This is a genomic window from Vibrio sp. Vb339 (assembly GCF_902751245.1).
GTDB lineage: Bacteria > Pseudomonadota > Gammaproteobacteria > Enterobacterales > Vibrionaceae > Vibrio > Vibrio coralliirubri.
In genome coordinates this window covers 1-115,343 of the sequence record NZ_CADDIS010000009.1, presented here as the reverse complement: position 1 = coordinate 115,343, position 115,343 = coordinate 1, and the positions used below count along the sequence as shown (strand labels likewise).

The 115,343-nt window shown below is 42.1% G+C and carries 75 protein-coding genes and 9 pseudogenes (1 of these 84 running past the window's edge); 48 read left to right on the top strand and 36 right to left on the bottom strand.

Annotated elements, in window-relative coordinates; translation table 11 throughout:
- Positions 1–535 (bottom strand): annotated as a pseudogene (locus HRQ85_RS23905) (IS6 family transposase); it reaches 200 nt to the left of the window's first position.
- Positions 536–605: 70 nt separating this feature from the next.
- Between HRQ85_RS23905 and HRQ85_RS23900 the strand changes: the two are divergent.
- Positions 606–1,361: pseudogene (locus HRQ85_RS23900) on the top strand (IS91 family transposase); the annotation flags it as partial.
- A gap of 294 nt (positions 1,362–1,655) precedes the next feature.
- Here HRQ85_RS23900 and HRQ85_RS23895 read toward each other — a convergent pair.
- From HRQ85_RS23895 to HRQ85_RS23885, 3 genes are all read right to left on the bottom strand, one after another.
- Positions 1,656–3,266, bottom strand: coding sequence for a peptide ABC transporter substrate-binding protein (locus tag HRQ85_RS23895; protein WP_172380778.1), 1,611 nt, complete (start codon positions 3,264–3,266; stop codon positions 1,656–1,658).
- Positions 3,267–3,846: 580 nt separating this feature from the next.
- On the bottom strand, positions 3,847–4,380 hold the full coding sequence (locus HRQ85_RS23890; RefSeq protein WP_172380777.1) for a helix-turn-helix transcriptional regulator: 534 nt from the start codon (positions 4,378–4,380) through the stop codon (positions 3,847–3,849).
- 110 nt (positions 4,381–4,490) lie between these two features.
- Positions 4,491–4,733 carry a hypothetical protein gene (locus HRQ85_RS23885; protein WP_172380776.1) on the bottom strand — a complete coding sequence of 81 codons (243 nt, stop codon included), beginning with the start codon at positions 4,731–4,733 and terminating at the stop codon, positions 4,491–4,493.
- Between the two features lie 692 nt (positions 4,734–5,425).
- Between HRQ85_RS23885 and HRQ85_RS23880 the strand changes: the two are divergent.
- Positions 5,426–5,770: pseudogene (locus HRQ85_RS23880) on the top strand (DDE-type integrase/transposase/recombinase); the annotation flags it as partial.
- 292 nt (positions 5,771–6,062) lie between these two features.
- Here the strand turns inward: HRQ85_RS23880 and HRQ85_RS23875 are convergent.
- Both HRQ85_RS23875 and HRQ85_RS26295 read right to left on the bottom strand, forming a co-directional pair.
- Complete coding sequence (locus HRQ85_RS23875) at positions 6,063–6,206, bottom strand: Hok/Gef family protein (RefSeq protein ID WP_444823276.1); 144 nt, start codon at positions 6,204–6,206, stop codon at positions 6,063–6,065.
- A gap of 443 nt (positions 6,207–6,649) precedes the next feature.
- Positions 6,650–6,943, bottom strand: coding sequence for a topoisomerase DNA-binding C4 zinc finger domain-containing protein (locus HRQ85_RS26295; RefSeq protein ID WP_253918877.1), 294 nt, complete (start codon positions 6,941–6,943; stop codon positions 6,650–6,652).
- A 151-nt stretch (positions 6,944–7,094) separates the two neighbouring features.
- Here HRQ85_RS26295 and HRQ85_RS23865 point away from each other — a divergent pair.
- From HRQ85_RS23865 to HRQ85_RS23855, 3 genes and pseudogenes are all read left to right on the top strand, one after another.
- Positions 7,095–8,023 (top strand): annotated as a pseudogene (locus HRQ85_RS23865) (IS5 family transposase).
- 481 nt (positions 8,024–8,504) lie between these two features.
- Positions 8,505–9,977 carry an Ig-like domain-containing protein gene (locus HRQ85_RS23860; RefSeq protein WP_172380774.1) on the top strand — a complete coding sequence of 491 codons (1,473 nt, stop codon included), beginning with the start codon at positions 8,505–8,507 and terminating at the stop codon, positions 9,975–9,977.
- A 1,147-nt stretch (positions 9,978–11,124) separates the two neighbouring features.
- A protein-coding gene (locus HRQ85_RS23855; protein WP_172380773.1) for an IS3 family transposase occupies positions 11,125–12,286 on the top strand; the annotation gives its coding sequence in 2 pieces (ribosomal slippage) (positions 11,125–12,051 and positions 12,053–12,286; 1,161 coding nt in all).
- On the opposite strand, the gene HRQ85_RS23850 is transcribed toward HRQ85_RS23855, so the two are convergent.
- The 4 genes from HRQ85_RS23850 to HRQ85_RS23835 all read right to left on the bottom strand — a co-directional run bounded on the left by HRQ85_RS23850 (position 12,261) and on the right by HRQ85_RS23835 (position 14,531).
- On the bottom strand, positions 12,261–12,491 hold the full coding sequence (locus HRQ85_RS23850) for a hypothetical protein (RefSeq protein ID WP_216655522.1): 231 nt from the start codon (positions 12,489–12,491) through the stop codon (positions 12,261–12,263). The two genes, HRQ85_RS23855 and HRQ85_RS23850, sit on opposite strands and share 26 nt — an antisense overlap.
- Positions 12,492–13,062: 571 nt before the next feature.
- Positions 13,063–13,296, bottom strand: a complete 234-nt coding sequence (locus HRQ85_RS23845; RefSeq protein ID WP_172380772.1) for a DUF7683 domain-containing protein — start codon at positions 13,294–13,296, stop codon at positions 13,063–13,065.
- Positions 13,297–13,301: 5 nt separating this feature from the next.
- The gene (locus HRQ85_RS23840) at positions 13,302–13,565 is read right to left on the bottom strand and encodes a colicin E3/pyocin S6 family cytotoxin (protein ID WP_253918879.1); all 264 of its coding nucleotides are present in this window, start codon (positions 13,563–13,565) and stop codon (positions 13,302–13,304) included.
- A 141-nt stretch (positions 13,566–13,706) separates the two neighbouring features.
- Positions 13,707–14,531 (bottom strand): hypothetical protein, encoded by an 825-nt coding sequence (locus HRQ85_RS23835; RefSeq protein ID WP_172380771.1) that lies wholly within the window; start codon positions 14,529–14,531, stop codon positions 13,707–13,709.
- Positions 14,532–15,302: 771 nt separating this feature from the next.
- Between HRQ85_RS23835 and HRQ85_RS23830 the strand changes: the two genes are divergently transcribed.
- On the top strand, positions 15,303–15,947 hold the full coding sequence (locus tag HRQ85_RS23830; RefSeq protein ID WP_172380770.1) for a RipA family octameric membrane protein: 645 nt from the start codon (positions 15,303–15,305) through the stop codon (positions 15,945–15,947).
- A 455-nt stretch (positions 15,948–16,402) separates the two neighbouring features.
- Here HRQ85_RS23830 and HRQ85_RS23825 read toward each other — a convergent pair whose 3' ends face one another.
- Entirely contained in the window at positions 16,403–16,975 is a 573-nt protein-coding gene (locus tag HRQ85_RS23825; protein ID WP_172380769.1) for a hypothetical protein, read from the bottom strand.
- Positions 16,976–17,184: 209 nt separating this feature from the next.
- On the opposite strand from HRQ85_RS23825, the gene HRQ85_RS26435 reads away from it, so the two are divergent.
- The 6 genes from HRQ85_RS26435 to HRQ85_RS23795 all read left to right on the top strand — a co-directional run bounded on the left by HRQ85_RS26435 (position 17,185) and on the right by HRQ85_RS23795 (position 20,301).
- Positions 17,185–17,961 (top strand): Arm DNA-binding domain-containing protein, encoded by a 777-nt coding sequence (locus HRQ85_RS26435; RefSeq protein WP_172380768.1) that lies wholly within the window; start codon positions 17,185–17,187, stop codon positions 17,959–17,961.
- A 41-nt stretch (positions 17,962–18,002) separates the two neighbouring features.
- On the top strand, positions 18,003–18,422 hold the full coding sequence (locus HRQ85_RS26430) for a tyrosine-type recombinase/integrase (RefSeq protein WP_301540148.1): 420 nt from the start codon (positions 18,003–18,005) through the stop codon (positions 18,420–18,422).
- 14 nt (positions 18,423–18,436) lie between these two features.
- The gene (locus HRQ85_RS23810; RefSeq protein ID WP_172380766.1) at positions 18,437–18,811 is read left to right on the top strand and encodes a hypothetical protein; all 375 of its coding nucleotides are present in this window, start codon (positions 18,437–18,439) and stop codon (positions 18,809–18,811) included.
- 100 nt (positions 18,812–18,911) lie between these two features.
- Positions 18,912–19,289: a hypothetical protein gene (locus HRQ85_RS23805; protein WP_172380765.1), complete on the top strand. Its 378-nt coding sequence runs from the start codon at positions 18,912–18,914 to the stop codon at positions 19,287–19,289.
- 377 nt (positions 19,290–19,666) lie between these two features.
- Positions 19,667–19,948, top strand: coding sequence for a hypothetical protein (locus HRQ85_RS23800; RefSeq protein ID WP_172380764.1), 282 nt, complete (start codon positions 19,667–19,669; stop codon positions 19,946–19,948).
- Between the two features lie 158 nt (positions 19,949–20,106).
- Positions 20,107–20,301, top strand: a complete 195-nt coding sequence (locus tag HRQ85_RS23795; RefSeq protein ID WP_172380763.1) for a hypothetical protein — start codon at positions 20,107–20,109, stop codon at positions 20,299–20,301.
- 214 nt (positions 20,302–20,515) lie between these two features.
- On the opposite strand, the gene HRQ85_RS23790 is transcribed toward HRQ85_RS23795, so the two are convergent.
- Entirely contained in the window at positions 20,516–20,989 is a 474-nt protein-coding gene (locus HRQ85_RS23790; protein ID WP_172380762.1) for a hypothetical protein, read from the bottom strand.
- A gap of 116 nt (positions 20,990–21,105) precedes the next feature.
- Positions 21,106–21,708: a hypothetical protein gene (locus tag HRQ85_RS23785; protein ID WP_172380761.1), complete on the bottom strand. Its 603-nt coding sequence runs from the start codon at positions 21,706–21,708 to the stop codon at positions 21,106–21,108.
- Positions 21,709–22,590: 882 nt separating this feature from the next.
- On the opposite strand from HRQ85_RS23785, the gene HRQ85_RS23780 reads away from it, so the two are divergent.
- The 4 genes from HRQ85_RS23780 (at position 22,591) to HRQ85_RS23765 (ending at position 26,430) form a co-directional block, all read left to right on the top strand.
- Positions 22,591–23,070, top strand: a complete 480-nt coding sequence (locus HRQ85_RS23780) for a hypothetical protein (RefSeq protein WP_172380760.1) — start codon at positions 22,591–22,593, stop codon at positions 23,068–23,070.
- Between the two features lie 4 nt (positions 23,071–23,074).
- The gene (locus HRQ85_RS23775; RefSeq protein ID WP_172380759.1) at positions 23,075–23,377 is read left to right on the top strand and encodes a hypothetical protein; all 303 of its coding nucleotides are present in this window, start codon (positions 23,075–23,077) and stop codon (positions 23,375–23,377) included.
- Between the two features lie 171 nt (positions 23,378–23,548).
- Positions 23,549–26,074, top strand: coding sequence for a DNA polymerase (locus HRQ85_RS23770; RefSeq protein WP_172380758.1), 2,526 nt, complete (start codon positions 23,549–23,551; stop codon positions 26,072–26,074).
- Between the two features lie 35 nt (positions 26,075–26,109).
- On the top strand, positions 26,110–26,430 hold the full coding sequence (locus HRQ85_RS23765) for a hypothetical protein (RefSeq protein ID WP_172380757.1): 321 nt from the start codon (positions 26,110–26,112) through the stop codon (positions 26,428–26,430).
- Positions 26,431–26,661: 231 nt separating this feature from the next.
- Here the strand turns inward: HRQ85_RS23765 and HRQ85_RS23760 are convergent, their stop codons facing one another.
- From HRQ85_RS23760 to HRQ85_RS23745, 4 genes are all read right to left on the bottom strand, one after another.
- Entirely contained in the window at positions 26,662–29,049 is a 2,388-nt protein-coding gene (locus tag HRQ85_RS23760) for a DUF4238 domain-containing protein (protein ID WP_216655521.1), read from the bottom strand.
- A 430-nt stretch (positions 29,050–29,479) separates the two neighbouring features.
- Positions 29,480–29,974: a hypothetical protein gene (locus tag HRQ85_RS23755; RefSeq protein WP_172380756.1), complete on the bottom strand. Its 495-nt coding sequence runs from the start codon at positions 29,972–29,974 to the stop codon at positions 29,480–29,482.
- Positions 29,959–38,868, bottom strand: a complete 8,910-nt coding sequence (locus tag HRQ85_RS23750; RefSeq protein WP_172380755.1) for a two-partner secretion domain-containing protein — start codon at positions 38,866–38,868, stop codon at positions 29,959–29,961. The genes HRQ85_RS23755 and HRQ85_RS23750 overlap by 16 nt, the downstream gene beginning before the upstream one ends.
- Before the next feature lie 13 nt (positions 38,869–38,881).
- Positions 38,882–40,585 (bottom strand): ShlB/FhaC/HecB family hemolysin secretion/activation protein, encoded by a 1,704-nt coding sequence (locus HRQ85_RS23745; RefSeq protein WP_172380754.1) that lies wholly within the window; start codon positions 40,583–40,585, stop codon positions 38,882–38,884.
- 883 nt (positions 40,586–41,468) lie between these two features.
- On the opposite strand from HRQ85_RS23745, the gene HRQ85_RS23740 reads away from it, so the two are divergent.
- The 10 genes and pseudogenes from HRQ85_RS23740 (at position 41,469) to HRQ85_RS23700 (ending at position 50,858) form a co-directional block, all read left to right on the top strand.
- Positions 41,469–41,759, top strand: coding sequence for a hypothetical protein (locus HRQ85_RS23740; RefSeq protein ID WP_172380753.1), 291 nt, complete (start codon positions 41,469–41,471; stop codon positions 41,757–41,759).
- Positions 41,760–43,042: 1,283 nt separating this feature from the next.
- Positions 43,043–44,008 carry a Bug family tripartite tricarboxylate transporter substrate binding protein gene (locus tag HRQ85_RS23735; protein WP_172380752.1) on the top strand — a complete coding sequence of 322 codons (966 nt, stop codon included), beginning with the start codon at positions 43,043–43,045 and terminating at the stop codon, positions 44,006–44,008.
- Positions 44,005–44,436: a tripartite tricarboxylate transporter TctB family protein gene (locus HRQ85_RS23730; protein ID WP_172380751.1), complete on the top strand. Its 432-nt coding sequence runs from the start codon at positions 44,005–44,007 to the stop codon at positions 44,434–44,436. Before HRQ85_RS23735 ends, HRQ85_RS23730 begins: the two co-directional genes overlap by 4 nt.
- Before the next feature lie 3 nt (positions 44,437–44,439).
- Positions 44,440–45,698, top strand: a pseudogene (locus HRQ85_RS23725) (tripartite tricarboxylate transporter permease); the annotation flags it as partial.
- An 81-nt stretch (positions 45,699–45,779) separates the two neighbouring features.
- Positions 45,780–45,962, top strand: coding sequence for a hypothetical protein (locus HRQ85_RS26285; RefSeq protein ID WP_253918876.1), 183 nt, complete (start codon positions 45,780–45,782; stop codon positions 45,960–45,962).
- Positions 45,963–45,965: 3 nt separating this feature from the next.
- A complete protein-coding gene (locus tag HRQ85_RS23720; RefSeq protein ID WP_172380750.1) occupies positions 45,966–46,862 on the top strand; it encodes an NAD(P)-dependent oxidoreductase in 897 nt (298 codons plus the stop codon).
- A complete protein-coding gene (locus tag HRQ85_RS23715) occupies positions 46,862–48,574 on the top strand; it encodes a dihydroxy-acid dehydratase (protein ID WP_172380749.1) in 1,713 nt (570 codons plus the stop codon). The genes HRQ85_RS23720 and HRQ85_RS23715 overlap by 1 nt, the downstream gene beginning before the upstream one ends.
- A complete protein-coding gene (locus tag HRQ85_RS23710; RefSeq protein ID WP_172380748.1) occupies positions 48,571–49,911 on the top strand; it encodes an NAD(P)H-dependent oxidoreductase in 1,341 nt (446 codons plus the stop codon). The genes HRQ85_RS23715 and HRQ85_RS23710 overlap by 4 nt, the downstream gene beginning before the upstream one ends.
- Positions 49,912–49,943: 32 nt before the next feature.
- Entirely contained in the window at positions 49,944–50,342 is a 399-nt protein-coding gene (locus tag HRQ85_RS23705; RefSeq protein ID WP_172380747.1) for a LysR family transcriptional regulator, read from the top strand.
- 12 nt (positions 50,343–50,354) lie between these two features.
- A complete protein-coding gene (locus HRQ85_RS23700; protein WP_301540147.1) occupies positions 50,355–50,858 on the top strand; it encodes a LysR substrate-binding domain-containing protein in 504 nt (167 codons plus the stop codon).
- Positions 50,859–51,310: 452 nt separating this feature from the next.
- Here the strand turns inward: HRQ85_RS23700 and HRQ85_RS23695 are convergent, their stop codons facing one another.
- From HRQ85_RS23695 to HRQ85_RS23680, 4 genes are all read right to left on the bottom strand, one after another.
- The gene (locus HRQ85_RS23695) at positions 51,311–53,164 is read right to left on the bottom strand and encodes a hypothetical protein (RefSeq protein ID WP_172380745.1); all 1,854 of its coding nucleotides are present in this window, start codon (positions 53,162–53,164) and stop codon (positions 51,311–51,313) included.
- Positions 53,165–54,492: 1,328 nt separating this feature from the next.
- Positions 54,493–55,407 (bottom strand): AAA family ATPase, encoded by a 915-nt coding sequence (locus HRQ85_RS23690; protein WP_172380744.1) that lies wholly within the window; start codon positions 55,405–55,407, stop codon positions 54,493–54,495.
- Positions 55,407–56,429 carry a DNA mismatch repair protein gene (locus HRQ85_RS23685; RefSeq protein WP_172380743.1) on the bottom strand — a complete coding sequence of 341 codons (1,023 nt, stop codon included), beginning with the start codon at positions 56,427–56,429 and terminating at the stop codon, positions 55,407–55,409. Before HRQ85_RS23685 ends, HRQ85_RS23690 begins: the two co-directional genes overlap by 1 nt.
- A gap of 1,089 nt (positions 56,430–57,518) precedes the next feature.
- Positions 57,519–58,439 (bottom strand): IS5 family transposase, encoded by a 921-nt coding sequence (locus HRQ85_RS23680; RefSeq protein WP_172380742.1) that lies wholly within the window; start codon positions 58,437–58,439, stop codon positions 57,519–57,521.
- A gap of 3,007 nt (positions 58,440–61,446) precedes the next feature.
- Here HRQ85_RS23680 and HRQ85_RS26425 point away from each other — a divergent pair.
- Complete coding sequence (locus HRQ85_RS26425) at positions 61,447–61,581, top strand: hypothetical protein (protein ID WP_301540146.1); 135 nt, start codon at positions 61,447–61,449, stop codon at positions 61,579–61,581.
- A 538-nt stretch (positions 61,582–62,119) separates the two neighbouring features.
- Here HRQ85_RS26425 and HRQ85_RS23670 read toward each other — a convergent pair.
- Positions 62,120–63,160, bottom strand: a complete 1,041-nt coding sequence (locus HRQ85_RS23670) for an IS481 family transposase (protein WP_172380740.1) — start codon at positions 63,158–63,160, stop codon at positions 62,120–62,122.
- Positions 63,161–63,718: 558 nt separating this feature from the next.
- On the opposite strand from HRQ85_RS23670, the gene HRQ85_RS23665 reads away from it, so the two are divergent.
- Complete coding sequence (locus HRQ85_RS23665; protein ID WP_172380739.1) at positions 63,719–64,966, top strand: ParA family protein; 1,248 nt, start codon at positions 63,719–63,721, stop codon at positions 64,964–64,966.
- Position 64,967: 1 nt separating this feature from the next.
- The gene (locus tag HRQ85_RS23660; protein ID WP_172380738.1) at positions 64,968–65,921 is read left to right on the top strand and encodes a ParB family protein; all 954 of its coding nucleotides are present in this window, start codon (positions 64,968–64,970) and stop codon (positions 65,919–65,921) included.
- Between the two features lie 279 nt (positions 65,922–66,200).
- Here HRQ85_RS23660 and HRQ85_RS23655 read toward each other — a convergent pair whose 3' ends face one another.
- The 4 genes from HRQ85_RS23655 to HRQ85_RS23640 form a co-directional block, all read right to left on the bottom strand.
- On the bottom strand, positions 66,201–67,880 hold the full coding sequence (locus HRQ85_RS23655) for an ABC transporter substrate-binding protein (RefSeq protein WP_172380737.1): 1,680 nt from the start codon (positions 67,878–67,880) through the stop codon (positions 66,201–66,203).
- Between the two features lie 73 nt (positions 67,881–67,953).
- Positions 67,954–69,195: a peptide antibiotic transporter SbmA gene (sbmA, locus tag HRQ85_RS23650; RefSeq protein WP_172380736.1), complete on the bottom strand. Its 1,242-nt coding sequence runs from the start codon at positions 69,193–69,195 to the stop codon at positions 67,954–67,956.
- A gap of 654 nt (positions 69,196–69,849) precedes the next feature.
- Positions 69,850–70,884 (bottom strand): porin, encoded by a 1,035-nt coding sequence (locus HRQ85_RS23645; RefSeq protein ID WP_172380735.1) that lies wholly within the window; start codon positions 70,882–70,884, stop codon positions 69,850–69,852.
- Between the two features lie 801 nt (positions 70,885–71,685).
- Entirely contained in the window at positions 71,686–72,690 is a 1,005-nt protein-coding gene (locus HRQ85_RS23640; protein ID WP_172380734.1) for a methyltransferase, read from the bottom strand.
- 407 nt (positions 72,691–73,097) lie between these two features.
- On the opposite strand from HRQ85_RS23640, the gene HRQ85_RS23635 reads away from it, so the two are divergent.
- The 12 genes from HRQ85_RS23635 to HRQ85_RS23580 all read left to right on the top strand — a co-directional run bounded on the left by HRQ85_RS23635 (position 73,098) and on the right by HRQ85_RS23580 (position 94,714).
- Positions 73,098–76,148, top strand: a complete 3,051-nt coding sequence (locus HRQ85_RS23635; RefSeq protein ID WP_172380733.1) for a non-ribosomal peptide synthetase — start codon at positions 73,098–73,100, stop codon at positions 76,146–76,148.
- A 77-nt stretch (positions 76,149–76,225) separates the two neighbouring features.
- The gene (locus HRQ85_RS23630) at positions 76,226–77,722 is read left to right on the top strand and encodes a non-ribosomal peptide synthetase (RefSeq protein WP_172380732.1); all 1,497 of its coding nucleotides are present in this window, start codon (positions 76,226–76,228) and stop codon (positions 77,720–77,722) included.
- Between the two features lie 18 nt (positions 77,723–77,740).
- Positions 77,741–78,016 carry a phosphopantetheine-binding protein gene (locus tag HRQ85_RS23625; RefSeq protein WP_172380731.1) on the top strand — a complete coding sequence of 92 codons (276 nt, stop codon included), beginning with the start codon at positions 77,741–77,743 and terminating at the stop codon, positions 78,014–78,016.
- A gap of 127 nt (positions 78,017–78,143) precedes the next feature.
- The gene (locus tag HRQ85_RS23620; RefSeq protein WP_172380730.1) at positions 78,144–83,672 is read left to right on the top strand and encodes a type I polyketide synthase; all 5,529 of its coding nucleotides are present in this window, start codon (positions 78,144–78,146) and stop codon (positions 83,670–83,672) included.
- Between the two features lie 91 nt (positions 83,673–83,763).
- Complete coding sequence (locus HRQ85_RS23615) at positions 83,764–87,849, top strand: non-ribosomal peptide synthetase (RefSeq protein ID WP_172380729.1); 4,086 nt, start codon at positions 83,764–83,766, stop codon at positions 87,847–87,849.
- The gene (locus tag HRQ85_RS23610) at positions 87,846–89,435 is read left to right on the top strand and encodes an MDR family MFS transporter (RefSeq protein ID WP_172380728.1); all 1,590 of its coding nucleotides are present in this window, start codon (positions 87,846–87,848) and stop codon (positions 89,433–89,435) included. Before HRQ85_RS23615 ends, HRQ85_RS23610 begins: the two co-directional genes overlap by 4 nt.
- Entirely contained in the window at positions 89,432–90,049 is a 618-nt protein-coding gene (locus HRQ85_RS23605; protein ID WP_172380727.1) for a hypothetical protein, read from the top strand. The genes HRQ85_RS23610 and HRQ85_RS23605 overlap by 4 nt, the downstream gene beginning before the upstream one ends.
- Before the next feature lie 122 nt (positions 90,050–90,171).
- The gene (locus HRQ85_RS23600) at positions 90,172–90,450 is read left to right on the top strand and encodes a hypothetical protein (protein ID WP_253918875.1); all 279 of its coding nucleotides are present in this window, start codon (positions 90,172–90,174) and stop codon (positions 90,448–90,450) included.
- 86 nt (positions 90,451–90,536) lie between these two features.
- Positions 90,537–91,541, top strand: coding sequence for an HlyD family secretion protein (locus tag HRQ85_RS23595; protein WP_172380726.1), 1,005 nt, complete (start codon positions 90,537–90,539; stop codon positions 91,539–91,541).
- Positions 91,542–91,543: 2 nt separating this feature from the next.
- Entirely contained in the window at positions 91,544–92,305 is a 762-nt protein-coding gene (locus tag HRQ85_RS23590) for a 4'-phosphopantetheinyl transferase family protein (RefSeq protein WP_172380725.1), read from the top strand.
- Between the two features lie 317 nt (positions 92,306–92,622).
- Complete coding sequence (locus HRQ85_RS23585; RefSeq protein WP_172380724.1) at positions 92,623–93,279, top strand: response regulator transcription factor; 657 nt, start codon at positions 92,623–92,625, stop codon at positions 93,277–93,279.
- Between the two features lies 1 nt (position 93,280).
- Complete coding sequence (locus HRQ85_RS23580) at positions 93,281–94,714, top strand: sensor histidine kinase (protein WP_172380723.1); 1,434 nt, start codon at positions 93,281–93,283, stop codon at positions 94,712–94,714.
- Positions 94,715–94,827: 113 nt separating this feature from the next.
- Here HRQ85_RS23580 and HRQ85_RS26505 read toward each other — a convergent pair.
- Positions 94,828–95,118 (bottom strand): annotated as a pseudogene (locus tag HRQ85_RS26505) (DUF2913 family protein); the annotation flags it as partial.
- Positions 95,119–95,868: 750 nt separating this feature from the next.
- On the opposite strand from HRQ85_RS26505, the gene HRQ85_RS23575 reads away from it, so the two are divergent.
- The 3 genes and pseudogenes from HRQ85_RS23575 (at position 95,869) to HRQ85_RS23570 (ending at position 99,347) form a co-directional block, all read left to right on the top strand.
- A complete protein-coding gene (locus tag HRQ85_RS23575; protein ID WP_172380722.1) occupies positions 95,869–97,023 on the top strand; it encodes a hypothetical protein in 1,155 nt (384 codons plus the stop codon).
- A 222-nt stretch (positions 97,024–97,245) separates the two neighbouring features.
- Positions 97,246–97,592, top strand: a pseudogene (locus HRQ85_RS26280) (IS6 family transposase); the annotation flags it as partial.
- Between the two features lie 159 nt (positions 97,593–97,751).
- The gene (locus HRQ85_RS23570) at positions 97,752–99,347 is read left to right on the top strand and encodes a peptide ABC transporter substrate-binding protein (RefSeq protein WP_253918874.1); all 1,596 of its coding nucleotides are present in this window, start codon (positions 97,752–97,754) and stop codon (positions 99,345–99,347) included.
- Between the two features lie 477 nt (positions 99,348–99,824).
- Here HRQ85_RS23570 and HRQ85_RS23565 read toward each other — a convergent pair.
- Positions 99,825–100,323 (bottom strand): annotated as a pseudogene (locus tag HRQ85_RS23565) (DDE-type integrase/transposase/recombinase); the annotation flags it as partial.
- A 1,155-nt stretch (positions 100,324–101,478) separates the two neighbouring features.
- Positions 101,479–102,399, bottom strand: coding sequence for an IS5 family transposase (locus HRQ85_RS23560; protein ID WP_172380721.1), 921 nt, complete (start codon positions 102,397–102,399; stop codon positions 101,479–101,481).
- A 95-nt stretch (positions 102,400–102,494) separates the two neighbouring features.
- Between HRQ85_RS23560 and HRQ85_RS23555 the strand changes: the two genes are divergently transcribed.
- From HRQ85_RS23555 to HRQ85_RS23545, 3 genes are all read left to right on the top strand, one after another.
- A protein-coding gene (locus HRQ85_RS23555; RefSeq protein WP_172380720.1) for an IS3 family transposase occupies positions 102,495–103,597 on the top strand; the annotation gives its coding sequence in 2 pieces (ribosomal slippage) (positions 102,495–102,696 and positions 102,696–103,597; 1,104 coding nt in all).
- 1,180 nt (positions 103,598–104,777) lie between these two features.
- Positions 104,778–104,960, top strand: coding sequence for a hypothetical protein (locus HRQ85_RS23550; protein ID WP_172380719.1), 183 nt, complete (start codon positions 104,778–104,780; stop codon positions 104,958–104,960).
- A gap of 204 nt (positions 104,961–105,164) precedes the next feature.
- Entirely contained in the window at positions 105,165–105,554 is a 390-nt protein-coding gene (locus tag HRQ85_RS23545; RefSeq protein WP_172380718.1) for a hypothetical protein, read from the top strand.
- Positions 105,555–106,549: 995 nt separating this feature from the next.
- Here the strand turns inward: HRQ85_RS23545 and HRQ85_RS23540 are convergent.
- The 6 genes and pseudogenes from HRQ85_RS23540 to HRQ85_RS23515 all read right to left on the bottom strand — a co-directional run bounded on the left by HRQ85_RS23540 (position 106,550) and on the right by HRQ85_RS23515 (position 113,853).
- Positions 106,550–108,457 (bottom strand): methyl-accepting chemotaxis protein, encoded by a 1,908-nt coding sequence (locus HRQ85_RS23540; protein WP_172380717.1) that lies wholly within the window; start codon positions 108,455–108,457, stop codon positions 106,550–106,552.
- A 449-nt stretch (positions 108,458–108,906) separates the two neighbouring features.
- Complete coding sequence (locus HRQ85_RS23535) at positions 108,907–109,767, bottom strand: Ig-like domain-containing protein (RefSeq protein WP_172380716.1); 861 nt, start codon at positions 109,765–109,767, stop codon at positions 108,907–108,909.
- 11 nt (positions 109,768–109,778) lie between these two features.
- A complete protein-coding gene (locus HRQ85_RS23530) occupies positions 109,779–110,774 on the bottom strand; it encodes an OmpA family protein (RefSeq protein WP_172380715.1) in 996 nt (331 codons plus the stop codon).
- Positions 110,775–110,948: 174 nt separating this feature from the next.
- Positions 110,949–111,458, bottom strand: a complete 510-nt coding sequence (locus HRQ85_RS23525) for a hypothetical protein (RefSeq protein WP_172380714.1) — start codon at positions 111,456–111,458, stop codon at positions 110,949–110,951.
- A 550-nt stretch (positions 111,459–112,008) separates the two neighbouring features.
- Positions 112,009–113,175, bottom strand: a pseudogene (locus tag HRQ85_RS23520) (IS3 family transposase).
- 72 nt (positions 113,176–113,247) lie between these two features.
- Positions 113,248–113,853, bottom strand: a complete 606-nt coding sequence (locus HRQ85_RS23515; RefSeq protein WP_172380713.1) for a TetR/AcrR family transcriptional regulator — start codon at positions 113,851–113,853, stop codon at positions 113,248–113,250.
- A 578-nt stretch (positions 113,854–114,431) separates the two neighbouring features.
- Between HRQ85_RS23515 and HRQ85_RS23510 the strand changes: the two genes are divergently transcribed.
- On the top strand, positions 114,432–114,653 hold the full coding sequence (locus HRQ85_RS23510; RefSeq protein WP_172380712.1) for a hypothetical protein: 222 nt from the start codon (positions 114,432–114,434) through the stop codon (positions 114,651–114,653).
- Between the two features lie 135 nt (positions 114,654–114,788).
- Here the strand turns inward: HRQ85_RS23510 and HRQ85_RS23505 are convergent.
- On the bottom strand, positions 114,789–115,343 hold a 555-nt coding region (locus tag HRQ85_RS23505), incomplete at its 5' end, for an IS3 family transposase (protein WP_172380711.1).

Below are 115,343 nucleotides of genomic sequence, written 5' to 3'. Positions count from 1 at the left end.
TGGGGGCGTGGTCAGATTCAACGCCATTATTGAGATACTTTACTTACCGTTGCTCGACGTCCACTCGAAGTCGCCCCTCCTTCTTCAAGCGGGTAATCGCATTGGCATAGGAGGAATGTTTGTCGGTGTTTAATGTTTGAGGCTGTAACTCTTTTGGATAGTGGCGTAGGCACCGCTTCAGGAACTGATAAGCCGCCTCTTTATTGCGTTTATGGGAGAAATGGAAGTCCAGTGTCTCGCCTTGCTTGTTGATAGCTCGGTACAAATAATGCCATTTTTTCACCTTTACATAATTTTCATCAAGCTACCACGAAGAGTCGGCTCGAATGAATTGATGATGGCGTAGTTTTTTCCGTAATGCAGGGGCATACTCAATAAACCACCGATAAATAGTTGAACGGTTAACCGAAATTCCTCGTTCCTGCAGCATGTCGCTGAGATTAGCGTAGCTCATAGGAGTTGAACCATACCAACGTAGACACCATAAGATGATTTCAGGAGCAAAGTGTTTCCATTTGAATTCAGGATTCGTCATTGATCTTACCAATCATTACAGCAGACGATGACAGTTTCAATCTTGAGGTGATTTTTTGCAACACCCCCGTGCACTTCACACCTACGGCAGGAAGCTGAATTGGAATGTGCACATCCATTTGTCTGTCACGCGTGGAGGCTTATGCAAGAAGACTGGCCTGTGGAAGCCCATTTTCTTTAAAGTTAAGACCACTGAGAAGTGTTGGCGCGCTGCCATCACTCAACTTCTTGATTCCAACTATTCAGAGTTAGATTTGAGTGGAGAGAGCTGCCCTTTTGTTCGTCATGAGCAAGATTGGTCTCGATTTTTAATCAGTCAATATTGCCGCCGATGGAAGCTGCACTTTGCAAAGAAAACGGCCAATGTGACTCCTACCATGACTTACCTAGGTCGATACCTAAAACGCCCACCGATATCAGCCTCGCGTTTACGACATAACTTCCAGGGAGGCTTGGTGACATTTGATTACCTTAACCATAGGAATGGTCGGACTGAATCTCTCATTTTGAGTCCTGAAGCCCTGATAGAGCGCATGATTGAGCATATCCCAGATAAGCACTTCAAAATGATTCGATACTTTGGTTTTCTATCAAACCGACGTTGCAGTGAGGTGATGCCTAAGGTCTACGATGCCTTAGGCATCGCCCCTGATGACTCCCCAGAAATGCCCGGTTACGCAGCCATGCTGAAAGGGTATGTGAAGGTTGACCCATTTAAGTGCACTCTTTGTGGGCACCGTATAACGTTTCTTTGTTTTAGAGCAGGAGAGGCGCTGTCAGAGCTGGTTCATCATGCTCTGGTTCAATCCCAAATCAGGTCAATTTAGTTTTTTCGTAGGATGAGTGCGTCTGAAATGGCGAAAACAGCGAGAAAGTGGTCATTAAACACCCGTGTTTAGATTGTAGAGCAGGAGTTAGGTCAGTCAGGCACTCATTCTGACGTGAATTAAGCCGCTACTGTTCAGGTAAGGAAACATTGAGATCCCTTACCTTCGAGAATAACTTCAGAGGGAAAGTGGCAGCCTTTAAACATTAAGAATCAGTATCATGAATAGAAATTAAGCAAATCTTAACTTAAAGGCTCAAAGTTTGCGACAGAACCCTTTATTCAAATCAAACAACTACTTGATGATATACATATCCTTTGTCATACGTACATCACTCGCGTTGTCCGTTGAGTAACCACCAACGTTTTTCTGTTTTAACACTGATGCGGTGTAGTAATACAAAGGAATGGCCGGCATGTCCTGTATAAACGTTTGTTCCGCTTTTTGATAATAGTCATTACGCACATCATCTGAACTTGATGAGATGGCATTAGCCAATAATCCATCAAACTTTTCGCTACTCCACCCCCCATAATTCATGCCATCACTTTGAAAATAAGAAAGGAACGTTGACGGTTCGTTATAGTCCCCAATCCACGCATAACGGGCCACCCCAAAATCCTTTTCTTCAATCCTTTTAAGAAAGGATTTCCATTCTTGGTTTTCTAGCGTGACGCTAACACCAAGATTCTTTTTCCACATCGATGACACAACCAATGCAAGTTTTTTATGGGACTCACTGGTGTTGTAATCCAATTCAATGTTCAAAGGATTTTCTGGACCAAATCCGGCCTCTTTCAATAGCTCTTTTGCTTTTTGGTTACGCGCATCCTGGGTCATCTGCCCCCATGCGATTTGAGGAATTTGATAACCGGCCACTGATGGCGGGACAATTCCGTAGGCCGGAATTTGACCCTGCCCTAAAATCCTATCGGTCACAATATTACGATCAATAGCGTAGGCCAAAGCTTTACGCACCCGCACATCATTAAACGGTGCCTTTTCTAGATTGAAAAGATAATAGTAAACGCCCAATGATGGCATAGTCAGTAATTCGTCGGGACGTTCTTGTTTGATGTTTCGGTACTGTTCAAGCGGAAAATCGGCTGTGATATCGATCTCACCAGTTCGATATCGGTTGTACTCCGCCATCGCATCTTCAATTGGGAGATACGTCACTTTGTTAATGACTGTTTTATCGTTGTTCCAATACTTAGCATTCCTTTCCAGGTCTAACCGCTCATTCAATATCCATTGAGCCGGCTTGTATGCCCCACTAACAACGATATTTTCCGGCTTTGTCCATTTGTCGCCATATTTTTCAATCGCGCCCCTGTAGACCGGAAACGTCGCGGTGTTTCCTAACATTTTAACAAAGTACGCGACCGGTTGATCTAACGTGATTTGCAATGTTTTATCATCAATGGCTTTTACGCCCAATTCATCAACGCTTTTGCTCCCGTCGCTAACCGCCGCGGCATTTTTAATATGACCTAAAGCCATATACCATGCATAAGGAGCCGCCGACTTTGGATCTACCTCACGCTTAAAACTGTATTCAAAATCACTGGCTAAAATTGGCGCGTCGTTCGACCAAAACGCATCCTTTCTGATATAAAAAGTATAAACGGTTCCCGTTTTATCAACTTCCCATCGTGTCGCCAAAGCCGGTATAACGTTGCCGTGTTGGTCCTCAGAAACCAACCCATCAAACATATCTCGAATCACGCGTGAACTTGATGTGTCACTCGATAACGTTGGATCAAGTGTTGGCACCTCAGTACCATTACCTCTGACCAATTCTTGCGTTTCTGCCAGTTTGACATTTGCCGGCACATCCGCGGCACTGGCAACGAAAGAAACTGTCATCGCTAATGCAATCATATTGATTTTAAATTTTAACATGTGGTATGACCTCTATTTTATCAGGGGTAGATATTGGTTGAAACTTTAGGTTAATTTGCATATATCACTGATTAATAACTTCTTTCGGCGTAGAACCCCTACTTTACTAAAACAATTTAAAACACCTAAAATTGGCCGCTAAAATGTTATACATTTAACATCGTCGCCACACTATAAGGTAAATATTCACTTTTTTAACATTTATAAAATTGAAATTTAAGGTTTCAATTATAACGCCCAGTACGGGCTTGTGGAGTGGAATACTTGTCTGTTTTGTGGTTCATGCCGCGAAACGAAATAGTTATGATCATTGCTATTGTGCTCTGCTGCTTTTACTTACCTTTTGTCGATAACTAGTAACACTTATTTCTATCGAAATAAATGTAGTTGATGTTTGTATGAACGACTCCCAATCGTAGAAGCAGAAGAAACCGATTTGTGGACATTCTAAGTACAAGATAAAACCAACTTATTTTCTAGCTCTTGTTGTTCTCGCTTAGTGAACCTCATACTGTTGCTAACACAAAAAAAGCCCGCTATCGAAGCGGGCAAGTGAGATCTTTTTACGTTGAGTTTATTATTAGATTAAGCTGACCAGTTGAGTAACTTCGCCTAGTGAGCCATGTTTGAGCTTTAATGCCATATTGATTTGGGAGGTAAATCGGGCGTTATCTGCGATACCATGTTCGACATAACCTCTCGCTTCTAACCAGTCTGCAATTTCAGCCCAATCATACAAAGGTGATTTACTGGATACACGTAAGTATGGGGTTGGGAACGTACCATCGCCGCGGGTTCCCTTGCTGAAACTAGATAATGCAGCCCTTGTTAGATTAGACATTTCGGCAGCGTCAGATAAACCAACAAATTGCCCAGCGTCTAGGCTCTTAATTTCAATATCATTAATGGTTTTTACTTCTTGGATAGCGCTTAATACTGCATCTTGATACGAGTCAGCTTCTCTATCGAACTCTAAGATGATGTTTTTACCACTCGAACCGACTGTGCAATCTTCTGCGCCCGCTTCAAAGAGTTGGCTTGCCAAGTCGCATACGCTGTCAGCATCCAATTCCTTTGAGCTGATAACAACTAAAGCAAAGTCATGAGTTTTCATTTTGTGTTTCCTTAATATCTTGGTGAAGATAGTGAACTTTAATTATTTGAGTCTAGTCGGTGTGAGAAATAAGCAACCAAGGTTATTAAGCTTGATTGCTTAGAGTTTGTTTAGCAGGTCAGATTACGTGCTTGTTGCAGAATCTTGTTTGCATGGTTGGTCGGGTTCTTTGGTGAACCAAATACGGCAATAAAACATTTGTTGTTCGCATGTTGCCCTGTCGTGCCTGTGTCGCACTTAAGGCAAGCAACGGCGTGGCCGTTACCCATCTTTTCGTATTTCCAACCTTGTGCTACTAACTGCTTAATCGCAGCGTTCACGGCTTTATCTTTATGGTAATTAGCTATAGGCATTTCCCTCAACGTTATTAGATCTCAAATTTTTAAAGAACAGTTGCTAATGCAACGAGCAGCCAAATTGGCCACCTGTTTACAAGTGTAAACAATCTTGTTAGTTACGTCAATGTTTACAAGTGTAAACATTGATGTCGACCTATTCTACCAAACTGGATAGACCCAACCATCCAAACGCAAAGCGTAGTTACTTTGGTTGCTCTTTTTTCTTGATAATATACATGCAAGCTAAATTACTGTTTCCTCAAACTGTAACTTAGCTTGCTCACCCTAGCAAAAAGCCCCTGTTGTAGGGGCTTTTTGCTAGGGTGTGGCTATCATTTTCTTTAATCCAAGAGTCATTTCGCGCTCTCCAGATTGATGTTCTTTTTTGGGCTCGAGATAAACACCGTTTGATATAGGCTTCTACATCACACATATCTGCAAAATGTTCACCCATAAAATCCACAAGAAATTGATTATCAATCTCCCCCCAAAATGTTGATGATTACTCTCTTAACATTTGGGCTGGTATCGTCGTATACCCTTGATTTGATGCTTCAATAGAAATATTTTCAAACGACATTGGATTCATCATTTGGCAGAACTTAAACAAAGCTGCGCGCATAGCTTGCTCCGTTTTATCAGGGCCTGTTGCAAAGAATCGGAGTCTTCGCCAAACTGCAGATTGAAGTCATTTAATCGAGCTTGTTATGAAGAACCCCGAGTTTAAATGGAAACACTTTGCCCCTGAAATCATTCTGTGGTGCCTTCGCTGGTATGGTTCAACTCCAATGAGCTAGGCCAATCTTAGCGATATGCTGCAGGAGCAAGGGATTTCGGTTAATCGTTCGACCATTTATCGCTGGTTCGTTGAGTATGCCCCTGCATTACGTAAGAAACTACGCCATCATCAATTCATTCGAGCCGACTCTTCGTGGCAGCTTGATGAAAATTATGTAAAGGTGAAAAAATGGCATTATTTGTACCGAGCTATCAACAAGCAAGGCGAGACGCTGGCCTTCTACTTCTCCCATAAATGCAATAAAGAGTCGTCATCTCTCTTAGTAAAGACAACGCCCATTTAACATCTGACAACATAGAAAAAGAAATAAACAAAGACCATCCTGAGCAAGAAATAAAAATCGATAGCACTTATGACTTAAAAGATGAGGTAAGTGACATTAAAAAAGAATTACAACAAGAAAAAGACTGTCGGGATTTGGATGTAATTGATGCAAAGCAGGTTGAGTTATCCTCTGAGCGTTCTATCGAAGATAAAGAATTGGAAAGCAAAGTAGTAGATAGAGAAATGGATAGAGCGAGAAAGATGCCTCTCCGCCTATTCAGCTACCTTACCGTTTCGTAGACAACAAAGCGTGCCGATAAGTCTGTACGTCCATCCTTATAGCGAACTTCGCAAAGCGAATCCCGAACTATCAAGAGTCCACACAAAATAGTGAAACAAATCACCATCAAGCCCAAAAGAGCCATTTTACTTCTTGGCATCTTCTATTGCCTCCTAATGATAAAGAGGCTAGTATTTGTATTGCTTAGGTACATATACGTGGCCTCGTTTGAATTTATAGTTCATTCGGGGCTTTGTACTATCTGCGACTTACAAAATCAAAACAGAGATTGCTCATGGCCGATAGCCAAGAGCACCCAGCCGAATTGTAAAGCTTTATCTTGATTTAAGCACGAAAAAAACCACCTACTGAACTGGATCTATCAATAGGTGGCAAAGAGTAGCTTAAATATGTATGTGACCATCACAGTACACAACGTGCATGGTATGGGTTTTGATTCATAATGTAAAATTAATATCTATAAATCCAATCACCTTGCCTTTAATTAACTTACTTCGCTTTCTTCGAATTAAGCCTTTTTCACATTTAGGGCATTTGTGGTTCGACACCTTTAATGGACGCTTAGGCTTAACCGTTCTTATCAGGGTAAGCTGTCTTGCAATCAGGATGGTTATTACACCCCCAGAAAATCCCGTTCTTCCCGTTTCTTTTCCCTAAATAACCTGTTTTGCATTGAGGGCAAGATTGCATATTGGGCGTGATGCTTATGCCGTTTTCTTTGATGTCGTTAATACGCTCCGCTAAGTACGCATCGAGTGAGGACACAAACGCTTCTACAGTCAGTTTTGATTCTCGAATTAAAACTTGCTGTTGAGACCAAATCGCAGACGTATCAGGGGCGATGATTTCTTTCGGTAGCACCTTACAAAAATCTTGGCCTTGCGTGGTGGTTTTCCAAACTTTCTCCTTGTAGCCTTTTTCACTCTCTACGGGGCTTTGTTGCCGAAATCGAATGAACTAAATCAAAATTTTACGATCAGATCAGGGACATTCATTCACTGACTCTGATTTCATGCCGAAGCCTCGCTATAAAACCACCAACTGGCGTAAGTACAACAACTCCCTAGTCAATCGAGGCTCACTTACGTTTTGGATTGACGAAGAAGCAATAACCGAGTGGAAACAATCTAAACAGCACAAGCGTGGTAGACCGCGATTGTTTAGTGACTTAGCTATCACCACCGCCCTCATGGTGAAGCGTATCTTTTCCTTGCCCTTAAGGGCGCTACAAGGCTTCATTGACTCAGTATTTAAATTGGCGAATGTCCCATTGGTTTGTCCTCACTATACTTGTATAAGTCGCCGAGCCAAGGATGTAGAAGTTAATTTCAAAGCCTCAACACGAGGCACCATCCAACATCTAGCCATTGATGCAAMAGGACTCAAGGTATACGGTGAGGGAGAATGGAAAGTGAAAAAGCATGGAACTGATGGCAAGCGTCGAGTCTGGCGTAAACTCCATCTTGCGGTTGATACAAATACACATGAACTTATCGCTGCAGAGCTAACTCTATCAGGTGTGACCGATGCGGAAGAGCTCCCCAACCTACTCAAGCAAAACACGCCGCACCATCTATGAAATCTCAGGAGATGGTGCATACGATACCAGAGAGTGTCACAGAGCGATTAGGGTTAAGAAAGCGACACCTTTGATCCCTCCGCGTGAGGGGGCAGCTTTCTGGGAAAAAGGTCATCCACGTAATTTGACAGTTGGCTGCCAAAAGCTCTATGGCTCGAACAAAAAGTGGAAACAGAAGTATGGTTACCATAAGCGGTCATTGTCGGAGGCCGCTATGTACTGCGTACTGCGTAAAACAACTCCTAGGTGCTTCACTCACGCTTCGAAATTACAACGCACAAGTGGGTGAGACCTACACCATGATCAAAGCACTCAACAAGCTAACTGGGGTAGGTATGCCCGAAACGCAGTATGTTGTTTAAAATGCGAACGATTTAGCAAGTGTTCGCTCTTTCGCTGAATTCGGCAACAAAGCCACTCTTTGTTGTTGATATAAAAAGCGCCTTTTCTTGAGGCACTAAATAATTCTCAGATGTACAAAATTGGTCGCTTCTATTCTTATTTACAAAAATGACTAACTGCAATATCAATACGTCTATATTATTCATTTAACTAATATTTTATTGGCGCATTAATTTGCTATGGCTATATTTTAAGGTAATCAATAACAACGACGTTTCCTTTCGTTTAAAAAACATGCAACTAATCACAATATTTTCCTGTTAGCTAATAAATTTGCTCTGTATGCATTATATTTCACATCGCTTATTTCTAATGTTAGCGGTTTTGATATAGAAGGCAGAGTTTTCCTTTATTTCCGAAAAAATGTCACAAAATAGCGAGCTAGAAACTGCAAAGTTGAAATTGCCACTACGGATTTAAATATCAAAACAGGTTGTTTTTATGATGAGTAAATTTTTTAAAGGCTTATTAATATTGGTCATTTTGCCATTGCTAATGCTAGTAACTGGTTGTAATTCAGAAAAAAGCGCCTTTTCTGCTTCATCAGCAAAGTTGGAAAGTATACAGATCGCTGCTGTTGACTTAATGGCAAAAAATAGTGGAACCGGCAATCTGGTTGTTGCAGTTGGCGGCAAGCAGCATTTTGAGGCTAAGGGTCATTACTCGGACGGATCAGTTCGTATAATTAATGATTTAAAAATAAGCGACTGGCACACAGACAACCAAGATTATGGTTTTTTTAGGGGATATGAAAAAGACGCAGGATGGTTGGTTGGTAAGCAACCGGGTCTGATAACTGTGACCGCGACAAAGAATGGCATTATTAGCAATACTTTGCATGTTGATGTTACTTCGGCAGTAATCACTAAGATTCAAGTGACACCAGCAACAGTTAACTTAGCCAAGGGACAGACGCAACAATTAATAGCAATGGCAACATACAGTGACAGCACATCTGTTGATATTACAAAATCGGTAACATGGGATTTGGAGGACACAACAATTGCAACTGTGACATTGAGTGGTTTGTTATCTGGGATTGAAGAGGGAGTTGTTGCTTTAACCGTTACAAAAGATGGCGTTGTTAGTAATACTGCAAATGTTAATGTCACTGCGGCAGTGATTACTGGGATTCACGTGATGCCAGTAACAGTTAATTTGGCTAAAGAACAGGAAGAGCAGTTAATAGTAACGGCAATGTACAGTGATGGCTCATCCTCTAATATTACAAAATCGACAACGTGGGTATCTGATAATCCATCAATCGTAACTGTAACACATGATGGTTTATTGACTGGTGTTAAGCAAGGAGTTGCTACTTTAACAGTTACAATGGACGGTTTTACTAGTAACACTGTAAATATTAATGTTAGTTCAGCGGTGCTTGCCTCGATTGATATTGCACCTTCAACATTTAACATGGCCAAAGGTCAGACACAATCGATAACAGCAAATGGAATATACAGTGATGGCTCGTCCTCTGATATTACAAAGTCTGTGTTCTGGAGTGTAGAATATAATCGTCAACTTGGGCCGATGAAGGTGGGGGAAAATTCACTAACCGCAACTGAAGTAGGCACAGCGGAGGTTTATGCTACAAAAAACAACATTATTAGCAACGCAATAATTATTAATATAACTTCAGCAGTGATCACAGATATTCAAGTTACACATGCAGCAGTTAATGTGCCCGAAGGTCAGACACAACAACTAACAGCAATTGCAACGTACAGTGATGGAACTTCTTCTGATGTTACGAAAACAGTAACATGGGGCTCTGATGACCCAGTAACTGCAACTGTAACTTCGACAGGGTTATTAGCTGGTGTTGATGCAGGCAGCACTGTTTTGACAGCAATTAAAGACAGCATTGCTAGCAATGAGGTTAATGTGAATGTTGCATTGACACCTTAGAGGCAGGCAACGGTAACTTGCATTTGCATCAATTACATGTACAGATAATAAAAAACGCCTCAATATGAGGCGTTTGATCATACTTCATCGTGACCGGGCACATCCGATTCGTTTACGTTAAAATACCTTGAACAAAAACAAAGCGAAGACAGAAAGTGAAAATTTCTGAATCGCATTCCAGTATTAACTTCAATTGTTCTCGCGTCTTCTCTGCTTAAGCCTATGTCTCTATAGTTTAGGTCTCTTTCATTAAATCTTCGTAACAACCTAAGATACAAAAAGGGATCTGTAACCATTATTGTTGCGTGACCCGGAATTAACATAGGTCGTATAAGCATTGTGAAGTTAATCGGAGTCTTTAAGTTTGGAACTGGAGTGTGTGTTAGTCTAAATGCATGCAATATTGTATAAGTGTAAACCGTTCTCGCAACTTTTACATTACGAGCAGTTCGATTGAGCGCAGTATCGTTTTCACCAAAATTAAAAATCTCCTCGAAGATAAATCTGTTACGATTTCTAGCAATGAATGAGCCTATTCCATTCATGTATATTCTGATTTTTGTTACGTCTTGAGTTAACTTATCAGTAAAGTGTTTCCTAAGCGCCTTTCTTGCAGAGCCACTCCTTCTGCTGTTGTGAACATAAGGTTAATCATCATGTTCTGGAATTACCCCGTTTGTATCAAAACCCAACGTATTCTCAATCCTGATTTTGCTAATTGTCTTTTAATGCGTTGAAGTATAAGCCTGCATCTAACACTGGGCTTGTTGCAGGGTTCACTATATTTGCAACATTGACAAAGCCAGATATGATGTTAGCGATGATGGATCACTCCAAAAGGGAATATAACCTTCCGACTTTGAAGTACAATTTTTTTTCATCAAAGTATTCATTTCATATATTTTCTTTGCTGTTGTGTATGTTTTAGCAATGCTGCTCGGTCAGAAAGGGGGACTCTTAAATAATGTAATTGAACTCCTCCCTAACTCATTATGTGTGAAGCTCGTCCTAATCAAGGTATGTTATGTGGTGATAGGTAGCAGTTTTGTTCACCTATTGCTTCAGCTCAAGTCCTTCATATGTAGTGGTCTAATGATCCCGGACACCAAATTAGGTGGTAAAGTCTCCACCATAAATGAGGTGTTCAATGACAAAACGACAACGACGTACATTTTCTGCTGAGTTCAAACTAGATGCTGCAAGTTTGGTTCTTGACCAAGGGTATTCCATACCTGAAGCAGCTAACTCTATGGGCGTAGGTGAAACAGCTTTACGGCGATGGGTCGACCAGCTCAAAGTTGAGAGAGATGGAGTGACTCCAGTAACTAAAGCCCTCACGCCTGAGCAAAAGAAAATCCAAGAGTTAGAAGCCCGGATTAACCGGTCAGAACGAGAGAAGTCCATATTAAAAAAAGGCCACCGCTCTCTTAATGTCRGACGAACTCGAACGTTCTCGTTAATAGACAAGTTGAGGGAGCATGAATCGGTCAAAATGCTTTGCGAGCTGTTCAACGTAGCTTCGTCTTGTTATTACAAGTTTAAGCAACGCAAGCCGGATGCCAATCGTATTCGTCTAGCTAGCCAAATTAAAGAACTCTTCAACATGAGTCGAGGCTCTGCTGGCAGTCGTACTCTTGTCTCAATGCTGAGCGCAGAAGGCATAAAAGCCGGGCGATTTAAGGTTCGCCAGATAATGCGTGAAGCTGATTTAATGAGTAAACAGCCAGGTTCRCATCGATATAGACATGCAAAAGTAGAGAGGTTAGRCATTCCAAATCTACTGAAGCGTGAGTTTTCTGTGAGTACTCCKAATCGTGTTTGGTGTGGCGATATTACTTATATTTGGTCAGGTTCGAAGTGGACCTATTTAGCGGTAGTGCTTGACCTATTTAGCCGACGCGTTGTGGGGTGGTCTTTATCCGATAAGCCCGATACCGAATTAGTCTCTAAAGCTTTGGACATGGCCTGGGAGCAACGAGGATGTCCGAAGAACGTAATGTTCCATTCAGATCAAGGTTGCCAATATAGCAGCCGCAAMTATCGCCAAAGACTTTGGCGATATCGTATAACTCAAAAGCATGAGCCGTCGTGGTAATTGTTGGGACAACGCTCCCATGGAGCGGCTATTTAGAAGCTTGAAAACCGAGTGGATACCAGCAACAGGTTACCTGACACAAGCTCAAGCTAAGAAAGACATCAACCATTACCTGATGAGTTACTACAATCGGCAACGGCCTCATCAAACAAATGATGGGCTGTCGCCAGTGAATGCCGAAAATCGGCTTAAGTCAATGTCCGGAATTTGTTGACCACTACACCTTTGTCATAAACGCTAGATTCTAAATGATTTAGTGTTTCACCAATATCAGCATAGATTTTGTCCACTAGTCCCTTGAAACCGGGAAGGCCTGCTGGATATGAAATGCCTGCACCACAAAAGAAAACAACGTTCCCTTCTTCATGAGCTTGCAGAAGTGCATCTGGAATGTCTGGACCATCTTTAATAAACTGCATAAATCACTGCCAATTGTTTGTAGTCGTATATTTCAATAGCTTGAGTTATTACAGAGACTTATGTACCAAATTCGTTAACAATTTTGGTGTCAGCATTCTCTTTTGGCCTTTGATCTTTGGTCAAAAGTTTTACTAACTCTTAATTGGACTAGTTGGCAACTTTTAAGATCTATTATTGTAGCCCTCCGTGCTTTAGCTGCCCCTAGAACTGAGCTGCTAATTCATTTTCCGGTGAAAAAGAGCTGGAGAAACACCCCGGAACCCACCCAGCTTATACCCACTAGAAGCAGGTTTCCTTCGTACCAAACTGCTCTCATATCTATCCTGTACGATTCATACCTTAACCGTTAAACCAATTCCTACCCAGAACCAGAGCAACCCAAATTACAGCCCTAATACCACAGGGTTTAACAATATATTCCCGTGGCTGATACCCGTTGGAATTTGCCGTTTCTGGTGGCGAGAGAGAGATCTGTGGGTGGATTGGGTGGTTCTGGGATTGGGACGCCACTCGGGTGAGCGGCGCTTAATATCCTACGCATTAAGTTCTGAGATTTCTAATAAACACCTCTTAACCTGCATCGTAGTCTAAAAAATAGTCAAACTTAACAAAGTCAAAGTTTACGTCTACATATCTCTTTAGAAAAACAGAGTTTTGTTCACCTATTGGAAAAACTTCATACATTGGGTCATCTGATGAAGTCCCAAAAGATACTTGTAACTCTTTTAACGCTATATCTGGTAACGTTATCTCATCAACGAAATCTTCTGTCACTTTATCGAAATATCTTATTACTCTGGACATATTTTTTAAGGCTCCACTTTTCTAGTTTTATCAGCTGGTTTGGTTTGCTCTCCCGTTTCCGGATTGAACTGCCCCAAGTGCTTACCGCGTTTATTGGATTTCTCTACCTCTCCATGCTGGTAGTCCCACTCATAGATATTTCCTTTGCTATCTTTCCATCGTCTTCTTAGCTTACCTCCACCTTGAACGGAAGTTTTAGATTTTGCGATAGTTAAGCCTGATATACCGTTTATATTTTTTGGTGCGGGGATATAACTTTCAGAAGTCACAACCAACAAAGGATCCACACCAGTATCAGCAGGCGTTCCTAAGATAGTAGGCTCCCGCTCCTCAGGTACAGGTGTCGTGGTAATCGAGTCTTATTCTCTGACTGTGGGTTAGGGAGCGCAACAACTTCTTTCTCTTTAGCATCACTGCCAACTGCCAACTGGCATTGGCATTGGTTCTGGTATCTGTTGACCACCAGTATTCGGTGAAATAGCCTTCGCACGCTCTTTAGCCAACTCAACAGCTTTAGGGTCATACTCATCAATTAAGCGGTAGATCTCTAGCTTGTCCTCAGTGCTTCGACTCTGGTCTTCAAGATCTTTTAATAGACTTGAAACCACTACAGCCTGCACATCCAGCTCTTTATCCGTTAACTTTGGATCGACCGTTAGCATTTCATTTAGAGTGCGACCAGCATTTTCAGCCGACTCCGAGAGCGTATCGTATATTGATGCGGCTACATCAGGGTTAGCTTGTAGATACGCTGCTGTTGCTGCTGTAACTGCCATCCCGACTTCATATACAACAGGTACAGCGAAGATAAGATTATCGCCCTTACTCTTATCTAATCCATTATATTCATGAGTATTATTAACAACGGTACTGCTGGTATTACCCACATGGTTATTCGTGTTCGCCATGCTTCCATGACCATTAACACCTAATGCTGTATCCGTGTAATCCACGAAGTCTTCACCGATGTTCTCAGCATAAGTTTCTTGATCTTGTTTAGAGTACTTCTCGTTATCTCCTGTCTGGCCATCAATGAAATGAATCATCTCATGTCCAGCAGTCAGCACTAGACCTTCGGTATCATCTATTTTCGCATCATTGATGTACGAATCACCTGTCTCTTCAGAATGGAAGCCCTGACGAACATCTTCCTCCTTCGCTATGATCTTGTTCCCATAACCTTCTGCGTCATAGCCCAGTGACTTAATCGCTGCATGAGTGAGTTGATCCAACATCTGTTCTTTAGTTTCTGCTGGAAGGTCAGGGTCTTGCAGTTTTGCCGCTAAGCTTGGATCATCTGCAATGCTCTGTTTAACAGCGTTGTATACGTTAAGCTGTTTACCTGTTTCATCGAAGAAGTCGGTAATCCCAACTCGTTCAGTGGTAATAGCTCTCTCTAAGCTTTAACGGAACATATCGGTGCTCAGAATATCTTCAGCTATCTGATTTCTGCCTTTCTCGGTCAGCAGACGGTGATCCACAGTAACATCTATATCCCCCTGCTTACGGTCAACAGTGAACAAGTCCTTTTCTGTATGTTCGGTGTCGCGATTTAGGGAGGTGGTGTCGTCGGAGTTTTCTGAGTCCAATGCCATTCGGCACGATGGTGAGGGATTGCATAGGAGAATATTGCCAGTAGGGTTAATTGATTAGATATTGAAAGTGCTGGCGTGGTGAGAACTAAGCGCTATTGTCCTCAGTTGGTTATTGAGTCTGATGAAGCTGCTTTATCGAGGCTAGGACTGGCTCTACGGTCTATAGACGGCCTTTCTGGGATAGTTCATCGTTAGGCATTACAAAAAGTTGCAGGAGAGCATTGAGCCGTGATTGTTGATACCTGAACATAGGCAAGGACTGCCGTTTTTGCTCTGGATTAATAAAGTGAAATACCGCTACGGTCTCGCTACGGTCTCGCTGCGGTACATTCAGCAACCAAATTAACAAACTATGTGCTTGTTTTTACATAAGGTATTATTAATCTATTCTGTAAAACTTGGAGATTTATCGTGAGCTGGTTTATTAAAAAATGCGAGTACAAGAAAGAGGAAAGTAAAGATACGCTAGACAACGTAGAAGCATATAAAATAGCTCTAGAGACTAGGAATTTTGAAATAGGCTTGTTCTGGCAACGTTCAAATTACTTTTTACTTCTAAATTCTGCCTTAATAATTGGATATTTTAGATTTTTAAATGACAGTGATATTAGCGACTACTCAGTGATAATTGCCTTATTTGGGCTCTTTGTTTCCTTTTTATGGTTCCAAGTAAATTTAGGTAGTAAGTACTGGCAAGCAAGATGGGAAGAGCGCCTGAAATTAACTGAGCAAAAGTTAGACAATGAACTGAGATTTTTTAACACTACGAGAGCGATAACTGATCAAGACGTAAAAAACAGCATCGGAGAAAGCTCTCACAAAAAATCACTATTACATAAACACACCGAAAAATTAGCTTTAAATTCAAAACCATCTGTCAGCTATAACATGACGCTGTTATCAATAGGCTTCATGCTCATTTGGGCTATTCTAATTTTTACGTCCTTTTCTCTTCTAAAAGACCATGCTTGGAGCACTTTCAATGACCTAATTTTATTCGGTAAAGAGCTATCAACCGAAATAGCAAGCTTCATCAAGGACTTTATATACAGGTAAACCGATCACCATGACAAAGTACAGAGAGATATAGGTTAAACGTTTGTCACCGAATTCAGTCAAAAGGGAAATACATAAGATAGTAGAGACCAACAATGTGAATAACGAGTGTCACAAACCGCCAAAACTGCTTACCTTGAGACTGTTCGCAGTACTCAACTATAATCGCTCCAATTGGAATCGATTTGTTAAAAAGAAAGCACCATATTACCGCTAGCGGGTATATGCTCACCACAGCTAGCCCTGCGACTTCATTTAGCATCAACATTCTGTATAAAAAAATGCTAGGTACACATGAGGTAATGAATAAAAAGACCATTATTCGCTGGCTAAAACTCAGCCACCTATCTGGCCAAATAAGATCATAAACTCTCACCGATGTCCTCATTGTTATGTTCGTTCACGCAGTAATATGCACAATTAAGCTTAAAGCCTAATACTTCCAGCTGGGATGATTATCGACCTCCTGCTATAAAGTATCGTCTAACTTGATCAATATCTGCTCTAAAATTAGCAATTTCCATTTTTGAATCTTCCAGTATATGAGCGTAATCATCACCATTACCTGACGATTGAAGGCTAAGTTTTTGAAGAATATCTAAGCTTACTAATGCACGATAATACTCATGAGTATGAGCTTCTAGGGATCTCCCTAAATAAAAACGATTTAACCGAACTTTCGCTAAGAACTTCTGACGAGCTTCTTCAACACTTTTGGCTGCAAGTGCAACTTCTTTCCTCTCATATACAATCTTTTCGGAAACTTCGGTAGATTCAAACATACTAATTTCAAAATGGGCTTTTGCTACGGCATAGTATAAATCGTCAAACTTTTCCTCAAACAGAGCAGCTTCCTCCCAAACTTCCGCTATTTTTTGCACTCTAATTTGATTGACTGCAATGTTAAATGCTTCATCTGCCTTATTCTTTTCAAGCTGAACAGTGGAAAAATACACAACAACTCCTACAAGTAACCCGACAACTAAACGATCTAATAGTAACTTTTTAACTTCTTCACTGAAGGTCATTTTTTCCTCAACTGCCTAATGTTCGCTTTAAGGCTAAACCAACTCTAACTTCCAATTTTTTAACGTACAAAACTGAAATCATAGGATAAACAGTATAACTCGTATTTCTCTCTAAGGTTTATTTCGAAGCAAAACCTACCTCTCCCGAAACAACCCTCCTCTGAAAACAGATATTAGAACCTTGGTTAATCACGACTTAAGGAGTTCTAATGACAACACCTAAAACCCGTAAATTCCGATTCACCAACAGCATCATTAAGACCCTGCCACCCCAAGATTCTCATGCTAAATCGGCCTCCTGCGAGTACTCAGATACCGAGGTCACAGGGCTGCGGTTGATGGTATCCAAATCCCATCGAAAATCGTTCCTGCTGCGTTATGTTTCTCCCATCACCAAGAAAAAATCCAGTATCGGTCTGGGGAGTTGGCCTGAACTTGAGCTATCCGATGTCAGGCAAAAAGCCCGTAAATATAAGGTACAAATTGCCGAAGGTATCGACCCCAAACTGGAAAGGGATAAAGAGCATCAGAAGCAGATACCAACTCTAAAGACGTTCTTCACTGAGACCTTTCTGGAGATGAAGAAAAACGGCGGTAAGAAAACATGGCACGATGATGAGGTCAGGTTTCAGCTCTGTAGTGAACTGCACGATAAACCGCTCGATACCATCACAGGCTTAGACTTACAGCAGTTGCAAACAAGGCTACTCAATACCAAGCATCATCAAGGGGAATACTATGCGCCAGCGACCGTGGACAGGGGTTTGGCCTTGGTCAAATCCATCCTAAAGCAAGCGTATGTGCTTCTCGATATCCGCTACATTGGCGATAAAGTCACCATGCTCAATCCCGATAACCGTCGCATGGGGTATCTCAATGTCGAACAGACAGCAGCACTGATTAAAGCCAGTCGGGAGTATTACTGTCGAATTAAGGGAAACTTCATTGCGCTGCTGTTCTTAATCGGTTGTCGGGAAAAGAGCTGAGAGCAAGGCGTTGGTCTGAGATTTCATTAGATGAAAGAACCATGACGGTACCAGACACCAAGAACGGGACGGAGTTAACCGTGTATTTAACACCACTAATGATAACCCTGTTTAAAGAGCTGAAGATGTTAAGACAACCGGGCAATCCGTATGTCTTCCCTAGCCGTAAACCGAGTATCCATATCTCCCCCCCTCGCAATGCTTTCGCCTTAATTAAGAAACGGGCTGGCATTGAAAACCCGGAGCAATATTGCTTCCACCATGCCAGACACAGTGTGGCGACTAATCTGCTCGATAGCGGTGTGGATTTACTTACGGTGCAACGTCTGCTCAACCATAAAGACATCAAAAGCACCCAAATCTACGTGAAACACTCCGAGCAAAAGCTAAGAGGCGGCGCAGCCGTACTCTCTAATCTCATTGAATCCCAGTCTCCTGTACTGGAACACCATCAACAATAATCTGGAAACACACCATGAAAATAGTTAAAAGCCATACCGAGCTTGTAGAGCTTGGTTTGCCCATAGCGCATAAAGACAACCTCATCACCCATTTGGCTGAAAGCTTTCAAGGCAAAACCGATGAGCTTAAGAAAAACTGGGAGAAAGTAGGCATTACTCTGATTCTTATCGATGAAGATGATACCGACCATAAACTCTCTCTTATAGATGGAGAGTCGCTTTCCCTGATTGAGTATGTCATTAGCTACCCTGAATATGTCCTTATTTTAGAGCCGTTCGTTATAGGGTTGGCGATTCTCAATGACCATGGTTCAGGTTGCTATCTGGTCGGACATACCAATAGCGAGACAAGTGCAGTTAAGACACTGCTCTCACAGGTCACCACCTAGCTCGTCCTCACTTAGCTTCAATCCACTTCACTGACCAGAATCACCCAAGACACTCACCCTACCTCCATATTTTCATCACTATCACCACAGGAGTATTATCATGAACGCTAAAACCAATGCGAAAAAGGACACCGATACCAAAGAGCTGAACCCATTCCAGCAGATTGTCCATAGAGCAGAAGCTGACAAACTCAGCCCCAAGGCCACAGGGAAAATCCAGTATGAAGTGGCTCTCCACCAACAAGAGAAGCAGCTTTATATTCATCTCGCAGGGCAAACCGATTCAGGGCTGTTCTCTAAAGAGTGGATACCGATTGATTCGGTTCTTACTTTAATCGAAGCGCAGGAAGTAAGGACGTTAAACCGATGTCGTTCAGCACCTTGTTTACGTTCCCATTTCCATTGGTTCGAAGTGCGGGATCTAACTTGTAACCTTCATCACTGCGGACAATCGGTGCATTTATCAGCCTTTCATTAAAATCTCTACGCAGCGTCTTTTCACTTACCAGGTATTCATCAATCAAAGACTCAGGATGAAGCACTTCACCCATAAACAAACGGGTCAGGATATCTCCAAGTCTTAAAGCTAACTTTGCACTCTACTCTTATCACTCATGGCAATAGCGTAACGGCCTTGATGGACAGGTTAAGGGAGAACCATTTTTAAATGCCTTAATCCGTCACGCACTCAGATTTGCCATAGGTTTCATAGAGTAAGGCCAACAAGGGCTTTCACCATTTATTCAACTTTTTCACTATCACGGACAGCACCTGTCCACTCCATCTTCAATACTATTCAACCTAGTAAGTCATACCCACAGCAGGTGTGCTACTTCAATCAATAAGGTAATAACAATGAGAAAAACAGCAGTAAAACTATTCATCGCAGTAGCAGTATCAACAACGTCACTTCAGGCTATCGCACATGGCAGTGGGGGCACTTTCGGAGGTAATCCGGGAGACATATCTAAAATGAAAGAGCTATTAGAACCGCACTGGAACGGCAAGCCTGGAATTCAGAACACATCGTCCAATGGGGTGATTGTTCAGTGGAAAGCTGACGTATGCGGAACCTTTAACGGCAAAGTCAGTGATGAAACAAAGTGTCCAGCAGACTCACCAAAGATGTCTCGATAAATCATAAAGCTTGTTGCATGTACTGATAGGGCTGAACTGGGTTATTTTAGTGGGGACTCTTCTAACCAAGTAAAACCTATGGTTCATGCAACACCTATTCAGGGCGGTATCAGCAATGGTACTGCCCTTTTTCATATCTGGAAAACAAGGAAATAAGCATGGGACAGAATAAGCAAAATCACTTTTACACTGAATCTCCCTCACTACCCAAGGACAGAAAAGAGACTGGTTTTAAAGCGGCTCAACTGGGCGGGGCTATAGGATTACGCTTTGGAGGGCCTTACGGGTTACTTGCTGGCACAATCGTGGGTTTTGCCGCTGGTATATTGATTGATGAGGTGTCGGACGACTAGGAATGACTGAGTTAAGCAGAGGAAGAACCTCCTCTGTTTTTTCTTTTATATGGTTGTCATACCCGCTCGGGAATACTCAGTTTCGTCCATTTAGCACTCTTTAACCCAGCGATTCTTATCTGCGTTTCTTGTGCAAGTTTTAGGGAGGGCATATCTCGGATACCGGGCACAACAGTATTAGATTAGAAAAGTATCTTGAAACCTTACATGCTTGTTATATTTTGTTTTCTACATAGCTTGGAACATCAACTTTTTGCCCACCTTGTGAAAAGTGATGATCAAATGCATAAGCTAGTTTCTCTAGCGGTGCCTCATTGTAACCAACACTTTGCACTTCAGATATGTAACGTTGCAAAAAGCCAATAGCGCCAAGAGTCTTCCATTGGGCTACGTGTACCAGCTCATGGAAATGTAACCGTAGATTTTGAGCGACGCTCGGCACTATGTAATAAGTGTTTTTATATGTAATACCTTGAACATCCATATCAAGAAAGTCACCTAAACCAGCATGACGCAATTCTGGGAAATCCGGCTTTGGAATGCTATCAACGATTACAAAATATGAATTAGATAGAAACTCTTCAGAGTAGAAGCCAGCGAAATCACGCGCAAATAACACACAAGTTTGTCGCTGATTAGAAAACCTTTCATTTGTTAAATCAATCCATTCTTCGATTCTATTTAGCATGATGAACTCCAATAAAAAATCAACGCCGCAATAAGCGGTGACATACGCGTGCTATGTTTGAGCGTAAGCGAGTCGGCACACGTATGGAATTCGACTTGATCGCTTTGTTATAAGCACTATTTAAGCTGAACCAAATCTTCGAAAAACCTAGATTGCAACTTACTTAGAAACTCGTCCTGACAAATTAACGCAGGTATAGTCCTCTGCTTATACTCATCCCAATAGATTTCACCCTTTTCCAGCTTTGCTGTGTCGCTATTTCGTGCAACTCTTAAGGATAAAGCTACTGGTTTACCGTTATCTTGCAGTTTCAAAATTGAATTGTATAAGCGCTCAGTATTTCTCCATCCTCCGCCGCTTCCCTGAAGAGCAACTGACTTATAAAATGGATACCAATCACCTGTTCTATTATCTTCCAAAATTACCGCGCCAAGATTGTAGTGTGTAGACGCTTCTGCTTCTAAGAAGATAAAAACGTTTGGCTCCTGTACTAAATTGGCAAGAGGCAAGAACCAGTCATTCGAGTGCTCACCGTAATATGCGTAAAGAGACCGAATAGGAAAGCTTTTAGTTGCTTCAATATCCGCCCTTTCGTGTTCGCTATCGACCTTTTCAACGGACTCAACACCATCAATCGGAGAGCTGACTTTCATTTTGTCATAAGTCGCATTGGATAATATTCCAACTAAAAAACTACGAACTATCTCTAAGTATTCCACATAACCTCCTTGCACTTATAACGCTTTCTATACGATTTTATTTCGTCTACCACTGAAAACGATAATGATAAAAAAACACGATAAGCATTTGAATATTATAAATATTACGTAATTTAAGTTAACTTAGCAACTATAGAAAGACAGAAAAGGAAATCACATCTGCGTTCCAACAGACATATGATACAAGGACTCGTTTCTTCAACTAGCTCTCACCCCTTACCTACTCTACCTTCCAGCAACAAACTCAAACCTTGATTATGGCAATACAGTAGTGTTGCTGAGTTTCAATCTATGATGATGTGTTGATGATTAAGTATCGAATTATGACCGCGATCGAAAAGCTAATCAGTGGCAATGATATTGCCATAGACTGAGTTTGAGTTTTCTCTGAACACTAGTGTTATAAAGGGTTCCAGAGTCATCAAGCATACGAAGAAGATGATCTGCATCGTTTCTTTTTGGACTACGAGTGAGTTCTATCGACATTATTACAGCTGATATCTGCCACTTTCTACAGTTGCAAACCTGAGTAAAAATCAAGCAAGCCTTCCTCACTGACACAGAGCTGAGTAATTTTTTATAGAAAATTTCAATTATTTTTTGAGATTTTCATTGTGCATAATTCCACCATTTGATGGATATTTAGACGCATATTCCACGCCTTATTTAAGGGAGAAAATACCCTGCATTTTTTTACGCCTTGAGGAAGGTAGTTCCCCATTTTAGTTTGTGGCTCAGAGTGTTTATAAAACCACCTTACTTACACTTTTGTTATTATTAATTCATTGTATTGATTAGTATTTTTATAGATTCAGGCGATTGTAACTCCTTGGATGTTGATATATGTTTTAGGTAGACATTCATGAAAATGGAGCGAATAAAATGTCCAACAAAGGTTTATTAAAGTCCTGTTCGGGAGACTACCGAAGCCCGGAAAATATCTCTTCAGCGCATCAGGCTGGAGGCAAATATGTGTTTAAAGACAAACATAATCGCGTCACTGATTATTTCACCTTAGGAGGTAAGAAAGAGATCACCGAGGAGCAGGCTCAGGAGTATATCGAATCTATCGTGGCTCATGCTGAAAGCAGTAAGAACCCGATGATACGGCTACCGAACAATAAGTATGTAAGGCGTGAATCGGTTGTGGCTATTGAGCAACATACCGGAGAGCAGTTCTGTGGCCTGATTATCCGGGGACTGGATAACCATATCATCGACTTTCTGAAAGTAGAGGATGTCGCTCTGCATCAGTTGATAGCCGATGAACTAGCGCAGGCGCTGGAGCCTTTACCCAAAACCAAAAGACACCGCCCTGATTGGGGCTCACTACTCACCAACCAAAACGCTATGGAGGCGTAATTCTATGAACACCAATGAAATTAACACCCTGACTGGCAATATTGAGAAGGACTTTAGCCTGCTAAGAACCAAGGGCGCGAACGCCTTTATGCTGGCTCTGGAGCAGAATATTGAAAAACACGTCGAGGAGTTTGGCCCACTGGATAACGCGGCTTATCTTCAAAATTACTTCGCTAAAGCCATGCGCAGCGCTAAGAAACCGGATGGCAGCAAGAAAACCAACTTTGGCTGGACCGAAGCCTTTAAGAAAGTGATTCTGGCTTTTCGTAAGGTTTACCATATCGAGGTGGTATTCACTTTAAAATAACTCCCTTTGCCTGCGTGCGCTCTATTATTGCCTGTCTTTGTTAGCTCTCATCTTTACCCATATATTGCCCTTCATTATTAACCGTCATTCGTAGCCTGTATTCCCGAGACAATGCACGTCTGAAATTGGCGTGCATTGTCATGTTTACTCCTAACCGTAAAGGTAAATACGATGCAACGTAGTGATATAACCACCCAATTCCAGCTCAACAAATACAGCGATAATGAAATCAGAGAAGCGCTTGTTGAGACGTACTGCCCTGACTCTGTCCATTGCAGAGATAAAGCCATTGCCGATTTTCGGGCGATAATACATAACCCGGTTAAAGACGTTCAGTTAGTGGATAACGAGCTGGCCGAGTTTATGGACACCCGCGCCTTAGCCCCCTGGCTGGCCCGAAGAGGCAAAGGCCAGCATTGCAGCATTGCCATGGACTCGGAATGGGAATATAACCCCGAGCAAAATGGTAATGACATTCTTTGCTACTCCTACAGTGTCGATGTGGATGGCAAGCGATTTAATGGCGTTATCCATACCGACATGGCGAAGTTAATCAAACACTGCCGGGATAATGGCCTATCCAAAGAAGTGGAGATGCGCCAGAGAAAAGAGCTCAGTAACAAGGGCTATAAGCTCTCTTTTGAGGACTTTATCCGTGACATACTGATTGAAGCCAAAAGCCGGGGACTGTTTGATAACTGGCCGGAATACACCACCGTATTCGCCCACTTTATGAGGGCCGACATCGCCTCTTTTAATGAGTTCTGGAACATAGGCAAGAGCAATAAGAACCACAAAAATTCTCTGGAGGTGGTTCAGAACACTGTCTGCTCTGTTGGTGCCGACTATGGCCTGAAGATTGATACTACCGGACAGGGCCGATATAAGCTGGAAAACACCCGCTTCTTCGATAAGTCCAATAACGCATTTGAAACTAAACTGGCCTTCAGAGACACCTGCCTGTTAGCCCCGAATAAAGCCAGCCTGGATGCCTTGGGTGCCATATTGGGCTATGAAAAAGAGACTCTGCCGCCGGGTATGATTGAGCGAATGAGCGACCTTTATTGTGAAAATATTGCCACCTTCAACCGCTATGCGCTGAGAGATTCGGATATAGCCTTGTCGTACGGATTACAACTTGAATCCTTCGCCTTAAAAGAGATGAATCAGGACTTACCTGATGGCATTGAACTGGGTGTAAAACGTCTGCCTGCTACACTTGGCAATATGGCGGTATCTCTGCTTAAGGCCACCTGTGGCAGTACCCAACGAATGAACGCCTTTCTGGGATTGGAGACGCGTAAAACCCAGTACTTTAATCCTAAGACAGGCACTATCAATACCCGCACTGATACCTGTCTTACTCCCGCTCGCGAATTTACCAATCAACTGGCAATTTCAAGCTTTATGGGCGGTGCCAACTTCGGCAGTCATTACGGCCCGACTGAGATAGGCGACTACTACGATTATGACCTTAGTGGCGCGTACACCAGTGCGCTGGTTGACGTACTTTTTCCAGATTATCAGAACGCATTCAGCTCTACCCGTGTTGAAGATTATCTGGGCCATACCATGGGTTTTGCCTATGTCCGGTTCTGCTTTGATAAAGACGAGCCTTATCCTTGCATTCCCTGTAGAACAGATATGAGGGGTATCTATTATCCCCGCTCAGGACAGGCGTATCTGACCGCACCTGAAATTGCCGTGGCGCATAATATGGGATGCAAAATAGATATCCAGTTCGGAACGGTTATTCCATGGGTGAAAGGCTCTGAGCCTCTGTTTAAGACCTTTACCACGATTATCCGGGACCAGCGTGCTAAGTATGAAAGCCAAGGCAATGAGCTGTACAGCCAGCTTATTAAAACCCTCGGAAACAGTGTCTATGGCAAAACAGCTCAGGGACTTGTCGAACGCAACGTCTTTGACTCCAATACTGGACTGAGTAAGAAAATCCCCTATTCCCCCATCACCAACGCACAGCTGGCAAGCCATGTGACCGGTTTTGTCAGAGCCTGCCTTTATGAGCTGATAATGTCGACCGCTCGAAAGGGTTATTCTATTATCAGCGCTACCACAGATGGATACCTTACTGACTGCCCTCAGCATGAACTGGATCTGAGTGGTGCTAACTGCCAGCGCTTTTTGCAAATATGCCGTGAAGTGGGTGACGGTGAGATGATTAAGCTCAAGCACCATGTTCGCCAGCTTATAGCCATGAAAACCCGAGGCCAGTTAACGGCAGAGCCCGGAATGACCAAACCTGTATGCGCCAAGGCAGGAAAGAAAGCCCCTAAAGGTGTGGATGAAAACAGCTGGATGGTGAAGACCTTTCTGGAGCGTTATCCGGGCCAGCGCCTTGAAGAGAGCCATTTAGCCTCGCCACGTGATATGTGGAGGGACCATTTAGATCTGATTTCTATTTCAAGAAACAAGCGACTTAATCTTGAGTTTGATTTTAAACGCTGCCCGGTCAACCCGAGAATGGTGAAAGTGCGCCATCCTGAAACAGGTGAAACCGTTGAACACCTGGCCTTTGATACCCTTCCTTGGCCTACGGTAGAAGATGGCCTGTTTGCCCGCACCTACTTTGATGAATGGCGGGAGAACCGCTGCCTGAAAACCCTGCAAGACTGGTATAGCTGGATAGACTTTTACAAGGTTAAGAAGTTTACCAAGGGAACCGGACTGAAATAACCAAGGGTGGCTCGCTGGAGCTATTTCGCTTACAGATGCTAAGAGCCATTACACAGGGTAAATGGGGACTGCCTGAGCAACCCGCCAGAATCCCTAAAGGCTTCTATGAGAATCTAGCAGAACAGTTAACAGATGCGGGCTTTGAAACCACCAAAAAAGACTGCGCTAACGCCAGAGCGAAATCACGCAAAGTGTATGAACAGCTAATGCCTGCTACCCAACAAATCATCCCACTACTGGCCTGGCTGGTAAAGCATCACCCTGACGTTGATATGGCGCTTATATTCCACCCCTCTGAACTGGAAGAGGCAAAGAAATTGCTGCTGGACTACCAAACGAAACCGAGAGCGGCTTAGTTTTTAAGGTATGAGTTAACCTGCTGATTTTTAACTATTAAACAAGTTAACTCATTTATTGGTAATGGCAATGTAGTGGAGCGATTGCTGATTCAGATTAATGTTATCGACTAAGAACAGGTTCAGATCATCGCCATCGGAATTGCCTTGTCACTGATCATTATCTCTATTGGCTTGGTGATACTTGTTTCAGCATGATCAATCATCGCAGAAGAAGTTATACTACCGATGTCATTTATTCGGTATATCAATACCATAAACAGATCGAACTTGATTGTCGTACGCCAAACAACTAGAGCGAACCAGTAACCGTTGAACACTAGTGTCATATAACCCACCGTCAGGGCTCAATGCCTTAAACGATCTGGTCACTAACTGCCCGTCAGCCTGTTGAAGTTGGTTAGTAAGCTCTAAAGCTTGACCAGCCAATTTATCTAACTTAGTGGTATCACGATCATTACTCCAAATCATATGATCCGCCGCTTTTACGAGATTTCTGGTTGAAGCGAAGATACTCGGAGACTTCTGCAAGGTCTCAAGGAATTTGTAATCGATAGGAATAGACTTCAACTGGTCCGTAGCCTTACCCCAAGGATAGGTGACAATAGCCTGCTCTCGGTGCTGTGCTGAAGCTAACTCTCGCCATCTTATATCACTGTCTGTAACGATGACTGAACCAGTTACTTGTGCAATGAATAGTGCCATCTCATAGTTTGGCGCCATCTTCGACTGAATAAGTTGCCCACCTTTACCTTTATTCATAGGTTGCAACATCATTAACGGTGAAGCCTCTGCATGACGTTCCAATTCGGTAATGCTATTTGTAGCTATTTCCTCAGTTAATCCCAACTCCTCTATCAGAAATTGAATTTTTGCATCTCTAGGCCTCATAGCTATTGAGTTTAGAGAGTCTTCTATTGACAGAGTCATGAATCGCTGATGCTCTTGTTCGCATAGCTTTATTTCTGCATGACGACTCCTCTCTTTAGCCGCGCCTATCACTTCTCTCTTTAAATCAAGGTCAAATTCCAGCGGGTCAGGTATGAGGTTAACTAGATTAAGCCTAATGAATGGTTCTATCTCAAGCATAAACAGGAAATCCTTTAGTGCTTGATACTTGTACTTACTTGGAGATTCGATAGGGCTAAATTCTGGTTTAATGTGATTAGGATTGATTATTGGTGTTTCTATCAAAAACTCATCAAATGTAGACGCCAATGGTAATGCGTGCTCACTAATCAGGCGAACATCTATAGGGCCTGCGTATAATCCTCTAAACTTACCATCTGGCTTAGGTAGTAAAGAGTAAATCTCAGTATCACGAGGCCACAACGCGGAATAGAAGCCATAAATCCTTGATACCTGCTCATTAGATAGTTCGCGTCTAACATCCAACCACGTTTTACCACTATCTAAGCCAAGTACGTCACGAATACAGGCGCAAAAAGCTAGGTTTCGCTCACGGATACTGGCTACATTCCAAGCAATACGCTGGTCGAAAGGAACGTTGCGGCAACAGTTCTTGTACTTTCGGCCGCTACCACAGCCACAAGGGGAATTACGACCAATCTTAGATTCATCGATGTTTTTGTTCAGATAATCAGCGGGAGGAGCTGTGCGACCAAATGCATCTTGATAGTGAACAGAACCATCTTCAAACTTGGTATACATTTCACCACCAAATGAATGAAGTTCTTCAGATGCTGGAAGCAAGACAGGTCTTATATCCGCCCAGTCACAAGTCACGTGCTTTTCAGGGTATAACCAATCCTCTCTACCGGCTGCGACCGATGAGTGAGATCTCGTTTTAATAACATGATTAATTTTGGTTACTTCGTCAGAGGTTAATTTGCGAGTGTTGATAAACTTGATGGAGTTAACCATGCTTTGACGGCTGCGGGTGGCATTAGTCCGTTGCTCAAGTGGGTTTGCGTTATCAGGGTCACGAGCATATTCAAGGTTTGTCAGGATTAGGCATCTATTCTTATCCAATGGGAATATAGTTTGCGATCCCTTAAAAGCTATATCTGGATCGCTCGGGTACACGCATAGTTCAGATTCGGGGGGACAAGCATGATTGTAAATAGTAACTGGATGATCGGATACGATAAACTTAACGTCTGAGTTCTCAGCTGATACAAGCTCTCGGACACCTTCAGCCCAGAAAGTGCAGTGCATAGACCGTAAATACTGCATTTCCATCATGAGTTGTAGTTGAGAGAGCTCTGGGTATTTGCTTTGAATCCAACTTAAACCTTTTGGAGTTCTTAGCTTCTGGGCATCAAGGTAAATAAACAGGTTCTGAAAATTGTGATGCCATTGGGACAGGTCGTCTGTGAGGAATGCTCGAACGGCTGATGAGCCATTGTCATCAATGGGTCCAAAGAGTTTACGTTCTATATCATCATTAACCTCTTCTCCAAAAAATGTTGAATAGAGGTCTTTTTTGTAGAAACGCTGAGCAGAAGTTTGCCATTTCTTAGAGTAGACAGTTTTGGTTTCGCCATTCTTCAGAAAAATGTCTCTGCACATTAGATGGCAAAGCTGGTCATCTCGCTCTTCCATAAAGCCTTTTTGGTGCCATTGCGGTACAAAATGATTATCTCTTGTTTTGGTCATCTGAATGCCATTAATTCAACCCAGTGAATATGTGTAGAGTATCTTAATAACAGGGGTACCGAAAGTAGATAGGTTGATCAAGTATTTTACTCTGAGGAGGAAATGAAACCAGTACCGCTAACTCACTTTCCGGCGAAAAAAGAGCTGGGAAAATCCCTGAATTCTCCTAGCTTAAACCCACTAGAAGCCGGATTCCTTCGTCACAAATAACCTACATATCCACCCAAGTGTGATTCATACCTTACCCGTTATAACCAGAACACACCGAATCACCACCCTAATACCGCAGAGTTTAACAATATATTGCTGTGGCTAATGCCGCTGGAATTTGCTGTTTCTGGTGGCGACAGAGGGTTCTGTGGGATTGGTGGGTGATTCAGGGAAGAGGGACGCCACTCGGATGAGTGGCGCTATTCATATATTCTGAAGTCTAAACTGCCGGGATAAACACTAAAATACGGTTGTTAGAATAACCACACGGCCAACCACCATTAAGATAAGAACTAAATACATCTTCGAAAAAGTCATTATCCTTTCCAAAAATAGCTCTGCTGTACAAACAGCCTTTAAAATCTGAAACAATATCATCTAACAGTTCAGCGTATTGTTTTGGTAACTGTTTCCGTATAGAACTATCCAAATCATTCATTAAGCAAGAGAGCTTAAGATCAATTTCCTTGTAGTCTTTGTCGCTATAGATTACTTCCCATATCTCACTCATTTTATCAGACCGAATGTCTGACCATGTTAACTCGTCATCTCCGTATACATCTTCCCAAGCTGCTTGTTGGGCTATGTTCAGGTCATTAACCGAATGACCTAAACTCATACCTTCTGACGGTTTAAGTAAGTGCTTTTCATCTAAAAAATCTAATACTTCAACCACTAAAGTGGAATTTTTACCAAAATCTATTTGTTTATCCATTTCAACCATACTTCTGTTTTAGCCCCATCAACATTTCTTACTGGCATACCTGATTCAGTAATTTTCTTAAGTTTTAGCTGCAAATCATGAACTTGTTTTTGCAGTTCAAATGCTGGCAAATCAGGGTCTAAGTTATTTAAGCTCTGCCTAACAGCCTCAGTGTAATTGGGGTGACTTCCAGTGTGCCTTGGGTTTGAACTGATCGTCCCTTCTGGTTTAGCTTTACTCGCTGGTAAAAACATACCATTCGATGCATCATCTAAATTAATTCCTACTTTCTTTAGAATCGGATGAGTTTTTAACTCTGAAGGAATTAAATGCTGGGCTTGATAACCAGTCCAAGACTCATTTCTATCCCGTCCCATTGATTCATTCAAGTTCTTTCCTAGCTTAGATGAGCTTCCCCCAGTAACCTTACCAATCTCACCTGAAAGAACTCTTCCACCATTAGGTAAGGAAGCACTATAATCAGCTCCATTTCCAACTGCATCAATCGTAACATCATCAGCACCATACTTAGAATTCGAATCCGCAATTTTCTTACCAGCACCTAGACTGGCTCCAATACCAATAACAGATAAACCAAATTCAGCGCCATTCTGGAACTTAGTAGAAAAACCCTCTCCAACTTCTCGCTCTCGTTCTAGATTCTGTTCGTGCTTCAATACACTCACGCCATCAACTTTAGCTACGATCTCCTTACCTGCTTCATGCTTAACTTCTTCTAAGAAATCTCCGAAAGCAGTATCGACAGCAGTATCCTTAGCCATATCGATAGCAGTTTTAACAACACCACCAGTTAACAAACTTACCGCAATCATTGCCGCTTCAGCTTGCTCTGTTGGTAAGGTGCTAACATACTTCTGAGCGCTGTCTAAACCATCAAGTACTTTTTCGGGAGCATTTAGATATCTACCTTTAGTGATAACTATCTCAAGTGGTTCACCCGAAACGTGAGGCTTGTTAGTACTAGCTGTAGTATCCGCTGCATTTGCTTCTTCTGCTTTCTGGTCATATGCGTGCATGATATCGCTAGCAACTTTATACAAATCTGGATCAGTCAGCAGTTGCTTAGCTAATGCAGGATCGACACCTTCTTCAATCATCCTATCTAAAGTCGATTCAGCATTACCTTTTAAAGCTTCCGCTATTTGGGGGTCATCAACGTTATAAAGTGCTTTAGATAAATCTTTAGCACCTAGGTCAAATGCTATATCACCAACTTTCTCTTTTATGGAAGTTACATCATTTGCTATCGCCTCCCTTCCCTCTTCGGTCAGCAGACGGTGATCTATAGTGACATCAAAATCCCCCTGCTTACGGTCAACAGTGAACAGGTCCTTTTCGGTATGTTCGGTGTCGCGATTTAGGGAAGTGGTGTCGTCGGAGTTTTCTGAATCCCCAATGGTTAAATTGCCCTGACCAACCGTTGCCAACGTCTTGCTCTTGTCGTAACCAGACGCGTTTTTGTATTGGAGGGACGTTGAGTTATTAGTCGAATCCAGCTTGCCGTTATTTACACCGACACTGGTGTTAAGGCCTAAGCTTTGATCTTGACTGTAGCTAGTATTAGACAGATCCGCATAAGTTAATGAGCCTGTCGTTAGGTTAAGCTGACCACTGTCTTTGCCTTCCTCATCCAACGCGGCAATAGTCGCCCCTTTAATATCTGTGTTACCAGCAACATCAATATCTAAGCGACCGTTTGACGTTAAGCTGGTGACCACCGTTTGTTTGCTGCTAGTTCGTCCATTGGAAGCGTTGATACCAGAGCTGCTTCCTGTCAGCTGTCCTGCGTCACTCTCCCCTGAAAGAGATAAACCGCCACTCATGCCTTGTCCTTTATTGCTAGAACTATGGCGGTCTTGTACAGACCCGACATTCAAGTCACCACCGACATCAAGCGTTAAGCTCTCTTCAGCATCAACCGTTCCCCCTTTGAGGTTGGTGTCTTGGACAGAGGTAATTTTGATATTATCGGCACTTAATTGACTATTATTATGAATTTTAGAGGATGACGTGCTTTGGTTTCGATCAAAGCTTGCATCCAAGTTAATGCCCGATGACGCTCCATACACCGTCATCGATGCGCCAATCTTACCTGACTGCGTTTCAGATTTAGTACTGGTGGTATCTTGCGAAGCGGTGATATTCACCTCATTTGCAGTGATAGACAGGGCGTCGTTCGCCGCTAATTCTGAACCTTGAATATTCAGGCTGTTGCCACTGTTATTCCCCGCTTTAATATGGATATTTTGTCCGCTTAGCGTTGAGCCCACTGAAGTGGTCGTTAGGGAATTGGACTCGGTTTGGCTTGCTTCAATATCGAGGTGAAGACCTGCATTAAAACCATAAGTGCCCGTACTTTGCGCCGCCGCAGCCGTTTGCTGGACCAGCAAGGTCGTTTTTGAAGCCACATCTTCAGCCGCTAGCGCCACACCTGCGACATACCAAGCTTCATCACTTTTCACTTCACTGATTAAGTCATTGAGCTCTTCGATATCTTCAAACGTGACGCCTGGCTTTTTATCGGCGTACTCTTGCTCCAACATGCTGAGTGTTGACTCTAAAGAATCGAGCCCTTTCTCGTACTGTTTGTAGTCTTGTTGTGCCTGCTTGAGGTTCTCTTTCGATTGTTGGAGCGCTTGTGCCGCCTTGGCAACTTCTACCGCTTGATGCTGAACGACCAAGCTCGCTTCCGCTTTACCATGAATGTCTTCACGTTGTTCACTGAGTGTGTCTACCGCCTCTTTAAGGGTTACATTCTCTTGGGCGGTCAGCGTTAAATCACCAGCTTGGTCTTGATTACTATCGGCTACCAACGTAGAGCCCTCGACTAAAATAGACGACTCTGCACCCACAAATAGGTTATCACCTGCTGTAATCACACTCCCTTTATGGCTTAGTGCGTCACTTTGCTGTTTGACTTTATCGTAGCTCGCATCGCCGAGAGAGATTTTCACTTGACCATCATCAACGCTCACACCATTGAAACCATCACCTAAACTGACTGACAACTTCTCTTCACTTGAGAATGAATGCGCCTTTTCTTTCGCTGCAAGAATAGAGACATCGCCAGTGTCGGCCGTTAAAGCGATATGCTTATCCGCGTGAAGCTCTGAGCCGATGAGGGTCACCGCGCCACCATTGACCGAGAGGTTACCGCCTGATTGAATGACACTCGACTGAGCAGTAGAGCTTTGCTGGCCCTCACGCTTTTTCTCCATCTCAAACAGGTGACCACCGCTTAGGAAAGCCGCTTTTTCATCCCACGCTTGGCTCTGCTTGAGCACTTCGCCAGCGGCAACCAATACATTATTCATCGCAGTGAAGTTAACCTCTTCGCCACTCGACACTTCACTGGCGATAACACCAATGTCATTGCCTGCTTGGAGAGAGGTATGGCCTGAGTTAATCAAATAGCTGCTATTTAGCAACGTGGCGTTATCAATGCTGCCTTTGTTGCTGCCACTTAGCCCCCCAACGCCTTTTTTGATGGTCTCATGTCGTTCAAATTCCTTGTAGGTTTGAGCCGCAAGGGTGACATCCCCATCGGCGGATAAGCTCACTTCACCACCCGCGTTCAAAGAAGCACCGATCACATTGATATTGCTGTCACCACCGGCGGTCATCGCTGAATCTAAGTGTTGCGCTTTGATGCTAATGTCATGACCCGCCGTCATTGCACTGCCTTTCACCTGCTCTTGATAGGTTTCATTGATTGTGGTTTTACTGCGACCAAAGGACTTCTTCGACACCGCTTTATCAAAATGGTACTGGTCATCATTTACGGCAAGAACGTTGACATCGCCCTTGGCATTAAGATAGGTGGTTTGCTCCGCTGCAACCGTGCTCCCAGATAACGTAATGTCGTTTTGAGCCTGCAGTGAGACATTCTTCCCCTCAATCATCGACCCTTGATGCTGTTCACTTCGATTGATTGCGGTGTAGTCTGAACGATAAATATGATCTGACTGTTTATTGAGTGCAGTTTGAACGGTGATGTCACTCCCTGCTGCCAAGCTAAGGTTCTCGCTTGATGTCACTTGGCTAGCGGTGACGGCAATATCTTGATCCGCACTCATTGTTAGGTTTCCACCAACTGTAACAGTCGCGCCAATTTGAGAGGTTTCACTTTCCCCTTCTCGCCACCCTCGCGTAGTAACGTCATAGCCATGATTTTCTTCTTTCGCGCTAACGATGATATCTTGCCCAGCCTTTAAGCTAGCGTCTCCATTGGCTTTTATATCCGCCGCCTGGTTTTCAATATTCTTACCAGCGTTAAGAGCCAATTTGCCCGTTGAGGTCATGGTAGCCGTCCTACCGACATCCGTGAACGTGCCATGATTATTGCCCAGTGAAGCCGTACTGGTCGTTACTCGAGTCTCATTGATAATGCTGCCGTCCATTGCTTCAAGTGAGACATCGTGACCTTGAATATCACCACTGACGTTGATGATGTCTTTCTCTGCAGTTAACGAGATCTGACCACCACTAGCAATAGTGCCCCCCCTGTTGGTGATGCTGTTTGAGCTATTTACATTAAGGCTTGAATCTGCTGACAATTGGCCGCTATTGGCTAGGTTGCCTGCATCGATACTGATATTTGAACCGGCAATTTGAGCACCGCTGCTCAAGTCATCGATTGTCACCTGGGCCAAATAGAGCTTAGGCGCGAGCACCGTTTGACCGTCGACGTCAATCTCTTCATACCAAAGGATATCTTGAGTCAAATTAGCGACTTGATCTGAAGAAAGAGCCATGCCCGCAGTCAGGTTGAGTGACGCTTTCTGAGAGGCCGCTGCATCCATCAGCTGCTGCATTTGGTCTAATTGGCTACCGACTGAAGCGTTTAAGTACTGCTGTCCTGTTTGCTCAAAAATGGCCTGGCTAATGATGCGCGAATCATAAAATGCATCACCTAAGAACTTAACATCGGCTTCAGGATTAAAGCCCACGCTACTCATGAAGTAATCGGATCCTAAGAAGTTACCCATATTGGTCAGCAGGGGGTTGGTCTCAATGAGGTACTTACCTTTCGGGTCAGGTGAGAGAATAAATAACCCATTAGGCGCAGTAGGAAAAACATAATCCGGAAAGGCTATATCATTCCTGTTTACAAAAGTAATGGTAGGCCCCGTCACTGAGGCTGATGATGTCGTCTTTAACTCAGACGCCGATTCCGTCGGCTGAATCACGGTTGCGTTCGCCTTTAACTCAGGGGCTAGTTTGGTCGACTGAACAGCAATCGCGTTCGCCTTAATCGTGGCATTATTGACCTTGTTCGCAACATTAAGCGTTAAGTTGTTGCCGGCTGTGATAGAAGAATTAAGTTGACCTGAAGAGCCTGTTTTGACTTTGCGTGTAGCCGTTTTATCAAACGCAAACGTATCCCAGTCCCAAGGTCGTCTAAGCTGATAAGTATAATAAGTCTCATACTCCGAAAATTCATACCCTTGATTCGTTAAAGACTGCGCTGTGATATCCACATTTTTCCCGGCGATTTGGCTTGTTTGGTTAAGAACTGTATTCGCCTTGATTAATAGGTTATCGTTAGCAACAATATTTCCAGCACTAGAGGCAGCACCTAGCTGTTGCCCTTCTTTTAGAACCATAACCTCAAAGGTTTCTCCGCTTTCAACTTCATAACTATATGACCAACACCAATCATCATTACATATAGGTGTTGATGTGATGACAGGCTGATATTCCGTCCCTTTTGATGCGAATACCTCGCCAAACTCAGCGCGTCTATCAATAGTGGGGGTACTTTTGATATCTAATGTTGTTCGTTTATTGGTCAGCGTTTCGGTGTAAATGCCAATATCTCCGCCCAATGACTCGATAGTCCCAGAACTATTCGTGACACTCGCACTCTTCTGTTTTGCGGCATTTTTGGCAATCAATAAATCATTCCCAACCACAATATCGGAGGTGTTATGCAGCGTGTTGGAGTAGAGGTTGGCATTATTCCCTGCGTATATCAGACTCTGGTTGTTGATCCCATTTGAGGCCGTTGTGGTTAAGTCACCCAAAGCAACCAGCCCACCTTTGTTGACCAGAGAGCTGACCGTCAAACTCAGGCCATCTAATGCCTGAAGCGTTCCGGAGTTGTTCAGTTGCCCAGCAGAAAGACTGACATTTTGCCCCGATATCGTCCCTGACAAACCATGAGTAAAATCATTCGTTAATAAAACAGACGTATCACCGCTGGCCGTTAATGTTCCATGATTAGATAAACGGTGAGAAGAGAGGGTTAAGTCTTGACCGGCAATCACTTGAGCCTGGTTAGTGACCGATGACGCAGAGAGATTGAGATTACCTTGCGTTCCTATATCACCGTGTATAACTGTGCTTGTCGTATCGATTGTCAGATCACCGACACTAGCGATACTCCCTTGCTGCTCAAGGGTATTTGCGTGAATAGTCAGCCGACCACCAGAGTGAGTTCTGCCTTTGTTGGTGACGCTAACACTCTTCTTTTTTGCGGCATTTTTAGCAATCAATAAATCATTCCCAACCACAATATCGGAGGTGTTATGTAGCGTGTTGGAGTAAAGGTTGGCATTGTTCCCTGCAGATATCAGCCCCTGATTGTTGCTCCCATTAGATACCGTTGTGGTTAAATCCCCCAGAGCAACCAGCTCACCCTTGTTGACCAGAGAGCTCGCCGTGAGATTGAGGTTGTCCAATGCCTGAAGTGTCCCCGAGTTATCGACTTGAGCCGCAGAAAGACGGACATTGCGCCCCGATATCGTCCCAGATGAGCCATGAGTAAAGTGACTCGTTAATAAAACAGACGTATCACCGCTGGCCGTTAGCGTTCCACTATTCGACAAGCTTTGGGCAGACAAGGTTAAGTCTTGTCCCGCCATCGCTTGAGCATTGTTAGTCACGGCTGAGGCCGTTATGTTGAGGTGACCTTGCGTTTCTATATCACTTTGTATGTCTAAATTTGTCGTATCGATTTTCAGGTCACCGACACTCGTCAGACTCCCGTGTTGCTCAAGAGTATGAGCGTCGATAGTGAGCCTCCCCCCTGAGTGTATGCTGCCTTTATTCGATACATTGCCAGTATCAATAGACAGCTGATTGATTGCACGGAGCTGCGCTGGCATATCAATATTAATGTTTGATGTGGAGGCTAAGTCGAGCTGCGTGGCTTCTAACGTCCCTAACACATTGATTGTCTCACCTATGACTTGCAGGGTTTGCTTGGCTTGGGCCTGACCCGATAACGTTGCACTTTTGGCGGTGATTGAAATGTTTTGTTCTGCGATAACTTGACCACTTTGATCTAACGACTCTGAGTTAACGACGACTTGATTGGCATTCGTTACCCCCTCGTGAGCAAGTGTTTCCGCATCAAATGTGATGGTGCCATTACTGTTCAGTTGGCCCTTTTGTACAAGAGTTTGAGCATTAAGGGTAGTATTGCCCGTCGATTGGAGGGTGGCATCTTGCCAAATGTCTAATGTCGATTGCGCCTTTACGGATAACGCATTGGCCGTAATTTGACTGTCAAGGTTGACAGAGTCCACCTCTAACTGCGCTGAATCTGCAGTCATTGTGCCAGAGCCAACGAACACGAGCTGATCTGTTTTAACGTCTAACGTTGAGCTGGCATTCATCTCACCGTTGTTTTCAATGGCCTCTACGCCTTTTAATACTATATCACTCGCCGCAACTGCACTCTTAGAGTCCAGCCCTAACGATCCGATCTGGCCCGATAGGCCGCCTTTAGAGACAACCTCACTACCCTGTAAGGCCAATTGCGCAGATTTAATACTGAGTTCAGCATTAGCATTGGTTTGATTCTTGTTTTTTATACCACTGAACAATTGACTGTTTTGAGCCGTGACGTTTTCGTTCGCTGCCAATTCAACCCAATCCCCAGCGGTGACCGTTGTGTGGTTTAAAGCGATACTATTCGCGCTAATCTTAAGTTGCTCTTGTGCGCTTTGCTGATTGGTTAACTCAACATCTCGACGGCTCGTTATATCGATGTTTCTCGCACTTTGAGCGGATGCAAGCTGCACTTTGCCATCAGCCGTGAGCACAATGTCACCCACATTCGAGACGAGATTACCCAGGTTTACCCCAACGCCATCTTCTGTCGCCACTAAAGAAATACGCCCTGCGTACATACCGCCTAAAGAGGATGAATCGATGGCGAGTGTTGGTTTACTCGATGACGTTGAAGGTTGTTCAGTTACTTGATTGCTTTGATAGCTGACCTTATTACGGCCTGTAATGATAGACAAATCATTAGCATGAATATCCGCGTTGATTTCAGCCGTCCGGCTGATGATATCAAAATACGTTTGCTGAGTGGCATCGAGACCTAACCCTTCAATAGTCACACTCCCCTTAGCAACATCAAACCCCGTCAATTGCCCATCGTTAAGCTCCGGAGCCCCTGTTGATAACGTCACGCGGGGCGTATTGATAAAGCCACACCCGTCACAGGTAATGCCGTAAGGGTTCGCCAATATAACATTGGCTTGTTGACCAAAGACTTCGGTATAACCTTCGAGCTGACTACGAGTGCTTCCTGTCACTTCATTTAAAATAACATTGGCAGCCTTACCTTTTAGGTTCGGGTTGTTTTGCAAAAGTCCACCAAGTTGAGATTGGCTAAGCTGAACCGTTGAGTTATTGAGAATAAGCCCTTCAGGATCCACGCTAAATTGCTGATATTTATTATGAGATAAGCCTTTGCCATTAGGCGTGGCAATATTAATCACCTCAACCCCATTTCCGGCTTGAGTTTTACTGGTATTGACTGACTTATTATCAATAACGACGTTCGCCAACGCCGGCTGAAGTGTCAAAACACTGCAAAGCGCATACGTTAGCCACACGCCACCTTGAGTCGTTTGCTTACCCATCATTTACCCACCAGATTTAAATAGAAACATCGACGCGGTAATAAACCACGTAATCATCGGCACTAAGCCTTGAAGGGGCTTCAATTGGACAGCCAAAAGTAAGTGAGCTCGAGGCGTACTTAGCCTGAGTTTTTAATGACACACTGCTACCCAGCAACGATCCCCGCTCATAAGCATCTTGGCTATCTTCCACAATGGTGCCCGTATCAAGAGCCACCTGCGCGGAGAGAGCGCCAATATAAGACCATTGACCTAAGCGGTAATTAAGATCATTTCGCCAGTAATACCCTTCATCCCCTGAAATAGAGGTACCTTTAAAACCTCGTACTGAATATTCGCCACCAATACTGAGTCGTTCACTGCCATAAAGCGTGTCATTGCTCCACTGAGCAAAAAGGGTACTTGCAAGCGAGAGTGACGGAGTGAGTGCGTAGGTATAACTCCCTGTGAATGAGGTTTTGACGAATTGGGCTGTTGGAAGTGAGCGACCTTTCGATTGCGTTTTTTCCCCACCAAACCAATCCGTTCCCAACGACACCTTCGGTGATAAGCTCATGAACCCGCCCCATAAACGAGTGCTGTGGTCCCAAGCAAATGAAAAGGAAGATAAATTACGGGAGCCTGCTTCTAACAAATTGCCGAGTATGTAGTTCTTTTCACGCCGATAGCTGACGGTGCCTTTTAGTGACGACTTACTGAATTCATCGCGATAAAAGAGCCATTTAATATCAACGTCATGACTATTGGTTTTACCAGACGAATCAAAAGCAAAACCCTTATTCGTAAACGTCGTGAAGTAGGTGCTGTAAGAGGTGCGATAACCTAAGTTCCAGTAACCTAGAGGAACATCAACGCCAAAATATAGGCTCTCTGAATCTTTAGAGTTAATAAAGGCAGCGCTTTTGGTTGCCCTCAAACTCCACAGATCCAGTCGTTTAAACAGGCTCTCGCCGGTAAAATTGACTGAGAGCAGTTCTTCTCCTGTTGAGTCCTGCCCACTATTACTAAAGCTCACCCCAGCGGATATAAGATGTTTTTCTACGGTTTGAATATCAACGATTGAGTAACCTTGCCGCGCTGAAGGCAACAATTGAATTTTAGCGTTATATCTAGCAAGCCGGTTGATCTGATCGAGCCCTTGTTCAATGTCTCTCAAATTTAACAATGAACCTAAAATGCCAGGCAATGCCATGACTAAAAAGTCCTCTTCCTCACCATTGAACAGAACCTTTTCTACCTTCCCCTCGACAATAACAATCAATAACACGCCAGAAGACAGGTCTTGTGGCGTCATAAATGCACGTGACGTCACGTAGCCAGCTTCAATATAGTGGTTAGAAATATTGCGAAGATAGCCATTAATAGCATTGAGGCCAATACACCCTGCTTGAAAACCTGATATTTCAGTCAGTGTCTCATTATCGTATTGAGTATTACCTGAAAATTGTATTTCAGTGATATCAACACATTGAGCATCTAACATCGGTTGAGAATCAGGAAGCGTTGGAATAGAGGTTAGACCTCGAAGTGCGCTATTGCTTTCTTCAAGCTCTTCAAGGCGTTGCCGCTGCTCTTCTTCAAGCTCTTGAGTTGCGAGTGGTCCTAAAGGCAAGTTGGCTGCGTGAGAAATCGTCGAGTAAGCAAGCAATAGGGCCAACACAAAACGAAGAGCGGGTATTGAAAATAAAAGGAAACCGTTTGGGTTGAAGGGGAATTGCATTAATACTCCAGCGTCATTGACGTTTTTTTGTACTTCAAAAAAACTCTGTTCGATATAGGCATTCAGCCTTAAATAACATGGTTACTTCTGTCTCCTCATCTTTATTCATATTTAAATTTTCTCGATGTCGTTCAGGCATCTGGGCGTGACCCATTTATCCACTCCCGTTAAAACGACAACGTTTAGAATTCAGAGAATCAAATAAGCGTTATAAAAATGCATAAACCAAAGTAATTTCAGATAGTTAAAAACAAAACCTTCAAGTAGGAGTGTCAGTTACTACCGTTAAACGCCGCGTATGTTACAAAACATTTCAAAGCATTTCAAAATGTTTCAAAAAGATTCAGATCATCCAGTTGGTATAGCAAGAGGACTGGTAGTCGCGTATAGCAAATTGCTCAATTAGACGTGTAACGTGCAGCGCTTTTGGTTTGGAGTTACGTTGGCTGTAAGCGCCGCTTAGCAAGGAATTTATGGTTAGATAATTCATTCGGGAAGGCGGAGCTTTCCCACACAAGAGTTTTACGTTCATCTACCGAAGCAATACTCATTTACTTCTGTTCACTCAAAGAACTTGTTTCTTCTACTTCCAAGTTTCATAAGTACTAACAAAGGAAAATGAGAAGTCACTACTGACCATACTCAGGTATTTAGCAATAAAATCAGCCAGTTGTAATTGGACCAAACTAAAGAGCAAATAAATACGATTAGTGAGTAACGTAAGCCACAAGACGTAACCCGGCTTCTTTCTATGCAGACGATAGAGAAAAACTGTCAACAAATTTGTTAAATAAGTACATCCCTCATATCAAACTGGCTGCTTAATTGTTACATTTTCAGTATAGTCACCGATGACTTATATCAAACTGATATGGTGAAGCACATGAGTAACGACAACAAAGCTGCAATATTATATGAAGCCCGTAAAATTGAGCCCATCATTGAAGCTATTAAAGAATTTATTGAAGCAGAGCGTTTGAAAGGAATGCTCTACAATTTTTATGACTTAGAGACTCATTTTATTGGCCAAATAACTAGGGGAGAATTAATCCAAGCTATGAAAATTATGCGATTGTCTGGAATGTTTGATGAGATATTTTGGGAAGCTTTACTGCAATATTCACCATCAAAAGTTAAAGAAAGCATACTTGGTGAAAAAACAACCGAAATTTAGGAAGAAACAACTTTCACAGACTTGATTACGTAAGTCCCTTCCCTAGAGTATTGTCCTTGTTAAGGATAAAGCTAACATTACCTACCGTGTTACATACAGCGTAGTTGCTCATACTTCCATCTATGACAACTTGGACGTCGATTTCATCCATTCGCCCCGATCCAATTGTATACCTTCAATTCCTCGATAACTGAATTTGTAAGCGAGATAGTAACGTATGGTTTCGATAATATTTATATGTCATAGAGGCAGTTGAGCTCTATGGCATATTAGTAATTTGACAATGCGGCTTGTTGGAAATAATGGTGGTATTCACTTTTAGGCTCAATGCCTCAATTAGATTGCCTTTTGTTTAATATTCCCAATATAGAATATAGTCCTTGATGTGTAACCTAGCCTTTTTCGAACGTTAAAATCATCGATAAATGGTAGAGCAGTTTATGGATATACCACGTTCATCCAACGCCACATGCTTATTCTACTTAAATATGCTCTTTAATCCACTTCCATGTATCTTCATCTAGCCATCCTTGATATTCATCTGTATTAACTTTTGATATAAACACTTTGTCATTGTTGTCAAGATATGAGGTAAATTTACCGACGACTTGAGATGCTGATAACGATGTAGATACCAGCCATGTTGACTCCATTATATGATTATATCCCCCAAAACTTCGTACCACTGAATAAATATTTTCGTACTTGTGTCCAGAATTATTTAAGTCATAACTAATAGAATATATTACCATTTTACATTCCCTATACGATACGAATCTAAACGAAGCTCTCCTTATTCAAAGGCCCAAATAGTAATGGTTACGTGGCAACAAATTTATTTTTATCACCGTTACATAAACACTACATCAACACTTTTGTTTTTTCATTATCAATTATGAAAAATAACATTTACAAAATAAAACTAACAAGTCGACAACATTCTGGCTATATTGAACTTGATCGTCAGATCCCCGCGTTAACCCGCGTTAATTTGTGTTTGTTATTTTAACAGGCTCCTGCCTACTTTATTTTCACGCCGTCCCCACGGCGTTTTTTTTGCAAAAAATTGGTATATATAACGATTTAAACCTTCGAAAATATGTATCAACATTGAAAAATCGATTAACGAAAAATACAAAATATCGAAAACGTATCACAACAAATTTAGAAAAAATCAACTGACCATCTATTTTCAAGCCCCCCCCCATCTACAATAAGAAACACAGAAATTGTTAATCTTATGTTACCGTGAATATTGTTCAAACAAATAGGGAGTAATTAAGATGAGAAACAAACTAACTTATTTATCTAATATTGTGATTATATCGTTAGCTGTTACTACTGGACTCCCCGCCAACGCAACAGAATGCATAGCTCCATCAAATCCCGGTGGCGGATGGGATTTTACTTGCCGAACAGTTGGAAGAATACTTTCAGATCTCAACCTAGTGGACGGTAATGTTCAAGTAACAAACATACCCGGTGGTACCGGGGCGGTAGGTTTCGCACGCGTTGCATCAAAACGTTCAGGCGATCCAGACTTACTAGTCGCAACTTCAACTGTTGCCATTACAAAATTTGCCCAAGGTCTCTACCCAGGAACAATGGACGATGCACGTTTTGTCGCAATGCTAGGTACAGATGTGGGCGTTATCGCCGTTCCTGCAGACAGCCCGTACTACAGCCTAAATGATCTAACAGCAGTCTTAAAAGAAGACCCTAACAAAGTCGTTGGGACTGGTGATGGCGCAGGCAGTTGGGATCACATTCGTTACCTAGAAATAGCTAAGGAAGGGGGTATTAAAAATTTACGAGGACTACGTTGGGTTCAGTTTGATGGTGGTAGCGAAGCCATTACACAGATGTTAGGTGGAAAAATTGATGTTGTTACTACAGATCTTGGAGAAGCATCCGGCTTCCTTAAGTCTGGTGATATTCGATTATTAGCTGTGTTATCAAACGATCCCGTTCCTTTATTCCCCAAGATACATACTGCCATCTCACAAGGTTACAACGTCACAGGATATAACTGGCGAGGTTTCTACGTTGGCAAAAATGTTAGCGACAAAGATTACAACGCTTGGGTCAAAAAGCTCAAAACGGTTTATGACTCGCTAGAATGGAAAAACGCAGTCAAACAATCAGGGTTAATACCTGCCTGGCGCTCAGGCGAAGATTTCAATTCGTACCTAGTCAAACAGCGCAAAAGCATTGAAGACATTTCTCGATCGATAGGAGTGATCCAATGATTGGGCGGCTTATAAGTATAGCCATCTTTGTGAGCGCGGCGATCTACGCAAGCGCCGCTACCGGCTATAGCGCAGGATTTGGAGACCCATTAGGACCAAAAGTATTCCCGCTAATGATATCAATTCCAACAATGTTACTTAGCGCCTCTCTAATAGCTTATCCCGGCAGAGTTGGAGAACTGACAGATACTTACCACCTCGTGAAACAGATAAGTTTCACCATTGCACTATTCACGTTTGTGTTTCTCTTAGAGAAAATTGGTTATGTGCTCAGCAGCATCATTTTAATCAGCACAATTTCCATACTCTTAGATGCTAAACCAAAGCAGGCGCTTGTGGTTGGAATGCTGGTAACTCCTATCTTATGGGTAACTTTCGACAAACTATTGAATCTACCACTCCCCTTTTTAGGATCTTGGATTTCGTAGCACATGGATATACTTTCTAATTTAGCAGCCGGCTTCTCGGTCGCTATTCTGCCTTTGAACATATTATTGCTTATTTTCGGCTGCTTCATAGGAACGTTAGTCGGCGCACTACCGGGACTTGGCCCTGTAAACGGTGTTGCAATCCTAATTCCTTTAACCTTTGCATTACGGCTAGACGCTACTTCTTCTCTGATTTTATTAAGTTCTGTGTACTACGGCTGTATGTATGGCGGTAGGGTTTCAGCAATACTTCTCAATATCCCTGGTGACGAACCGGCAATAATGACCACGCTAGATGGATATCCAATGGCACAAAAAGGCCAAGCAAAAGACGCATTGGCGGTTTCAGCCGTAGCATCATTTACAGGTGCAACACTGGCTACAATCGGTCTAACTATATTTGCCCCATTACTAGCAAAGGTAGCTATATATTTTGGGCCAGCTGATTATTTTGCCTTGTACGTAATGGCGTTTGCAACGATTGGCGGGATATCGGCTATCGATATTAGAAAAAACCTACTAAGCGCTTTCCTTGGTTTGCTGATCGCTACAGTCGGACTTGATTCTTCAACAGGTGTAGCTCGTTTTACTATGGGCTCCTTCGAGCTTTATGATGGTTTAGATCTAATTGTAGTACTCGTCGGATTGTTTGCTATATCTGAAATTCTCATGATTCTCGAAAGAGATCCCCACAAAAACAACAGTAAATTACACGTCAAAGGCTTCCTCCCTAGCTGGGAACCTATAAAAAAATCACTCCCCTCTTCATTACGCGGTTCTAGCATAGGTTTCTTAGCTGGAATTCTTCCTGGTGCAGGTGCTGCACTCGGAGCGGTGATCAGTTACACCATTGAGAAACAATTTTTCAATAAAAAAAACACTTTCGGTAAGGGCGATCCTCGAGGTATAGCGGCTCCAGAAGCTGGTAATAATGCAGCGTCAGGTGGTGCTCTTATTCCTATGTTAGCGCTTGGGGTCCCAGGCTCAGGTACAACAGCTATCATGCTAGCAATGTTGGTATCACTCAACGTTCAGCCTGGTCCTCTTCTATTTGAAAGCAATCCGGAACTCGTATGGGGGTTAGTGGCATCTCTATACATGGCAAATTCGCGCTGTTGCTACTCAATATCCCAATGATTGGTATCTTTACATGGATCATGCGAACGCCTAACTGGATATTACTGCCTATAGTAGTCGCTATCAGCTTCGTTGGAGTTTATTCCTTGAGTAGATCGACTTTCGATCTTGCAATCATGGTGGGTTTCGGCCTCTTTGGATATTTTCTACGCAAATTTGAAATCTCTCTTGTCCCGTTAGTTCTAGGCATGCTGCTAGGAACAAACATGGAAAACAACCTTCGAAGAGCCCTTTCAATTTCTGGCGGTGACTGGACAACGCTCATTAGCTCACCAATTTCAATTGGCTTATATGTCGTTACAATCTTACTGCTTGGATCCTCAGCCTATTTAGCAGTTCGCGCTTCCAAAGCAGCTTCACACAATAATGCCTCGGATTTAAAGGAGTAAGCCATGATTTTTGGATTTATCGGACTTGGACAAATGGGGGCACCAATGGCACAAAACCTTTCTCGAGTTAATCGTGTGCTAGCTTTTAACCGCAGTCCTTGTTCCACCTCGCTAAAGGAAACGAAGAATCTAGAGCTCGTTTCCAATATCACCGAATTGACTATATGCGATTGCATTTTTCTTTGCCTCCCTTCTAAAGACGCTGTTGAAACTGTTCTATTTGGGGATAACGGCCTCGCTAAGAATTTAAAATCAGACACGATCATCGTTGACACCTCAACAGTTGAGTTCAACGCAACAATCAATATCGCCAAGCGCCTAGGTCAAATGAACATTCATTTCCTTGACGCCCCAGTGTCGGGCATGAAACAGAGGGCTCAAGATGGAACTCTAACAATGATGATTGGCGGAAAAGCGAGTATTGCCAAGCGACTAAACCCCACGCTAGAAACAATGGCTAGCCATATTCTTTATATGAGCAACACTGGTTGTGGACAACTGACAAAACTTATCAACCAACTACTCTTCGACATCAACATGGCAGCCCTTGCAGAAATTCTCCCCGTAGCCTCCAAACTCGGGTTACCCCCCGAACTCATTACTAAAGTAGTTAACTCTGGCACAGGACGTAGCTATGCATCCGAGTTCTTTTTACCAAACATATTAGAAGGCATATTCGACCAAGGTTACTCAATGCAAAACGCCTATAAAGATCTCATTTCTGGTGCTGAACTTGGCGTCAGAGAGTGCACCCCAATGCCTGTTCTCGCAGCAGCAACGACGACTTTCCAAAACGCGCTGAGAGAAGGGTTAGGAGATATGGATAAAGGGGCAATGATTCTAGTATTTGAACGCCTATTAGACACAAAATTTCGCAGTGCAACTTATAAGGATAAATAATGAGTAAAAGGGAATATGGCATCGCCGGTGGTTTAACAAACTATGGCGACAAAGACTTCGCAGTGTATCTACGTCGTTCATTTTCACGATCCATGGGGCTTTCAAGCTCGATGCTTAAAAAACCAATTGTTGGCATTGCGATGACCCCATCCGGTTTTAACAACTGCCATCGCACAATGCCAGAACTCGTTGAAGCAGTTTCACGAGGAGTTTTATCTGCCGGTGGATTGCCCCGCCCTTTCCCTACAACCTCTTTAGGTGAAGTATTTCTAAACCCAACGTCAATGGTTTACCGAAATCTAATGTCGATGGACACAGAAGAGATGGTACGCGCGCAACCAATGGATGCAGTGGTTCTCATTGGCGGCTGTGACAAAACCGTACCGGCCCAGCTAATGGGCGCTGCGTCAGCCGATATTCCGGCAATTCAGTTAGTCACAGGACCGATGTCTACGGGACGACACAAAGGAGAACGTTTAGGTGCATGTACCGATTGCCGCCGCTTTTGGGGGCGCTACAGAGCAGGGAAAATCTCAAAAGAAGAAATAGATCAAATCGAAGGCCGTTTAGCTGTCACAGCTGGTACTTGTGCTGTAATGGGAACGGCATCAACAATGGCGATCATTGCTGAAGTTCTTGGTATATCCCTCCCGGGTAGTGCCGCTATTCCAGCGGTAAATTCCGAACGGCTAGTTGCGGCTGAAGCAAGCGGCGCTGCTGCTGTTGAGCTCATAACCAACCCGATACTTCCAAGTCAATTAATCACCGAAAAATCCGTTGAAAACGCTATGCGTGTATTGATGACAGTGTCAGGCTCAACTAATGCCGTTATTCATCTTGCAGCAATCGCAGGGCGTCGCGGAATCCGCATATCTAACGAACGCTTGAATCAAATCTCTGATGAAACCCCCGTTCTCGTTGATTTAAAACCCGTGGGACATGGGTATATGGAAGACTTCCACGCAGCAGGTGGTGTTGGCGCTGTGATGCGAGAAATCAAACATCTTCTTCATCTTGATACAATTGATATCCAAGGCGTTACTCTCAAGGAACGATTAGCTAAGCCTTTGGACTGGATAGACCGCAAAATAATTCGCGAAGCGAGTAACCCTGTTTCCGCTGTCGGCGGTTTAGTTGCCTTATCAGGAAACATAGCCCCAGAAGGCGCCATTTTCAAACGTGCAGCAGCCACTCCTGAACTCTTCGAAATAGAAGGAAGAGCAGTTGTTTTTGAAAATCTTGAGGACTTAGCCAATCGCGTTGACGATCCAGCCCTCGATATAAACGCTGATGACATCATGGTTTTGAAAAATGCAGGGCCAGTTGCCGCTGGTATGCCTGAAGCTGGTTATTTACCCATCCCCAAAAAACTCGCTTTGACTGGAGTCAAAGACATCGTTCGAATATCGGATGCTCGCATGTCTGGTACAGCATTTGGCACCATTGTCTTACACATATCCCCAGAGACAGCTGTTGGCGGAACCCTTTATGCCGTTAGAAACGGAGACCGCCTTCGCCTGTCTATCAAAAACAAAAGTATTGATCTTCTGATTGATGATGAAGAGTTACAACTACGCATGTTAGACCGTAAAGAAATAAACAAACCAATACGTGGTTATCGCAAACTTTATGCTGAAACGGTCCTCCAAGCACCTGAAGGCTGTGATTTCGGCTTCCTCCAGCATGAAGATTTACAGGGAGACTCTTTATGAATCTGTACTCACAACTGCGCAATCTAGAATACTCAGGCAAGTCACTTAAAATCGGTTTGATCGGCGCTGGTAAATTCGGCACCATGTTCTTAGCTCAAGCTTTACGTTTACCTGGTATCCATCTTGTGGGCGTCGTCGATCTAGATATTGAGTCAGCAATGTCAAACATGGCCCATGTTGGCTGGCCAAAAGAAAGATACAGCGCAACGTCACTCAATCAAGCGGCGCTTACTGGGGGAACTCATGTTGGAGAAGACTGGTTAGAACTAGTGAAGCACCCTGCTGTTGATATCATCATTGAATGTACAGGTAACCCTATCGCAGCCATTGAGCACATTCTTGTCGCTTTTTCAGAAAGAAAAAATGTCATCAATGTAACCGTGGAAGCCGATGCTTTTGTCGGTCCAGCTCTAGGGAGAAAAGCGGCAAAGGCTGGCGTTATTTACTCAATGGCTTATGGCGACCAACCAGCTCTTGCATGTGAGCTAGTAGATTGGGCTCGCACCTGTGGCTTCTCTGTTGTTGCTGCCGGCCGTGGACACAAATGGCTACCACATTATCGCCAATCAACTCCGGACACCGTCTGGGAACATTGGGGACTATCGCAGGAGCAAGCTGAGCGTGGACGCTTAAACCCTAAAATGTTCAATGCGTTCCTTGACGGTTCAAAACCTGCGATAGAAAGTGCAGCTATCGCCAATTGTTGCGGCTTAGATGCACCTGATAATGGACTTGTATTTCCATCAGGCGGAATTGACGACATCCCCACACTAATGCGCCCTATTTCAGAAGGCGGTGTGCTCGAACGAAAAGGAATGGTAGATGTTGTTTCTTGTATACGTGCTGATGGAACACCTATTCCACACGATATTCGCAAAGGAGTGTGGGTCTGTATTGAAGCTGATAATGACTATTTGAAGAATTGCTTTGAGGAATATAAGGTAGTTACAGACCAAAGCGGGCGGTATATGTGTAATTATAAACGTTGGCACATGATTGGCCTTGAATTGGGAGTTTCAGTCGCATCTGTCGGTATTAGGAATGAACCAACCGGTGTCGCAACAGACTTTAGAGCAGATGTTTCAGCTATAGCCAAACGAAACTTAAAAGCTCAAGAAATTTTAGACGGTGAAGGTGGATTTACTGTTTCTGGAGGCCTAAGACCGGCTCATATATCAGTAAAAAATGGCTACGTTCCGCTAGGTCTAGCTCATCAAGTCAAATTGATTAAACCAGTAGCAGAAGGGAAACCAATAACATGGAGCGACGTTGAAATAGACAAAACTACGGTTGCTTATAAGCTTCGTAAAGAAATCGAACAAACAATCCTTACCTAAACGAAATAAAGCGATACCTAAGGAGATAAGATTTGGACCCACTGAATGACATATACAAAAACAACAACGTTCACTCTAGATACAATATTTTATCTCTTGCCCTATTTATCACTGTCTCAGAAACCGGCAGCATTGCCGCCACTGCAAGCCGCCACAATATAGCTGCTTCCGCAGTCAGTCGACGTATAAGTGAACTAGAAGCCCTCATAGATACAACACTTTTATATCGCCAACAACGAGGTGTTGAGCTGACATCCGCAGGCCAAGAATTTTATCGTCACTCCCAAAACGTATTGATGTGTATCCAAAAAATGGAAAAGTCGATGGAAGAGTTTTCGAATGGAATTCGAGGAAGTATTCGCATCGCTGCCAATACATCAAGTATCACTCAATTCTTACCCGATGACCTCGCTATATTTACCAGAGACTAGCCTACTATCCAATTGAAGCTTATCGAAATGTACAGTACAGAGGTTGTCGCTGCAGTACGTTCTGGAGAAGTGGATTTTGGGTTATGTTCAGGAATGACTGACACCTTTGATTGCGAGAGGACATTGTATAGACGTGATACGCTTGTTTTAGCGACACCTAAAGACCATCATCTAATAACCAGAGACTCAGTAACTCTAAAAGATATTATCAAAGAAGATTTTGTGTCTCTTCAAAACGGCAGTGCGATCCAAGCGCTTGTTGACGCTCAAGCAAATCAACTTGGCAATCCGATAAAAACTAAAATCGAAGTCATGAGCTTCGATGGTGTAAGGAGGATGGTAGAAGCAGGTCTTGGTGTAGCGATTTTGCCTTTCAGTGCATTAAAAGACAGTAACTTAGCCATGATCACCATTAATGAGCCTTGGGCGCAAAGGGATTTAATCATTGTAACAAAACCAGGTGTAAAGTTAGGACAAGCAGCGCGAGCGATGCTCCACTGTTTCCTTGGAGAATGATCTTCACCAGATAAAATGGACCCACTATCATCTCTTTAACCCGTCACTAATTCATATTCATGTGGCTTTCGGTTTCTCTAATTACCATTTTCTATGGACTCATCGTCAGTTGTATACCTTTATTACTGCCAAACGTCCAACGATTGTACACAAGTAAAAAGCGATAGTGACCGCTACATACACCCCACGTTTATCTTCCATGCTCCCCCTTTCTCGAAGCAAAAATCAGGCACTAATTACCTTAAATCCATAATGCATTGTGAGTTTTTACCTAATTTATAATCCAACATAAACACCTCCAATCACAATGAAGTTGTTCATAGTTCAGATCAACTACAGAATAAGATTCAACGTCACCCCAAAAGCTATTCGAAATCTGAAGCAGCTTCTTTGCAATTATTCCTCTATTCTTTCAAAGGACATCGAATGCTTGTATACGATAAGAATAACGGCTAGTTAAGGTTTTCTAAACATAACACCCCAACATTTCCTATATTTGTCGTTTTGGTAACATTATCTAACACAAGCGATGAGTCCTCATAAGAAACAAGCCACGTTTTATTCTCATTTTTATCAAAGGCAATGAAATTTTTCTCTAATAATAAGTTCAAATTACCGTCTGTACTCAACCTATCCCACAGAGCTTGATGCCAAGAGGTTGACGCTATCTCCTCAAAAGGCTTGTTGCATAAGTAACTTGCAGACTCAACATTATCTGTCGGTTTCGTCATTTTTGAAGACAGAACGGTAAGCTTAGCATCGTTAATCATATATTCTTGCGTAGGGTACAAATCTCTCGCCGTTATTTTGGAGGTCGACATGTAATCCCCATTATTATCGACAAATCGCACGTAGACCGGAGCGTCTGGCTTTTCAGCGAAGAGTAATGTAAATACGTTACTCTGAGTATTACTAATAACTCGAAAAGATGTTCGAGAGTCAGAAACTACTTCATAAGCTAAATCGGTAAAGCCTAACGAATAACTTGGATAAAACAATTCAAATCTAACTTCTAATTCTCGTTGTGACTTCTTATCTACGACTACAGATGGTATTTTAACTTCAGACACTCGCTCTCTCTCATCCAATGAGAAATACTTATCCATAATTGAGTAGCCAGCCCATGTATCACCATATTTTGTAGAGTAAGCCCACCCAGCCGTAAAACCATAAGTCATGCCAGAACTGTGACTAAAACCATATGCATGGGCTATCTCATGAAAGACTATGTTATAGTTACCATTGCTAAACAGTTGTTTTGTTGTTTTTGTCGGCCCTATATTATTGTGCCATATTGAAGCCCAACCACTTTTCGTTGAACGAATATTCTTAAGATCTGGTTTTTGTCCCCAAGCCATACCGGATGCAAGATAAACATTCTTCTTTTCACGCATGGACAACCGATGATCACTCATTCCCATTAAGTACAAATTTCGCTTACCATAATTTATCCCTGTATCTTCATATCCTTGGCATTCAGACCATCTTTCACATTCGCCATCTTTGCTAAAATAAGCCTGCATCGTTGTATCAAATATCTTTCTGTTAAAACCGTGATGCATGTTGGTTAGAATGGTTTCAAATATACTACGTCCGCGTTCATCTGTGTCTCCATAGCAAACAGAATCAGGTACAGCACTACAATCAGGTGCATCTGCTCGTTTGAATATAATTATTGGATTAAACATGCCTAGTTGATGCTCGAAACGAAGATCATCAATCGTTTCAGTGGTAAAACGAATCGTGGCCTGACTATAGGCAGGGATAGGTGAATCTAAATGTATTTCGCGAATTGTTCTGCCACCATTAATATCAACCGCCGCAATAAAATGCCTAATTGGCTGAGGACTATAATTTTCAACAACCCAGTCAACTCCTGATTTTTTAAATCGAATATCACCAAACTTTACTTCATCCGGCTTTGGTACTGATGTTACAGCGGAAACATTAGCATCCATAACCGATAGAGCTTTGGGTTCCACGCTCACTACATTTGAGCTACTGATCGCACTGTGATTCAATGGAATTCGCTCAAACTCTGGTCCTGGCTCTGGTCCTGGCTCTGGTCCTGGCTCTGGTCCTGACTCTGGTCCTGACTCTGGTCCTGACTCTGGTCCTGGCTCTGGTCCTGACTCTGGTCCTGACTCTGGTCCTGACTCTGGTCCTGACTCTGGTCCTGACTCTGGTCCTGACTCTGGTCCTGACTCTGGTCCTGACTCGTTGGATGTACTCAGCTCATCATCAGATGGAAGACAACCACACAAAGTGGTCGCCATGGCTAATATTATTAAGGGCTTTAATTTCATTTGATACACATAAAAATAAACCAGAGTTAGTATAAAAATCTGGTATAAATAAAAATATTAATTCTACCGCAGGTATAGATAAGATGACTTAATATATAATATGGAAAACAATGTTCACTCTCTGGTAATGTTTTTTTTGAACAAAAACATTAGTAAACCATCAATACATTAAGGAGATACTCGTAGGGTTATTCAAATAGTACAACTGTACTATTTAGTATGCAAAATAGAGATTATTGATAAAATCAATAACACCATTCATGTACTGATCAAATTTATACAACTATTGGTGTTTCGAACTTATGTAAATACCGTAACGCAACCATTTCTCTCCTTGGCAACGTAATCTCTTCACCAAGAAACCCACTCAAAAGTCCGACATAGTTCACAAATAATCGTCAATTATACGAATACAAAGTTAAAGCGTATTAACAGAGCAAATTTTAACTTTGCTGATAGTATGAACTACTCACTTGTCAGTGTTCACATCTTACAGTAAACAACCTTCGTGCTTCTGGTAAGCCATAGGAAGATTCTTTATAGCAACGTGACTTCTTATGCAGTCAGGCCCCTAGTAAATAAATCAACTATAAATGGTCAAGCGACTAACGGAAACGCCTCATTCAGAAAATCTGCTTAAAATTGGTATAACTTATAAAAGCAGTTCCACACCAATGGGCATACCATAAATAAGTTCGGAGTTGAAATGGTGCCATTTGAAATAAAATAGGCCATTGAGTATCCAGCGAAAGCGATTAAAGGAAATATCACTTGATAATTGCGTAAAGAGCTAGCTTTTGATCGCCTCAGAATATATTTGAAAAACAAGCCTATTGATAAAAGAAAAACATCAAAATGTCGCTGGGTGCTGTTGGTTTTCTAACATAATCCACACCTGTTTTATTAGTGCTAAAAAATGCAAACCTGTGTGAGCCCCTTAAAATAGCAATGTATTAGAGTATTATTCCAATCTACATAACCTATGTGACTCATACCCTGTTCCACTGATTTGGTAAAGTTTCTTTCCTACACGAAGCGACATTATTGTCAAATACCTAAAGACAAACTCTAGTGAACACTAAGAAAGACCTCGAAGTAATATTCAACTTGGTATGCGCAGCTTTAATAGATTTGAATCCTCGTACCATATGATCTACCGCTTAGCTTTCCATGCACGACCTCAACAATATTTCAAATATTTTGCTTGATCGTGAACGACTTTACTCGGGTATACCTACATTTGAGTTTTCTCAGCACTTTAGTGTTATGAGTCGTGGATAGAAAGCTTGATGATTTGTGTATCAACGAGATTTGATAGAAGTAATCGCTTATAAAACGTCTCTAAGATTTTTACGCTCTTCAATTTCTGCCGGCTCAGGAATAGTACCAGGCAACGTGATTTTTTTAGGATTCTGTTTAATGCTTTGAGCTGCGCGAGTAAACTTAGACGCCTTAAATTTCAAATTAAATACCTGTGGATTAATAGTAAGGCTTTGCCTCACTTCAACCGCAAATTCTAGATTTTCATTTTCGGGTAAATAATTGCTCTTGAGGTACTTAATCGACAAAGATTCTTTGTTTTTCTTTAATGTAAACAAGCACTTTGTTAAACGCATTATCGACGTCAAACCAGCACCTGATGCCATGGTAATTTCTTGAGTGCCACGTATCTCATCTTTGTTCACATGATGAACAAGCAACAAACTAGCCCCTGATTCACTAGCAAGATCCTGGAAAACATTTTTAATTAAGCGATCGTGTTTTACTTCCTCACAACGGCCTATTGACTCTGTCACGGTATCGATGATCACTAAGTCAAATTCCGAAAAAGTTTCTTTAAGTAGTTCTAGGTACCGCTTATGTTCTGCCTGCTCTTGTGCCGAACTATCAGGCGGAATCACTACTGGTTCAATATCGGTCAAAAAGTGGAGATTATTTTTTAGCTCTGACTTAATGGTGGGAGTACAGTTAGCCAACTTGTCTTTCATCCTAGATTGAATGACACCGGCACTATCTTCTGAACTCAATACCAAGGTTTTAGCAGGTTTGTTAACTGCACTCATCCCTAATAAAGACATTGAAGAAGCGTGCTCCATTGCTATACAAAGAGCAAGATGAGATTTACCGACATTAGGTGCAGCAATCAACATACCTACATGTCCTTTAAGCAACCCTTTTAAACTGAAGCTCAAGTTCTGATTTGCAGTTGAAGACATCAAGCTATCAAGAGATTGAGTGATCATTACTCTCCCCCGCCAATATAGAATATTTGAATTCCATTACCGACATCGCGAAATTGGAGGCTAAAATCTTTTTCAATTTGTACTGCATTGGCTAACAAATCTTTTCTGAGATCACTACGGAAGCTATGACTGACTTTCGAAGCAATAGATTGAATATAACTATCAAGTGCCCACTCAAACTTCTTGTTATGTAAAAACTCAGCTTTATGCGTGGTAATGTACTTTAAAAACGAACGTACGGACGGTTTACTGTAGTTAGTCATTTTATGTTGTTCTAATCGATAATAATAGCCATGGTCGCGTATCGCTTGCAACAAACGGATATCAGGAACCAAAAAGACATGATTAGTAAGATTCTTACTGTTTTTACGGCCTATTTTGAATTTACTTCGGTCACAATAAAAACGGTAGTCTTGAACAAATTCTAATGGTTTTTTGTCTAGTATGTTCTGTTCTTCATCAAGTTCATTTATCACCAAGTGAGCTGTTGCTAATTGAGTAATACGACGCTCTATTTGGTCATAATTTGCACGAGTGGTTGCCATACCCATACGAGTGGCAAGTTCGTACATACTCATAGATAAAACTGTCGCATCTCGATCAATAAAAGAGTCGAAGCCATCTTGTTGAGTATCTGAGATATCGCCATCAGTGATAGTTTGGTACACCTGTGACCAAGTCAAACGAGCTCCAGCATCATAAGAAGAATTGTCTAGTTGAATTGTTTGAGCATACGCCAGCATAGTTTCTAGAATATCACGATGTGGTTGAAGTAAATAATCAACATGCAGGTCAACTCTGAAGTTTTTTCCATAGCTATTAATGTTCACGCTTTCCAATGGGTAGTTAGGATCTGTACCACCGCTTTGCGCAATCTCTATAAGTTTTGATTGCATTGTTGATGTTAAACGTGAGGCTGGATGAAAAATAGTAGCTCTAGAAAACAGAATGGATGAGATGAACCGATTTTTACGATCCTCTTCATTAACAACTGTCAAACTAGAGTTAGATGTTGTAGCCATGATCATTACCTAATAATGCGATAGTGTTATTGTAACAGATAGGTACTACTAACTCACTAAATTCGGCAGATATCTATATGTGATCGGTAAATATTCATACCTAATCACAAAAATAGCCATAACAATCGGTAAATATTTATACACTTCGGTAAATGTTGATATGTGTGACAATGATCTTCTCTCCATCTAAAAGGGCTGTTTGGATCCTGTTTTGGCTTGTTTAACTGGTATTGATCGTCGAATTCAATTAGTTGTGATCTTTTTGTGGTTATGATCGGTAAATACTTATACCAATCACACCAGTATCGGTAAATGTCGATATGACAGATCGTTAGATATTTCTATTTATTCGGTAGATGTTAATATAACTTCGGTGGATGTTGATACCATATCGGTAAATGTCGATATTATTAGCCATTAACTAAGAAACTAGAACCTTTAGGATCTAGTTTAAAAAAAATACCAACTTCACTTAGGTTTAGTTGGTTACTTAATAAGCAACATCAAACCCTAGAGGTTTTGATGTTGCTTATTAAGTTAATATTTGTATTTTGATGATCTCTTCATCGATTCTTATACCATTGATAAAATGGCCTTTATACTTTGAAGTTTAGAAAAATCTGTTTTACGTAGAACTAAATGCATAAAGATCCTAGGCTGATATTTTAATGTCTTCGAAATAGATGGCCTACTTGATTGTATTAGAAACTAAAAGAGTATTTAGTACAGCTTAACTGAATTATTGCCACTTATTCAGCAATTAGTTTAATACTGAAATAGTGGATGAACTAAATAATGATATGTGGATTTTAGTTAACTTAATGTTTGATAAAAGTTGAGGGGGTTGGGTCTTTGTTATGCAAATGTATTTGAAGTGAATTCACGTTTTATCATGCTGTAATTAAGCTTTATACAGTGTATTGTAACTTTTTAGGTTAATTATTTTTAAGTATTCGTTTAACTTGTTGTATAGCCGTTTCTGAGAGTAAACATCTGTGGTTTCGATTTTGCTCTTTGCTAATGGGAGCTAAATATGGCTTTGTTGCTTAATTCAGAGAGAAGGCATGCCTGCCCCATCGAGCTTAATTTTTAATCGATATACTGTGTTTCAGGCATACCAAGCCCTGTAAGCTTATTCAAGGCTTTGATCATAGCGTAAGTCTCGCCAACTTGAGCGTTGTAGTTCCTCAGGCTTAATGTCCCACCTAGTAGCTGTTTTACTCGGTACATTGCGGTCTCTGATAGAGAGCGCTTATGATAGCCATACCGCTTTTTCCACTTCTTGTTGGAGCCGTAGAGCTTCTGGCAACCTACCGCTAAGTTACGAGGATGCCCTTGTTCCCAGAAGGCTGCCCCTTCTCTTGGCGGGATGAGCGGAACAGCTCGCTTGATCCGTATGGCATCATGGCAATTCCTTGTGTCATAAGCGCCATCACCTGATATCTCAATGATTTTCCGACGTGTCTGATTGAGTAAGTTGGGGAGCACTTCGGCATCGGTTACCTTAGATAAGCTCAGCTCTGCTGCGACTATTTCGTGGGTGCTTGTATCTACTGCGATGTGCAGCTTACGCCAGCCTCTGCGCTTCCCATCAGTTCCATGCTTCTTGACCTTCCATTCACCTTCGCCATAAACCTTGAGACCAGTGGCATCAATGGCTAGGTGTTGTATCGCACCTCTGGTTTTAGTTTTAAATAAAACCTCAACATCCTTAGAACGACGGCTTATACAGGTGTAGTGTGGGCAAACCAGAGGGATGTTAGCCAGCTTAAAGACGGAGTCTAGAAAACCTTGCAGCGCTCTCAATGGCATAGAAAAAAGGCGTTTCACCATCAGAGCGGTAGTAATGGCTAAGTCGCTGAATCGGCGAGGTCTACCACGCTTGCCTTGTTTGTTTTGCTTCCACTCGGCTATCGTCTCCTCATCAATCCAAAAGGTCAGAGAGCCACGGTTGATTAAGGCTTTATTATACTGCTTCCAGTTAGTTGTTTTGTAACGAGGTTTAGGCATGAGACTACGACGATTGATGGGTGTATCCGATCAGATCGTAGCTTCCTGATTTAGTTCCATCGATTTAAGCAACAAGGCCGCTAAATATTTCCCTTTTTACGGAGAAATATGTACGAAGTTTAATTTAATTTTAATTCCATTATGACTAACTATCGTGTCGTAATTTTTACGAATACGCTAGCGCGTTTGTTTTAGTAAGTTAGGAAGTATTTCTCTATTTGTAATGTGTTGTTTTAGCTAAACATTACATTTCTTATTTTTCATTCAAGCTTGAGACTTCAAAGTTGTCGTATCAATCGCTACGTGTTGATATGTTCCCCTCCTTTTAACTCTAAATAATACCTTACTTTCTTTGTCCCTAAGACTGATGTAGATGTAATGAGAATAGCTTAATGGAATATGGACAAAGTTAAACATTGAATCAATAAATCTTTGTAGTGTTTTCATTTATATAAATAACATTATTTACAATAATGACTGTTGTGATAGCTGAACTAATGTGGTCTACGAGCTTATTTTGTTTGGTTTGTGTCTGCAATCCAAAAGAAAAAGGGCACTATTGATATGTGACTGGTTGGCTTGTTGCTAGGTTTAGGGTTATGAAAGGGAGTGTAATTGAGGGTAATTATAGGTTTTTAGTTTAGCTTCACTGAACTATGTAACAAAGCCAGAGTGTATAATATTTAGTAAATAGATACTTCGGTTGTTCAATTTTGAAGGGTGTTAGAGGAACGAAATAGAATAATATTCAACGGTATGGTTCAAATGAAAAGAAGTAAACACATTATAAATTATGGGATTTTTAGATCTCCAATTATCAAAAACATAGCTTTAAAAATCCCTAAATACAGTAAGTAAGTGGGATAAATTAAAATACTTAACTAACAATATGAGTTTGTTGTTTTGCTTAGCTCTGGTTAAATAAGCCAGCTGCAAAGTATCTTAAGATCGTATTTTCTCTTTTTGTTGGGGACAATGGGGTTTGTTTAGTGAAAGGTAGGAGGTGTACTCCGCGCCCCCTCAGTTAAAAAGTACAGTGACCTCTCGATTACAATGACTGATGCGTCCCAGAGCTCCCTAAACCTTCCCCGCTTTCTGGGGACAATGGAGGTTGTTTGGTGAAACGTGGGAGGTGTGGCCCTGCGCCCACTCAGTTAAAGAGTGCAGTGATCTCCTGATTGCACCGATTGTAGCCGCTACTGATTCGCTCGAACCCTCCTCGTTCCCTTGGGACAATGGGGGTTGTTTGGTGAAACGTAGGAGGTATAGCCCCTACGTTTCACCAAGTTAAAAAGTGCAGTGAACTCTCGATTACAATGACTGATGCGTCCCAGAGCTCCCTAAACCTTTCCTGCGCCCACTCAGTTAAAGAGTGCAGTGATCTCCTGATTGCAACGATTGTAGCCGCTACTGAGTCGCTCGAACCTTTCTCGTTTCCTGGGGACAATGGGGGTTGTTTGGAGAAATCTGGGAGGTGTGGCCCGGCGTCCGCTCAGTTAAAAAGTGCAGGGGGCTAATGACTGCAACGATTGTAGCCGCTATTGAGTCGCTCGAACCCTCCTCGTTCCCTGGGGACAATGGGGGTTGTTTGGTGAAACGTAGGAGATGTAGCCCGGCGCCCCCTCAGTAAAAAGTGCAGTGAACTCCCGATTACAATGACTGATGCGTCCCAGAGCTCCCTAAACCTTTCCTGCGCCCTGGGGACAATGGAGGTTGTTTGGTGAAATCTGGGAGGTGTGGYCCGGCGTCCGCTCAGTTAAAAAGTGCAGGGGGCTAATGACTGCAACGATTGTAGCCGCTATTGAGTCGCTCGAACCCTCCTCGTTCCCTGGGGACAATGGGGGTTGTTTGGTGAAACGTAGGAGATGTAGCCCGGCGCCCCCTCAGTAAAAAGTGCAGTGAACTCCCGATTACAATGACTGATGCGTCCCAGAGCTCCCTAAACCTTTCCTGCGCCCTGGGGACAATGGAGGTTGTTTGGTGAAATCTGGGAGGTGTGGCCCGGCGTCCGCTCAGTTAAAAAGTGCAGGGGGCTAATGACTGCAACGATTGTAGCCGCTATTGAGTCGCTCGAACCCTCCTCGTTCCCTGGGGACAATGGGGGTTGTTTGGTTAAACGTGGGAGGTGTGTGCCGGCGCGCACTCAGTTAATTGTTCAGGGATCTCACTATTACAATGGCTGCTGCAGTGCATTAAGAGAGTCGTTGCACACACTTCCCAATAAGGAGGGAAGTATTCAAGGAGCACAGATATCTTTGAAACTTCGCGGTTTTTATGCATTTAGAGTGAGTGATAGTAAATGACATCCATTGGATCAAATTATTACGTAGGTGGGAGATTTCTTGCTATATCTGGAAAGTAGGTAAATTACCATTTACGGAAGTCGGTGGTTTAGGGCTGAAAATTAAAATTAGCTCCCAAGTACTGTTTGGGAAGTTGTTTTTGAAAAAGATACAGTGTAACGAATCTCTAGATAAGGAAGCTAATGGATAAGTGATCTTATGAAATGTCTTGGTGGAAGCTTATCTTAATGTAAAAGAGTTCTAAGTATTTTCTCGCCTATTTTAATAAGAGATTTGTAAGTTAGCCTTAAGTCAGTTATGAGTATATCGTTTTTATAATTCGTAATGTTAGGCGGATGAGTTTGCTTTTGCCATGAAGAAGAGGGATAGCTGCCGCCTGTCTCTGTTAAACTAAACTACAATAAAAGGTTAATTGAGACTCCTGTCTTTAAAAGAAATAGCAGCATAATACTTTAGTTCCATAGGGATTGTATCTTTGCTGTCAAATCATCTTATTCCAATTATTGAGCACCGCAATAAATACAGCTCACATGCAAAGTTCAATCTTTAAAATCCTATCCCAATCACTAATGCATTATCTATATAGCACTATTTTCAATTGGTAGGTCACTTTGCGCATTGACGGTAAGTTCAATACGGCTGTATTTAAAGAAAGTGCTTATCACGGTGAACAGAGGAGTAATCGTGCTAGAAGGATTATTTCTATGGACCAGCATAAATACCATATGTCTAATGAGCTTGGCTTACGTGATCGTCGATGTATTGATATCGTCGTGCTTAATGTAGAAGAGAAGGTTAAGTTCGAACCGATTACGGGGAAAGACATGTTTATTAGATAATGAAGCGGAGAGATAGGGGAATGGTTAGAGAGTGAAGTACAACAACTATGCTGTAGGTGACATCAACAGTTTCTTAAAGTATTTAAGCGTTAAATTTATCGAAAGGTCCTGAGTCCTGGTATGTACGGCTACTTATGGAGGGTTGTGCCGAAGTTACGGCGAAGAAATAGAAAATATAGGTTTTTGATGAGAGGCATCTACATATGATGTCACGCCACTTAAATGCCGTACCTTAGATGCTATGGTTTAGCTAAAAAGCCAATCTCACGCCATAGGCGAAAAACGCTCAGTTGGCTAAGTACGGTTTATTAGAAAGAGAACATTGTTTTGTTGCTAGAATACTTTGTCGGTAGCGTTGATGTGAATGAACAAGTCATAGTTAATGATGATAGACATCTGGGGAAAAGGATTCTGGTCAACTCCACATAGGATTTTAGCAGTAAGTACTCCGTGTATACTCGAGCCTGTATTAACTTTATGTGTACTAATTCAGACCTGATCTGACAGTTACCCGCTTTTCGACTTGGTGCCTGTCAGATTATATCTGGGCTAGATTCTTTTCAGCCCAGATTGATTTCCCATCCTCTAATGTCTCTATTGGCGTTCTGCCACAGCACATTTTTCCTTGATGGGTACGATGATTGTTGTAGTAGTCCATCCATTCGTCCAGATCTTTCTGTAACGCTTCCATCGAACCATACAGTTTCTTTCTGAATGTGACTTGGTAGAACTCATTCAATATGGTCTTGTGGAAGCGTTCGCAGATACCATTTGTCTGTGGTGACATCGCTTTCGTTTTCGTGTGGTCGATATCATTGATGGCTAGATAGAGTTGGTAGTCGTGCTGATCAACACGACCACAGTATTCAGTACCTCGGTCAGTCAAGATTCTCAACATTGGCAGTTTATGATTCTCGAAGAACGGCAGAACCTTGTCATTCAACATATCTGCTGCCGTGATTGGTGTTTTTGTCGTGTAGAGCTTTGCGAACGCTATTTTGCTGTAGGTATCAACGAACGTCTGCTGATAGATACGCCCAACACCTTTAAGGTTGCCAACATAGAATGTGTCTTGAGAGCCTAGATAGCCTGGGTGTGCTGTTTCTATCTCACCACAAGCTTCATCATCATGCTTCTTGCGTTCTAGAGCAGCGACTTGCTCTTCCGTTAGAATGATACCGTTCTCAGCAACTTGCTTTTCTAATGCAATGAGGCGTTTTTTGAAGTTTTCTAGGTCGTTGCGAAGCCAGATTGAGCGCACGCCACTTGGAGAGATAAAGACCCCCAGTTTACGCAGTTCGTTGCTTGTTCTAACTTGCCCATGAGCAGGAAAGTCGATGGCGTATTTTAGGACGGCTTGTTCAGTTTCACTATCGACTCGGTTCTTTAAGTTTGGTGTTCTTCTGCTCTGATTAATCAGAGCATCAATACCGCCAGTTTCAACTAACTCTTGATAGCGATAAAACGTGTCTCGAGACACCCCCATAACCTTGCAGGCTCTAGATACATTACCAAGCTCTTCTGCAAGATTGAGAAGCCCAGCTTTGTGTTTAATGATTGGATTGCTAGTATGATGCATGAGAGTTACCTCTTATTTGTCTTTGATTGATGACTAAGCACCTTTAATCAAAGTGGGTAACTCTCTTCTTTTCAAATTGAAGTGTCAGATCTAGTCTGAACTAATACACTTTATGATTTATTTGGGGTTAATAATTCTGGCTGCATATCGTTCTTCTACTCCTTCAAGCTTACATTCAGATATAGAAATGCTACTTTCCGTTTTCTGTAAGAAGATCTCTGTCGGACAGCGCAATACTTTTGTCTATTAGTGTTGCTACTCGAGTTAGTCGCTGGGCTTGTTTAATGTCGAATTAACCCCTTCTGTTTGTCTGAATGTGTTGATATCAAATGGTCTTTCCCATTGAGTGTTTTATCCTATTGTCGCTTCGCTATCAGGTGACGTTTGTAAAACACTTAAGTAGTTAAAAATAGTATTGGTAGTGTTTACAACCACCATCGATACTTTCCTTTTATAATAAATTAAACCTTAAACGGTTTTATTGATGCATTTAGGGTTTAATTTTGTTTTTGTGTGTACTATAGTATCTGAAAGCGATTTAGGTATTAAGGACACCCCATGACGACCATCATAGATTCACTCGAGCTGGTATGTGAACGTATGCAGCAAGAGCAGGCCGATCTCAAAGCGGTAATTAAAGAGCGGATGCAGATAAAAGTGACCGACACTGAAATTGAAGGAAGTGTCGACCGTTTGATCTACAATCATTCGCTCAAGAAGAAAGAGTTGCAAGAGTTGTTTGGTTTATCGCGTGTAACTTTTAACACTCGCATAGATGAAGCGACAGAGCAGGGGATTATTGGTGCACCGATAATCCAAGGCCGCACTCATTTGTATAACCGTTTTGATGTGGCAAATATGATGGAATTCATGAGCTTTCCTAAGTACAGCCAACGCTTCGAACCTACGACTATTGTTGTAGAGAACCATAAAGGCGGTACGGGGAAATCCACGACAACGGTGACTCTCGCGACAGCGGCAGCACTTGACTTAAACCTAAATGCACGTTGCCTCGTTATCGATTTAGATCCACAAGGCTCTACTGGGCAGAGCCTTATCCATCAAGCTGACGATGAGTCGGTGTATATGACGGCAGTCGATGTCGCGTTGGCAGATTTAGAGCCAGAAGGTGATTTTGCGCAGTATCTCAATGATTTTAACTACAATGAACTAGTTAAAGCCATTCCATTTAAGACACATTTACCCAATTTAGATGTCATTCCTGCGTTCCCGTCAGACGAACGTTTCGTCGATAGTTACTGGGGAGTAGACGAAGCTGGTCAGCAACAATTAGTGAGTGTGTTACGCGAAAAAATCTTACCCGTACTCAAAGAGGAGTACGACTTGATTTTTATTGATACTCCACCACAGAACTCACCAATACTATGGGCTGTGAATGAAGCTGCTGATGCAGTGCTAATACCAGTTACGCCACGCGAATTTGACTTTGCTTCGACCAGCAATTATATGGCCACTATGCCAGGTACCTTCAAAGCACTACCATCTCAAGGTGAAAATTTGAAATGGGCAAAACTTCTACCGGTGAACTTTGATGAAAAGAGTGCTCATGAAGTGAAGGTCTTCGATAAATTGTTACGTGCGGCACAAGGGCATTTGTTATCTACCGCTATTCGTCATTCTGAAGCATTTGTTGCAGCAGCAGAAAGTAATCGAACTGTACTGGATATTCGTAAGTCCGAGCAAATCTGCAGCGGTAAGCAGTTTGATTTAGCTATGACATCCGTTAATGCTGTGTACCATCAGTTTATTACCGAAATCAAGCAGCTAGCAACGAAGGGGTTATAACATGTTACGACCACAAGATAAACGCATAGGCTTTAACCAAGGTAACCAATTGGGTAAGCGTACAAACTCTGAAAGCCCAAAGAAAGTGTTCACCTTTGCGAGTGGTAAAACCGTAACCGCGGAGCGTGTGATTGTTAAAGCTGAAGAGCTTGAAAACAAAACTGTTATTCATCCCCTCAACCCACGTCGCCAGGAGTCGCTTACTTTGGATTCTGTGCGTGATATTTTACCAAGTATTCAACAAGAGGGTGTGCACACCGAAGGTGTAGCAACCAAAGACGAACTTGGTAATTATCAGCTGCTCGACAGCTCGCGCCGTCGTTTTACCTGTCTTCATGCTAAAAAAGATTTACCTTTATGGGTGTTTGAAGGGGAAGTGGAAAAAGTTGATCTTATTGCTTTTATAGGTACTACTCAGTCCGTTAAGCGCCTTTCTTATCGAGAGTTGGGCGCTGAATATCCAAGTATAATGAAAGAACAAGGTTTTAATAAACTTGTTGAGCTTGCTGATTACTTGAATATAGGTCGTGAAACATGCCGTAAGCGCTTTGCAGCGGCAGTGATTGATCAGCGTTTGATAGAGGTGTTCCCTGACTGTGAAGGTATTCCAAATAGTTATTACGCCAAACTCACGAAAGCTGAAAGGCTGTTAGTGAAAGAGAATATGACAGTTTCATGTTTTGTGAGTTCGCTTCAATTTAACCTCGATAATGCGGTAAATGTTGAGGATAAACAAAAATTGGTACTGGACGCGATTGAGGCTAAGCTTTCAAAAAACAAGGCTAAGGTGTCTTGGGATACGGAACCGCTGGCTATATTTGATGATAAAAATCAGTATGTTAAAGTATCTCGTAGTAGCGACAAGAGAGTGTTGAAGATTGAACTGAGTCGTTTACCTGTAGAAATGTATGACGAGATAGTTCAGTTTGTCTCTGAAAAGGTCAACCCAAAGTAATGACGCGTCCTGCTACAGAGCTGTAATGTAGCTCAGTTTAGGAGCGGTGACAGTGCGAGATAATCGGAAGCTAGCTTTTTAAGCTTCCGATTTTTTATGTCTATTAAAAATTTAAAATCGTTTTGCAGACGGTCTCGAAGAAAGTTTTGTTGTTAACCGTCGGTATGGCTTCTTCCGTAGTGGTTCCATCGTTGAAATCACATGAGGAATGAATGTTTGTGATCCTGTGAAAATAGCAGTATAGAGTTCTAAGCGTCACGAATGTGACACAAAATCCCGCTATATTTTGGGTTTTAAATCTAGTACATGCAGTAAGCGTTCTGGTACACCGGCCCAGATACTAGGGCGTCCCTTTGGATTTTTGCTATTCCACCAACCAGTAAACCTTGTAGTGTTGTATTGATATGTATAAGCCCCCGAAAGAACAGGAATTGTCACCTGATTCTCAGCAATGATTTTTTGAATTGAATGCGCGATCTTAAGTTGTTCCTGTTTGCTACCTGTTTTATAGAAGCTATTCAGTAATTTATCTAGATTTTTATTTTTGTAGAAGTGCATTGCGAACCGAGGCATCCCGTTTCCAGATTGAAGGGCTGAGTTATAACCGCTATTCCAATAAGTATATGGGTCAGCACCGAGGAAATAGTTTGTGTAAGCTACATCATAGTTACCTTCTAGCATGGATTGATTGTAAACAGAGAAATCTGGGGTTTTTGCTTTCGCTTTTATTCCCACATCTGCTAACTGCTCCACAGCAAGTTGAACGGCGTTGTTAAAGTCAGTCCAACCATTTGGAGATTGGATCAATAATTCAAATGATTTGCCTGAAGGAGTTTCTACGAATCCATCTCCGTCAATATCTTGGAAACCAGCTTTTTTCAATAAAACCTTAGCGCCTTGAACATTGTAAGTATTATATTTCTTGTATTTGTTATGTATGGTTTCGTCAGACCAAGATGAGAACGTATAACCAAGACCTGAAGCAAAGTCATTTACTGTACCGTCATCATAGAAAGCAAGAGTGATGATGGTTTTACGGTCAATGGCCATAGAAAAAGCGCGACGGAAATCTAGGTTCGTCAGTGCTTCTTTTTTCGCTGGATCTTTATTTTTGAAGTTAACCATAAATGACTGTGTCCCGGCAGGGGTATACCAGTAATGGTGAGTAGGAGATGTTGAAGCGTAAATTTGATCAATATTAGGTACGAAGGAAGACGACCAATCTAGCTCTGAGTTTATCAGTTTTGCTAAGAACTGATCGTTGTTTGCAATTTGAGGTACTTGCAAACAATCGATGTTAAGATCCTTATTATCCCAATAGTTAGGGTTCCTACACTGTACGTATAATTGAGGCGTAAATGTCGTTATTTCAGTGAATGGACCAGTACCAATAGGGGTCTCATTCAGAAAAGCCGTAGGGTCTTTGACATCTTTCCAAGCATGCTCAGCAACAATAGGAACTTTAACAATCTCATATGGAGCATTGGAGTTTGCTTCATTCAGAGAGAATTTAATCTGGTAGTCGTTTAGTTTTTCTACTTTCGAGATTATTGAGTTGATTCCACTTTGGTCTAAGGCGGGGTATTGTTTAACGAGATTGAAAGAGTACAGCACATCGTTAGCGGTGAAATCTTTACCATCAGACCACGTTATGCCTTTTCGAATATCGAATGTAACACTTGTGAGATCCTCTGACATCTTGAAACTTTCAGCTAAACGAAACACTGGACTGTTGTTATGCATTTCATTAAAGATTACTAAAGGTTCATAGATAAACTCCGTTGTTGTATGGAGGTTGGTTGAACCTAGGAACGGATTGAAGTTGCGAATGAAAGTTGTGAACTCTTTTGGATGGATGGTAAGCACAGAAGGCTCCGCTCCGAATACAGTGGAACTAAAGCCAGTAGCTGAAACCGTAATAGCCACTAACGATAACCATGTTTTAGTATGTGAAAGCATAATTTTTCCTTTTGTTATTAGAATGTTTTGATTTTTTCTTACCTTATTTGATTAGCTAATTTAAGATTTATTATTACTTATCAGAATTAATACTATGTTCAAAAGCTTTCAAACGTTTGTATATGGATAAAAGTTCAACGATAGTCGTCCAAGAGTTAACTAAATATTGAAAAGAGTCTTCTACTTGATTAAAAGCATTCATAACTCTTTGCATGATCCCAAGTGTAAATGTACCAGCTACAATAGAAGGGGCTAATGCGATGAAAGGGATAAAATTCCCAAATTGAAGATAACTATATCGAACAATATTGAAGTAAACATAGTGTATATATAGTCTTACATAATTTTTACGTACGTTAGTAAAAAGCTTTTTTAATTCTATCGGTTGAGCTCTATCATTATTATCTTCTCCGTAAACTAATTCTTTTCGATAAGCCGCCTCTGATTTTTGGTTATTAAACTCTAAACCAGGAAGTTTGACGCCAGTTAAAGATATAATAACGGTTCCAAAGATAGACCAAATTATAGCAACAAAAATTAGTGCTTGAGGAACCTTTCCTATAATAGGTAATTCTGTGATATATTCCGATAAGCTCCATAATATTGGAAGAAAAGCAATAAGCGTCATGATTGAGCGTAAAAGACTGACTCCAAGAGTTTCCATAATTGAAGCAAAACGCATGGTGTCCTCTTGGATACGTTGAGCTGCGCCTTCTATATGACGAATATCTTGCCATTTTGATACATAATATTCTGTCATCGCTGTACGCCAACGAAAGACAAAGTGACTGACAAAAAAAGCATTACCTACAGACACCATAATTGCAGCCATTAATAAAACAATAACAGTAGATAGCTCGGAGTAAAATTTGGTAAGTGTAATGGTGTTAGGAGCAGTGAGAGCTTTTTGAATAAGGTTATAAAACTCTCCATACCATTCATTAAGCATAACGCTTACTTCAACTTGAAACCAAGTGACAAGTATAATAATAGCGGAGCCTAAAACAGACCATTTTGCCCATTTTTGCCCACCAAAGAACATCCATCCTCCGATAAATGAGAGGTAACAGAAAGCCATAAACTGATAGAGCCAAACGTTCTCAGCAATATTCATACTTGCTTGAAACTGTGTCTTTATAGCCTCTGTTGCATCTCCTGATAAAGGTTTAGGGAATTGAATACCAATAAGGTGACCTAAACTGTAACTAAAACCCGTGTCTTTAACGATGGAATACCAACTAATTATGCAAAATAAAGACCAAATACCAAAGCTAATAAAAAACAATTTAGGTTTAGGAAAGAAAGAACTGAACACTGTATATACTCCCAAGTCATAGTGTTATATTTGTAAAAAAACGATTGCTTGTAACAACTCCTAAAGATGTGTTATTTGTAGTAAATGTTTTATTGATGTTGGTTTGTTTGCTTCAACATAGCATTGTGGTGATAAAGTTGTTAATATCATTTTGTAAATGTTATTTTGCGTAATTGATAATCAATGGGTGGTGTTTATGCAACGCGTTTGTGGTTTTATAGAACATTTTTCTGATTAAAAATACGCCGATGTAAGCTTAGTAGATAAATAGAAGCAAATGAAAATGGAAAACTTTGCGTGAGTAAAGTTTAGACGTCACTAAATGGTGGGAAATATAGTTAATGATTTTTAATTTTCATCAAACTATCAACAGGTTAGGGTGGGTTGGTCAAAGGTGTTGGTTTGAGAAAATATTGCCGTTATGAATTACTTGTCGATGTTGAGGTTGGTTAAATAGTATTAGCCAATCCTAGTAAATGTTTTATTTAATATGAGTTTAAAAAACACCATAAGGGGGAGGGATATCAATCGAACATAAAAATCCCCATCAACGTTGTCAATAGGGATTTTTCCATCTAAGTATTCTTAAACGGCCAGTGAAGTCACTGCGAGTAAAAGAAGGGTGTAATTTAATTCTAAAGTCACGATAGTGAATTAGAATTTAACCTCCATACCAACAACATAACCTAGCTCAAGGTTAGCACCTTGAAGCTTCGCTGCTTTTTCTAGTTTGTCTGCATCAAGATAACCTACCTCAGTATAAACCTTGACGTTGTCAGTGACTTTATTGGTAACATTGGCATAGTAATTGTTAAGTTTTTCGCTTGTTGATTTTGATTTTATTTCGCCAAAATCGGCGCCTATTGCGAATGTTGTTTTACCAAGAGTGTAGGCTGAAGTTAGATTGATAACGCTCAGATCAAATTTTTTGGATGTAAGTTTGATATCACTATCCGCATAAGATGCTCCTAATTTAATAGAGTTGATTTTATACGTTGATTCAAGTTGATATGTTTTTTGGCTGCCTTTCTTGCTTGTCTGATCGAAATCGACATCTTGAGCGTAAGCATTAAACGAAGCATCAGCAATGATTACACCTGCACCAATATCAACAGCTTTATTATCAGTGATTTTGATAGAGCTATCTGTATCTTTTTTTCTATCTTGTATTTGAGAGTAAGAAAGACCGGCCCAGAAGTTATCATTTTTAAATTTATATTTGGCAACTTGGTCGCCGCTTGTTACTGAAAATAGATTAGTTGATGTTCCATCAGTGCCTGTGAAGCCTAGCCCAAATTCAATATCATTTGTTATCCCGGAGTCATCAACTAGGGTCGCTTGTCGACCTATAGTAATGGTACCTAATTTTTCATGTTTTAATCCAACAAATAGATCGTCGTTTTCAACTTTTTTGTCTTCATACTTAAAACCAGTTGTACCAATAGCTTTTAAGTTATCATTGATATTAGCGGTGATATTAAGAGCTAAATCGCCATCATCAAGACGAAAAGTTAAATCTTCATTGTAAAACTTGTTATTGGGGTCTGTATTTATTCTGCTTTGAAATGCTTGTACTTCGACATCTGAGGATACACCAACTTTAATGCCATTTTTTTCATAAGCTGTAATCTCGGCATGAGCATTCCCAGTTATAAGTAGTATTGATAGTGCTATTAGAGTTTTATCCATTATTTATTTATCCCTTTTTACTTGCTAATCACGTTTAATGTTGCATGTATGTTGAGTGGTTGTAAAATTCCAATTATGGAAACTAATATTTACAAAACACCAGAAAGGATATTGTATTGCTGGTTATACATTTTCCTTTATGTTCTTATATCTAAGTGAGTATTATCTGAACATATAAGTTGTATTTTGTTGTTCAAGGAGATGGAAATAATGTTAGTTCTGCGGGTTGATATATAGCTCAAGTCTTTAACGAAAAAGTTGACACCTTAAACGTCAGTATATTTCTCGTAACATGTAGGAATATTCTAGCTATCTTCCCTGTAATTATTTACCGTCACTCATTCCCAATGGGTGACGGTTGGATTTCTTTAGATGCCAAACGATTTGTCATTCAAGCGGAGCAAATGTGTAGCAGTTAAATCAAATAGATTGAATATAATTAGCTTCTACGGGACACCTCAAACGAGCATTTTTCACAAAGATTCTTAAAAACGCATAGATATTACCGCTTTCTTACTAGGTGCAAACCTACAATATAGTGAGGAGGTTGAAAGCAGGGCCATAATTAGGATGTAAAACGATTAAATTTGGAGGGGAGTATGAATAAAGGCTAGCCACATTCTTGGTTGAGAGGAGTCATAAACTTAGCGTAGGAGCGCTCCGCGTGTATGGATCGTTTGTTTAATGTTAAGGACGAGAATCAAAAGTTTTAGTGAGCATTATGACAGTAAGTATTAAATACTATTAATAGTTTAACTTTCTTGTAACTTGTTTAGTGAATATTTGGTATGTGACTTTAGGCTAACCTTTCATCACTGTGTGACCTGTAGTGAGTTTCGCACTGCGGGCTACACGTAGATTCGACTTGGTGAGTAGCTTTTCCATATCATTTAAGTTGCGTTGATGGGTACCGTCTTCACAGATGACCGATTGGAATAGGGCGTTGAACTGCAATCGTGGAGAGCGCTCTCCGTCTTCAACTAGAGGCTCAATAATCAGTAAGCGGTTGTATTCTAAAGATTGAGAAACCGTGTCTAGTATTTTTTTACAAGATTGCATATTCCAATTATGCAGGATATTTTTCAGTAGATAAATATCATAGCCGGAGGGGATAGAATCAAAGAAATCACCGCAGCAAACCTCAACTCTGTCGTGAATGTCACTAGGCAGATACCGCCAACTTTGCTCGCATACCTCCTCTCGGTCAAAGATACACCCAGACAAATGTTCGTAGCGATGGAGTAACTCTGTAGTAATAACGCCGCTTCCACCGCCAATATCAATTAAGCTACCAGCAAACCTGAACGTATCTGGAAAAACTCTTGCGAGCTCTGCGCCCACTGGTCTTGAAAAGTCACGCATAGCAAGATCATACACGGAGGAGCGAGAAGGGGTGGATTTCAAATACTGGTAAAGTGTTTCGCCATAGATGTGTTTGAGCCCTGAGTTTCCGGTTTTACAGGTATAGATTAGCCCCTCATAGGCACGATAATACTCTTCGCCAAACAAACGGCAAAAATGTTGCATAGATTGAGGGTGATCGGAAACAAGTAACATTGAATGCGTGTTATTGCTGATCATTCGATCATCTTCAATATCAAAAAAACCAAACAGCTCGATAACTTTAAGCATATTTAGCAGGACAGTCTTGTCCGCATTGCAAGCTACAGCGAGTTCGTTGATGTCAAGCGCGCTCTCTTTTAATAAGTCGGCAAGCCCCAGCTCTGCGGCTACATTGAGCGCTTTGGCTGCCAGAGGCAGCATCATGATTTCAGATATCTTTTTAGTGGACTCGACATTACTCATAAACGACCTCATAAAACCACTATTCATTATGTATTTAGAAAGCTAGCCTTGAAAACTTAATATTTAATTAAGGTTGAACGAGTGCAGAGTATTAGTTCCGATGCATGCTCCTATTGAATGTTTTGTCATTTTAACATGTTGATTTTATTTGCTTAATAAATTCGACTAGCTTTAAAGTGTTTTTCACGTCTGATTGTGGTTTGTTGTAGCAATGTCGCATTCCAATTAACTTGTTGTGTTGTTTTTTATTTATCTATGTCTTTGGGATTTGATAATTAAAATAAAATTGTTGTCTTAATTAAATCCTAAGTTTTTATGTATAGGTTTCATTTGTAAGAAGTCGGCCAGCCAACCAGAATATATTATCATTCGATTTCAGAAATACCTTAATTAGCGAGGTAAATATTGTGAAAAATAACAATCCTGTATTTGAAACTATTTCGATGCAATCGTTGATTTCCCCTGAGGCAACATCGGTTATCTACAAAGACATGTCGCTGACCTATTCTGAGCTTGAGCTGCAATCAGACCAACTAGCGAGTTACTTAGTTAGTCAATATCCTGATAGCGATAAAGGTAAAGTGGCGGTTTACCTTGAACCTAGCCTTATATTACCTGTGGTGCTTCTTGGGGTAATGAAAGCAGGGTTCAGTTATGTGCCCCTCTCTTCGTTTCAGCCGACAAAACGCATTCAGCACATTTTGGATGACTCCGGTGCATTCGCCATCATTACAGATGAGCTTTTGATCAAGAAACCGAGCATGGCTGAATGTGATATAGACAAACTTAATGTAGCAGCACTTGATCTAGCTGGTACTCTAAACTGTCAATTATTGCCGAAGGTAAGCCATTCTGATTTGGCTTATACGCTTTATACATCTGGCTCGACAGGCGTGCCAAAAGGGGTGGAAGTTGAACATGGCAGTATGGCGTATTATCTCGATTGGTTTAACCACGACTTATGGCCAGAAACTCAGGCAATATTACCGCTCACGTCCTCTCTAAGCTTTGCGGCTGCGGTGACTCAATTATTTGCTCCGTTGCTGCGTGGTGACACCCTGCATATTCTCCCTGAGGGTATCTTGAATAACCCACAACGACTCTTTGATTGGTATCAGAATCGATCCAACACTGCGATCTACTGTGTCCCTACAATATGGAACGAATTACTGAATTATCGTTGCTCTGTCGATAGCGAGTTGCTACTGCCTGAAACTGTTTTTCTATCCGGTGAACCTGTTGGCGAAGATATCAAGCAGCGTAGCTTCGACAGTATTGAGAATGTGCGTTTGTTTAACTTATACGGTCCGACTGAAACCGTAGCAAACTGCGCGTTTACGGAGTTAGACAAAGATCAGCCCGTGACCATAGGCAAAGCGTTGGCGGGAAGTGAACTCTTTATACTCGATGAAAAGGGAGCATTAGTGACAGATGGTAGTGTGGGCGAAATCTGTATATGCGGCCCAGGAGTGGCTCGTGGATACAGCCATCGACCGGAATTGAACACAGAGTGCTTTTTCTCATATCGCGGCCAAAGTGCGCATCGCACCGGAGATTTAGGTCAGTTCAACGCAAATGGAGAAATGGTGTGCCTTGGTCGTAAAGATCGTCAGGTGAAAACTAACGGTGTGCGGGTTGAGTTAGGCGAAATAGAAGCTAATCTTCGCCAGCATGGTGAAATTGCCGACGCTGCGGTGAGAATGGTCAATGGTGGGCTGGTAGCTTACTTGCTGACGGACAAAAAACCAAGCGCTTGGGATCTACGTGCTTTCCTTAGCGAGCGTTGTCCGGGTGCTATGATGCCCGCTCAATTTGTTTACCTTGAAAGTTTTCCAAAGTTACCTAATGGAAAACTAGACAGTGCTCGTCTGCCCGAGCCCGCGTCCGTAAGACCTGACCTGAACTATGATTGTAGCGTACCCGCTAATGACCTTGAACGGGACCTAGTGGACATCTGGCAAGAAGTACTCGGTTTTAGTGGGCTAGGGGTTGATGATCACTTCTTTGACTTAGGTGGGAGCTCCTTACAGGCGATGCGTGCCAGAACTCTGATTCGACGCCGCCTCTACAGCGAGATAGATTTCAAGCTCTTCTTCAGTAATGCAACGCCGCGTAAGTTGGCAGCAGTAGTACCTTATTATCTGGCAGATGACTTGGAAGATGCGATTTCCGTTCCAAATGAAGACAATCAAGAAGCACAATTCGAACCGCTCACATTGCAACAGGCTTATTTTTTGACGTTAGAACAAACCAGCGCTAACCCGAAAGCCTACCAGCCAGCGTTTTGTATTCACCTTGAAGGAAAGACAAGTACGGAAGGTGTGGAATGGTGCCTCAATCGGGTGTTGGTCAGTAACCCAATCTTGACCACTCAATTTGACCCCGATAGCTTTACGGCTAAAGAAGGTGGCTTTGGTGCGGATAAAGTAGAGGTACAGCACCGCAAGGTTGAGTATATGTCGGGCAAGCTTAGTGAAATTTCGCATTGTGATTTGCTGGGTATGGCGGACATGCCGTACATCGATATAGACAGAGAGCCGCCAATTCGCCTGGCATTATTGAGTAAAAATGACGATGAACATGTGGTTGTTATACGTGTTCACCACGCCGTGTTTGATCATGATTCCATTGGCATATTCTTTGATCTATTTGTTCAGGCTTACCGTGCTTATGTGGTAGGAGATTATGGCTTTGCGCAGCATTATCAACATCATTTGAGCTTGAAACAGCATCGCGGCGCGATGGTGGATCAAGAGAGCCAGATGCAATTTTGGTTGTCGACATTGAATCGTTATCTGACAAAAGGGGTGGATAGTTTGTTATATCCAAGAACGAATTACCCGTTACCACAAGGTTATGTACTTGAACTTTCTCAGCCACTTAGTCAAGCGATAAAAGACTTTGCACATGATCATAATACAACGGCTTATGTCGTGTTACTCACGTTGTTCAATCTCGTTTTAAACCACGAAACTCGTTATCACAATATAACGATTGGCCTGCCTGTCTCTAATCGGGCTCTTTGTCAGCACGATGGTCAGCTCGGCTGTTTTGTCAACATGGTGACCTATCACGAACAGGTTGATCAGGTGGATAGCGTTGTATGCTTGATTGATTCCAGTAGCAAAGTGATCTACTCGTTGATAGAAAATCAGTCGGTGTCCTACCTAGAACTTGCTGATGAAATGCGAAGTAAAGGCTGGCTCGACAAACTGCGTTTCCCTGTCATGTTTAACTATTTGTCTGCGATGCCGGAAGTCGTTGAGGTGCAAGGTTGTCGCATGAAAGTTCAACATATCGTTGAGCCATCCGCTCGGTGTGATTTGACCTTAACTGTCGATGACGGCGAGCAGTTTACCCTCAATTTCGATTATGAAAGTACGGCGTTTACTAAACAGCAGGTTATCTTGCTAGCAAAACAATACTTGGCTCTGATTTCAGACACATTATCTTTGTAACCCGGATTGGAGTGCCTAGCCTCCGGCTCGTTGGGAGCTGGAGATGAATAACGATTGAATATGGGGAGATGAATACTATGTCAAAGTTGATCCACCGTCAGTTTTCTCATCAGTGCGCCAAAACACCGGATAATATAGCTCTGCGAAGTGACAGCGAAAACATCACATACCGCCAGCTCGAACTACGTGCTAATAATATTGCCCAGTTATTGATTCGTTCTGGTATTACACCAGGTGATGTTGTCGGCATTTACATGAATCGCTGCAATAACCTAGTTGCAACCATATTAGGTATATTGAAGTCAGGGGCCTGTTACTTACCGCTGGATCCTTATTACCCAAGCGAACGCCTTGTGTATATGGCTGAGCACTCAGAAGCGAAACTAGTGATCACTGACAATTTGAATAGTATAGATTGGTTTAGCAATCAGCTTCCAACGTTGGATGTGAACAGCGTAGATTTTTCTAGCGCTACAACTCCAGATTTACCACAGATAGATGAACAGAGCTTGTGTTACATCATGTATACCTCTGGTTCAACTGGTCAGCCTAAGGGCGTGATGATTGCGCACCATACGGTGGTGAATTACCTCAACTGGATGCAAGACGCCTTTCACCTGACGGCGAATAGCAGGGTACTGAGTCAGACCACATTCAGTTTTGATATTTCAGTCTGGGAAATGCTTTGGCCTCTGATGGTAGGAGCAAGCTGCGCGCTGATTGCTGAAGATGCTAAGTATGATCCTGTACTATTGGCTGACTTTGTCGAGCAGCATCAGGTAACAGTGGCTCAGTTTGTGCCAACCGCATTGCGTATCATAGTCGATGCGGATGTATTGCAGAAATGTACGTCGTTAGAGCATATATTCTCTGGTGGAGAAGCGCTGCCGCAGCGTTTGGTGGATGATCTGTCAGTTCAGTATCCGGGTCATATTCACAATCTCTATGGGCCGACTGAGGCCACCATTTTTGCCTGTCATTGGTACTGTCAGTCGCAGTGCGCAGAAAACATTGTGCCTATTGGTCGCCCGATTCCACACGCAGAAGTGCTTATCTTAGACGAAGCCCAGCAACCCGTAAAGCAAGGGCAATATGGTGAATTATATTTAGCCGGAGATATTCTGGCGAAAGGTTACCTCAAACGTGCTGACCTTACTCAAGAGCGATTTGTTGCTCATCCTTTTGCTAAGCAGAGGGGAAAGAAAATGTATCGCACTGGTGATCTAGTGAGTGCCAGAGAAGACGGTGTATTACTGTTCCATGGCCGAACCGATTCACAAATTAAACTGAGAGGTCATCGAATTGAGTTGGCTGAAATTGAAGCTCAGTTGCAAGCAATGCCCTGTATTTCTCACGCGGCGGTGACTGTTGATAGCAGCGATGACGGCAAGGTGTTTTATCTGACAGTTTTTTATGTGCCCTCTCAGCAGTCCAACGTTGATGTACACGTGATCAAAGAACAATTGGCAAAAGTATTGCCTTATTATATGCAACCTTCCCAGTATTACTCAGTTGATAGCTTACCCACACTTCCTAATGGGAAAGTTAGCAAGTCAGCTTTAAACGCTCACTAACACAAAGGTTCTAGCAACATGTCGACTAATAAATCCAATATTACACCTGAAATTGAAAACCGTGTTCTCTCAATCTGGCAATCGGTTTTAGATGTCAAAAAGATTGCTCGAGATGAGAATTTCTTTGATGCAGGAGGTAATTCATTATTAATGAGTAAAGTACACAAGGAAATAAAGATACAGCTTGGAATACCTATTAATATCATAGATTTATTTCAATTCCCCACTGTGGGTTTATTAAGTAAAAATATAATCAGGAAATACCCTCAGGTGTTATTGGGAAAATTGAATTAAATAGTTTTGCCTAAAAGCTAAATACATTTTATTCGCTGATTGAAGTACTCCTTTATTTTCAAAGGAGAGGTCCCTTTTTCTTTAAATAAGTACCAATAAATATGACATACAACCCGTGAGGTAGCATATGAAAGACCAAGCAACACTGCGCGATAAAGATATAGCTATTATTGGCATGTCAGGCCGGTTCCCTGGTGCAGAAGACATCACGACGTTCTGGAAGAATCTCGTAGAAGGGCTGGAAACCATTACAACATTTAGTGAGCAAGAGCTTCGCGAATCAGGTGTCGATGAAGAATTGATTGCCTCTCCCAATTATATTCCCCGCCGAGGCATTCTCGGTAACGCACAATATTTTGATGCGCACTTTTTTGATATTACCCCTCGTGATGCGGAAATCATGGATCCTCAACATCGTGCGTTTTTAGAAAGCAGTTGGCATACTTTTGAAGACGCGGGATACGTGCCCTCGAATTATCCAGGAAAAGTTGGGGTTTTTGGCGGTACAGGTACGGCGTGGCATTTGAACAAAGTTTATTCTCATCCGGGTGCCAGTCAGTTTGCCAGTGGTGCGTCAGTCGTGACGAATAATGATAAAGATTATGTCACGACGCGAGTCTCCTATAAGCTGAATTTAAAAGGACCAAGTGTGAATGTGCAGACGGCATGTTCAACCGCAATGGTGGCTGTGGTAATGGGGATTAACAGTTTGTTAAGTTACGAGAGTGACCTCGTGGTTGCCGGTGGTGTATCTATTGATACGCCGGAGCGCCGTGGCTACAAATACATGCAGGGCGGTATGGAGTCTGCGGAGGGACGCTGTTACGCGTTTGATAGTCGTGCTAACGGTACGGTATTTAGCCGCGGAGTTGGGACTGTGCTGCTCAAACGTATTAAAGACGCAGTCAAAGATGGCGATCACATCTACGCCGTGATCAAAGGTGGTGCGATCAACAATGATGGTAGTCTCAAAGCTGGATTCACCGCGCCAGGCATTGAAGGACAGGTTGAAGTTGAAAAACAGGCGATTTCCAACGCCGATATTGATGTAGAAAACATTCGCTTTGTCGAAGCGCATGGCACGGCAACAGCGTTAGGTGACCCGATTGAATTTTTGTCATTGTCGCAAACCTTCCGTCACTTCACAGATAAAGAACAGTTCTGTCGCTTAGGCTCGGTTAAAACTAACATCGGCCACACCGATGCTGCTTCGGGAGTTGCCAGCCTGATCAAAGCTTCAATGGCACTAGAATCCGGACAGCTGCCAGCCTCGCTGCATTATGCTGAGCCGAATCCAAACATCGAGTTTGAAACCAGCCCGTTCGTAATGAACACCGAACTGACGGCGTTTAAACAGCTGGATAAGCCAAACAATGCGTTGGTCAACTCCTTTGGTGTCGGAGGTACCAATGCTTGTGTGATTCTCGAAACGGCACCAGAGGTCCAACCGGGGGATGCACATAATTCGCCACTCATGATTCCGTTCTCTGCTCGCAGTCGTAAGGCATTGAATGAGATGAAACAGCGTCTGGCTCGTTACGTGACAGATAACCCAAATGCAAATGTTGCGGACGTGGCGTACACCATGCAGGTCGGTCGCAAACAGTTCGAATTTTCCACCTCGGTTGTCGGTAATGATCGTCAGGCCATTATTGATGCGCTGGTTAAGCCTTCTCTGATTGTATCTGGAAACAAATCGAAGCGGCCAATGGTGTTTATGTTCCCAGGGCAGGGCAATCAATATCCTAACATGTCTCGTGATCTTTACCAGGCGTATCCGGTGTTTAAGCAGGCGATGGCTAAGTGCTGCGAATATCTGTTGCCTATTCTTGAACAGGACCTGCGTGAGATTATCTTCCCACAAGATGAACAAACAGCGGCTCGCATTAACGAAACTCAATTCACACAGCCTGCGTTGTTCGTTGTTGAGTACAGTTTAGCTCAGCTTTGGATGTCATGGGGTATCCAGCCCGATATGATGATTGGCCATAGTGTCGGTGAGTACGTGGCGGCATGTTTATCAGGTGTGTTCTCGCTGGAAGATGCACTTAAAGCTGTAGCGATTCGTGGCAAACTGGTTCAGGCTCTGTCAGCGGGCGCAATGCTAGCTGTTCTGATGGAAGAAGTTGATCTTATTGAGCGCTTATCAAACAGTGAACTGGATATCGCAGCGGTCAATTACCCAGAACTCTGTGTGGTTGCTGGTGAGCTTGAAGCGATAAAAGCGTTCCAATATGAGCTAGAAGAAGAAGGCATTTTCTGCAAACACTTGGATACGTCACATGGTTTTCACTCAAGCATGATGGATCCAATGTTGCCAGCGTTCAAAGACGTTATCGATGGCATTGAATTGAATGCTCCCCAGATTCCGTTCGTCTCTTCGGTGAATGGCGAGTGGATCAGCGATGAGTTAGCACAAGATAGCGACTACTGGGTGCGTCATGTCAGGAACCCTGTGTTGTTCTCGCATGCATTCAAAACCCTGATAGCAGATCAGCAGGATGGCTTCGTGGCATTAGAAGTGGGGCCTGGTCGCTCTCTGGAGTCCGCGGCTAAGCAACACTTCCGTGAAGAAGATGGTTTGAATGTTGATATATTCGCGTCTTTGCCCACTGCGAAAGAAGCAGAGATGTCCGGTGAATACTTCGTCTCAATGCTGGGCACTTTGTGGGCTCATGGCGTTAAAATTGACTGGTTATCTTATTATGGTGATGAGCGCCGACATCGCCTGTCTTTGCCGGGTTACCCGTTCGAGCGAAATGAATTCAAGTTGCCTGAGCTGAAAACAGGTAATGCTGAGAGCCTATCAATCAGCAATGCAGAAGCAGATTTGAAACGCAAGAAGACTGATATCGGTGACTGGTTCTATATGCCAGCTTGGAAGCGAACCATTCCTGCTAACTTCATGCCGAGTAAAAAAATTCAAGAAAAAAATGATTGTTGGGTGGTTTTCGCTGACGAGTATGGCGTGGCTGATCAGCTGCATTCTCAGCTTTTGGCATCAGGTCATCAGGTCGTAACTGTGTTTAAAGGCGTTTGCTATCAGGAGAATGTCGTCACCAGCGATAGCGTAAAGAGTTTCGTTATTGATCCCACGTCTCGTGAAAACTACATCCGACTGTTTAAGGCAATCAGAGCTCAAAAGATGAATCCAGTTCGCATTGTCGATCTGTGGAGCTTTTTTCCTGAACAAGGCGATGTTGATCTTGAACTGTGCCGTGAACACCAGTTGGATTCTTTCTACAGTCCGTTGTACCTACAACAGGCACTAGTGAATGAGAACTTATTGGATAATCTCCATCTGTTGTTGGTGACCAATAATATCTTCAGTGTCTCTGGGGAGCGAGTTTACGCGCCTGAGAAAGCATTGTTAGTAGGATCTGCGCGTGTGTTTTATCATGAGTATCCAGAGGTTCAGTGTCATTTAGTCGATATCGATTGGCCTGCAGATTTAGCGGATAAATCGGCTCATTGGACTGTAGAGCAAGCTGCACGTTGCTTGATTGCTGAAAGTAATATCAGCACCGACGGCCAATTAGTAGCGTATCGAGGCGGATGCCGTTGGGAGGAAGACTATCAGGCGGTCAACTTAAAGAAGCAAGAGCCGGGGTTACCTGCGCAATTCAAAGATGATGGCGTTTATCTCATCACTGGTGGATTGGGCGGCCTAGGTATGTTGGTAGCTGGTTACATCTCGGAAATAAGTAATGCAACGCTTGTTCTGACTTATCGCAGTAATCTGCCTGAACGCGAACAATGGAATGACTGGATTCAGAATCACCCAGTCGATGATCCTATGAGCGAAAAATTGGTAGGTGTCCTGCGCCTTGAAGAGCAAGGTAATACGATTGACTTAGTCAATGTGGACGTTTGTGATTATGTGGCTATGTCGGAAGTGTTTGAGTGTTATGATCGCTTTGATGGCATTTTCCACACTGCTGGTATTGCAGGTGGTGGCATTATTCCGCTCAAGTCTGATGAAGATTGTGCCAGCGTTCTGGAACCGAAAATTCTTGGTAGCCTGATTCTGGATGACTTGACCAGAGACAGCCAGCTAGATTTCATGGTGCTGTTTTCATCCATCAGTTCGATTATCGGTGATGAAGCTCGAATTGATTATTGTTCTGGTAATGCCTTTATGGATGTATTTGCCAGCTACCGGAATCAGAATCGAACAGGTCGAACTGTCGCCATTAACTGGGGTAAGTGGGGAGATGTAGGCATGGCGGTTCAGTGGGCTCGTGAGTTAGATGAAAAAAACAAAGCCAACCAAGTATCTCTAGTACAAACAGGGCTGCTTACGCTACTCGGCCGTAAAGGGATGGAAGAAGAATATCGAGTCAATCTGGATGTGCAGAATGATTGGGTAATCAACGAGCATAGTCTGTCGAATCATCCGACTTTGGTTGGTACCACTATACTGTCGATGCTACATACCCTGATGTGTCATTTCAAGCCTCAAGAGGCGCTTCAGGTTAATAACTTGCTGTTGACTAAACCAGCGATTTACTACAATGCATGGCCACGTGAAATGCGCCTATATGTGCGCAGTGAAGGATCGGGCTATAGCTTCAACCTGCGTAGCCGCGGTGTCTGTGACATCGAGTGGGACGAACATGCACTGGGCAATCTTGGCCGTGGTGTAGAGAGTGAGGAGAGCCTTGCTGCTCTAGATTCACTTGAAGCGATTCAGTCTCGCTGTATTAAGAAACTGTCTGACGACTTAACTGGCAAGGATTACATCAATGCTTTAACGGGTGAAATTTTCCTGTCGCTTAGTGAGCGTTGGAATGGTTCTAAGTGCGCATGGCAAGGCGAGGGTGAGTGGTTGATTCATAATGCTCTCGATGCTCAGTTTCAGAGTGATTTTGAACAGTACCCGTACCATCCTGCACTAATTGACTCGGTATCTATTCGTTGTATCAACCTGCTCTCGACAAACAATTATCTACCAATCAGCTACGGCAAAATCAGTTATCTGGCACCGCTAGATGGAGATTGTTACGCGCATATCAAGCTTAAACAGCCGTATCAGACGGAAGATAGCATTATCACTATGGATGTAGCTTTCCTATCCACTGACAGCAAGCCGTTGATGGTTTTAGAGAACTACACATTAGTACGTATGAAAGCTGAGAATCAGGTTGCTGCGTCTACGTCAGTGCCTGTTACAGCTGATGTTGCCGTCGATGTTTCAGACAAGGACATTCTGTACTACGAAGGCCTAGATGCGCTGAAACGACAGCTTGCACACCTTGAGTTTGAGCACCTCGTCGTGGTGACCAGTGATCTGAGGCAGCTTATCTATGAAGCGATTCCTGAACAGGAAGATGAGCTGCTGGTTGAGCTGGAAGCGGAAGTCAGCCAAGGGCACGCCCGTCCAGAAATTTCTGTTGAGTATGTGGCTCCTGAAAATGATATTGAAAGAGAGGTCATTGCAGTTTGGCAGTCGATTCTAGGTATTTCAGGTATTGGTGTTGATGATAATTTTGTCGAGCTTGGCGGTAATTCATTGCTGGCGGTGCAAATTGTGTCAAAAGTGTCAGCCAAGTTTGAAGTCGATATTCGAGTGGATCTCTTCTATCAGGATCAAACAGTAAGAGGGCTGTCCGGCCTAATAATCGAAGCGTTTGAATCTGTTCTTCAGAGTGAGTAGAGCTCATCTCTCGGGCGTGAGCCCTAGACGTTCATCATCTTCGATCTGCTGCAAAGGCAGCCAAATATTTCAAACGGTAAAGGGCAGGGTTATGATTACTAAAACGAATCAGATTTTGAACTCTATGGGGCTCGAAGAGCTGAAAAGGCTCGCCAGAGAGAAAAAACAGAAAAAGGCGCATCTCATGGAAGAGAAACGCTCTTCAATGACGGAGTCAACACGAAAAATATTTCCTCTCACCAATGCGCAAAAGAGCATTTGGACACTGGGCCAGTTCCTTGAAGACAATATAGCCTATAACAACCCATTGGCGATCACCTGCCACATTGATCATGAGTTTGAGCCTGGCAGAGTCGAACGAACTCTGACGAAAATGGTTAATAGTCACGACATATTCCGCACCACGATCCGAGTAGTCGATGGCGAACCTTGCCAGTGTATCGATAACCTGTCCAGCTTTGATTTTAGCTTTGATGACATTACTAGCATGCCAGAAGTGGACAAAAATCTGTGGGTCATGCGAGTTGCTCGTGAAGAAGGCAGAAAGAAATTTGAGCTCACTAGAGGCCCGCTGTTTCGCTGGCGAATGACAAAAACTCAGCCGGGTGAATACATCATCATGCTGACCTTCCATCATATTGTTTCGGATGGTTGGACAGTGAGTTTATGCTTCAAAGAATTCATGACTACCTATTTTGGCCAGGCGGTAGATCATTCAGCACAATTTACCGATTACGCCTTAAAGGAGAGCCTCCGGCTTGAAAAAGGAGAGTATGAACAGGGTCTCAACTACTGGCGCGATAAGCTCAATGGTTTTCAAGGTGTACTGGAGCTTGCAACCGACCACCCTCGTCCGGATACACTTACTTTTGAGGGAGGTTATGTCAGCCATCCACTTTACGCTGACTTCTGTTATCAGCTTCAGTCTTGCGCAGCAAAACAGGGTGCTACTATCTTTCACCTGATGCTGGCGGCTTACCAGTTACTTCTGTACAAACACAGCAACCAGAACGACATTGTGATTGGTGTGCCTTTTGCCAATCGTAGTGACGCCCGGACGCAGGGAATGATGGGGCTGTTCATGAACACGCTACCACTGCGCTTTAATCTCAATGATGATTCGCCTCTTTTGGCTGTGGTTGAAGCCGCGAAAACAGAAAGTGAAGAGGCTATTGCTTATCAGAACGTGCCGTTTAATTGCATTCTGGATGTCGTCGACTATCCGCGAACTACACATGTTAACCCGCTTTATCAGGCGGTTCTGACTTATCAGGTTTACCCCCACTCACGAACCAATACCTTGTTTAGCTATTCGCCACTCAAAGTGGATTATGGTGTGTCTAAGTTGGATCTTAACCTATGGGTCGAGGAAGATGGTGACGGTTTGTTATGCACATTCAACTACAGCACAGCGCTTTTTGAACGCGCCACCGTGCAGAGAATGCTGCGTGATCTACACACCATATTAATCGCATTGGTAGAGCACCCACAGCAGTCGATTAAAGCATTGTCATTGGTGACTGAAGATGAGCGTCAGTCTCTGCTTAAAATGTGCTTACCCACAGAGGGAGGTCAATGGTTGCCGGTTCATCACCAATTTGAGAAACAGGCGCTAGTTTGCCCTGAAAACGTGGCCGTGCGTTGTGAAGGTCGTGAGCTTAGTTATACCGATCTGAATGAACGCGCCAGTCAATTGGCTACGCAATTGATCTCTCAAGGTGTGATTTATGGTGAGCCTGTCGCGATGATAATGGAAAAAAGCGAACATAGCGTGGTCGCGATGTTAGCGATTCTAAAGGCGGGTGGTTGCTACCTTCCCATCGACATCAATCTGCCAGAGTCCAAAATCGACTTCATCTTAAATGATGCTAAAGTTAAGCGTGTTTTACTCGTAGGTGAAGTCCCCATTGCTTTAAAAGCACTGGCTATACAATCTTCACTAAATTGGGTAGACATTCTGAATATAGAAAAGAGTAACACCTCACTAATACGTACCAATCAACAAGATCATCTTGGCGATGGACCTGCGTATATTATTTATACCTCTGGCAGTACAGGGGTCCCCAAAGGTGTGTATGTTCACCACTCTCAACTTAGCCATTACTGCCGAGCGATTGCTCCGGTACTCAAACAAAGTCACAGAGCGCGTTATGGTTTAATGTCTTCCTTCTCCACAGACCTGGCTCATACCATGTTATTCCCCGCGTTGGTCGGGCAAGGCGAGCTGGAGATAGTGACTAATGGGTTGCTGGAAAGCCCTGAAAAACTCGCCGGCTATATGAAAGACAAACCTCTTGATTGCATGAAAATTACGCCGACACATTTGTCCACTTTGTTGAACGTCCCGAATGCGCAGCACCTGCTTCCTGAGCACACACTGGTACTTGGTGGCGAGCGTTTACCTATTTCCCTGATCGAGAAAGTCAAAGCGCTGAAACCAAGCTGCCAGATCGTCAATCACTATGGTCCAACCGAGTGCACGGTGGGCGTGACGACATTGACGATTCCCGAGAACATCGCGGATTTTGGTTATCAGGTTGCGCCTATTGGTCAGGCTATCGATGGTAGTCATGTACTGGTTCTTGATGCTCACCAACAACTGCTTCCTGCGGGCGTACCCGGTGAAATTTGTATTGGTGGAGCGCAGCTGGCTTCTGGGTACCTTGGTCTTGATGAGCAAACTCAGCGTCACTTTGTTCCCCACCCTTATTTGCCGGGAGAGTATCTGTATCGCACCGGCGATAAAGGCCGCCTGTTAGCGGATGGAAATCTTGAATATATTGGTCGCTTGGACCGTCAGGTCAAAGTGCGTGGTTATCGAGTTGAACTCGCCGAGGTTGAGCAGGCTTTAGGGTTGATTGCTAATGTCGAATGCGCGGCGGTTGTTCAGCAGAAAAAAGAAGAAACCAACCGTTTGGTCGCTTATGTTGTGGCCAGTGAAATTGGCATTCAGGAAGAGATTAGGGCTGCGCTGAGGCAGCAATTACCCGTTTATATGCAACCAGAAGTTTGGGTGTGGCTCGACTCAATGCCAATCACCGCGAGCGGAAAAATTAATTATCAGGCGTTGCCAGTGGCTAAGTTAAATGTACAGACGTTAGCTTCTGTGTATCCGAAAAATCAAACGCAAGCTCGCTTGCTGATGTTGTTTCAACAAGCTTTAAATACCGAGCAGATCGGTATTGATGACGAATTCTTCAATCTTGGGGGAAATTCCATCAGTGCGTTGAAACTGTTAATTGATGTGAACAAAACGTTTTCTACTACCTTGACCCTAGGTCAGATATTGAAAAATAGCAGTGTTTCTCGACTCGATAAATTGATCGAACAGGTATCTGATGGTGCTGAATATGGCTCTTCGATTGTGATGCTTAATCAGGGGAGTCCGCAACACAAGTCGACCTTACTGCTGATTCACCCTGCGGGCGGTAATGTGCTTTGTTACGATGAGTTGGTGAAGGGGCTGAACAAAGAATATCCGGTTTACGGTGTCCAGATCGTTGATTTTCAGGGGGTGGCTGATTATAACCGTCAAGTGACGACGTTAGCTGAGCACTACGTGAAGCACATTGGGGATCTGATGGAACGTTCTGATTTAGTTATCGGTGGTTGGTCACTGGGGGGAACCATTGCTTTTGAGATGGCGTGTCAGATCCAGACATTGACAGGAAAACAGCCAAAGGTTTTGGTTTTCGATCAACCAGCCCCTCAAGTGAACGTCGATAACAGTGCCAGTATGGATAAGCATGAGCGTCTCGCTTACTTTGCTCACAAGGTAGAGTTGTTTACCGGAATGTCTTTTGATACAACGGGCCTGCAATTGGCGAAGATGTCACAAGCGGAAAGAACGCAGGTATTTCTAACGGGTTTTCGTAAAGCGAATTTGGTGCCGGATAACATCAGTGCTGAGGACTTCCAGCACTTTCTTGACATTCTTCAGGCTCATATGAATGCGACAGATGAGTACCAGGGGCAGCTCTATTCTGGTCCTATAGTGGTTGCGGAAGCAGAAGAGGTCTTAATTGGCCGTACGCTACTTAAAAAGCCTGGTTTGGGCTGGCAGGCATACAGCGAGCAGCCTTTGATCATTGTCCCCGCAAAGGGCGACCATATCTCCATGATGAATGCGCCCCACATTGGTGACTTGGCGCCCCGTCTACAGGAGGTATTATATTGACTACGATTGCACCTTCGAGACCAGAAAACGAAGTTGTTGTTTCAAGGAAGGAGTGGTGGGTCATCATTGGTGGTCTCATCGGTGGTTTTATGGCGATTCTGGATATCCAGATCACGAACTCCTCCATGAAAGTTATTCAGGGGGCACTGTCAGCGTCTCTGGATGATGCGTCTTGGCTGATGACCTCGTATTTTACAGCTGAGATTGTCGCGATCCCACTTTGTGGCTGGCTATCCAAAGCACTGGGAACAGGCCGCTACGCTTTATGGTGTATTGGCGGTTTTCTTGGCTCGTCTTTTCTTTGTTCGATGACTTGGGATCTTGACTCGATGATTGTCTTTCGCGCTCTGCAGGGTTTTTGTGGAGGGGCGTTGATCCCGTTGTCTTTTCGGTTGATCATTGAAGTCTTGCCGCTAGAAAAGCGACCGATGGGGATGTCATTATTTAGTATTATCGCCACATTTGCACCGGCGATAGGGCCGGCGATTGGTGGCTGGCTCACGGAGCACTTCTCATGGCATGCGATCTTTTACGTCAATGTGTTACCGTCAGTGGTAGCGTGGGCTTTGATTCAACGTTCAATGAAGCACCCCATCATTAACTGGGCAATCATTCGTCACGGCGACTTTGTTGGCGTTGTATCGGTGATGATGTTTCTCGGTACGCTGGAAGTCATTCTGGAAAAAGGCGGCGATGAAAACTGGTTTGACTCACGCATGATTTGTGTACTAGCAACACTCTCTACCATTAGCTTGGTTATTTTTGTCTACGATCAAGTGGTTCATCGTAACCCATTGATTAATATTGATTTATTTAAGGGGTTTCAGTATTCCTATGTGTTAATCATTTTTGCCATGTTGGGGTCTGCTATCTACGGTACATTGTTTTTGGTGCCGTATTATTTGACTATGATTCACGATTATAACGCGACAGAAATTGGTCATGTTGTCATCTGGATGGGGTTACCTCAGCTCGTTATTCTGCCGATGATCCCATTTCTCATCCGTCGCTACAATCCTAAGTATCTTATCTTTATCGGTTTCGTTGGCTTGGCCATCAGTGCCTTTATGGACAGCCACATGAATGCTGATTTTGCCGGACCGCAGATGATCGCATCGATGTTGGTTCGCGCGTTAGGCCAGCCGTTTATTATGGTGCCGCTCTCCATATTGGCGACTCAGAATATTAAAGCGCAGGATGCTGCCTCATCTGCAGTGTTAATCAACGTATTTCGCAGTTTGGGCGGTTCAATGGGTACTGCGATGCTGTCTACTTATTTCACTATTAGGAATGACTTTCATCTTGATTCAATCAAGTCCACCTTACTGGCTGGGAGTCAGCAGTTTTATAACTATTTGGGTGAGGTAAAGAGTTTGTTGGTCAATCTGGGATTGCCTTCTGGTAGCACAAATGTCCAACAAACTGCAGTGAGTGTTTTAGGTAAAAGGATAACAATTCAATCACAAATAATGGCCTTTAACGATCTATTTATGATTATGGGGATCATGATGCTCGCCACTGCAATCATGGTATTGTGCTCAAACCGTGATTTTCAACTTCGACTGAAAAAAGAGGAAACCGCATGAGTGATAAAACATCGATGAGCGTCTGGAGCTATCTGCTGTCTTCGGAAGCAAGAATGACTATCATAGTTCCTATTCTTATTTACAACCTGACTTTTTGGGGGGGAGGGGCGGGAGCGGCGTTGATCGTTACCGCGTGTTACTCCGCATTGCTGGAGTTGTTTAGCAAACGAAGTGGTTCTCTGTCCATCATTGCTTTGATTCTGGTCTCGGGCACTACTCACTATCTTTACCTGCACGGTTACACCTTGTTCGAGATTGATCAAGAAAGCGTTTTTCTTTCGGTGGGAGGGTCTCTATCTGTCATTGTCGTGTTCGGGTTCTACTCTATCATTGGGCGCCCAGTCGTTCGTACGCTGGCGGAAAATGCGCTCCCTCGTTTGATGCAGTTGCCCGTCTATGGTTCTCTAAAATACGCTCAAGTTTGGCAGGAGATTTCTTTGGTTTGGGTTCTCGTTTACGCAGTAAAAGCGCTGCTCGTGATTAAGTTTTCCCGTGATATGCCGGATTACGCTGATTATTTTGTTTTCATTGGTGCTTGGCCGTTGACATTAGCAATGATTGCTTTCAGCTTTTATTGGCCTGGCTTTCGCTGGTCATCGGAGGCAAGCGCATAAACATCAAATGTGCTTGATAGCGACCTGCAAGGAGCTACGACAACTAGCAATTTCCGCTCCGCCAACCAGCTGTTCGGTGAGTAAAACAGGGTGAGTTTTTACTTTCATACACAGGGTTTTCTATGGACCCATATGCGCGACCATGCCCGAATAAAAATACTTTATGTGCAGAGTTGATTAAGTTGGGTCGAGTGATTCAGGGAGAAAACATGGGTAAGGTCGTCGAAAGTAACAGCCTTAAATATCAGGTCGGCAAAAATATTGCTGCAATTACAAATTTGATCGTTTTGTCGAGGGGATTGGAGCCCGTTTGCCCGAGCTGTGTGGATATCTCGATGTTATCTCTCTTTCACTTTTCACGGCCAAGTGCACTGGAAAATTGGTCAACTCAAATTTCGTGAAATGGTGTCGAAAGGTTGGCAAACATACCGATAAACAACTTGGTCAAGTTTAATGCTCTTTGCTTTTTTGATTGGTTGGTTGTGCTATGAAAAAAATAATAAAGATTTTGATTCCATTGATGTTGCTGGTTTCGGCTGGAGATGCCTATTGGTATTACTACTGGCGTTTTTTCCAGACCACCGAAAATGCCTATGTTCAAACGGACATTACTAACGTCAGTTCTCGCATTAACGCGGAAGTGATAAAAATTAATATTAAGGACAATCAGAAGGTCAAAAAAGGCGATTTACTGGCGCAGCTGGATGATCGTGAGTTCTTGATTAAAGAGCAGCTCGCTGAAGCGACCTTGGCGCAAAGTCAGGCGGAACAGTCGAACGCGGACGCGGCGTACAAGATGCAGAAAAGTGCTATCGAAGAGTACCAGAGCAAGGTGACATCGGCGAAGGCCAAATATCAATACTCACTTCAGCAATACAAGCGTTTGCAGGCTCTAGAGAAGCAAAACTATGTGTCTAAAGGCGAACGTGATAACGGCGCGTCTTCCTATAAAGTTGATGAAGCTGCGTATCTTGAGGCAAAGGCCAGCCTGAAAACGCAACTAGACAAGCTCTCAGTACTGGAAAGTGAAATAGAGCAGGCTGACGCTATGGTCAAGCAAGCCACAGCCAGTTTGTCGCAGGCGAAGCTAGAATTGGGTTACACCCGAATTGTGGCTCCAATAGATGGCGTGATCAGCAATCGTAACCTGCAAGTCGGTATGATGGTGCAACCGGGGCAATCTGTGGTGAGCATAGTCTCTGATCGCACTCCGTGGATTCTGGCGAATTTTAAAGAAACGCAAAAGTCTCGCATGCACAAAGGGCAGCCTGTTGATGTCACCATTGATGCCTACCCAGGGAAGACCTTCTCAGCACGAATCGACAGTATATCGCCAGCCACAGGCGCTACCTTTGCTTTGCTACCACCAGATAACGCGACGGGCAACTTTACCAAAGTGGTGCAACGTGTACCGGTTAAGATTGTGTTCAATGATTCGGTTCAGGTCGACAATGGGTTATCTGCGGTTGTTACTGTGGATACGAGGCAGTAATTATGGCGACATTATTTCCTGACATTGACGCCATAGTGGGAGCGCGTGATCTATCTGAGCAAACAAGCGGTCGGTTTCTCAACAAGGAGCAAAGGTTTCTTATCAATGGCGCGAGTGTCTTTGTGTGTCAGTTTAACCAAAGCCTCTATCACGACACCTTGTTCAAGAAGTTAAGGATTCAATGTCCTGATGGACTTGGCCGCGCGGTAAGTTCTAGACGAGCCGAGTTTCTGGCGGGTCGTTATGCGGCCAGACAGGCGATATCTGCTTGCGGAGGACTGGTTGCTAACGGAGTTCAGGTCGGGGTTGGAGCAAATCGTTGCCCAACATGGCCAGATGGAATTTTAGGTACGATTACCCATTGCGATGATATTGCTACATGCGCAGTGCTTCCTGCTATTCAGAACATCAGGCGCTACATCGGAATGGATATTGAGAAAGTGTTAGCGACCAAAGTGGTGCGTGAGATATCCAGCTCCGTTTGTTCTGTATGGGAGTGGCAGCGTCTGGCGTCACTGCCGTTTAGTAACGATATCATCACCACAATCATCTTCTCCGCCAAAGAGAGTCTGTTCAAAGCGATTTATCCCTATATTGGTGAGTATTTCGGCTTTGAATGTGCTCAGGTTAAATGTGTTGACCCATACAAACAGCGCATATGGCTGAACTTATCGCCTTCGTTGGTGGCGGAGTTGGGTTTTCGTGAAGTGGAGTGTCATTACACTATACAGTCTGATTACGTCATCACCTTTCTTTCTCAATAATCGTTCTCTTTGGTGAAACACGATGGAAGTATGAGCATAAATTTATGTACTTAGGATGCTCAACAAGATTAATATAATCTAATAGTTTTTGAACTTTTAGTTGGCACGGTTAGGGCCAAAAATGAAATATTTAGACGTTTATTAAATGCTTTTTAGTTTAGATGAGTTCTATGGTTGATTTCTATGATCTCCCAAAAGTTCTGAAGACTGGCACGGATAGATTGAAAGTAGCGAGATTCAGTGAATAAAAACCATCGCCAGTGACCTCTTACCTCACAGTTGAATGGGGCACTATACACAGAACAGAGGTAGATAACATGCGCGTATTATTAGTTGAAGATGACCTTATGCTTGGTAATGCGATGACGGCCTCCCTTGCCAGACACCACTATATCGCAGATTGGGTCACATCAGGTGAAAATGCTCTTCATGCACTGCAAACGGATAGCTTCCAACTGGTCATTCTTGATATTTCTTTGCCGGGTATAAGTGGTTTGAAAGTACTTAAAGAACTCCGGAGTAAAGGGGATAGTACGCCCGTTTTGATTCTCAGTGCCCGTGACGAACTCAATGACCGTGTTTATGGGCTCAATCATGGTGCAGACGATTATCTTGTTAAGCCTTTCCAGCTGGAAGAACTACTCGCGCGTATGAAGGCGCTAATTCGTCGATCTGTGGGTATGACTGATGACACTATAGTGGTGAGGGGGGTCTCCGTATCGATGAACTCACACAAAGTTGCGGTTGCTGGTGAATGTATTAACCTGACGCCGAATGAATTCAAAATCCTCCTCTATTTGATGACGAATGCCGGCCGAGTGTTAAGTAGGGCTCAGATACTACAAAATATGCACGGTTGGGATGAAAGCGCCGGACTTAATTCTATTGAGGTGCATATTCATAATCTGCGCAAAAAAATGCCGAAAGGTATCATAGAAAATATTCGAGGAGTCGGGTACATTATCCAAAACTAATATGAGACTGAATTCTGTTAAGCTTCGTGTTGCATTGACGAGTGTGCTACTTTGCCTCGTGGTTATTAGCGCCTCTACCATTTGGGTCTATTGGAATACTCGTCAGGCAATTACCGATGTCGATGACGCACGACTGCAGGAGCTCAGTGAGAGTTTTTTAAAGGTGTTGCTACTGACCGAGCCCTTTGTGATTGGTGGAGACCGAAACATAGTCCCAGAAACCGTTTTCGCTAACATCACTAGTATTATATCCTCCAAAGACAAGCTAGAGAAATGGTCACGCGCTAAGCTGTTTAAGGATAATTTCGCTTTTATTTTGCTTGATTCTCAAGGGGAGGTTTTAGGTAGTTCTCCGAATGCGCCACCTGTAGATTTAAATATGATGCGTCACCCCGGCTTGAACGATATTCAGGACCAATCCCGTATGTGGCGTGGTGTGACCATGCAGCTAACGCAACAGAAAACGGGTGGCTTAATGTGGCTCTGGCTAGGGGAAGATAAGCACCTGCGCAGCGAAGTCGAAAATAAGATTGCTATCCCTGCTATCGTACCCATGCTAGTGGTAACGCCATTCTTATGTTTGCTCTTGGTGCTCTTTACTTATCATTTTTTTGCACCGATCAGCCGTTTGGAAAAGGAAGTGTCGGATAAGTCGATTAATAACCTTTCCCCACTCAATATTACAGATGTACCAACTGAGCTGTATAGTTTAGTTAATCGTTTAAACTACCTGTTTGATCAAGTTAATGCCGCTTGGCAAAGAGAAAAACGATTTAATCAAGATGCTGCACATGAACTGCGAACACCCCTGACAATCATAAAGCTTAATGCGCAGAATGCCCTTGAAACTCAGAATGCTAAGGAGAAAGACCATGACCTCAAGCAGATTGAGCAGACTATCACTCGCTCTGAGCGAACCATTGAGCAGCTGCTGACATTGGCAAAAGTAGAGAGTGGGTTGATTGTTGATTTAAGCCAAACAGTTGATATTGCGCAAATATTGCGCAGCGTGATTGCTGTACTGGTGCCCCTTGCATTGAATCAGCAACAAAACATTACATTAGAAACAAATGAGGAAACCTATGTCATTCAAGGGAATGAGGTTTTCCTTAACTGTTTGTTTCGAAATCTGATGGACAACGCAATTCGCTACTCTGGAGAGGGAACCCGAATTTGGGCTGAAGTTAGTGAGCATGAAGAGTATGTACAGGTTGTGATTGCCGATAGTGGTCGGGGAATGAGTCAGATAGATATGGACCGGCTCTTTGAACGTTTTTTTCGTGGTCGGGAAATGCAGAATAAAGTCCAAGGTACAGGGCTAGGGATGGCCATTGTTGAGCGCATTATAGCTCTGCATCGGGGAACAATTAATGTGAGTTCTCAAGGGCGGGGCCTGACATTTATCATCACCTTACCAAAGTCCCGTTTAATTTAGTTTTCAAATTAGGATGTCAGCTCTCGTCTGAATCAATACATTTAAGCGGTCTTAAGTTAAATGTATTGATTCTAATGCGCAAATATATGCGCTTAGTGTGTTTCTGAATTTCACTATTGCATTTCAGCAAGAAAAAGTTCGTGCTGATTTATCGAGTCGATAAGTTCCGGGGCTCGTTCCAATTGGGTGGCATTGAAAGTGGGATAATTTATTTTCATTTATGGTTAAAACTATGATCTTTTTATTATGTCAAGGTTTACCAGTAAGCTTTAGAGTTTTTCGGCTCAGGCCTGTTTTGTGTAGTTGGCTTGATAATTTAAATCGTACAACCTCGTTTTTAGGTTTTCTCCTTTTTTACGTGCCAAGTTGAACATCAATTTAAAATCCTTTTTGATGTTCGATAGGTTTTAGTACTCACCATTGTTTCATAGATAACGCCGCAGGTGAGACAGTTGGTGTGAGTGTTCTTGCTATACACGTCACAAATTGATACTAATCTCGTTATGGCGGTTTTATTTTTGAGTATTTTATCATTGCTTCCTAATGATAAAGAGGCTAACCTCTTGTTGTTGAAAATTCTACTTGGCCTCGTTTGAATTTATAGTTCATTCGAGGCTTTGTATTTTCTACTGCTCTCTCACAATTATAGGTTTTGTTTATGGCAGACAACTAAGAGCACTCAGCTTCAAGCTAAATCTTTTCAGTTTTTCTCTTGATCCTTTTTATTTTTAAAATCTATTTTCCTTAATAGCACGTATATTGATAATACAAGAATGGTATATCCTGTATCTACGATATGAGTTGTTCAGTTTTATCAAGAAAGTATCTTTGTGTTTGTTTAGCCTAGCTATAGAGGAGAGCAATATGCTTTTGGGCTCTGTCGCAAATGTAGTAAAGGCGTGATTGAGCTATTTTACAGATACTATGATACTGCGAGTGCGTAGAACCGTTCAAAGGACGTTTTGATCTTTAGTACCTATCTGTTTTCCAGCTGCATCTCTTTAACTTCGCGACAAAACCGTGGCGACTCATATATCGGGTGCAGCATGACACTAATCTCAATTATAAAATGTTGATGAAATAAGCTTTTTACATCAAAAAATGTTTTGGTAAGGTCACGTATAACTTCAAATTATCTGCACTTAGGTGAAATAATGCTTTTTTCCGAAATGATTTCTTTGTCCAAGTGGTTTAATGACAAAGAATCTTTATTCAGCCCTATTCAAAAACTTGCCGCTTTACAGGACATACTAAATGGCAATATTGCCGCTCGTAATCCAAACCATCGTCAAATCGCATCGATCTTGCCATTTACTGCAGAAAAAAATCTTGCTCTTGATGCCATAAAAAAACTTTCCTTGTCTGAGCTTTCCAATGATCAAATAACATGTTTATCCTTACATGATACAGATAAATTCATGGGTATCGACGCATACAATTATCTAGAGTCTATCTTCAAGAACGAAGTGCATGATTTAGCATATTTAGCTTCAGAAGTTAAAAAAGCACACTCTGCTCTTACTCAAGCGAAGACAGCAATTAACGCTGTAGCTCAATCAATGACACCGTATGCAAAATTAATCGAAGAAGCGCAATACCTTGAAGACCAAGCGAGATTTAGCATCATTTTTAAAGAAGGAGTGCAGATCAACAATCTAAAAGATTTAGAAACTAAATCTAAAGAATGGAATACCATTATACATAGTATTGGGGTTTCCCTTGGTGTCTCTCCTAATGAGTTTAAAGTGCTTGGAGCTAGAAATGGAAGCCTAGTAATTGACCTCTATATGGGTGCTGCTGCAATTGTACCAATAGGCTTTATTCTTAGTCGTTCTCTATCAATAATTGAAAGCTTTGCAATAAGTATGAAACGCTTAAAGGCGATTTATGAGTTAGAGATTGATGATCCTGCAATTAAAGAGATTGACGAAGACATTAAAGCAATAAGTGAGAAGTATTTCAGTCATAAAAAACTCGTTTCGGCTAAAAAAATTGCCTCTCAGATTCTTGATGAAACTGAATGCCCACCTGAAAATAGACCTGAAGCAGAAAGTAATCTTGAGTCAGCTATTAAAAAGATACTTAACCATCTGCGCAAAGGCGGAGAATTAGATGCATTTGTTCCAACAGAGCACAAAACCAACGAGGAGGAGCAACTACATGACCAAGATTCTCAACATAGAGCGAATGAACTTATCCAAGAGTTCAGGCATAAAAAGCTTGGCTTGAAAAAAGAAGAAATTATTCAGCTATTAGAGCACTTTAACTTTGAAGATGAAGAAAGTAGTAATGAAAATGATGTTACCTAGATTTGTTTAATGTTATCTAATAATTGTTAGTTGAGCGCCTGTTTTGTTTTTAGTGCGCTCGTTTCCCCTCAAAGCCATTGTGTCTAATTTTGGGTTGTGCAGCGTCTGCGTAATATCACAATCTAGCTCGTTCACAATTACGCCAATATATTTAACCTGAGCATTTTTGAGAGCACTCGGCCAGGGGGTGTCGCTTTTCTAAAATCTGTGCGGAAGTATAGAGTGCATGATTTCAAAGGCCGTCACTTTTCTGGTTGGGCTGTTCGTTGGTACTGTAAGTATGTATTCGTTACCGTTAGCTCGATGAAATGCTCGAAGAACGAGGCATCTAAGTCGATTACACCACATTCTATCGATGGGGTCAGAAGGGCTTGAAATAGAAAAACGCTTGCACTGGTATTGGAAGTTAGGGTGGACTTCTTCATGGCTGATTGATGAAATCTATATCTGTGCAGAGAGAGGGACTGGATTTCTATTTGTTACCGACTCGTAATGCAAAAGCCGCTAAACGTTTTCTTAGCAAAGCCTTGCGTTGTATTAAGTTGTGTAATCATCCTTTAATCTTGTCATACGGATAGAGATACGGCTTACATCCTAGTGATACTCGCATTAAAGGCCTGTCCGAACTATTGCAGGAAAAATGTGTCTGACAGAAAGGCTATTTAACTTTTAGTCTATTCTTCATCCCTGATTAACTGGATCTCCTAAAGCTTTGCAATGGAGCCGTTTTGAACGATGAAAACAAACACATTGAAAAAGGGAAGAGCATGATGAAGAAACTACTGATAGCATCAGTATTAAGTATTTATGCATGTTCATCTTTTGCAGCTCATGTACCTGAAGGGACACAGCTTGCCATAGAACAAGATTTGACTGTAGGGAACGGCTCTGAGCCAGTTTCTATTGATCCTACGCTTGTCTCTGAAAGTGTTGGCCAACGTATTGCTTGCGATTTATTTGAAGGACTAGTATCGGAAGGGATGTCTGGTGAGATTGTTCCCGCATTAGCGAAAAGCTGGGAGGTTTCTGATGACCAACTGACATATACGTTTTATTTACGGGATGCGAAATGGTCTGATGGTTCGCTAATAAAAGCTCAAGATGTTGTTTATGCATGGCAGAGGTTGGTCGACCCAAAAACAGCTGCAAGTAATTCTTGGTATTTAGGTGATGCTCATATCGTTAATGCTAAGCGGATCTCTAATAATGAGTTACCTATCGATACACTAGGTGTAGAGGCGGTGGATAACAAGACGTTGGTTGTACATTTATCGACCCCAACGCCTTATTTTATATATATGTTAACGAATCCGGTCACCTTTCCGCTAAAACAAAAAGTTGTTGAAAAGTATGGTAATGCTTGGACGAAGCCTGAACATATTGTGGTAAATGGTCCCTTTAAACTCAAATCATGGGTAGTCAATGAACGATTAGTTTCGGTACGAAATAGTCAATATTGGGATGATGAACATACAGTTATTAATTCTGTTAGTTATTTACCATTAGAAAGTTCGAATTCTGAATATAACCGTTTTAGAGCTGGGGAAATTAATCTTACACTAGGTATTCCTCTCGCTCTTTATGAAAAAATTAAGCAAGAGATGCCAAGTAAGCTAGTTAACGAATCAATTCTTGCTACCTATTACTATCTTTTAAATACAAGTAAAAAACCATTTGATGATGTGAGAGTAAGAAAGGCTCTATCTTATTCTCTTGATCGAGATATTATTACTAGACGCGTGCTCGGCGAAGGACAAATATCAGCTTATTCCTATGTGCCTCCCGCAGTAAGCAATTATAAATCTGTCGTCGTAGATTGGCAGTCATTAAGCCAAAAAGATAAGAATGCAAAAGCTCGAGAACTTCTCGACGAGGCTGGTTTTAATAAAGATAATCCTCTAGTGTTTACTTTATCTTACAATACGAGTGAAGCCCATAAGAAAATTGCAGTGGCAGTTGCATCTTTATGGAAACAGAACTTAGGAGGAGCTGTTAAAGTTTTACTTTTGAATGAAGAATGGAAGAGTTATTTAGAAAGCCTGAAAGAAGGGAATTATGAAGTAGGTAGGTATGGGTTTGCAGCTGATTACAATGAACCTTCTACGTTTTTATCATCATTTACTTCCAATAAAAACATTTATGGTCATTGGGGGAGTAATGAATATGACTCGACCCTAAATAGGGCAACAAAGGCTAAAAGTAAAATTGAGAGAGATAAATTCTATCAGAAGGCTGAAAAAATACTAGATAACAACATGCCAGCAATTCCTATTTACTTTTATATACATGCTGCGCTAAAAGGTCCCAAGTTATTAGGTTATTAGGTTATTAGGTTATTAGGTTATTATGAAGGTAATCAAATGCACTATGCTAAGGATTTATATTTCATAAAATAGAGATATAGACATGTATTTTCTCTATTGTCTAATTTTTGTATTTATATAAATTAAACTGATGTTTATATGGCACGTAAAAATGATTCAGCCTAGCAATGAGGTTGTATGAGTTAAACGTAAGTAATGGTATGGATGCAGGTCACTCCTTAATCTAAGGGGCAATTAGAAGTAGGGAAGCGTAGTACTGGGACTTGAGGAAGCATTTAACAAAGTGAAGAGTGATAAGCCAGATTTAACACGTATTGCAGAAGCTCTTGAGTTTATCCCAAAAGAGTATAATGGCCACCATCGTATGAATTGACTTACTGTAAACCGCGTTTAGGTTATCAAGACATGCGCTATTGTTACCGCGGGCTTGTTGCAAAAATATTCGAAGGAGGACTTCGAATACTTACCTTTCTATTTTTAGTTGAAAACGACCTCAACATTGAATAAACGACTCATGAAGGCGGCTCTCTCCTTTACAAGAGTTTTACGCTCATCATGATGTAACCAGAAATCAAACTGACCTTTGTTCAATATCCGTAGAGACTCGAATCCCTGAATGGTTAACCAGGCTCGCTTTCGTATTTTTAAACTGCCTGTACTTACAACGAGTTTCTTGATGGGAGCCTGATCGGATTCAATACCATTATTGAGATACTTCACTAGCTGTTGATCGATATCTGTTCGAAGTCGCCCTGCCTTCTTCAGACGGGCAATCGCATTGGCATGGGAGGAATGCTTATCGATGTTTAATGTATGAGGCTGTAATTCTTTTGGATAGTGACGCAGACATCGCTTCAAGAACTGATAAGCTGCGCTTATGGGAGAAATAGTAATCCAGTATATCGCCTTGCTTGTTGATAGCTCGGTACAGATAATGCCATTTCCCTTTTACCTTGACGTTGGTTTCATCAACCTGGCTGTGTATCCAGTGGTCAGGGAGAGCTACCCGAATAATTCCCTAGTCTCATGTAAAGCTTTGAAGAGTAGCAGTTGGTCATGCGCAAAAAGAGGTCATATTGAACTTTTTCATTGATTTACTCTTTTGAGAGTCCGCTATGTTTATCACTATTTTGCTCTAAGGGTTAATTACTCTTAATTTTTCTGTTCATATTGTTAGTGAGTATCTCTTAGTTGAGAAAGCGTCAAATTCTCGGATTACTACTCTAAAGCTCGTAAAGCCTCACCTAGTAGGTCTTCTGGCGAGAGGGTAGAGCGGGTTTTCATTATGTTGTCTATTCTTCTTGTAGAGAAAGAGTGATAAGTTTTCTCTTTACTATCAAAGTCCTCTTGCCTTCTGCCGTATGCTATGTAGATATTAGTGAAAGTACACTTCCTTTCTCTCACTGAGCAGTTAATTTGGCTGAGTCTTTTTTGAAGACCTTCAAACATTCTGTCGAGGCTTTGGTCACTATTTGCCTTAGTAAAGTGACCATATATTTCAGAGATAGTGCTCTTTATTGTTAGCTCAAACCTATGTACTCCTAGTTTCATTTAAAAATAGCTCAAGTATTATTGGGGTTCTGTCACACGTACTATAACCCAAAAAATTGAAAGTTATTGGTTAATCTATCTTAGTAAATCTTGGTTCGTATTGTTATCCGCTCATATTGGTAAAACCAATTGACTTCGAGTTGTAAAATATATCGTTGAGCCATTGAGAGCTCGATGAGATCTTATAACTGAGCTAATAGCCCAGCAATGGTCATAGTTTTCGATATTATCGATACCTGACTCATGTAAAGTACTCAGAACTAGCTCTCGTTGCTCAGATGTACAGAGTGTTTCTAGTTTATACCCTGATTTTAAACGACAAAATACCTATTTCAACAAACGTTAATTAGATGATAAATTGTTGTCTTTTGTTCTTTTTATTTGCAGTTTGTTTCATATCAAATTGGTTGGTGATCAATAAATGACACCATTTACACTAGATAACGAGGAGCATTTTGATATTGGTGAATTAGCCATTGTGGAAATGTTCTTAACCTTACGTTGTTCAGAAAAATCGAGCAAGATCGGCTTTGTTGCTTAATTCAGAGAGAAGGCATGCCTGCCCCATCGAGCTTAATTTTTAATCGATATACTGTGTTTCAGGCATACCAAGCCCTGTAAGCTTATTCAAGGCTTTGATCATAGCGTAAGTCTCGCCAACTCGAGCGTTGTAGTTCCTCAGGCTTAATGTCCCACCTAGTAGCTGTTTTACTCGGTACATTGCGGTCTCTGATAGAGAGCGCTTATGATAGCCATACCGCTTTTTCCACTTCTTGTTGGAGCCGTAGAGCTTCTGGCAACCTACCGCTAAGTTACGAGGATGCCCTTGTTCCCAGAAGGCTGCCCCTTCTCTTGGCGGGATGAGCGGAACAGCTCGCTTGATCCGTATGGCATCATGGCAATTCCTTGTGTCATAAGCGCCATCACCTGATATCTCAATGATTTTCCGACGTGTCTGATTGAGTAAGTTGGGGAGCACTTCGGCATCGGTTACCTTAGATAAGCTCAGCTCTGCTGCGACTATTTCGTGGGTGCTTGTATCTACTGCGATGTGCAGCTTACGCCAGCCTCTGCGCTTCCCATCAGTTCCATGCTTCTTGACCTTCCATTCACCTTCGCCATAAACCTTGAGACCAGTGGCATCAATGGCTAGGTGTTGTATCGCACCTCTGGTTTTAGTTTTAAATRAAACCTCAACATCCTTAGAACGACGGCTTATACAGGTGTAGTGTGGGCAAACCAGAGGGATGTTAGCCAGCTTAAAGACGGAGTCTAGAAAACCTTGCAGCGCTCTCAATGGCATAGAAAAAAGGCGTTTCACCATCAGAGCGGTAGTAATGGCTAAGTCGCTGAATCGGCGAGGCCTACCATGCTTGCCTTGTTTGTTTTGCTTCCACTCGGCTATCGTCTCCTCATCAATCCAAAAGGTCAGAGAGCCACGGTTGATTAAGGCTTTATTATACTGCTTCCAGTTAGTTGTTTTGTAACGAGGTTTAGGCATGAGACTACGACGATTGATGGGTGTATCCGATCAGATCGTAGCTTCCTGATTTAGTTCCATCGATTTAAGCAACAAGGCCACTAGATGCTGCAAGTTTGGTTCTTGATCAAGGGTACTCCATACCTGAAGCAGCTAACTCTATGGGCGTAGGTGAAACAGSTTTACGGCGATGGGTCGACCAACTCAAAGTTGAGCGAGGTGGGATGACTCCAACGACTAAAGCCCTCAYGCCTGAGCAAAAGAAAATCCAAGAGTTAGAAGCCCGGATTAACCGGCTAGAACGAGAAAAATCCATATTAAAAAAGGCCACCGCTCTCTTAATGTCGGACGAACTCGAACGTTCTCGTTAATAGACAAGTTGAGGGAGCATGAGTCGGTCAAAATGCTTTGCGAGCTGTTCAACGTAGCTTCGTCTTGTTATTACAAGTTTAAGCAACGCAAGCCGGATGCCAATCGTATTCGTCTAGCTAGCCAAATTAAAGAACTCTTCAACATGAGTCGAGGCTCTGCTGGCAGTCGTACTCTTGTCTCGATGCTGAGCGCAGAAGGCATAAAAGCCGGACGATTTAAGGTTCGCCAGATAATGCGTGAAGCTGATTTAATGAGTAAACAGCCAGGTTCGCATCGATATAGACATGCAAAAGTAGAGAGGTTAGACATTCCAAATCTACTGAAGCGTGAGTTTTCTGTGAGTACTCCGAATCGTGTTTGGTGTGGCGATATTACTTATATTTGGTCAGGTTCGAAGTGGACCTATTTAGCGGTAGTGCTTGACCTATTTAGCCGACGCGTTGTGGGGTGGTCTTTATCCGATAAGCCCGATACCGAATTAGTCTCTAAAGCTTTGGACATGGCCTGGGAGCAACGAGGATGTCCGAAGAACGTAATGTTCCATTCAGATCAAGGTTGCCAATATAGCAGCCGCAACTATCGCCAAAGACTTTGGCGATATCGTATAACTCAAAGCATGAGCCGTCGTGGTAATTGTTGGGACAACGCTCCCATGGAGCGGCTATTTAGAAGCTTGAAAACCGAGTGGATACCAGCAACAGGTTACCTGACACAAGCTCAAGCTAAGAAAGACATCAGCCATTACCTGATGAGTTACTACAATCGGCAACGGCCTCATCAAACAAATGATGGGCTGTCGCCAGTGAATGCCGAAAATCGGCTTAAGTCAGTGTCCGGAATTTGTTGACCACTACAGTATCTAATTAACAAACAAGTGAACCGAAGCACCTAACAAGCTTTGGAGCAGAAGTTTGCCCGTTATATTAATAAATAGGATATAACGGATTAGTTGAAATATGGGAGGTAACGCTCTAAAAAAGCCGCCACCTACCGCCTTAACCACTTAAGCTCACGCATCATCAAAATGTCACGTATTGCGAATTTCTCTTGAACATTTTGTATAGATAATAAGCACTCTAATCAGGTAAGGTGAGCCCCAGACTTTAGCTGCAACTAAAGCTCTTCTATCTGGTAGTTCGGTTGAACAATGACCTTTCAATTAAGAGATCGGTAACAAGTACGAACGTTAAATAGAACTCCAAGTACCACATTCAACTATCGCGCTCAGTGTCGCGCATTTTTCGAGGTTACAGTTCTTGTTAAGAAGTCAGTGTAATTTTCATGATACGCAGCCTGATTCGATTGAAAAGCAAGCATCTTTTAATGACCGTTTAAGGTGTTGTTCGCGAAACTTATAACTTCCTTGAAGGTCGAGATATGTTCTTCGGCATGATAAGCCGCTAGCTGAGGTCGTTATTGCAATTTGCCTCGGCCAATGGCCTATGCGCTTCAACAATACTGGTAGGTTCGTGACTGGCCAAATCGATATTAAAAACAGCAACATTTGGATAGAGAGCTTAAAAGACCGTCGAGACAGTTATTGCTAAGAATGCAAGTAGCTGAGAGTGAGTTTTTTGAAGTGTTAAAAGAGGTCATTGTTTCTGACGAACTTTATGTCGTTTTTACTCGTCATGTCTGTGTTTGTTCCCTAAGTCAATCAATGCAGAAAAGCTGTCAAATTTTAGATAAATCAGGGCTGTTGGTTGTAATAGTACTCTCGATATAATTCCACAAAGAAAACGGACGCTTAATCCAGATTGTTTGACTTTTGTGGTTAAATGCTCTTTGTGTTGGTAATTGGTTGGAGTAAATGATTGTTTTTTTCATTTTTGGCGGGTTTAAATAAAAAAGCACATGTTTTGTAACACTTTGATTTATAGCATAACCCAAAATACCATTTTTTTAAAAGTGGAAAATGGAAAATAAGATTTATATCATATCAATGTTTACACTGTCTTCGGTGTTTTTATTTGAATAAGTGTTTGTAAAAACACACGGTTAACAATGTACGCAAAAGAGAAACTACTATGAATAATTTAACTACAAAAGTAGCGTTTTACTCCGTAGGTTCACGCTTGTCTGGGTACCTTTATGCTGGGCTAACAATAAATGAAGAGAGTCGCTTTATTCGAATTTCTTCCGAAGGTGATAAGGGATACATTGATGTTATTTCTTTTAGCAACGAAACAGAAATGCTCCGCGGAGCATAATTAATGCGCAATGTTATTTCTCATAATCTTTGGTTCTTGCCGAAGAAATAAACAGTGAAAATGGTTTTTACGAGCGGTGTTGAGGTATCAGTAGCTACCTAATATGAACCGAAATTCTTATTTATTGGAAAAAGGTTTAATAGCAGTTGCACCGTACCTATAGATATGAAGAATTGAAATAATTTAGAGACGAGAAAGTCATAAATGAAGATTACCACCAAAGAACTTAACCAAATTCGCAAAGTGTATAAAGAGCATGAATCCCCAATCTTAGTCAATTTGTACAGTAAAATGATTGACGATATGAAGCCAAGAATTACAGAATCAATGATGTCCAGTACCCGTCTTATTCTAGAAGGAAATACGACTGAAGAGGCTTCCAGTGTACTCGGAGTATCTAAAGTGGCTGTCAGTCAATCAGCGATTAAGGGGCTTAATCGACTTGCTGAATTTTGGGAGGATATTGGGGGGATTTTGCCTGAAGAGCTTAAGAACTCCTTTAATATGCCGACCGCTAAACGTAATTTACGCGTATTGAACGAAGCAGCAGCTTGTTATCATAAACCAGAGCTGTCACTCAGTTGGGATAAGTGATAAAAATTTTTCAGCATATACTCTCTAAATAGAGAGTATATGCTGCTATTTAAATTTTCTATAAATTCCGTAATTATGCAATATTAATGCGGTGATTCTCAAATTTGACGCATTACTGTCTTATAGTAAGTGTCTGATGTATTATTTTTCCATATGCAATGGTTTAAAATGTAGAATAATTGCTTTTCTGCTTTTCTGCTTTTCTGCTTTTCTGCTTTTCTGCTTTTCTGCTTTTCTGCAAATTACAATCAAAATTTAGGTTATCTTAAAATGCTGATAATAATAGATAACGAACTAAATCACTTTCTCAATCATAGTTACAGCTTTTGGGAGTGTCGCTAGTAAAATATTGACTATCACCAAGAGCTTGAGAAAAATAGCTGTGATTTTTTGAAAGTAGATATGTTGAGTGTGCGGTTTGAAATGAAGTAATTAGCCTCTGTATGAGTCAAAAAATGAAGAACACATAAGTGTGGAGTTTAGTTATAGGTTCAAACTGTAACTGTAACTGTGTATGGGGTTGTTATGGGTTTAGGAATGAAAGTGGCTCAATGTGTGTCATTTATTGATACGCCACATTCTCGGATGCTAGAAGCTGTGGAGTAGTGAATTAGCAATTTATTAACAGTTTTAGTGGAAAACTTGTGAACGAAATGGATGGTTGCGAAAAATCGCTGTTTAGAGCTAATGATGACGAACTCAGCATTCAACTCGAAGCATTTTGTTCCCTGCGTTAGTATGGTTTGCCATACCAATCTTAGCGAGATGATCCGAAAAGTCGAGTGCAATCGAACATCGTACTTTATCTTAATGATTCAACTCTTCAATGTAGGTGTGTGGAATAACTGGGTGAGATAATGGTGTCTAAAAATTTGGGTACGGATCATTTTACGAGAAAGCTAAGCGTTACAACAAAAGCCGCCTATGTAGTACAAACCCCTATTATTTACCCACGGGCAAGAGATACTCTTAGCTATACCCGTGGGGAGTATTCGTTAGTTAAGTTTAAATTTACTTACAATGTTATTGAGTTCATTGTTTGCGTTAACCAGTTTTTCATTCTCGACGTCTGTGCTTGCACCAACCGTAGAAAGTTGTTCTACCATCTCACGAATAGCTGCCATGTTGCGTGTGATTTCATCAGCAACAGAGCTTTGTTCTTCGGCCGCCGCCGCGATTTGTATGTTTAGAGCATTGATATCCTGAATAGACTCGTTTATTGAGTTTAAATCTGTCGCTACACCATTACTTTTTTGGGCTGTATCTAAACAACTTGTTTTGGTCCGGTTCATAGCATCGACGGCGACAGAAACCCCATCTTTTAATTTACCTAGTGTGGCTTCAATTTCGGCTGTACTTGTTTGAGTTCTTGCTGCTAACGCCCGAACTTCGTCAGCAACAACTGCAAATCCACGTCCATGTTCTCCTGCTCTTGCAGCTTCGATGGCTGCGTTTAGTGCCAAAAGGTTAGTTTGGTCAGCAATCTCTCCAATCACTGTAAGTACGTTAGTGATTTCAGTCATATCATGCCCAAGGTTTGAGATGCTTGTTGAGGTCGTTTCGACTTCAGCAACCAGTTGTTCTACAACGGAGATTGTAGAACCCATCGCATATTGAGAAGCATTGGCCTGATTGCTAGTCTGTGACGTGAATTGGGCTGCATTAGATGTATTACCAGCAACATCTGTTGATGTTGCGCTCATTTCGTCAAGAGCGGTGACAATTTGCTCAGTTTCTTTGCGGTGTTCATCAAGAATACAACTGCTGTTTTGTGTCAGCGTATGAAGTTCAATAACACTTTCGGAAATTTCCTTATAAGAACTAGATACTTGTAACATCATGGTTTGAAGATTAGCTATAAAAGTATTGATACCTTGAGATATTTGGCCTAGGTCATCTTCCGAGACAATTGGTAAGCGTTTTGTCAAGTCGCCATTGCCTAGCGCTAAATCATGAACCATAGCTTTTAAAGCATTAATTGGAGCGTAAAGTTTATTCATGATGGCAATACATAAAATGACAGCGATAATTAACATAATGGTAGAACTGATAGCCGTGTCAATAAGCGCGTCATCGGCTGCCTTGTATGCTACAGATTTATCTACACCTACAAAAAGATACCATTTTTTCCCGGAAACCATTGGAATATCATGAATAAATGCAACTTTATCTATACCATCTAACGTATAATCAAATTCATGCTCACCTGCGAGCATTCTTGAATGGACGTCAGGCAACTTAATGTCTCGGAAAGTCATTCCGACTTTGAGAGCATGGGATGAAGACGCTAATGCATTGCCATTGTCATCCAAGATCACGGTAATAGCACCTGGGTAATTAACTGATTGTACCGTTTTTTCTAGAATGCTTAGTTCAATATCGCCAAGAAGAACGCCATTATCGATTGCTTTAACTATTGAAACTAAATTTTTTCCGGATGAGGCACTTTTGTAAACATCTGTGATATCAAGTTGTCCGTTAGCTTTTTTACCTTGTGCGTACCAAGGTCTTTTACGTGCATCGTATTTATCCACGATTGCGACGCCATTATTCCATGAAGAACTAGATATAGTTGAAAAAGAACGGCCATCATCAAGTGAAATTAGTACGGCAGAAAATTTAGATATGTCCTTTGTATATTCAGCCAATGATACATAATCTTGTTCGGGTTGATTTGGCTTATATTGCTTAGAAAGAGCACTAATAGACTCAGATTTGTTTCCGAACCATTTTTCTAACTTATTAGCTTCCACCTTTGCCGCTGCAGATGACTGATAATTAACGCTCTTAACAGTTTGCTCCTTAAGAAGGATATACGAGTAATAATTGCTAACTAATAAACATGTGACCATCAACACACTTACCGATAGTAATAATGTGTTTTTAAAACCCAACTTGTTCATATTTAATGAGACCCCACCGGAAGAATAATAAATTATATTGTTTTTGTATTTTGTATGAAGTTAAATGGATTGCTTGTGTTATGTGTACTTACTAAGTTCAATTGACGTAAAAATGTGACCTCACGCGCTTGTAAAGCAAAATTCTTTATTCAAGCCTTAATGAAATATCAATATCAATATCAATATCAATATCAATATCAATATCAACTTTCAGCACTGTCTAAAAGCCTCAGGAAGTCGTCAATAAAAAATGGCTCCGACTAATTTAAATTAACGACTTCCTGAGGTGTAGGATGCGTAGTTTGCTATTGACGTTATCATTGTAGAGATTGCACGTTGTAATAATTCGAGCCATCAGATGTCACTGCCCAATCGTTGTTGTTGGGCGCTCCAACCGTGTACGTTTGCTTCTCAGTAACCAACCCTAATCTAATGAAGTAAACGTAAGGCTAAGGCTCTGAGGTGCAGGATGCGTAGAGTGGCTGGAGCTCATCTTGGCTTTTGGTGTTACCAAGGCCGAGGTCAACGGTGTAGTTATGACCACCACCAACAGGTGTCATCGACCAATAGGAGTTGTAGGTCGGCCAACCGTTCTTGCTATATATATCGAACACCTCGCCGTGCGTATCGTATAGCTCCACTTTTAATTCATCTCTCGTTGCTAAGCGCCAATTAGTTCGCCCAGCGATACTTTGGGTGTTGTACAAAGCACACAATGCGTGTGCATTGTTCAAGTTGAATTGGTAGAAATCACCGTCTGGGCCGTAAGTCCCATCCTCAGTATAAGTCCCGTTAGTATAAGTACCGTTTGTTGCACTGCCACCAATACTATCTAAGTAAGCCACTGATGGTGAGTTAGTCAATAACTTACCGTTACCTGTATCGATGGTATCAATACATGAATCAGCGAGGTCACATACAGTCACATTCACTTGGTCACTGGTGATACCACCTTTGCTGGCAGTAAGTTCGGTCTCACCTTTAATACTACCAGTTAGTAAACCAGAAGCGGACACGTCTGCGATTGTTGGGTCTCCAACAATCTCCCACGTTACGGAATCACTGATGTCTGTCTCGCTTTCATCATCGTATTTAGCCATGGCTACTAACTGTTGCGTATGTTCTTCTAACACTAAAACGGGTGACGGTGTAACCGTGATTTCAATCACTGTTGCGTCTACCGGTGCTACTGTTGTGTCTACTGGTGACTGAGATTCAGAATTGAAAGTTCCTTCTGAATGACAGCCTGCTAACAGCATTGATAATGGAAAAATCACCATTGCAAATAGAGTTTTAAAATATTTATCCATAACAATACAGCCTACTCTTTAAATTGAAAACTAGGGATGGTGATCTTAACTCGACGATTTTTAGCCCGTCCCTTAGCAGTATTGTTGTCCGCAATAGGTTGAGACTCACCTTTACCTTGCCACTCAAGCTGTGTAGGTGCGACTCCCAATTCAATCAGCTTATTGACGACCGCTTGAGCACGACGCTCAGAAAGTTTTTGATTATAGAGCTCTGAGCCTGTTGAGTCAGTGTATCCAACAACAACAGCTTGAGATTGTGGGTAAGAGTTTAATACTGAAGAGACCTCTGCTAATTGGTCACGAAACTCTTGGTTGGGTTCAGTTGCATTAAAACTAAATAGCTCATCCGTAGTTTTTAATGAAAAGGTCTGCATTTGAGGAGCTGCCTTTGTAGTGACTGTCTTTTTTACTGGATTGTTTTCAATTATAGGAGTTGGCGCTGTTTTGACTAACGCTGGTTGAGTTGTGCTGTCAAACGTATAGGTAAGACTGAGCAACAACCCACTGCTATCATATTTTCCAGTATTTGACTTACCAATACTGTCAATGTATTGATAGCCCGTTGATAATTGGACGTTAGGGGTAAAGTTATAGTTAATCCCCACTTCACCGAGAGGAGAAAAGCCAGTGGCTTCGCTATTATTTGAAGAAAATTGCGTTTTTTCCATGTCCCAATAAGCAGTACCAAGTCGACCGTACAAGCTTAGATTATCTTGTAGGTACCAATCGTAACGGAGAGCACTTTCAATCAACCAACTTTTAACATTAACCGATGTGACGCCTGCCTTTAATTCGTCGTGATGTTGATAACCTATATCCCAACTCCAAGACGGAGTGAATTGTAATCCACTATATAGACCTAAGATTGTGCCCTCTGGATTTGAGTGATTGTAACTATCGTCTAGAGCCCATTGGTATCCGCCCTTTACGCCAATAAAAACCTGAGGGGAGCCCGTTGCGGCTAGTGCTGGAATACTAAATAAACTAACAAGTAATATTATTTTCATAATTTTCAGATAGATAGTGTTACTTTAAAGTGAGTGTTTTCATTTGTTTTTATGGACACCATGCATAAGGAACTCGTCGTCAGTACAAGCAGCATTAGATTATCAATTTAAGGGTAAACCTACCGGCACTTGAAAATAACACAGCAGCTATAGTAACAATGATGGTTGATACTCTTAGGCTAATAGATCCCAACGATTCAACCATTCTTCTAGTCTTTTCGATGAAATTGCTTGATGTACAAGGTCGTTAGCTGATTTTTGCTGTGTGTCGAAGCGCTGCATATGTTTGATATAATGGTTTTCCATGTTTTCTTTTGCCCATGCTGAAGGAACTATGTAAAATTTTGGCTCGAGCCCTTTTATATCAACAAATACCCATAGTTCATTTTTTCTTCTATTACTTTTGTCAAGTTCGGAACGTCGAATCGATAATTGCCAGTAATCGGATATTTTTGCTTTGATGAATACTTGTTTAGTCTTGCCGCATGAATATTCGAGTAAAAGTGTTTGTCTTCTTCCTCGTTTTTGATGTGTTACGGTGATTCTAGATTTATCTAGCTTAGCGACAAATGCATCTACGGCTTCGTTTTTTGTTTTGCCTTTTTTCCTTTTTATTTTCGTTTCCCATCCTTGAGAAAGAACAAGGTTTTCTATGAAAAAGCAATTTGATCTTGAATTTTTCATAATGTTGCTTCTATAGGCTAATAGTTAGTAGTTGCTTTAAATAAGTAATATGTTACTTACTTTTCATGCATTAATGACATCATGAGCAAAGCGAGTAGGTGATGAATGGAAGCTAAAGTGTTTTTTATGTGTTCTTCCTCAATGGTTTTATCGTAAATATAGTCACTAGTTACTTATTATTCGAGAACGATATCAGTTATTGAAATGCGGTTCAAGTTTTGTTTGATGTATCTATAACTAATCATTATTAAATGATATAACTTTAACGTTTAAGGGGTATTTTTATTTCACTCTTGCTTGGTGTGGACTAATGGTGATTGTGTAGGTATGAACATCACGGGGGGGGATTGTGGTCCGTTTTTGGTAAAGGTCTTCCGATCTAAATTAAAGGCGTTAACCATCATGTATTGCGCCAAAAGTTAGGGTATGTTTTCACGGAAGAAAACATTGAATCTGCTCTTATGAGTACTGAAGCACGAAACGCAAATTGTTTCTATAGAAAAACGGTTAGTTCTGATCTTCACCCGATAAAATGGACACCCTATTATCTTTAACCCGTCGCTACTTCATGTTCATGCGGGGTTCGATATCCAAGACTTGAGTGCAGTCTATAACGGTTATAAAAATGCTGGATATAACCGGCAAGTTTATCTCTAAGCTGCTTCTCACTTTTAAAACTATTTTTCCTAATTATGTCGCCTTTGAGCGTATGGAAGAACGACTCCACCTCCGCATTATCAGTGCAATGACCTGGACGATTCATATTTGGGACAATTCCATTTTTTGATAATAAAGCTTGAACTTCATGGGCTCGATATTCAGAGCCTCTGTCGGTATGAAACAATAAGCGTTCTTGTGGCTTTCGATTTCTAATGGCCATTCTCAACGAACTCATCGTTAGCTGTGTACTCTTCTTACTACCAAGCGCCCAACCGACGATTTTACGCGAGTAAAGGTCGATAACGACGGCTAGATACATCCAACGTTTACCTTGCTTTATATACGTTAGAACTCCAGACCATTGTTGATTAACTGCCGTTGGTTTTGGTGTGTCTTTTTTAGTATTCTTAATCGATTGATAGAACCGATGTAGCTTGGCCATTTTCATGTAAATGCGATAACTTCGCGCTCTTAGCCCTTGCTCTCTCATGATCCGAGCCACACGCTTGCGGCTAACCAAAACTCCTTGGCGCCTCAGTTCTGCATGAACTCGTGGGCTGCCGTAAGTCTCTCGACTCTGGGTAAACACTTTAATTATACGCTTCTTCAAAGCCTGCTCTTCTTGATCGTAGCGGCTTGGTTCTCTAATAACCCGACTTAGAAACAGATAGAAAACGGCACATCAATACAATGGAATAACGCGTTTTGTAATGGGCTATGAATCGGAATTTTGTCGATTTTCTTGGGCAACGAATCGTTGCCACTTTTTTAGCAAGTCATTCTCGAGCTTAAGTTGTTCGTTCTGACGTTCAAGTTCTGCAATCCGACTAGACTCAGTTTTCTGGCTCGGGAACTTAGTCCTTTTCTTACGTTTATCTTCCATAATAACCCCTTCTCTATAGTCCTTTCGCCATTTAGAAAGCATATAAGGGTGGATATCTAATGATAGCGCCACGCTTTTAACTGTAGCTCCTTCTCGAAGCGAAAGTCGGACAGCAGTTCCCTTAAATTCCGTAAGATATTGTTGAGTTTTTTTACCTGATTTATAACCTGGCATAATCACCTCCAATTACAATTGAAGGTGTTCACTAGATCGGGTCAACTACAGTTCTTGGTTTCACGAAGGTTGTTAGCTAAAGAAACTGTCTAGAACTTCTTTGATATTTTCATCAAGTTTATTCTTATTTTCTAGTGCTATTTGATGCAATGGATCGGTTGCCATCAACGTTAAACCAAGAACAAAGGACGTACATTCCATGTAAATACATTCGGTGCTTCTATCTTTGTTCCAGCCATCTTCTTTGGCTTCGTTGATCAGTTTTTTAATTAGACCTGAGTACCCTAACGCTAATTGAAAAAACTCGAGATCAGTTTTATCTATATGTCGAACTACATCAGGGTTTCTTATCAGTAAATGATGAGCTCGATTTTGTTTTGCCCATTCAATATGACTAATTGCGCATATCTTCAATTTTTCGAGAGATGACATATTTACATCACCTGAATTTTTGGAAGCGCTTTCAAACATACTTTTAAGTCCATCCTTAGCAATGGCTGCAAGCATGTCTCCTTTGGACTTGAAGTGTCTCATTGGCGCGGTATGCGTTACTCCAAGTTCTCGAGCAATAGATCGCAAACTCGTCGATTCAATGCCTTTTTCAGTAATTAGTTCAACAGCTTTGTTGATCAACGCTTCTCGTAAATTTCCGTGATGATACTCACTGCTCTTTCGCATTATTATCGTCTCTAAGTCAATCCGTAGTTAGCTAGGAAAATTGAGGTAAACATTCATTTTTTTGATAATGTTTACGATGTTTATCGTTTTTCCCTCAAGTTGCCGAAATCAAGAAATTTAGGCTTTTAATGCATGTTCTACCTCAAGTAACTCAATATAATCAATGCTTCACTAATGACTTATCTTGGCTGCTTACTTCATGTGAGCCAAGCAGATAACGATCACAAAGCTTTAGTTTTCTCCATTTGGAGTTTTTTTCGACGAATTTAAGCGAATTTTACTCTAAATGGTGGATTATCGATTCATGCACCTTTCAGAGGTATATGATAATTCTAGATTAAGGTTGCAAAAGAGCATCTTAAACAGAAAATTGATTTGCACATCGGCAGTAATGCTTCGTCCTTGAAAGAGAAAGCCCGTTCTTCGAATTATAAGTGGCTTTAACTCGCATGTGGAAAACACGTTAATATACTGAAAAATTTGGGAGGGGTACAAGTTTTTCAGTACAAGCTATGACGTCTCCGTACAACAGTTTAGGCCTTTGAGTTAAGTGAGTGTAACCACTAATGAGATGAACTATGACGAATAAGAAGAAACGTGTTATTTACACTCCTAAATTTGCAGTAAAAGCCGTTAAATTGACTGGGAGAGTCGGAGTGATAGAGGCTGTCAAATATTCTCTTTATATGAATACCAGATTTGAGGTTGGTGTAAAGACAGGTCAATCTACAACTCTTGGTGGGTATTTCATTAATCTGGTTGAAAACTGTGTAATGCTGATAGCTACTTATCAAAACTGAATGGCTTTCTAGGTGTGATTGCTAAAGCAGATCATATGGCTGAAGATTTCAATAAAATTTGAATTTCTGGCTCGGTTTATTTTATGTATCGAGCTGACGAAGAATGAGAATGCTGTGAAACTTGTTTTGTAGTGGTCAACAAATTCCGGACACTGACTTAAGCCGATTTTCGGCATTCACTGGCGACAGCCCATCATTTGTTTGATGAGGCCGTTGCCGATTGTAGTAACTCATCAGGTAATGGCTGATGTCTTTCTTAGCTTGAGCTTGTGTCAGGTAACCTGTTGCTGGTATCCACTCGGTTTTCAAGCTTCTAAATAGCCGCTCCATGGGAGCGTTGTCCCAACAATTACCACGACGGCTCATGCTTTGAGTTATACGATATCGCCAAAGTCTTTGGCGATAGTTGCGGCTGCTATATTGGCAACCTTGATCTGAATGGAACATTACGTTCTTCGGACATCCTCGTTGCTCCCAGGCCATGTCCAAAGCTTTAGAGACTAATTCGGTATCGGGCTTATCGGATAAAGACCACCCCACAACGCGTCGGCTAAATAGGTCAAGCACTACCGCTAAATAGGTCCACTTCGAACCTGACCAAATATAAGTAATATCGCCACACCAAACACGATTCGGAGTACTCACAGAAAACTCACGCTTCAGTAGATTTGGAATGTCTAACCTCTCTAC

Bases quoted from the DNA above. Each gene is read 5' to 3' on its own strand.
- HRQ85_RS23895 (WP_172380778.1), bottom strand. From the start codon at position 3,266: ATGTTAAAATTTAAAATCAATATGATTGCATTAGCGATGACAGTTTCT.
- HRQ85_RS23890 (WP_172380777.1), bottom strand. From the start codon at position 4,380: ATGAAAACTCATGACTTTGCTTTAGTTGTTATCAGCTCAAAGGAATTG.
- HRQ85_RS23885 (WP_172380776.1), bottom strand. From the start codon at position 4,733: ATGCCTATAGCTAATTACCATAAAGATAAAGCCGTGAACGCTGCGATT.
- HRQ85_RS23875 (WP_444823276.1), bottom strand. From the start codon at position 6,206: ATGGCTCTTTTGGGCTTGATGGTGATTTGTTTCACTATTTTGTGTGGA.
- HRQ85_RS23860 (WP_172380774.1), top strand. From the start codon at position 8,505: ATGATGAGTAAATTTTTTAAAGGCTTATTAATATTGGTCATTTTGCCA.
- HRQ85_RS23850 (WP_216655522.1), bottom strand. From the start codon at position 12,491: ATGCAGTTTATTAAAGATGGTCCAGACATTCCAGATGCACTTCTGCAA.
- HRQ85_RS23845 (WP_172380772.1), bottom strand. From the start codon at position 13,296: ATGTCCAGAGTAATAAGATATTTCGATAAAGTGACAGAAGATTTCGTT.
- HRQ85_RS23835 (WP_172380771.1), bottom strand. From the start codon at position 14,531: ATGTTGGATCAACTCACTCATGCAGCGATTAAGTCACTGGGCTATGAC.
- HRQ85_RS23825 (WP_172380769.1), bottom strand. From the start codon at position 16,975: ATGACCTTCAGTGAAGAAGTTAAAAAGTTACTATTAGATCGTTTAGTT.
- HRQ85_RS26435 (WP_172380768.1), top strand. From the start codon at position 17,185: ATGACAACACCTAAAACCCGTAAATTCCGATTCACCAACAGCATCATT.
- HRQ85_RS26430 (WP_301540148.1), top strand. From the start codon at position 18,003: ATGACGGTACCAGACACCAAGAACGGGACGGAGTTAACCGTGTATTTA.
- HRQ85_RS23810 (WP_172380766.1), top strand. From the start codon at position 18,437: ATGAAAATAGTTAAAAGCCATACCGAGCTTGTAGAGCTTGGTTTGCCC.
- HRQ85_RS23805 (WP_172380765.1), top strand. From the start codon at position 18,912: ATGAACGCTAAAACCAATGCGAAAAAGGACACCGATACCAAAGAGCTG.
- HRQ85_RS23800 (WP_172380764.1), top strand. From the start codon at position 19,667: ATGAGAAAAACAGCAGTAAAACTATTCATCGCAGTAGCAGTATCAACA.
- HRQ85_RS23795 (WP_172380763.1), top strand. From the start codon at position 20,107: ATGGGACAGAATAAGCAAAATCACTTTTACACTGAATCTCCCTCACTA.
- HRQ85_RS23790 (WP_172380762.1), bottom strand. From the start codon at position 20,989: ATGCTAAATAGAATCGAAGAATGGATTGATTTAACAAATGAAAGGTTT.
- HRQ85_RS23780 (WP_172380760.1), top strand. From the start codon at position 22,591: ATGTCCAACAAAGGTTTATTAAAGTCCTGTTCGGGAGACTACCGAAGC.
- HRQ85_RS23775 (WP_172380759.1), top strand. From the start codon at position 23,075: ATGAACACCAATGAAATTAACACCCTGACTGGCAATATTGAGAAGGAC.
- HRQ85_RS23770 (WP_172380758.1), top strand. From the start codon at position 23,549: ATGCAACGTAGTGATATAACCACCCAATTCCAGCTCAACAAATACAGC.
- HRQ85_RS23765 (WP_172380757.1), top strand. From the start codon at position 26,110: ATGCTAAGAGCCATTACACAGGGTAAATGGGGACTGCCTGAGCAACCC.
- HRQ85_RS23760 (WP_216655521.1), bottom strand. From the start codon at position 29,049: ATGACCAAAACAAGAGATAATCATTTTGTACCGCAATGGCACCAAAAA.
- HRQ85_RS23755 (WP_172380756.1), bottom strand. From the start codon at position 29,974: ATGGATAAACAAATAGATTTTGGTAAAAATTCCACTTTAGTGGTTGAA.
- HRQ85_RS23750 (WP_172380755.1), bottom strand. From the start codon at position 38,868: ATGATGGGTAAGCAAACGACTCAAGGTGGCGTGTGGCTAACGTATGCG.
- HRQ85_RS23745 (WP_172380754.1), bottom strand. From the start codon at position 40,585: ATGCAATTCCCCTTCAACCCAAACGGTTTCCTTTTATTTTCAATACCC.
- HRQ85_RS23740 (WP_172380753.1), top strand. From the start codon at position 41,469: ATGAGTAACGACAACAAAGCTGCAATATTATATGAAGCCCGTAAAATT.
- HRQ85_RS23735 (WP_172380752.1), top strand. From the start codon at position 43,043: ATGAGAAACAAACTAACTTATTTATCTAATATTGTGATTATATCGTTA.
- HRQ85_RS23730 (WP_172380751.1), top strand. From the start codon at position 44,005: ATGATTGGGCGGCTTATAAGTATAGCCATCTTTGTGAGCGCGGCGATC.
- HRQ85_RS26285 (WP_253918876.1), top strand. From the start codon at position 45,780: ATGGAAAACAACCTTCGAAGAGCCCTTTCAATTTCTGGCGGTGACTGG.
- HRQ85_RS23720 (WP_172380750.1), top strand. From the start codon at position 45,966: ATGATTTTTGGATTTATCGGACTTGGACAAATGGGGGCACCAATGGCA.
- HRQ85_RS23715 (WP_172380749.1), top strand. From the start codon at position 46,862: ATGAGTAAAAGGGAATATGGCATCGCCGGTGGTTTAACAAACTATGGC.
- HRQ85_RS23710 (WP_172380748.1), top strand. From the start codon at position 48,571: ATGAATCTGTACTCACAACTGCGCAATCTAGAATACTCAGGCAAGTCA.
- HRQ85_RS23695 (WP_172380745.1), bottom strand. From the start codon at position 53,164: ATGAAATTAAAGCCCTTAATAATATTAGCCATGGCGACCACTTTGTGT.
- HRQ85_RS23690 (WP_172380744.1), bottom strand. From the start codon at position 55,407: ATGATCACTCAATCTCTTGATAGCTTGATGTCTTCAACTGCAAATCAG.
- HRQ85_RS23685 (WP_172380743.1), bottom strand. From the start codon at position 56,429: ATGGCTACAACATCTAACTCTAGTTTGACAGTTGTTAATGAAGAGGAT.
- HRQ85_RS23680 (WP_172380742.1), bottom strand. From the start codon at position 58,439: ATGCCTAAACCTCGTTACAAAACAACTAACTGGAAGCAGTATAATAAA.
- HRQ85_RS26425 (WP_301540146.1), top strand. From the start codon at position 61,447: ATGGACCAGCATAAATACCATATGTCTAATGAGCTTGGCTTACGTGAT.
- HRQ85_RS23670 (WP_172380740.1), bottom strand. From the start codon at position 63,160: ATGCATCATACTAGCAATCCAATCATTAAACACAAAGCTGGGCTTCTC.
- HRQ85_RS23665 (WP_172380739.1), top strand. From the start codon at position 63,719: ATGACGACCATCATAGATTCACTCGAGCTGGTATGTGAACGTATGCAG.
- HRQ85_RS23660 (WP_172380738.1), top strand. From the start codon at position 64,968: ATGTTACGACCACAAGATAAACGCATAGGCTTTAACCAAGGTAACCAA.
- HRQ85_RS23655 (WP_172380737.1), bottom strand. From the start codon at position 67,880: ATGCTTTCACATACTAAAACATGGTTATCGTTAGTGGCTATTACGGTT.
- HRQ85_RS23645 (WP_172380735.1), bottom strand. From the start codon at position 70,884: ATGGATAAAACTCTAATAGCACTATCAATACTACTTATAACTGGGAAT.
- HRQ85_RS23640 (WP_172380734.1), bottom strand. From the start codon at position 72,690: ATGAGTAATGTCGAGTCCACTAAAAAGATATCTGAAATCATGATGCTG.
- HRQ85_RS23630 (WP_172380732.1), top strand. From the start codon at position 76,226: ATGTCAAAGTTGATCCACCGTCAGTTTTCTCATCAGTGCGCCAAAACA.
- HRQ85_RS23625 (WP_172380731.1), top strand. From the start codon at position 77,741: ATGTCGACTAATAAATCCAATATTACACCTGAAATTGAAAACCGTGTT.
- HRQ85_RS23620 (WP_172380730.1), top strand. From the start codon at position 78,144: ATGAAAGACCAAGCAACACTGCGCGATAAAGATATAGCTATTATTGGC.
- HRQ85_RS23615 (WP_172380729.1), top strand. From the start codon at position 83,764: ATGATTACTAAAACGAATCAGATTTTGAACTCTATGGGGCTCGAAGAG.
- HRQ85_RS23605 (WP_172380727.1), top strand. From the start codon at position 89,432: ATGAGTGATAAAACATCGATGAGCGTCTGGAGCTATCTGCTGTCTTCG.
- HRQ85_RS23600 (WP_253918875.1), top strand. From the start codon at position 90,172: ATGGACCCATATGCGCGACCATGCCCGAATAAAAATACTTTATGTGCA.
- HRQ85_RS23595 (WP_172380726.1), top strand. From the start codon at position 90,537: ATGAAAAAAATAATAAAGATTTTGATTCCATTGATGTTGCTGGTTTCG.
- HRQ85_RS23590 (WP_172380725.1), top strand. From the start codon at position 91,544: ATGGCGACATTATTTCCTGACATTGACGCCATAGTGGGAGCGCGTGAT.
- HRQ85_RS23585 (WP_172380724.1), top strand. From the start codon at position 92,623: ATGCGCGTATTATTAGTTGAAGATGACCTTATGCTTGGTAATGCGATG.
- HRQ85_RS23580 (WP_172380723.1), top strand. From the start codon at position 93,281: ATGAGACTGAATTCTGTTAAGCTTCGTGTTGCATTGACGAGTGTGCTA.
- HRQ85_RS23575 (WP_172380722.1), top strand. From the start codon at position 95,869: ATGCTTTTTTCCGAAATGATTTCTTTGTCCAAGTGGTTTAATGACAAA.
- HRQ85_RS23550 (WP_172380719.1), top strand. From the start codon at position 104,778: ATGAATAATTTAACTACAAAAGTAGCGTTTTACTCCGTAGGTTCACGC.
- HRQ85_RS23545 (WP_172380718.1), top strand. From the start codon at position 105,165: ATGAAGATTACCACCAAAGAACTTAACCAAATTCGCAAAGTGTATAAA.
- HRQ85_RS23540 (WP_172380717.1), bottom strand. From the start codon at position 108,457: ATGAACAAGTTGGGTTTTAAAAACACATTATTACTATCGGTAAGTGTG.
- HRQ85_RS23535 (WP_172380716.1), bottom strand. From the start codon at position 109,767: ATGGATAAATATTTTAAAACTCTATTTGCAATGGTGATTTTTCCATTA.
- HRQ85_RS23530 (WP_172380715.1), bottom strand. From the start codon at position 110,774: ATGAAAATAATATTACTTGTTAGTTTATTTAGTATTCCAGCACTAGCC.
- HRQ85_RS23525 (WP_172380714.1), bottom strand. From the start codon at position 111,458: ATGAAAAATTCAAGATCAAATTGCTTTTTCATAGAAAACCTTGTTCTT.
- HRQ85_RS23515 (WP_172380713.1), bottom strand. From the start codon at position 113,853: ATGCGAAAGAGCAGTGAGTATCATCACGGAAATTTACGAGAAGCGTTG.
- HRQ85_RS23510 (WP_172380712.1), top strand. From the start codon at position 114,432: ATGACGAATAAGAAGAAACGTGTTATTTACACTCCTAAATTTGCAGTA.